Here is a 115,343-nt window from a genome sequence, read left to right on the forward strand (position 1 = left end):
TCGTCGGCAGGGTCAGATGTGTCTAAGGGAAAGGTCCTTTTGGGATTGTATTCACTATTGCTGGGGCTGCTGCGCAGCCCTTTCGCGACACAAGGCCGCTCCTACAGACAACCGCGTTGCCCCTGTAGGAGCGGCCTTGTGTCGCGAAAGGGGCGCAAAGCGCCCCCAGCAACTTCAAGCTAGATGGCAATCTTCCAGAGCCGTGATTCGTCAAACAGGTCAAACGCCTCGTGCGCCAAATCCAGCGGCGGCACCACCAGTTCGGCGCCGCTGCCAGGCAAGCGCGGCACCGCACCGAGCAACCGCTGGGTGTACTCATGCGTCGGCCGCTCGAACAACTGCTCCACCGGCGCCTGCTCCACCACCTGGCCATGGCGCATCACCAGCACATCGTCACTGACATGGCGAATCACCCCCAGGTCATGGGAAATGAACAAGTAGGCCAGGCCCAACTCCTCCTGCAGGTCAGCCAGCAGGTCGAGCACCTGCGCCTGCACCGACACATCCAGCGCCGACACCGGTTCATCGCAGATGATCAGCTTCGGCTCGCTGGCAATCGCCCGGGCGATCGCCACCCGCTGGCGCTGCCCGCCGGAAAGCTGCAACGGCCGGCGCTGGCCCAGCTCGGCCGGCAGGCGCACCTGGCCGAGCAGCACGGCAATGCGCGCAGGCCTTGCCGCCGCCTCGATGCCGGCCACCTGCAAAGCGTCGTCGAGGATCTGCGCCACGCTCCAGCGCGGGTCGAACGAGCCCAGCGGGTCCTGGTAGATCACGCTGATCTCGCGGCGCAGCGGCCTGCGCGCGGCCTCGCTGACGACGTTGGCCGGGCGGTTCCAGGGTTGGCCGCGGTACAGCACTTCGCCCTGGTCGGGCTGCAGCAGGCCCAGGGCGATGCGCGCCACGGTGGTCTTGCCCGAGCCAGACTCGCCGACGATGCCCAGGGTGCGCCCGGCACGCAGGGTGAAGTCGACGCCCTGCACCACCTGGCGCAACAGCCCGTCCGGGCCGAGGTAGCGCTTGCCCAGGCCACGGCCTTCGAGCAGCACGTCGCTCTTGAACGCTGGCCTCGGCTCACGCCTTGCCCCCGCACGTTCCGGCGACAGCCGGCTGCCACGCGGGTGCTCGGCCGGCACCGCCGCCAGCAGCGCCTGGGTGTAGGGGTGGCGGGGCTGGCGCAGCACCTGCTGCATCGGCCCCTGCTCCACCACTTCGCCATGGCGCAGCACCACCACCTCGTCGGCCAGCTGCGCGACCACCGCCAGGTCATGGCTGATGATCAGCAACGAGGCGCCACGGGCCTTGATCTGCTGGAACACTTCGAGGATCTGCGCCTGCACCGTGGCATCCAGCGCCGTGGTGGGTTCATCGGCGATCACCAGCGCAGGGTCCAGCGCCAGGGCACTGGCAATCAACGCCCGCTGCCGCAGGCCACCGGACAGTTGCCCCGGGCGCTGGCGCGCACGCAGCTCGACATCCGGCACGCCGACCCGCGCCAGCAATTCGTGCACCCGCGCAGCGCGGGTATGGCGGTCGCCATATCGATGGGCCTGCAGCACTTCGAGAATTTCCTTGCCCACCGGCCGCAGCGGGTCCAGCGACACCAGCGCATCCTGCAGCACGAAGCCGATGTCCTTGCCGCGTACCGCACGCCATTGGCGTTCGCTCAGGCCAAGCAGGTCGTGGCCGTCGAAGCAGAGCCTGCGTGCACTGACCTGCGCCCGCGCACCGGCCAGGCCGACCAGGCTGCGGGCGCTGACGCTCTTGCCAGAACCCGACTCGCCAACCAATGCCACGCAGCGCCCCGGTGCCAGCACCAAGGACAAGTCACGCACCACGCTGCGGCCCTCGAAGGCCACGTTCAGCCCCTCGACGATCAAGGTCTTGTCACTCATGGCAGGCGGCCCTCCAGGCGGTGTTGGATGTAGCGGCCAGCCACGGTGGTGGCCAGGGTGGTGAGGACGATGAACAGGCCGGGGAAGAAGGTCAGCCACCAGGCATTGGCGATGAAGTCGCGGCCCATCGACAGCATGGTCCCCCACTCCGGCGCCGGCGGCCGCGCGCCAAGGCCCAGGAAGCTCAGCGCCGAGGCCCAGACGATGGCCTGGCCCACGCCCATGGTCAGCGTCACCAGCAGCGGCCGCATGGCGTTGGGCAGCAGCTGGCGCAGGACGATGCGCGAGGTTGGGTGGCCCAGCGCCCGCGCCGCTTCGATGTAGCCGGCGTTGCGCACCGCCAGCACCTGGCCACGCACCATGCGCGCATACCCCGGCGCACCGCCCAGCCCGGTGGCGACGATCAGCGGGCCGACGCCGCTGCCGAACACCGCCACGAACAACAGCGCCAGCACCAGGCTGGGGAAGGCGAACAGCACTTCCAGCAACCAGCCCACGGCGCGGTCCAGGCGGGCGCCGCCCAGGCCGCCGAGCAGCCCGAGGGTGATGGCGATGGCCATGGAAATGGCGGTGGCCGCCACGCCGATCAGCAGGCTTTGCCGGGCGCCATGGATGATCCGCGCAAAGATGTCGCGGCCCGATTGGTCGGTGCCCAGCCAATGCGCCCAGCTTGGCGGCTGGAAGGCTTCGCGCGGGACGATGGCCAGCGGGTCGATGGCGGTGAACAGCCCCGGCGCCAGCGCCGCCAGCAGCAGCGCGAAGAGGAACAGGATGGCCAGGCTGGCGCTCAACGACGGCAGCTTCAGGTGCCGTTGCCGGCGTTGCGGCGCCAACGCGCGTTCAAGGATCAGGTCAGTCATGCGGCGGCCTCCTGTTGCCGAGGGTCGATCCACTGGTACAGCAGGTCGACCAGAATGTTCGCCAGCACGTAGCCGGCGGCGACCACCAGGCTGATGCCGATCACCAGCGGCAGGTCCTGGGCTTGCACCGCCTGGTACAGCTGCCGGCCCACGCCCTTGCGCGAGAAGATCACCTCGCACACCACCGCGCCGCTGATCAGCGCGCCGATCGCCCAGCCGGAAAGCGACACGCCGGGCAGCAAGGCATGGCGCAGGGCATGGCGAAAGCGCACGGCCAGGTCGCTCAGGCCACGGGTGCGGGCGGTGAGCACGAAGGGTTGCTCCAGGGTCAGTTCCAGCGATTCGCGGGTGACCTGGGCGATGAACCCGGCCAGCGGAATCGCCAGCGAAAAGGCTGGCAACACCAGGCTGGCGAAGCTGTCGCTGCCCGCCGGCGGGAACCAGCGCAGGCCGAAGGCGAACACCACCAGCAGCACCACGCCGAGCCAGAAATGCGGCAAGGCCGCGCTGAGGGTTTCGGCCAGCGACGCCAGGCCACCGACCCACTTGCCGCGCCCGGCGGTGACCACGGTCAGCAGCAGCACCAGCAACCAGGCCAGCACCAGCGCCGCGATTGTCAGCTGCAGGGTTGCCCCACCCTGCTCGGCGAGCACGCGGGTGACAGGCAAGTGCTGCGAGTAGGACACGCCGAGGTCGCCCTGCAACAGGCGCCAGAGATAGAGCAGGTATTGCACGGCCAGTGGCTTGTCCAGGCCGTATTCCTGGCGTGCGGCCTCGATCGCCTCGGGCGTGGGGTTGCCGCTGGGGCCGCCGAGAATCGCCAGCACCGGGTCGCCCGGCATCAGGCGCAGGGCGAAGAAGGTCAGGGTCGCCACCGCCCACAGCACGAGCACACCACCGCCCAGGCGGATGGCAGCACGCCGGCCCAGGGCAGCCAGGCGTTCGCGCCGTGGGTCGGTGACTGCAAGTGTCGTCGTACTCATTTGTTCACCCATGCGTCATAGAGGTAGGTCACCGCCAGCGAAGGCTCCAGGCGCACGCCGTGGGCGGTCTTGTAGATGCCCAGGCGCGTGCTTTGCGGGTAGGTGGTGAGTTGCAGGTACTGCGCGGCGGCCTGTTGCTGGGCCTGCAAGTAGCGCTGGCGGCGCAGGTCCGGGTCCTGGGTGGCCAGGGCGCTGTCGAGCAGCGCATCGAACGCGGGGTCGGCGTAGCCGGAGGAATTCTGGTGATAGCCGCCGACCCCGGCCGGCTGCACGAAGGCGCTGGTGAAGATGATGCGCAGCACGTCGGGGGTGTTGGTGTTCCAGTAGCCGATGCGGATGTCGTAGTCCCAGGCGGCCTGGCGTGCGGTGACCTGGGCATCGCTCATCTGGTCGAGCACCAGTTCCAGGCCGGCCTGGCGCGTGGTGGCCTGCACCTGCTCCCAGAGGGTCAGCTCCGACGGCGCGGTGCGCGCGCCGATCAGCACCACGGCGCGCAGGCGCTGGCCATTTTTGCTTCGATAACCTTGGCTGTCGCGCCCGGTCCAGCCGGCGTCGTCGAGCAGCTTGGCGGCGCGGGCCGGGTCGTAGTCCTGGCTGTGCTCGAAGCCGCCGCTGTAGAACGGCGTGGCCACGCTGAGCGGCCCGCCGGCGCGGGGGAACTCGCCGAAGTACACGCTCTTGAGCGCGCCCTCGACGTCGGCGCTGCGCACGAAGGCCTCGCGTACGCGGATATCGTCGAACGGCGCGCGGCGCAGGTTGAAGGTGCCGTTGGTGGGGTTGCCCGGGCGCTGGGCGATGATCAGGTCGACATCCGGGTTGCGCCGCGCCGCCTCGTGCGACTCGGGCGGCAGCGTCTCGATCACGTCCACCTCTCCCGCCTGCAGCGAGGCGAAGCGCACCGACGGCTCCTGAATGAACTTCCAGACGATGCGCTCCAGGTAAGCCGGGCCTTGGTGCTGCGCAGTCGGCGGCGCCCAGTTGTAGTCCGGGTTGCGCACCAGCTCCACCTGGTTCTGCCGGTCCCAGCGCAGCACCTTGAACGGCCCGCTGCCCACCGGGCTTTCACAGTTCTCGTCGCGGCTGCGGGTGAGCGCGGTGGGCGACTGGATGCCGAGAAAACCCTGGGCCAGCACTTCGAGGAAGGCGGCGTAAGGCGTGGCCAGGGTGACCCGGGCGGTGTAGTTGTCCAGCACCTCGGTGCCGCGGTATTGGCGGATGTAGCCACCGGCGGTGCTGGACTGGGTCTTGGGGTTGGCCATGTGGTCGAGGTTGGCCTTCACCGCCTCGGCGTTGAACGGCGTGCCATCGGTGAAGTGCACGTCGCGGCGCAGGTGGAAGGTGTAGTGCAGGCCATCGGGCGAGACCTCCCAGCTTGTCGCCAGCCACGGGCCGATCTGGCCGTGGCTGTCCATCGACACCAGCGAGTCGAGGTATTGCTGGGCGACGAACACCTGAGGCATGTCGCCGGCCACGTGCGGGTCCAGGCAGGTGGGCTCGCGGTCGGTGGCGTAGACCAGCGTGCCGCCGCTGATGGGTTGGGTGCTTTGCGCGGTGTGTTGCTCGGGTTTTTCGCAGCCGAGCAAGGCCAGTGCGGTGCAGAGCGGGATCAGGGGGAGAATGGGTTTGTTCAAGGGCGCTCCTGCGGGGACTGGGCTTTGCAAGGCCTGTTGCAGGAGTTGTGCCGGGTTCAATGGCTTGATTTTGTTGGGGTTTGGCGGGTGAGTGGTGCTGGTGCCAGGGCAAAGTGTGTGGTGGGTGTTGGTGGGGCGACACCGAGCGGTTGAGCAAGGAGGTGCAGGCCGAGCGATTTGTGGCGCCCATGAGACCGAGCGCCGCCCGCGCGGCGCATCGCGGATAAATCCGCTCCCACATTTGTTGCAACGTGCCACGGTCTGTCAGGCCACGGTTGTCCGCCTTTGGCGCCCGCCGAAAAATTCAGGCGAGCCCAGCGCCCCCAAAAAAATCGCGTCATATTCACAAGGCTGGCAACCATGGCCTATCAGGCATAGGCACGTTGCAACAAATGTAGGAGCGGATTTATCCGCGATGCGCCGCGCGGGCGGCGCTCGGTCTTATGTCCGCTGTAACTCTCCCGACGAACACTTCTGGCGACAACACCTAATCAAGACAGCCCCTCAGTGCATCATGCCCAGCTCGGCATCATCCATCAGTGCCTTGGCCATGGCGCTCAGGTAGTGCGCGGCCCAGATCATCATGGGTTTCTCGTCCATCAGGCCGATGATGGTCAGCTCCCGTACATAGCCCATCAATTCCGAGGCCTGTTCGCGGGCATTCTGGCAAGGGATGCCGGGCTCGATGCGGAACAGGGGGTGGGTCTGGTGTTCGCCTTGGCAGAAGGTGGTTTTGCCGACGGTGAAATGGGTGTCGCGTGTGGTCATTGGTTATCTCCCTGAAATTTTTGCTGGCTGTGCTGGCCTCTTCGCGGGGCAAGCCCGCTCCCACAGGTATTGCTCAGGCCCGAGTTCATGTGGGAGCGGGCTTGCCCCGCGAATAGGCCAGCACAGCCAACACATCACTGATGGCCTAGTGCGAAGTCCTGGGCTCAGCCGGCATCTGCACCTGAATCAACATGGACTCCAGCATCACCCGCAACGCCTCTACTTCATGCATCGACGCCATCATCAGAATCGACGCGGGCGATTTGGGCTGTAGCAGAAGGGCCTGATGCATCACGGTCTGCGCGCACAGGGCGTAGTCCGTGGCCTGGATGAGGATGTCTTCGAGGGATTGGTTGAGTGGGGGATCGGGGACGATTTTCAACATAAGTAGTATCCGTTTTTGGGGCGACCACCCTCTGCTGTCAAACAGAAAGGTGGCAGCTGTGCATAGGTTGACAGACCGGCGGATACCAGAACCGGCGCACGCAAGCGTGCCCCATGCACAGCCGCCATAACGGCACAACCATGCAAAGTATCTCGTTACGGCCTGTCAAAGCCGTGTCGTCGATATGCAACGACAGGCCGAGACTAGAGAGCTGCCCAAGCGACCGCAACGAGAAAAAGGCGGTAGGAGTATCTTTGGGAAATGTCCTACAGGAAAGAGGTTAAAACTGATTTTCTTGGGTGTTCGACGGGAGATGGTTTTCGCCTGTGAGATCGAGCGCCGCGCGGGCGGCGCTCGATCTCATAGGCGCAAAAACCCTTAAGGCAAACACTTCAAAACCCTTAAGGCAAGCCCTTCAAAACCCTCACGCCACCTCCCCCTGCCGGCTCCACAACCGATGGTAATACCCCCGCCGCGCCAGCAACTGCGCATGGCTGCCATCCTCCACCACCCGCCCATCATCGAACACCACGATCCGATCCAGGTGCGCCACGGTCGACAACCGATGCGCCACCACGATCACCGTCTTGTCCTCCATGATCTCGTCCAGCTTGTCCTGGATGTACCGCTCGGTAATCGAATCCAGGCTCGAAGTGGCTTCGTCCATCACCAGGATCGGCGCGTTCTTCAGCAGCACCCGGGCAATGGCGATGCGCTGGCGTTGGCCACCGGACAACTTCACCCCGCGCTCCCCCACCAACGAATCGAAACCCAGCTCCATGGACTCGATGAAGTCCCGCGCCCCGGCCCGGTCGATGGCCGCCTGCACGGCCTCATCGCCGGCATCCAGGCGCCCGTAATGGATGTTTTCGCGGATGCTGCGATGAAACAGCCCCGGCTCCTGCGGGATCAGCCCCACCTGCTCGTGCAGCGAGTGCTGGGTCACCGTGCGCACGTCCTGGCCATCGATCAGCACTTGCCCGCCGTTCACGTCATACAGCCGCAACAGCAACCCCAGCAGCGTCGACTTGCCCGAGCCGGAAGCGCCCACCAGGCCAACGCGCTGGCCTGCCGGGATATGCAGGTTCAGGCCCTGAAAGATTGGCCGCCCCGGGTGATAGCCAAAGGTCACATCGGCAAAGCGCACCTCGCCCCGCTCCACCTTGAGCGGCTGCGCCTGGCTGGCATCGCGCACCTCATGCGGGCGCACCAGCGTGCGCACGCCGTTGGCGATGTTGCCCATGGCTTCGAAGAACTCCAGCAGGCGCCGTGACAGGCCGGCCACGTCGGTGATGATCATCAGCGACAGGCTGGTGGCGGTGACGAAGGTGGCGATGTCGATGCTGCCGCGCTGCCACAGCCACAGCGCCAGCAGCAGGATGCCGAGCTTGAGCAGCACACCGCAGGCGTTCTGCAGCCAGCGGATCTTTTCCATGTAGCCCAGCGAGCGGTCGGCGGCGGCCACCTCGCGGTCGAGAAAGCGCCCCAGGTAACTGTGCTCGTAGGGGTGGCGGGCGAACAGGCGGATGTTGGTGAGGTTGGTCACTGCGTCCACCACCTTGCCGGTGCTCACGCTGCGCGCGGCGGCGAAATCGCGGGCCAGGGGGTGGCTGCGGCGGGCGAGGAACCAGCACAGGGTCAGAAAGCCCAGCGCCCACAGGCCCATGAACGCGGCCAGCCAGGCGTTGGCGGTGGCCAGCAGGACCACCGCCAGGGCCAGGGTGGCCAGCAGCGGGATCAGGTCGAAGATGAGGATGGCCAGGGTCTGGGTGGTGCCCAGCGCCACTTCGCTGATGCGGTGCGCCAGGGCGCCGGCGAATTCGCTGGTGATGTAGCGGTGCGAATGGCGTTGCAGGTAGGCGAACAGCGCCTGGGTCACGGCGCGCCGCTGGCGCGGCACGGTATGGATGTGCAGGCCGCTGGCCAGGCGCATGCTGAGCATTTCCACGGCCAGCAGTGCAGCAAAACCAGCCAGGGGCCAGGCCAGGGCATCGACCGCGCGCGCGGCGTCCAGGCCCTGGCTGACCAGGCGGGTGAGCTGGCCCAGTTGCCAGGGCACCAGCACGGCGCAGAGCACCGAAAGGGTCTGCAAGGCGAGCATGCCGCCGTAGGCCAGCGGGTGGCGCAGGATGAAGGCGCGGACGAAGGCCATGGGGGTGTCGGGCAGGTGGCGGATGTCCCAGCCATCGGGGAGGCGGTGGGTGGATGTCACGGTGGTTTCCTCAGAGTTCAGGTGCTGCCACTGGCCCTATCGCCGGCAAGCCGGCTCCCACAGGGGCCCCACAATTTCTAGCGTTGTGGGGTACCTGTGGGAGCCGGCTTGCCGGCGATAGGGCCGGTGGCTTCAAACAGCAATCCGGCTGACCCAGCGCGGCTGCGCCGCTGGCAAACTGGGCACGGCATCGAGCAGTGCGCGGGTATAGGCATGGCGCGGCTGGCGCATCACTTGCTCTACGCTGCCCTGCTCCACTACCCTGCCCCCCTGCATCACCAGCACCTGGTCGCTCACCTGCTCCACCACGCCCAAATCGTGGGAGATGAAAATGCACGCCAGGTTGAGTTCGGCCTTGAGCTCGGCCAGCAGCGCCAGAATCCGCGCCTGCACCGACACATCCAGCGCCGACACCGGCTCGTCCAGCACCAGCACCCGCGGCTTCATCGCCAGCGCCCGGGCAATCGCAATGCGCTGGCGCTGGCCCCCGGAGAGCTCCAGCGGGCGCCGGTCGAGCACGTTGCCGGGCAGCTGCACCCGCTCCAGCAACGCCGCCGCCTCGGTACGCCGCAACCCTCGCGGCACGCCGGCCTGGGCCAGTGCCTCGGACAGCACCCGCAATACCGTGTAGCGCGGGTCGAACGAGGCCAGCGGGTCCTGGAACACCACCTGGATGCGCTGGCGTACCTGGCGCTGCTGCTCGGCGGTGAGTGCCAGCCAGTCTTCACCGGCAAAGTGCACGGTGCCTTGCTCCGGGCGATCCAGGCCGAGCAGGATGCGCCCCAAGGTGCTCTTGCCGGAGCCGGACTCGCCGACCACTCCCAGCGTCTGCCCCGCCCGCAGCTGCAGGGAAACGTCCCTGAGCACCGGGCGCGGCTGACCGTCCGGGCCGATGAAGGCCTTGCCCAGGCCCCGGGCCTCGAGCAGCACCGGTTGTTGGTTCACGGCTTGCTCCAGCAACGCCAGCGTCGGCACCAGCGGCCGCTGGAAATGCACCGCCCGCGCAGCACGCAACAGGCGCTGGGTGTAGGGGTCTTGCGGGTCTTGCAGGATCTGCTCGGCGCTGCCCTGCTCCACCACCTGGCCATGGCGCATCACCGCCACCTGGTCGGCCAGGCGCGCGACCACCGCCAGGTCGTGGCTGACCATCAGCAGGCTATTGTCATGCGCCCGCAGTTGCGCCAGCAGGTCGAGGATCTGTGCCTGCACCGTGGCATCCAGCGCGGTGGTCGGTTCATCGGCGATCAGCAGGCGCGGCTGGCAGGCGATGGCCGAGGCGATCAGGGCGCGCTGGCGCAGGCCACCGGAAAGCTGCCAGGGGTATTGCCGGGCGCGCACCTCGGGCTCGGGCACGCCGACCTGGCGCAGCAGCTCCAGCACGCGCAGGCGGCGCTGTTCGTTGCTCAAGCGGGTGTGCTGAAACAGCGGCTCTTCGATTTCGGCGCCGACCCGGCGCAACGGGTCGAGCGAGCCCAGCGCGTCCTGCATGACGAAGCCGACCCGCCCGCCGCGCAGGCGCTGCCAGGTGGCCTGGTCGACGCCGAGCAGGTCCTGCCCGGCGAACGCCAGGCGCTGCGCCTGCACCTGTGCGCCGGCGCCGGTCAGGCCGACCAGGGTGCGGGCGGTGACGCTCTTGCCCGAGCCGGACTCGCCCACCAGCGCCAGGCACTGCCCAGCCTGCAACTGCAGGCTCACGCCGTGCACCACCGGCACGCCGTTGAAGCTCACCCGCAGGTCGCGGATATCCACCAGCGGTGGCTGAATCTCGAAAATGCTCATGGTTGCCTGCCCTCGCTGCGGCGTAGCCAGTCACGCCCGATGGCGGTGATGGCGATGACGGTGATGGTGATTGCCAGCGCCGGCCAGGCCATCAGCCAGGGGGCGTTGGCCATGAAGTTGCGGGCCACGGCCATCATCGCGCCCCACTCCGGCGCCGGTGGCGGCGCGCCAAAGCCCAGGAAGCTCAGCGCGGCAGCGGCGGTGATGGCGCCGCCCAGGCCGATGCAAGCCAGGATCAGCACCGGTTGCACGGCGTTGGGCAAGACATGCTCGAACACCACCGCCAGCGGCCGGCGGCCCAGGGTCAGCGCCGCCTCGACGAAGCCTGCGTGGCGGATGGTCAGGGTTTGCGCGCGCACCAGGCGGGCGTAGCGCGGCACCGAGGCGATGCCCACGGCGAGGATCAGGTTGCTGGTGCCCTGGCCGAACAGGGTGATGATCACCAGCGCCAGGAGCAGGTCGGGGAACGCCAGCAGCACATCGACGGCGCGCATCAGCAGGTTGTCCAGCCAGGCCGGGGCCAGGCCCGACAGCACGCCGAGCAGCGTGCCCAGGCCGAGGCCGAGCAGGGTCGCGGCCAGGCCGATCAGCAGGGATGGGCGGGCGCCGTGGACCAGCCGGGTGAGTACGTCGCGGCCGTTTTCGTCGGTGCCCAGCCAGTGGGTGGTGTTGGGTGGGAGGTAGGCCAGGCGGGCGTCGGCGGCCAGGGGGTCGGCTGGGGATAGCCAGCCGGGTGCGGCGACGGCCAGCAGCAGCAAGGCGAGCGTGGCCCAGGCAAGGTAAAGCCCGGGGCGGGACAGCCAGCGGGGGCGCGTGGACAAGACCAGAGGTGATGGGGCGATGGCGTTCATGACTGTCCTTCTGATGCAGCGCTATCTGTGGGAGCCGGCTTGCCGGCGATGGGGGCACTGCGGTGCATGGCACCGGCTGCGCCGGTGATCGCCGGCAAGCCGGCTCCCACAAAAGAGAAAAGCATTCGGCTACGGTGCCGGGTTGGGGATGCGCCGGTGCACGGCCTGGATCTGGGCCAGCACTTCTTCGCTCAACTGCGCATCCAGCGCCCCGAGGTTTTCCTGCAACTGCAGCAAGCTGGTCTGCCCGGTGATCGCGCTGGCCACGAACGGCTGGCGGATGACGAAGGCCAGCGCCAATTGCGCCGGGGTCAGGCCGTGTTCGCGGGCGATTTGCACATAGCTGGCGATGGCGCTGTTGGCCTCCTCGCTGCCATAGCGGTTGAAGGTGCGGTACACCGACGACAGCCGCGAACCCTCGGGCCGGGCGCCATTGAGGTACTTGCCGGTCAGCGCGCCGAAGGCCAGCGGCGAATAGGCCAGCAGGCTCACGCCTTCGCGATGGCTGAACTCCGACAGGCCGGTTTCGTACAGGCGGTTGAGCAGGCTGTAGGGGTTCTGGATGCTGGCGATGCGCGCCAGGCCCTGTTCTTCGCTGTGGCGCAGGAACTGCGCCACGCCCCACGGGGTTTCGTTGGACACGCCGATATGGCGCACCTTGCCGGCCTTCACCTGGTCGTCGAGCACGGCCAGGGTTTCTTCGATGGCTGTGGTTTGCGGGTGGTCGTCGGCGTAGGGGTATTCGCGGATGCCGAAGAAGTTGCTGGTGCGGTCGGGCCAGTGCAGCTGGTAGAGGTCCAGGTAGTCGGTGTTCAACCGGCGCAGGCTGCCTTCCAGGGCGGCGACGATATTCTTGCGGTCGTGGTGCGACAGGCCATCGCGGATGTGCGCCTGGGCGCCGGGCTCGCGGGAGGGGCCGGCGATCTTGCTGGCGAGGATGTACTTGTCACGGTTGCCGCGGGCTTTGATCCAGTTGCCGATGTAGCGCTCGGTGGTGGTCCAGGTGTCGGCGTGGGTGGGGGTGGGGTACATCTCGGCGGTGTCGATGAAGTTGATGCCGGCGGCGAGGGCGGCGTCCAGTTGCTGGTGGGCGTCCTGTTCGCTGTTCTGGTGGCCCCAGGTCATGGTGCCGAGGCTGAGCAGGCTGACTTGGAGGTGGGTGTGGCCTAGTGGGCGGTAGCGCATGGGTGGGTCCTTGGGTTGGGATTGGGATCTTGGGGCTGCTTTGCAGCCCTTTCGCGACACAAGGCCGCTCCTACAGAACACCGCGATCCTCTGTAGGAGCGGCCTTGTGTCGCGAAAGGGGCGCGCAGCGCCCCCATCAAACAGCCGACACAATCTCGCGCCGAGCCTCGGAAAACTGGTTCACCGCCTTAGGCAACCCCAAATGCTCACGCAAGGTCGTGCCGCTGTACTCGGTCCGGAACAACCCACGCTTCTGCAGCAACGGCACCACCTCCTCAACAAACACCCGCGCCCCCGACGGGAACATGTCGGGCATGATGTTGAAGCCATCCCCTGCCCCCGCCAGGAACCACTCGGCCAAGGTGTCGGCGACCTGCTCAGGCGTGCCCACCGCCAACCGATGCCCCACCAGAATCCGCCGCGACAGCTGGCGAATGGTCAGGTTCTCGCTGCGCGCCAGGTTCAGCTGCGCCTCCAGAAAGCCATGCGAGCCGCGCTCGAAGTCCGCCACCGCGCCAATCCGTTCCCACGGCAGCGGCGCGTCCGGGTCCAGCTCGCGCGCGTCGATGCCAATGCGCCCGGCCACCTGCTGCAACAGGCCATGCTCGCCATGCCAGGCATTGAGCTCGTCGAAGCGGGCATGGGCCTCGGCCTCGGTGCTGGCGATCACCGTCGACAGCCCCGGCATGATCTTCAGGTGCTCGGGGTTGCGCCCCCAGGCCTTGGCCCGGGCCTTCATCTCGCGGTAGAAGGCCTGGCCGTCGGCCAGGGTGGTCTGGGTGGTGAAGATCGCATCGGCATAGCGCGAGCCCAGCGCCTTGCCGCCTTCGGAGGAGCCGGCCTGCACCAGCACCGGCCGGCCTTGCGGCGAGCGCGGCAGGTTGAGCGGGCCGCGCACCTGAAAATGCTGGCCCTTGAAATCCAGGGTGTGGACCTTGCGCGGGTCGGCGAAGCGCCCGCCTGCGCGGTCGCCGATGATCGCGTCGTCCTCCCAGCTGTCCCACAGCTTCAAGGTCACGTCGACGAACTCCTCGGCGCGCCCGTAGCGGTCGACGTGCAGCGGTGCGCCGGTCAGGCCGAAGTTCTGCGCGGCGGCGTCACCGGCGTTGGTCACCACGTTCCACGCGGCGCGGCCGCCGCTGATGTGGTCCAGCGAGGCGATGCGCCGGGCCAGGTTGAACGGCTCGTTGTAGGTGCTGGAGCAGGTGGCGATCACGCCGATGCGCTCGGTGGCCGCGGCCACGGCGGTCAGCAGCACGGTCGGCTCCAGGCGCCCGCCCGGTTGGCTGGACACGTCGGGCGGCAGTGCCGGGCCGTCGGCCAGGAAGATCGCGTCCAGGCAGCCGCGCTCGGAGAGCTTGGCGATGTCGCGGTAGTAGTTGACGTCGATGTAGGCATCGATCGCCGCCTCGCCCTGGCGCCAGGCGCCTGAGTGCGAGCCGAAACCGAGGATGTTCATGCCCAGGCTCATCTGTTTGCTGCTCATCGTGGTTCTCCTGTTCACACCGCGCTGGCTTCGTCGCCGCTGCCCTGCCCTGCGCTGGCGGCGGCGTGCCGGGCACGCCAGGCCTGGGCCGGGCTGATGCCGTTGAGGTAGTAGTTGCCCAGCGCCTGTTCGCGCTGGATCGCCGGGTTGTGCGAGGCCAGGGTGCGTGCGTTGCGCCAGTGGCGGTCGAAACTGCGGGCGCGGCTGGTGGCCGAGGCGCCGCCCACTTCGAAGAGCAAGGTGCTGGCCTCCAGCACCTGCGCCAGGACGACCTGCTGGGCCTGGAAGGTGTGGATTTCGGCATCGGTGTACAGCTGCTCGGGCACCTCGCCAGCCTGGCCGGCTTCATCCACCGCCTGCAGGCTCTGGCCGACGGCGCTGACCTGGGCCTCGGCGGCAAACGCCAGGCTGGCCAGGCGGCCGACCACGGCTTGCACCAGCGGGTCTGCGCCCGGCTGCGACTGGCCGGGCACACCGAAGGTGCGGGTACGGCCCTGGACGAAGGCCACGGCGTCGGCCAGCACGGCGCGGGCGATGCCGGCCAGGGTGGCCAGGTGCACCGCCTGGTAGAAGGCGGTGAGGTACGACTCGGCGCGCAGCTCGCCCTTGGCGAAGCGGCGCAGCAGGTGCTCGGGCTGCACGCTGACCTGGGCGAAGCGGGTGGTGCCGCTGCCGGTCAGGCGCTGGCCGAAGCCGTCCCAGTCGTCGACCCGCTCCACGCCCGGGGCGCGGGTGGGCACCGCGAGGCTGACGAAATCGTCGCCATGGTTGGCCACCGCCGCCACCCAGTCGGCGTACAGGGTGCCGGTGCAGTAGTACTTCTCGCCGTCGAGCCGGTAGCCCTCGTCGCTGTCGCTCAGTTGCACGGTGTTGCCGGTGCTGTCGGTACGCTCGGCCATGGCCGCGCCCCACAGCTCGCCGGCCACCACGCGGGCGAACCAGTAGTCCTGGGAGGCAGCGTCATGGGACGACAGGCGCCCTTCGACGAAACCGAAGTGGGCGCGGAAGATCTGCGGCAGGTTGGAGTCGGCCTGGCCCAGGCGCACCAGTTGGCGCAGCAGTTGCGGCAAGGTCGCGCCGAGGCCGCCGTGGCTGCGCGGCACGCGGAGGGCGCCAAGGCCCGCTTCGCGCAGCCAGGCCACAGGCTCCTGGGCCAGGGTGCGCTGCTGCTCGCGGGCCACCGCGCCTTCGGCGATGCGCGCATAAATGGGCGCAAAGCGCGCATCCAGTTCGGCGTCGGTAATCGGGGTTTGACTCATGGCGGTTCCTTTCTCGTGAATTCAGGGGCGCGTGGTGCGCGGGTCGATGGCTTGGGTCGCCAGGTCCACCAGCAGGTTGACCAGCACGTAGAGGGCGGCGGCCAGCAGGGTCACGCCCAGCACCAGCGGCACGTCCTTGTTGGCGGTGGCGTCGAGCATCAGCCGGCCGATGCCCTGGCGGCCGAACAGCAGCTCCAGCACCACCGCGCCACCAAGCAGGCTGGCGAAGACGAAGCCGGCCAGGGTCACCAGCGGCACCAGGGCGTGGCGCAGGGCATGGCGCAGGCGCACGGCGGTGTCGGACAGGCCGCGGGCGCGGGCCTGGGTGATGAAGGGTTGTTCCAGCACCTGCTCCAGCGACTGGCGCAGCACCTGGGCCAGCACTGCGGCAATCGGCAGCGCCAGGGCCAGGCTCGGCAGCACCAGCGAGCGCCAGCCACGCGAGCCGGAGGGCGGCAGCAGGTGGAAATAGAAGGCGAACACCAGCAGCAGCAAGGTGCCGATGACGAAGTTGGGCGCCGACGACAGCACCAGCTCCACCCCCGATACCAGCGCGCGCAAACGCCGCCCGCGGTTGGCGGTGAGCAGCGCCGACAGCAGCGCGATCAGCACCGCCAGCAAGGCCGCGCTGCTGGCCAGGGCCAGGGTGGCGCCGAGCTGCTCGGCAATCGCCTGGCCGACCGGGATGCGCAGGCGGTACGACTCGCCCAGGTCGGCACTGGCCAGGCGCGCCAGGTAGTGGCCGTACTGCTGCCACAGCGGCAGGTCGAGGCCATATTCGGCGCGCACCTGGGCGAGCATTTCCGGGGTCGGCATGGCGTCCGGGCCGCCGAGGATCGCCAGGGCGGTGTCGCCGCCGCTGTACTGCACGCCGAGGAAGGTCAGGCTGGCCGCCGCCCACAGCACGATCAGGCCGTCACGCAGGCGGCGCAGCAAGGTTGCCAGCAGTTTCATGGGTGCTCCTTTTGCTGTGCTCGAGAGCCCAGCCAAACGCTGGTGAACAGCGGAACGTTGTGCGAGCCGTCGAACAGCACGCCGCCGACTGCCTTGCGGTAGGCCAGCAGCATCTGGCTCTCCACCGAGGGCACGGCCGGCACGGTTTCGCCCAGGCGTTGCTGGGCCTGGCGGTACAGCGCACGGCGCTGCGCCGGGTCGGTGCTGCGGCGGGCGTCGCCGAGCAGTTGGTCGAGGGCGGCATCACGGAAATGCCCGACGTTCTGCCCGAGCATCCGCGCGCTGGGGATCGATTGGCTGTGGTAGAGGATGTACAGGCCGTCGGCGGTGTTGGTGTGCCAGTAGCCGCCGCCGATGGCGTCGAACTCGCCGGCATAGCGCAGGGTCATGACCTTGGTGACCGGCAGCAGCTCGATGCGCAGATCGAAGCCGACCTTGCGCAGGTCGGCTTGGGCGGCGACCGAGACGTTGGCCGGGAACGCGGGGTTGTCGTAGGTCAGCAAGGTGGCGCCCAGGCGTTGGCCTGCGCGGGTGCGAAAGCCCTGGCTGTCGCGGCCGGTCCAGCCGGCGGCGTCGAGCAGGCGGCCGGCTTCGGCCGGGTCGAAGGCCAGGGCATCGCGGGCCACCGGGTCGTAGCCTGGGGTGTTGACGGCAAGGAAGTCGCCCTTGGCCAGGTATTCGCCAAAGCCTGAAATCCACGCCAGGCCGTTGCGGTCGATGGCCTTGGCCACCGCCTGGCGCACCCGCACATCGTCGAACGGTGCGCGCTCGACATTGAAGGTGATGCTGCGCGCCGGGTTGCCCTTGCGGATGCGGTTGCGCAGGGTCAATGCCGGGTTGGCGCGGATCGCCGCGGCGTTCTGCGCCGGGGCGTCCAGGGCCATGTCGCTGTCGGCGGCTTCCAGCGAGGTGTAGCGGATCATCGCCTCGGGCACGTAGCTCAGCTCGATGCCGTCCAGGTAGGCCTCGCCAGTGTGGCCGATGGCGGGCGGCGCCCAGTGGTAACCGGGGCGGCGGGCGAAGCTGGCGCTCTGGTCGCGCACCCAGCCGGTGAGCACGAAGGGGCCGGTGCCGATGGGCTGGCTGGCGATGCTCTTGGGCGCGTCGAGTATCTGCCGGGGCGAGATCATGCCCAGCCAGGCTTGCGACAGCACATCGAGAAACGGCGCGTAGGGGGTGCGCAGGGTCGCTTCGAAGGTGTACTCGTCGACCACCCTGCCCTGCAGGTACGGGGCGATGTAGGCCGCGGCCAGGGGCGACTTGGTCTTCGGGTCGCGCATGTGCTCCAGGTTGACCCGCACCGCTTCGGCATTGAAGCGCTCGCCGTCGCTGAAGGTGACGTCGTCGCGCAGGTGGAAGGTGTAGGTCAGGCCATCGGCGCTGATGGTCCAGCTTTTTGCCAGCCACGGCGTGAGGGTGCCGTCCTCGGCCTGGTACACCAGGCAGTCGAAGAGGATGCGCCCCAGCCACTGCATGTTGCCGTTGGACTGGGCGTGGATGTCGAAGGTACCGGCGTCGCTGGCGGCCGAAACGCGCAAGGTGCCGCCGCGCTCGCCGACGCGCTGCTCGACGAAGTCGCTGGCGGGGTAGCGCATGATGCCGTTCACTTCGCTGACCGCTTCGCCCTTGAGGGTGTTGGCCGTTTCGGGCGGTGTGGCGGGCGAGCAGGCGGCCATCAATAATGCGCTGGCCAGCCACCATGGCTGAATAAAGTGGTTCATCGAATGCCGCGACTCCCTTCCTATATAAGGCCAATTGCCTTAGATGCCGAAAGGGGTATTGCAGTTGTCGTGCCAGCTTGTTGGCCGCGTATTTACGGCGCCCACTTGGCCGTGCTCGCCTTGCAAATGAACAAACTGCTCAACCGCTGTTGCATTACCAACAGGTGGGAGCTGGCTTGCCCCGCGAAGCAGGCATCGCGGCGCTTGGCACCGGCTTTTGCCGGTGTTCGCGGGGCAAGCCCGCTGCCACAGAGAGAATGGGTATTTATATATAACCGGCACTGTTCGACTTACAACAGCGGCACAACAAAAGTTGTTATTCCATTCAACATGAAATTTGCAACTTTGGTTCAAGCCCACAACTTCCGGCCTTTTGCCACCTGGCACAGAAACTGCTCTTACCGTTTTCGACAGGCCTGACTATGCCCATAGAACGCCGAGGTACCTACGATGACTTTCAAGGAATACAACGATGCGTGCGATCCATCCCCACCCACTGCGCCTGGCCATCCGCCAGGCCGCCCTGGCCACCGCCGCCACGGCCCTGCTGGCCCCCTTTGCGGGAGCGGCTGAGCAGACCCTTGGCACGGTGACCGTGCAAGGCGCCAAGCAAAGCGAAGTGCAACAGGCCGCCAGCGCCCTGGCCGAAGTGCCCGGCGGCACCAGCGTGGTCGACAGCGAAGAGGTCGCCAAGGGCCGCACCGCCACCCTGCAGGACACCCTCGCCTACCAGCCCGGGGTGTTCGTGCAGTCCACCGGCGGCAACGACGCGGCAAAAATCTCCATCCGCGGCTCCGGCGCCAACACCTCTCCCGGCTACTTTCGCGAAGGCATCAAGTTCCTCTTCGACGGCCTGCCGCTGACCGGCCCAGGCGGCACCCCCTACGAATTCCTTAACGCCAGCGGCGTCAACTACACCGAGATCCTGCGCGGCGCCAACGCCTTCCAGTACGGCGCGCTGACCCTCGGCGGCGCGGTCAACTTCGTCAACCACAGCGGCTACAGCGCCCCCGGCCTGCGTGTGCGCGCCGAGGCCGGCAGCTACCACTACCAGAAGCAGAGCATCAGCTACGGCGGCGTCGAAGGCGACCTGGACTACTACCTGCAGGCCGACAACTACCGCAACGAGGGCTACCGCGACTACAGCCTGTCGAAGAGCTCCGGCATCGTCGCCAACGCCGGCTACCGCTTCAGCCCGAAACTGGAAACCCGCCTGCTGCTGCGCTACCGCGACGAAACCCACAACGACCCCAGCGCCACCACCCTGGACAACGCCCTGCACCACCCACGCCGCGCCAGCGCCACCGCAGAAAGCAGCGGCGCCGGTGCGCGCCGCCCCGGCAGCATCTGGCTGGGCAGCAAGACCACCTACACCTTCGACGACGACGCGCGCCTGACCTTCGGCCTGTCGTACCACGACTACCGCCACACCAACAGCCCGCGCAGCCCCAGCAACCCCAGCTACTGGGACTGGCACGACCTGGGCCTCTTGCTGGGCTATGACCGGGTGGACTACCTGTTCGGCCATGAGAGCCGCAGCAACATCGCCTTCACCTCCACCCAGCACCTGCGCGGCGGCGTGAACTCGGCCAACGACGACAAGGTGTCGCTGAAAAAGGTCAACTACAAGGACTCGTTCGACCGGGTGATCGCCCTGGGCAACGACCTCAACCTGGTCGACAACCTGTGGCTCACCAGCGGCGTGTCGTTCGTCAACGTGCGGCGCAAGGTCAACATCGACTATGCGGTGAACCCCAACACCACCAACTTCGGGCAGCACGAGGACTACGACAACTGGAGCGTCGCCCCGCGCATCGGCCTGCGCTACGAGTTCAGCCCGAACCTGCAGGTGTTCACCAACTTCAGCCGCAGCATCGACCCACCGGCCTCGTGGGAGTATTCCGGCTCCGGCCCGACGCTGCCGTACATTCGCCCGCTGGTGGAGCAGAAGGCCAACACCTTCGAGGTCGGCATCAAGGGCTCCCACGGCATCTTCGACGGCAGCCTGGCACTGTACCGCTCCTGGATCCACGACGAGCTGCTGAACGTGCAGATCATCCCGGCCACCGCCAACGCGGCGGCGGTCACCGGCGCATTCAACGCCTCGCCGACGATCCACCAGGGCGTCGAGGCGGGCCTCAATACCCGCCTGTGGGAAAGCCCCCAGGGCGACCTGGTGCGCTGGCGCCAGTCGTACACCTACAACGATTTCTACTACCGGCATGACGACACCTTCGGCGACAACCAGCTGCCGGGCGTGCCCAAGCACATCTACCAGGGCGAGCTGCAGTACCAGGACCACAGCGGCTGGTACACCGGGGTGAACGTGCAGTCGGCCTCGCGCACGGCGGTGGACTATGCCAACACCTTGTATGCGCCGTCGTACACCATCTGGGGGGCGAACCTGGGGTACGAGGCGCCGAAGGGCAACTGGAAGGTCTCGCTGGACCTGAAGAACCTGGCCAACAAGGCCTACGTGACGGCGGTGACGCCGGTGTACAACGCGCGGGGGCTGGACACCGCGTCGTTCTGGCCGGGGGATGGCATCGGGGCGTATGTGGGGGTTGAGGTCAGGTACTGATCTGCTCTGACTTCACTGGCCTCATCGCCGGCAAGCCGGCTCCCACAGGTACTGCGCAGCCCTCAGGATGGGCGCCAGACCTGTGGGAGCCGGCTTGCCGGCGATAGGGCCATGCACATCAAGCCGCCCGCGGCATCAGCTCATAGGGCGACTTCCACCCCGGCACCTGCTGGATGCGCTTCTTCCACGCTTCGATGTGGCTGAACGCGGCCAGGTCCATGCCGGTGTCCTCCGGCATGAACACATACCCCGCCAACGACAGGTCGGCGATGGTCAGGCGCCCGCCGACCATGAACGGCGTCTTCGCCAGGTGCGCGTCGACGATCTTGTACGCCGCCGTGGCCCGATCGCGCAGAAAGCGCGTGACGTCGGTTTCACCGGTTTTCTTCAGGCAGAACAAGAACCGCAGCATCGCGTAGTAGCCGGTGAACTTGTGGTTGTCGAACAGCATCCAGCGCCAGATCTCGCGCTTTTCCGCATCGTCTCGCGGGCCGAACTGGCCGGTGCGTTCGGCCAGGTATTCGAGGATCAGCGCTGACTGGGTCAAGGTTTGCCCAGCATGTTCCAGCACCGGCACCTCGCCTTGCTCGTTGACCTCGTCGCGCCAGCCCTGGCCACGGGTCTGGCCGTTGAAGAAGTCGACGAACAGCGGCTGCCAGTCTTGCCCCGTGAGTTCGAGCATGAGGGCGGCCTTGTAGGCGTTGCCGGATTCGGCGAAGCAATGCAGCGTGTAGTCGGGCATGGCGGTCCCTCACTTCCCTGGGATGATGGTGGGCTAGCGAGCAGATCACGCGCTGCCAGGCTCGGTCAATGCCTCTATGATTAGTGGACTAATCCCATAGCCAAAGCCAGGAAGGCCCATGCCCTACCCCACACTGCCCCGCACCCTGTCCACCGCGCGCACCCGCCTGGTACGCCCCGACCCGGCGCTGGCCGAGCAGGTGCTGCACGCCCTGCTCGACAGCTACAGCCTGCACCAGCCCTTTTTGGCCTGGGCCAAGCCGGACTGGACGCTGGACGAGGTGCGCGAAAGCCTGCAGGCCAGCGCCCGCGAGTTCCTCGACCCGGCGGCAGAAAAGCGCTTTTTCGTGCTGCAGGCGGGCGGCGACGCCGTGCTGGGCTGCATCGGCCTGCGCCCCGGCAATGGCGAATACGAGGTGGGTTACTGGGCGAGCCAGGCCAGCACTGGCCAGGGCCTGATGCGTGAAGCGCTGGTCAGCTTGCTGGATGCGATCGACACGCCGGTGTGGCTGACCACCGACATCGACAACCAGGCCAGCCAGCGCCTGGCGCTGCGTTCAGGTTTCAAGGCCGCCGGCAGCCAGCTCGGTGAACTCGACCCGAGCACCCCGCGCCCGCTGTTTCGCCGCCCGCCGAAACTGGCGCCGGGTCATTGAGCCTTATTTGCGCCGCTGCATCCACGCCGCGCCCAGGCCGCTCAAGCAGATGATGGCGATGCCCAGCAGGCTGGCGCTGTCGGGCACCTGGTTGTAGATCAGCAGGCCCAGCAGCCCGGCGAAGACGATCTGGCAGTAGCTGAACGGCGCCAGCAGCGCCGGTGCGGCATGGCGGAAAGCTTGGGTCAGCAGCAGGTGCGCGCTCATGCCGAAGCCGCCCAGGGCCAGCATCAGCAGGGCATGGTCCCAGCGCGGCATTTCCCAGAAGAACGGCACCAGCGCACTCATCGCCAGGGTGTTGCACAGGCCTGCGTAGAAGTTGCTGGTGGTCGGGCTGTCATGGGCGGCCAGGATGCGCGTGAGCAGCTGGTAGAAGCAAAAGCCCAGCGCCGAGCCGAACGGGTAGAGAATCGCCGGGGTGAACATCGCCCCGCCCGGGTGCACGACCACCAGCACGCCGATGAACCCCAGCACCACCGCCAGCCATTGCGCCACCGACACCCGCTCCTTGAGCAGCGGCGCCGACAGCGCGGTGACCAGCACCGGGGCCAGGAAGTTGACCGCGGTGGCCTCGGCCAGCGGCAGGTACTGAATGCCGGTGGTGAACAACAGGCTGGTGCTGAGCAGGCTCAGCGCGCGCAAGGTCTGCAGCAGCGGGCGGCGGGTGCGCAGCACGTTGAGGCCGGCCTTGGGCAGGAAGATTGCGGCCATCAGCAAGGTGTGCACCAGGTAGCGCGCCCACACCACCATGATGATCGGGTACAGCGCACCGAGAAACTTGGACAAGGCGTCGTGGCTGGCGAACAGCAACGTCGCCACCACCACCAGGGCGATGCCGCGCAGGGGCTGGTTGACGCCGGACAACGGGGTGCTGGAACTCATGGCGATCTCGACGGCGGCGCGGCCTGCGGCTGCGCCAGGGTGAAGGCAAGTGCGACAGCAGCGATTCTAGAAGACCGACGGCCGCTTGCCCACGTGCAATCAAGGCCACAGGTGCAGGCTTGGGCGCTTTGCGTTCGCTGATCGACCACTTTGTCCGGGGGCCGCCCATGCCCCGGGGCGCGCCCGTCAGCCGGCGACCAGCACCTGCTTCAAGCGCTCGCTGGCCGGCGCCGGCCGCCCGTACAGGTAGCCCTGAAAATGCGAGCAACCCTCGGCCGCCAGGCGCTGCATCTGCTCTTCGGACTCCACCCCTTCGGCGGTGGTCTTGATCATCAGGCTGTTGGACAGCTCAGTGATGGCGCGGATGATCGACATCGCCTCGCGGCTGTCGCACATGTCGTGCACGAACGACTTGTCGATCTTGATCCGGTCGAAGGGGAACGAGCGCAGGTAGCCCAGCGACGAATAGCCGGTGCCGAAATCGTCCAGCGAGATCGACACGCCCAGGTCTTTCAGGGCGCGCAGGGTGCGCACGTTCTCTTCGCTGTTGCCCAGCAGCACCGATTCGGTGATCTCAAGCTCCAGGCGCTGCGCCGGCAGGCCCGAGTCGGCCAGGGCCAGGGCCACGGTGTGCACCAGGTTGGCGTTCTTGAACTGCACCGGCGAGAGGTTGACCGACACGGTCTGCTCGCTGTCCCAGCTGGCCGCTTCCTGGCACGCCAGGTTCAGGGCGCGGTCGCCAAGCTCGTGGATCAGCCCGGTTTCCTCGGCGATGGGGATGAAGTCCATGGGCATGACCATGCCACGGGTCGGGTGCTCCCAGCGCAGCAGCGCCTCGTAGCCGGTCACGCTGCTGGTCAGCTGGTCCACCACCGGCTGGTAGTGCATGTGCAACTGGCCCAGGTGCAGCGCCGTGCGCAGGTCGGTTTCCACCAGGCGGCGCTGGCGCGCGGCGACGTCCAGCTCGACGTGGAAGCACTCGTAGCGGTTGCGGCCATTGCGCTTGGCTTCGTACAGGGCCATGTCGGCGTAGCCCAGCAGTTGCTCGGCTTGCTCGTTGTCGTCGGGGGCCAGGGCGATGCCGATGCTCACGCCCACCGAGAACTGGTGGCCCTCGATCTGGAATGGCGGGCTGATGGCATCGATCAGGCGCTGGGCGGTGATGCAGGCGGCGTCGCGGCCGTCCAGGCCGGCCAGGACCACGGCGAACTCGTCGCCGCCCAGGCGCGCCAGGGTGTCGTGCTCGCGCAGCTCGCGGCGCAGGCGCTTGCCCAGGGCGCGCAGCAGCTTGTCGCCGAAGGCGTGGCCGAGGGAGTCGTTGATGTTCTTGAAGTTGTCCAGGTCCAGGCACAGCGCGGCGGTCAGCTTGTCATGCTCGTGGCCGCGGATAAGCGCCTGCTTGAGGCGCTCGTTGAACAGCGTGCGGTTGGGCAGGCCGGTGAGCGCGTCGTGGTGCGCCATGTGGTGGATCTGCGCGTGGGCGGCCAGTTCTTCGGTGGCGTCTTCGGCCACGAACAGCACGTAGTCGGCCTGGCCTTCGCGGTTCTGGCTGAGCAGCGCGCGGCTGCGCAAGGTGCGCGGGCCGCGCAGGGTATCGACCCGGGTTTCGGCGGCAAAGCCCTTGGCGCTGCGGGCGCCACGGCTGAGCTGCTGCTCCAGGTAGTCGGCGGCGGCCGGCGCCATGCACTCGCCCGGCAGCTGCCCGATCATGCTGCCGTGCCCGCCGAACAGCCGCTCGGCCTGCTGGTTGGCCAAGAGGATGCGCTGGCTCTGCAGGTCCTGGACGATGACGCTGGCGGGGATGTTGGCGATCACCGAGTCGAGGAACTGCGACAGCTGGGTCATCTCCTGGCTGTACTGCTCGGCCAGCTCCTTGGCCTGCAGCAGCTCCAGCTCCTGCTGGCGGCGCTCGGAGATGTCGCGGGTGACCTTGGCGAAGCCGACCAGCTGGCCGGCATCATCGCGCACCGCATCGATCACCACATGGGCGTGAAAAGCCGTGCCGTCCTTGCGCAGGCGCGCGCCGACTTCCTCGAAGCGCCCGGTGCGCCGTGCCTGTTCCAGGTTCTGCTCGGGCAGGCCGGCGGCGCGCTCGGCTTCGCTGTAGAACAGCGAGTAGTGCTGGCCGACGATTTCCTCGGCGAGGTAGCCCTTGGCCCGTTGGGCGCCGGGGTTCCAGTTGGCGACAATACCGTCGGGGGTGAGCAGGTAGATGGCGTAGTCCACCACGCTCTGGATCAACAGCCGGTACATGATGTCGGGGCTTGCGACTAGCGACATGAAATTTACCTGAACCTGCGACGTGCACGAAAAGGAACCCCGGCGCAGAGCGGCCGGGTGATGGAAAGAGGTGCTGGCATTATGCCGCTTGAGTGGATTTTGTGAAGTGGGTCACAGAATTTTGCAGGTGGCGTACAGGACTTAGTGGCGGGCAGATGTGATGCGGTAGGTGAGCAAGGCCGGCTCATCGCCCAGCATCAGCTGCTGCACCGGGCGTGGCAGGTCGGCCACCACCGCCTTGCAGAAGGCTACGCCAGCCAGGTCGTGGGCGTAGCAGCGCAGCAGCCAGTCACCGGGGTTGCCGAGAAACTGTTGCGCCACGGCAAGGCCGATGCCCTGGCGGCGGTAGCGCTTGAGGATGAACAGGTCGGCCAGTTCAAGGGCGTCGATGCCCGGCAATTCGCTGCGCTCGACCAGCACGAAGCCTGCGATGAAGCCGTCCACCAGCACCAGGGTGGCGCTCCAGCCGGGGGACTGCCAGTAGCGTTGCAGGTGGTCTTCGTGGATGTAGTAGCGCCCGTCGACCTCGACGTCTTCCTGCTCCCAATCGGAGGATTCGTAGGCGTAGAACTGGTAGAGGTTGCGGATCAGGTGAGCCTGATCGGCGGTGGTGGGCAGCAGTTCGATGGGCGGCATGGGAGGTGGCTCTAAATAGCGTAATTCTAGAAGATTTGCGGGTGAATGTAGCGGCCCTATCGCCGGCAAGCCGGCTCCCACAGGATGGATTGCACGGATTCTGGAGGGGTGCTGTGCCTGTGGGAAAGGCCTTGTAGGAAACTTCGCCATTAGCAGGCAAACGCCCAACATCACGTATGTAGGCGGCTGGCGTGGGAGCCGGTAGATTGCAGGTTCCGGCACGGAGGCCAGCCATTTGCACGCATCAAGGAGATGCCCATGACCAAGCACCATTTCCAGCTCGCCTACACCATCAAGCCGCGCAGCGATGACGATGAAAGCGCAGCGGCGCAAGCCCGCCTGCACCTACGTGACATCGGCTGGGACACCCTGCCACAGATCGAAACCACCCTGCTCGGCGAGGTGCACCTGTACCACAGCACCACGCACGATCGCATCAATGAAGCCGAGCGGCAGATCCGCGAGCGCATCCACGAACAGCTCAAAGAGCTGAAGGTGCTGACCCGCGTGAAGTTCTACGCCAGCCTGATGGTCGATGGCCTGGGGCCTGCGATCCGCTTCAGCATCCTCGCCTGAGGCCAGCCGGCGGCATCAGGCGCAGCCCGCGCCTGATGCTCGGCGGGTTCATTTCTCCTGCAGCACCGCCCTGCCCTTCACCGCCCGCGGGCCGCGCCAGGCCCAGAACAGCAACCCCGGGAACGGTGCATAGACGACGAAGACGACCCACAGCATCTTGCGCTCGGCGCGCCGGTCGCTGCCGATGATGTGCCAGATGGCGAAGATCTCCAGCATGATGATCAGGGCTGCGATGATGATCCAGATCGTTCCGATTTCCATGAGCACTCTCCCGTTGGCATGTAAGGGGTTTGGTTGCGGGGAGCGGTGAGGGTTCAGTTGGATTTGCTTGCCTCAATACGACCTGCAATACGCCACCACCACCCCGGCGATTGTCTTTCCCCCAGCCAGCCCCCACACTCACCCGGCCAGCCAGGAAGCGGAGTCCCGAGTGCCCAGCCCACGCCAGTTCAGCAAAAAGACCAGCACCAGCAACATGCTGCGGCTCAAGTCCGCCAGCGCCAGCCCACAGGCGCCCTACCGGGTCGATTTCGTGCTGCTGGAACACTTCTCCATGGCCAGCTTCACCGTGGCCATGGACGTGCTGGTCACCGCCAACCTGCTGCGCGCCGACAGCTTCAGCTTCACCCCGCTGTCGCTGGATGGCGACCGGGTGTTGAGCGACCTGGGCCTGGAGCTGGTGGCCAGCGAACTGGCGGCCGAGCCGCCCAGGGAGCTCGACCTGCTGATCATCTGCGGCGGCCTGCGCACCGCGCTCAAGTACCCGGAACTGGACCGCCTGCTGGATGACTGCGCAGGCCTGGGCATGGCCCTGGGCGGGTTGTGGAATGGCGCCTGGTTCCTCGGTCGCGCCGGGGTGCTCGACGACTATGGCTGCAGCATTCACCCCGAGCAGCGCGCCAGCCTCTCCGAGCGCAGCCCGCAAACCCGCATCACCCCGGCCAGCTTCACCCTCGACCGCGACCGCCTGACCGCCGCCAGCCCCAATGGCGCCATGGAAATGATGCTCGGCCTGGTGCGCCGGCTGTATGGCGACGGCCTGGCCGAAGGCGTCGAGGAAATCCTGTCGTTCTCCGGCGCGCGCTATCGCCAGGTCGGCCCGGGGGCGAAGAAGTCCATGAGCCTGCATTTGCGCACCATCGTCGAGCTGATGGAAAACAACCTCGAGGAAACCCTCAGCCTCGATCAGCTCGCCGCCTACAGCGGCCGCTCGCGGCGCCAGATCGACCGCCTGTTCCAGGCCCAGCTCGGCACCTCGCCGCGGCGCTACTACATGGAACTGCGCATCACCAAGAGCCGCCGCCTGCTGCAGTACTCCGACCTGTCGGTGATGGAAGTGGCGGTGGCCTGCGGCTTCGTCTCGGTATCGCACTTCAGCAAGTGCTACGCGGCCTACTTCGGCTACCCGCCGTCGCGCGAGCAACGGCTGGGCGAGTGAGCGCGGCTCAGGCGCGCAGGTAGCGCATCACCACGTCGCAGATCATCGCCTTGTGGCGCTGCTTGATCTGCTCGTCGGACAGGTCGATGTCGAAGATATGGCCGAAGGTGTGGCGGTTGGACACCCGGTAAAAGCAGAACGAGCTCATCAGCATGTGCAGGTCGATGACCTCGATGCCCGCGCGAAACACCCCGTCGGCCACGCCGCGTTGAAGGGTCTTGTCCAGGGCCTGCAGCACCAGGCTGCTCATCTCGCGGATCACCGGCGACTTCTTCACGTACTCGCCGTAGTGGATGTTCTCGGTGCAGACCATGCGCACGAAGTCGACGTTGTGGTCGTGGTGGTCGAAGGTGAATTCGGTCAGGCGCTGGATCGCCTGCTCGGCCGGCAGCGACTCCAGGTCCAGGCTGTGCTCGGTCTGGCGGATGTCGCCGTAGAGCTTGACCAGGCACTCGACGTACAACTGCTCCTTGCTGCCGAAGTAGTAGTAGATCATGCGCTTGGAGGTGGCCGTGCGCTCGGCGATGGCGTCCACCCGCGCGCCGGCCAGGCCTTGCTGGACGAACTCGTTGATGGCGGCCTGGAGGATGTCCTCGCGGGTTTTCTCGGGGTTGTTCTTGCGCGCCTTGCGCACCCCTTCGACTTCAGGCTGGCCGAGGCTGACTACGGGATTGCTCATACCGACTCACGGGCTGTTTATTGGAATAGCCGGGGATTATCCGTGAGCGCGGCGGTGCAGGGAAGCTCGCTGTTGGTCGAGTGGCCGGCAAGCCTTCGCCCGCAGAGGGCTGCATGCAGCACGCTATGGTTGCTAGTACATAGCGCTAGCCGGGATGATGCGGCGAAAACCTAACCCACAAGTCAAGAAATAAGGACGATTCCATGAAAGCCAGCGCACGTAACGTATTCAAGGGCCAGGTCAGCCAGGTTCAGGATGGTGCCGTAAATGCCGAAGTCGTGTTGACCCTGCCAGGCGGTGAGCAGCTGGTTGCCGTGGTCACGATGGAAAGTGTGCGTAACCTGGGGATTGCCGTTGGCAAGGAAGCAGTGGCGCTGATCAAGGCGCCTTGGGTGATGCTGATGACCGAATCCAGCGACATCCGCCTGTCTGCCCGCAACTGCCTGGCCGGCAAGGTGCTGAGCGTCTCCGATGGCGCGGTGAATGCCGAGGTGGTGGTGGAGCTGGCGGGCGGCAGCAAGGTGTATGCGATCGTCACCCGCGAGGCGGTGGCCGAGCTTGGCCTGGCGCAGGGCGTCAGCGCCACTGCGGTGATCAAGGCGTCGCACATCATCCTCGGCGTGCCTGCCTGACCCCTGCCGTGGCGTCGCCTTGCCGACGCCACGGCTGCCAAGCCGGTTACAACACCGGCTTGCGCAGCGCCCCACTCCTGCGTTTGGCCATCGCCGCCAGGCGCACCGCCACGTTCGCCGCGCCGTACCCTGCATAGCCGCCCTTGCGCTGGATGATCTCGAAGAAAAAGCGCTCCTCGAACGGCTCGGTGTACACGTGGAACAGCTCGCCGCCTTGTGCATCGCGGTCATACAGCACGTTGTAGTAGGCCAGCTCGCTGAGGAACTCGTCGTCGAAATCGAAGCGCGCGGCCAGGTCGTCGTAGTAGTTCAGCGGAATCTCCAGCAACGGCACCCCCGCCTCTTTGGCCCGCGCCACCTCGCGGAAGATATCGGCGCAATCGAAGGCAATGTGGTGCACGCCCGAGCCGCGATAGCTCGACAGCGCGTGGGCGATGGCGGTGTTGCGGTTTTCCGAGATGTTCAGCGGCAGGCGCAGGCTGCCGCACGGGCTGCGCAGGGCGCGGCTTTTCACCAGGCCGTAGGGGTCGGGCAGCACCACCTCGTCATCGGCGGCGAAGTCGAACAGGCTCTTGTAGAACAGCACCCAGCTGTCCAGCGACTCGGCAGGCAGCGCCAACGCCATGTGGTCGATGCGCTGCAGGCCGCCGCTGGCCGTGGCGGCCGGGTCCAGGCGGAAGTCGGTGTCGTACAGCGACGGGCCTTGTGCGCCCTGCTCCACCAGGTAGATCAGGCTGCCATCGGGGGCGCGCACGGCGGGCACTTCGCATTCGTTGGGGCCGACCAGGCCGCGGAACGGCTGGCCGCGAAAATCGGTGGCGCGCTGCAGCGCGGCCTGTTCGTCCTTGACCCGCAAGGCGGTAGCGCACAGCGACGGGCCATGGGCCTCGAAGAAGTTGTGGCCGAAGGAGTACGGCTCGGCGTTGAGCACGATGTTGATGTCGTTCTGGCGCAGCAGGCGCACAGCCTTGCTGCGGTGCTTGCCGGCCTCGGCAAAGCCCAGGCGCTTGAGCCAGCTGCCCAGGCGCGCCCCGACGGCCTCGTCGACGGCAAATTCGAGAAACTCCACGCCGTCGTAGGCACTCGCAGCCGGCGGGGTGAACAGCACGCCCGGCTCGATGGCGTGGCCTTGTTGCTGCAGGCGCAGGCGGGTCTGTTCTTCGAGGTACAGCAGTGAGCGCAGGCCGTCGGCGGCGTTCTGCCGTGGCGGCGCCGCGCGGAAACCGTCGTTGAAGATCTCCAGCGACAGCGGGCCGCGATAGCCGCTGGCGAGGATCGGCGCGAGGAAGCCTGCCAGGTCCATTTCGCCCTGCCCCGGGAAGCAGCGGAAATGGCGGCTCCACTCCAGCACGTCCATGTTCAAAAGCGGCGCATCGGCCATTTGCACGAAGAAGATCTTGTCGCCCGGGATCTCGCCGATCGCGGCCGGGTCGCCCTTGAGCGAAAGGGTATGGAAACTGTCGAGGATCACCCCCAGGGCCGCGTGGTCGGCCTGACGCACCAGGTTCCACACCTGCTGGTAGGTGTTCACGTGGCGCCCCCAGGCCAGGGCTTCGTAGCCGATGCGCAAGCCGCGCCGGCCGGCATGCTCGGCCAACAGGCGCAGGTCGTCCACCAGCAGTTGCTCCTCGCCCAGCGCGTCGGCCTGCACGTTGCTGCACACCAGCACCAGGTCCGTGCCCAGCTCCTGCATCAGGTCGAACTTGCGCTCGGCGCGGTCGAGGTTTTTCTGCAGGCGGTCGCGGCGGCAGCCTTCGAAATCACGAAACGGCTGGAACAAGGTGATGGCGATGCCCAGGTCGGCGCACCGCTGGCGCACTTCGCGCGGGCTGCCGGCGTAGTACAGCAGGTCGTTCTCGAAGATCTCGACGCCGTCGAAACCGGCGGCGGCGATGGCTTCGAGCTTTTCCGGCAGGGTGCCGCTCAAGGACACGGTGGCTATCGAACGCTGCATGGGGGAGTTCCTTGTTATTGGGAGGGCGACACGCCAGACCCTCGAAACGGCACTGGCTGGATCGATTATTGGCGGGTAGAGTCGGCCCTTCAATCACTTTGTACGGAACAGTTAGTTTTGCGTTCGATTATCGCCCAAAACCCGTTTTGGCGAATTGCTTCACCCCTTGCCCTCAGCAACCATTGACCCAGCGCGCTCAACCCATACTCCCGAAATAACCCCACGCTCGCCGTGCGGGAACCAACAAGAACAACGGAGAAACGCATGGCCCACTCAAGCTCCCAAGCGAAGAAAGCCACTGCCAGTGGCTGGATAGGCTCGGCCCTGGAGTACTACGACTTCTTCATCTATGCCCAGGCTGCGGCGCTGATTTTCCCGCAGATCTTCTTCCCCAACAGCGACCCGAAAATGGCCATCATCGCCTCGCTGGCGACCTACGGCGTCGGCTACCTGGCGCGCCCGATCGGTGCCTGCGTGCTCGGCCACTGGGGTGATACCCGCGGGCGCAAGAACGTGCTGCTGCTGTGCATGTTCCTGATGGGCCTGTCGACCATGGCCGTGGGCCTTCTGCCCACCTACCACGACATCGGCATCCTCGCCCCGGCCTTGCTGGTGGTGCTGCGCCTGGTCCAGGGCTTTGCCGTGGCCGGCGAGATCTCCGGGGCCAGCTCGATGATCATGGAGCACGCCCCGTTCGGTCGGCGCGGCTACTACGCAAGCTTCACCCTGCAGGGCGTGCAGGCAGGCCAGGTGCTGGCGGCTGCGGTGTTCCTGCCGCTGGCCTATTTCATGCCCAGCGAAGCGTTCAATGACTGGGGCTGGCGGATTCCGTTCCTGATGAGCGCCGTGGTGCTGATCGCAGGTTTCATCATCCGCAAGGAGGTTCATGAAACCCCGGCGTTCGTGAAGGAAGAGAAGCAGGACAAGGTGGCCAAGTCGCCGATCAGCGAGGCCTTCCGGCACAGCTGGAAGCACATGGTGCTGGTGATGTTCATGGCCCTGATGAACGTGATCCCGGTGGTGGCCACCATCTTTGGCGCAGCCTATGCGGTGCAGCCGGCCTACGGCATCGGTTTCGACAAGAGTGTGTACCTGTGGATCCCGGTGGTAGGCAATATCGTCGCGGTGCTGGTGATTCCGTTCGTGGGCAACCTGTCCGACAAGATCGGCCGGCGCCCGACCATGATTGCCGGCTGCCTGGGTTCGGGCCTGCTGGCGTTCGTCTACCTGTACGCGATCAGCATCCACAACGTGCCGCTGGCCTTTGCCGCCTCCATCGTCATGTGGGGGATGGTCTACCAGGGGTACAACGCGGTGTTCCCAAGCTTCTACCCGGAGCTGTTCCATACCCGCTACCGGGTTTCGGCCATGGCCATTGCGCAGAACATCGGCACCATGCTCACGGCGATGCTGCCGGCGCTGTTCGCACTGGTGGCGCCGCCGGGGTCGCAGAACATTCCGCTGGTGGTGGGTGGCTTGGCGTTCCTGGTGACTTGCCTGTGTGCGTTGGCGGCCTACATTGCGCCGGAGACGCATCGGTTGGCGATGGAGGATTTGGGCAATCCGCAGGCAAGGCCGATGGAGAAGGACGCTTTTGAGGCTGGGCGCAAGGGGAGTTTTCAGCCGGTGGCCAACTTGTAGGGCGTATGGGGCCGCTTTGCGGCCCTTTCGCGACACAAGGCCGCTCCTACAAAGCAGCGCGGTCCCCTGTAGGAGCGGCCTTGTGTCGCGAAAGGGCTGCAAGGCAGCCCCAACAATCTCAGCCCTCAACCACCCTCTGCAACCGCGCCCACAGCTGCTGCACATGCTCGCGCTCGGTCGGCAGCGCGCCCACCGACACCCGCACCATCCACCGCCCATTCAAGGTCGCCGGGGTCACGTAAGCCTCGCCCGAGGCATTGAGCCGCTCGGCCCAGGCCTTGGTGTGCGCATCCAGCGCCTCGCCTTCCAGCCCCGCAGGCCGATGCTGGATGCACAGCGTCTGCAACTGCACCGGCGCCAGCAACGCCCACTCCCCTGCCGCCTGCACCTGCTCGGCCAGCCAGCGGGCATTGTCCAGGTCACGCCGCAGGCGCTGCTGCAGCGCCTCCACGCCTTCGCTGCGCAACATGAACCACAGCTTCAGCGCACGGAACCGGCGCCCCAGCGGGATGCCCCAATCGCGCAGGTTCTTCACCTCGCCATCGACGGCCGACTGCAAGTAGCTGGGGTTGGTGCTCATCACCCGGATCAGGTGCTGCGGGTCACGCACGTAGTAGATCGAGCAGTCGAACGCCACGCCCAGCCATTTGTGCGCGTTGACCACCACCGAGTCGGCCAGCTCGATGCCATCCCACATCCAGCGGCACTCCGGCAGGATCATCGCCGAGCCGGCCATGGCCGAGTCGACGTGCATCCACAGGCCCTTGGCCTGGGCGATTTCACCGATGGCGCGCAGCGGGTCCAGCGCGGTGGTGGTGGTGGTGCCGGTGGTGGCGACCACGGCACAGGGCTGGTTGCCGGCGGCCAGGTCCTGCTCGATGGCCGCCTGCAGCGCATCGGGGCGCATGGCGAACTGCTCGTCGGTGGCGATCAGGCGGATGTTGGCGCGGCCGAACCCGGCCAGCAGCGCGGCCTTGTCCACCGAGCTGTGGGCATGGGCGCTGACGTACACGATCAGCGGCTTGGCTTCGGCCTGCAGGCCGCCACGCACCAGGGCGTAGTCGGTGGCGCGTTCGCGGGCGCAGATCAGCGCCACCAGGGTGCTGGTCGAGGCGGTGTCCTGGATCACCCCGCTCCACTGGGCCGACAGGCCGAGCAGCTGGCGCAGCCAGTCGAGGGTGGTTTCCTCCAGCTCGCTCAGGGCCGGGCTCGATTGCCACGACAGGCCGAGCACGCCCAGGCCGGTGCTGAGGAAGTCGCCCAGCACCGACGACAGCGTGCCGTTGGAGGGGAAGTAGCCGTAGAAGTCCGGGTGCTGCCAGTGCGACAGGCCAGGCATGAGCAGCTGGTTGACGTCGTCGAGGATCGCCTCGAACGGCTCGCCCTGCTGCGGCGCGGCGGCCGGCAAGGCGGCCTTGAGGTAGCCGGGCTCGACCTGGGCCATCACCGGGCGCTCGGCGACGGTTTGGCGGTAGTCGGCGATCAGGTCGATCAGTTGGTGGCCGTACTGGCGAAATTGTTCGGGGGTCACGGGGGGGCTCCTGGTGGCTTTCCAGTGCCTGTTCTGGCCTCATCGCCGGCAAGCCGGCTCCCACATGCGGTCCTTGTGGGAGCCGGCTTGCCGGCGATGAGGCCAGAACAGGCAACACAATGCCCCCAGTCTAGGCACTTGCTCGCAGCCGAATAACCCCGCTTGGCGCATACCTGCTATGGCAAACCCGCATGCCCACCCTGCACCCCGAACTGCGACTGGCGCCACAGCTCGAACACCCGGTTGCGCAACCAGCGGTGCTCGGCCGACGCCTGCAGGCGTTGGTGCCACACCACCCAGTAGCGCTGGGTATGCGCGACGAAGCCGAGCGGCCGCCAGGCCAGGTCATGCAGGCGGCACAACTGGCGGGCGATGTGCTCGGGCACGGTGGCCAGCGCCTGGCTGTTGCCGATGACCTGCACGGTGGCCGAGAAGAACGGCACCTCCAGGCTCACCCGCCGCTGCAGGCCCTGGGCGCGCAGGTGGCGGTCGATGAAGCTGTCCTTGTCGCCACCACCGGAGATGCGCACGTGCTTGTACGCCAGGTAGTCGTCCTGGCTCAGCACCTCGTTGGCCGTCAGCGGGTGATCGCGGCGCATCAGGCACACCGCGCGGTCTTCGCCCAGCAGGCGGCCGTGCAGGTTGGGCGGGGATTCGTCGAACAGCGTGGTGGCCAGGTCGATCTCGCCGCTGGCAAGCATGGCGTACTGGCCGGCCTGCCAGCTGCGGTAGTCGATGGACACGCCCGGGGCTTCCTGCTCCAGCGCGGCCACCAGCAGCGGCAGCATGTGCTCGGCCACATAGTCGGAGGCGGCCAGGCAGAAGCGGCGTTCGCAGCGGGCCGGGTCGAACGCGGCGGGTTGGCGCAGGGCCTGGAGTTCTTCGAGCACCTGGCGCAGGGGTTCGACCAGGGCTTCGGCGTATTCGCTGAGCACGTAGCCGCGGCCTTGGCGCACCAGCAGCGGGTCGTCGAAGGCTTCGCGCAGGTGGGCCAGCTGGCGGCTCAGGGCCGATTGGCTGACGTCCAGGCGGACAGCGGCGTGGCTGAGGTTCTTGAGCTGCAGGAGGCAGTCGAGGGTGCGCAGGTGGGCGAGGCTGAGGGAGGCGAAGGTGGGGTTCATGCAGGCTCCCTTTGTGCATTCATAGGCCCCATCGCCGGCAAGCCGGCTCCCACAGAGAAAAGCTGTGGGAGCCGGCTTGCCGGCGATCGGGCCGCATGGCGGCCCGGCTTTTAGTCGGTCAGGCCGACATAGACGTTCTGCACGTCATCGTTCTCGTCGATCGCCTCGAGGAACGCTTCAACCTCGGCCAATTGCTCGGCATCCAGGCTGGCCGCGCTCACCGGTTCTTTCGGGATGTAGCCGATCTTCGCCGACACCACGGTGAAACCCTGCTCCGGCAGGGCTTTCTGCACGGCATCAAGATCGGTGGTGTCGGTGATGAACAGGGTCGAGCCCTCTTCCTCACCCGGTTCGAAGTCCTGCGCACCCGCTTCGATGGCAGCCATCTCCGGGTCGGCGCCGTCGTTCGGGGTGGCCTCGATCAGGCCGACATGCTTGAAGTTCCAGGCCACCGAACCGCTGGCGCCCAGCTGGCCCTTGCGGAACAGCACGCGGATCTGCGCCACGGTGCGGTTGACGTTGTCGGTCAGGCACTCGACGATCAGCGGCACCTGGTGCGGGGCGAAACCTTCGTAGCTCACCGCCTGGTACTGCACGGCATCGCCGTCCAGGCCGGCACCCTTGCGGATCGCCCGGTCCAGGGTCTCGCGGGTCATCGAAGCCTTCTTGGCCTGAACGATGGCCAGGCGCAGGCGCGGGTTCATGTCGGGATCGGCGCCGGACCTGGCAGCGATCTGGATTTCCTTGGCCAGCTTGCCCATGATCTTGCCCTTGGCATTGGCAGCTGTTTCTCTATGCTTGGCTTTCCACTGTGCGCCCATGTCGACTCTCTTTGTTTCAACGGCCGGTTCAGGAAGCGACCGGCCAAAAAGTGGGTGCAGTTTATACGCCCTCGCGCAGCGGATCGACAAGTAATCTCACGCTTTGTCGGCCAGCCCGGCCGCTAGGTACGCAGCGGCTTGACCGCCATGCTGGTGTTGGGCGCAACGTCCTGGGCCTGGGCGTTGCTGGCCGGGCGGCTGTTCCAGTGGGGCAGCAGCACCAGGGCGGAGAACAGCGCGCAGCCGGCGAACACGATGAACACCGTGACGCTGTCGAAGTAGCCTGGCAGCAAGCCACCGAGCACCGCCCCCACCGAGCCGCAGCCGTTGACGAAACCGGCCGCCGTGGCACCGGCCTTGGCGGTGCCGAAGTCGATCGCCGCCGCGCCGCTGATCATCGAATCCGGCCCGTACAGGGTCAGCCCCATGACGAACAGCAGGCTCACCACCAGGGCGATGCTGCCGCTGTGCATGGCGCCCATGAACGCCGCCAGGGTCACGGTCAGCAGCACCAGGCTGATCACGCAGGCCGGCATGCGCCGGGCGCCGAACAGCTTGTCCGAGGCCAGGCCAATGATGATCGGGCCCAGCAGCCCGGCCAGTTCGAAGGCGGTGGGGATGATCGCCGCGCCAACCTTGCCCACCGAGGGCATCTGCTCGAAGACGATCACCGGGCCCCACAGCAGGATCGCGTAGCGCGCAGGCTTGAGCAGGAAGTACGCAAGGCCCAGGGTCATCACCGTGCGGTTGCGCAGGATCTCGCGCAACGGCGCCCACACGCTGCACAGGTTGCCGGCCGGCGCCATGCTCTGCGGCTCGGGCTCCACCGCCGGCAAGCCGACATCCTCGGGCTTGTTGCGCTGCAGGAAGAAGAACAGCACGGCCACCGCCGCCACCACCGCGGCACTGGAGAAGAACGCCGCGTGCCAGGTGCCGACCAGGGTATAGGCCCACCAGCCGGCGAACGGCGAGGCGACCAGGCCGCCGAAGGCGTAGCACGAACTCCACAGGCCCAATACCCGGCCGCGCTGGGAGGCCGGGAAGAAGCTGCCGATGTTCTTGCACAGGCCGGCCCAGCCGGTCGATTGCGCCAGGCCCTGGATCAGCATGCAGGTGGCGAAGATCGGGAAGGTCGCATAGCTGCCCATCACCACCGCTGCCGCCGCCGAGATCAGCAGCCCGCCCAGCACCACCACGCGCGGGCCGAAGCGGTCGGCGAGCATGCCCCAGGTGAACTGGCCCACGGCGTAGGCGGCCAGGTAGATGCCGTCGAGGTTGGCCATGGCGGCCTTGTCGAGCATGAAGGTGGGGTCTTCGCCGATGCCGAGCTTGGCGACCGAGAAGGCCTTGCGGGTGAAATAGAAGGCGGCGTAGGCCAGCCAGGTGATGGCGAAAATCTGGATGCGCCAGCGCTTCAACGCGGCTAGGGATTGATTCATGGTGAGTCTGACCTCTTGCTCAAGTGTGCCGGCAGAATGTGAAGAAATGCCTGTCTTGTTGTTGTGTTGCGCACTGCATGACGGGGCTCGTCATTGGTCAGGTGGCGCAGGTGTGTGCGCCAGGGCCCAGGGACCGCTTTTGGCGGTGGCGGCGGGCTGAAATCTATGGAAACAGTTGCTGACTGATAACAAAAATCGATTTATCGTATTTCACACATAAGGTCAGCTTGTTACTGGAGATGTCATGTCCGTGTCCCACGCTCAACTCAAGGCGTTTCACGCCGTGGCCGTGCACGGCAGCTTCACCCGGGCTGCAGAAAAACTGTTCCTGACCCAGCCAGCGGTGTCCGACCAGGTGCGCAAGCTGGAAGAGCGCTTCGGTGTTTTGCTGTTTCACCGCAACAAGCGTTCGGTGCAGCTGACCGACCTGGGCGAGCGCCTGCTGGGCATCAGCAAGCGCCTGTTCGCCTGCGAGGCCGAGGCCCATGACCTGCTGCAGGACTCCCGTGCCCTGCACACCGGCAGCCTGGTGCTGGCGGTAGATGCGCCGGTGCACGTGCTGCCGCAGATCGCGCGCTTCTGCCAGCGCTACCCGGGCATCCAGGTCAAGGTGGAAACGGGCAACACCGACGAATCGCTGGCCCGGCTGTTCAGCTACCAGGCCGACCTGGCCCTGCTGGGGCGCGATGTCGATGACGAGCGGCTGTTCTGCGTGCCCTTGCGCCGCGACCCGATGGTGGCGTTCGTTTCGCACAGCCACCCGTGGGCCAGCCGTGGCTCGATCAACCTGGCAGATTTGGACGACACGCCGCTGGTGCTGCGCGAGCCGGGCTCGGTGACGCGCCAGACGCTCGAGGAAGAGATGCAGCGCGCCGGCTTGCGGATCCGCCCGGCGATCCAGGTCGAAGGCCGGGAGGCGGCGCGCGAGGCGGTGGTGGTGGGGATTGGCGTGGGGGTGGTGTCGGCAGCGGAGTTCGGCGCCGATGCGCGTGTATGTGCGCTGCCGATCGTCGATTGCCAACGCCACCTGACCGAGACCCTGGTGTGCCTGAGCGAACAGCGCACGCGGCGGGTGGTGGCGACCTTCCTGCAGATGGTGCAGGAAGGGTTGTGAGGGGTTAGCGACCATGCCCTTTCGCCTAGCCGCCGACACCCTGCTGGTGCTGCACCTGGCCTTCATCCTGCTGGTGCTGTTCGGCGGCCTGCTGGTGCTCAGGTGGCGCCCTGCCCTGCTCCTGCACCTGCCCGCGCTGGCCTGGGGCCTGGCGGTCGAGGGGCTGCACCTGGAGTGCCCGCTGACCGACTGGGAAAACCGCATGCGCCTGGCTGCCGGCGATGCCGGCTACCCCGGGGGCTTCGTCGAGCACTACATCTGGCCGCTGATCTACCCCGCCGGGCTGACGCCGCAGCTGCAGTGGCTGCTGGGCGTCATCGTGCTGCTGGTCAACCTCGCCATCTACGGCTACGTGATCCGGCGCTGGCGGCGCCGTTAGCGGGTAGCGATCACGAACAACCGCGGGAACGGCAGCAGCACCTTGCCATCGGTGGCCAGCGTGTAGTCGCGCTGCATCGCCTGCAGGTACATCTGCAGGAAGTCCGCCTGTTCGTCTTCGTCCAGCTTGGCCAGGTAAGGCCGCAGCGCCGAGCCCTTGAACCACTCCACCACCGCCTCGGCGCCGCCTGGCAATGGGTGGTGATAGGTGGTGCGCCACACATCCACGCGGCTGCACAGCGGGCTGAGCAGGTCGTAGTAGAACGCCGCGTTGTGCCGCGGCGGCAGGCTGAAGCCGGCGAACTTCTCGGCCCAGCGCCCGCGCCCGGCGATCTCGCGCAGCTGCCGGTGCGCCGGCTCGTCGAGGTTGTCCGGGGTCTGCACCGCCAGGCTGCCGCCTTCGCTCAGCTGGCGCACCAGGTGCGGGTACAGCGCGCCGTGGTCGGGCACCCACTGCAGCGAGGCGTTGGCCAGGATCAGGTCCTGCGGCTCGGGGGCGCTCCACTGGCTGATGTCGGCGATCTCGCAGCGCACCCGCGGGATGTGCAGGCGCTTGCGCTCGCGGGCCTTGTCGATCATGTCCTTGTCGCTGTCCAGCGCGGTCACCTGGGCATCCGGGCAGCGTTGCAGCAGCACTTCGGTGGAGTTGCCCGGGCCGCAGCCCAGGTCGGTGGCATGGCGCACCGGGCGCGGCGGCACGGCGGCGAGCAGGTCGCGCACGGCGCGGGTGCGTTCGTCTTCGAACAGGGAATACTGGGTGGCGGACCAGGCCATGTGCAGCTCCTTTTGGCGGGCAGTGTGCTCAGCATAAGCCATCTGTCGGCCTTGAGGGCCCTATCGCCGGCAAGCCGGCTCCCACAGGTACCCCACAACACTCAAATCCTGTGGGGTACTTGTGGGAGCCGGCTTGCCGGCGATAGGGCCGGAACTGCCAGTCTATGCTGTGGGTCAGTCCCATTATGCGCATGCCCATGAAAACCTTCCTGGCCCTCGCCATCCTGGCCCTGATCGCCGCCGCCGCCCTGCTCGGTTCACCCTGGATGAACCAGCGCTTTCACATGCCCGACGAACAACCCCAGGCCCAACAACGCGAAACGGCCGGGTCCACGAGGGAGCCGGCCGTTTCGAACCACCACTAGCGCTTAGTGCTGCTTGGCGCTGCGGATCTGGTGCACCACACCCATGGCCACCACAATGGCCGCGGCGATGCCGGTGGAGATCACCAGGATCTGGTAGTCAGGCATGAAGGCCATGGTCACCAGGGCGGCGACGATGAAGCCGATCACCAGGTAGGTCAGCCATGGGAACAACCACATCTTCAGGCGCACTTCCTTGCCTTCGGCGATCAGCTTGCGGCGCATGCGCAGCTGCGAGAAGGCGATCACCAGGTACACCAGCAGGGCGATCATGCCGGTGGTGTTCATCAGGGTTTCCAGCACGTCTTTCGGGCGCAGGGTCTCGCTGAAGTTGATCAGCGCACAGACCACGGCCACGGCGCACGAACCGATGATGGCGAACACCGGTACGCCGGTGCCGGCGCGGGTGATCTTGAAGAACGACGGCGCGTCGCCACGCTGGGCCAGGGAGAACAGCATGCGCGAGGCGGTGTAGTGGCCCGAGATCAGGCAGCTGCTCACCGAGGTCAGCACCACGAAGTTCATCAGCAGCTCGGCGTAAGGCACGCCCAGCAACTCCAGGGTACGGCGGTAGGCGCCATAGCCGGAGACGCCCAGTTGCGGGTCGTTCCACGGCACCAGGCAGACGATCAGGAAGATCGAGCCGACGTAGAACAGGCACACACGCCATACCACCGAGTTGGTGGCCTTGACGATCTGGGTGGCCGGGTCCTTGGCTTCGGAGGCGGCGATGGTGACGATTTCGGCACCGAGGAAGGCGAACATCACCCCAAGTAGCGCACCGATCACCGTGCTGATGCCATTGGGCATGAAGCCTTCGGAGGTCAGGTGGCTGATGCCACGCACTTCACCGAACTGCCAGACGTTGGTGACCGCGGCGGTACACACGATCAGGAAGCAGACGATCGCGATCACCTTGATCAGCGCGAACCAGAATTCGAACTCACCGTAGTGCTTGACGTTGAAGAAGTTGACGGTGATCAGCAACAGGGTCGTGGCCAGCACGAACACGTTGACGCTCACATCGGGGAAGAAACCGTGCAGGATCTTGCCCGCCACATAAGCTTCCCAGGCCATCAGGATGACCCAGTACCACCAGTACAGCCAGCCGATGGTGAAACCGGCCCAACGGCCGATCGCGCGGTCGGCGTAGGTGGAGAACGAGCCGGTGTCAGGCGAGGACGTCGCCATTTCACCGAGCATGCGCATGATCAATACCACCAGGATGCCGCCCGCCAGGTAGGCCAGGACAGCAGCCGGGCCGGCGCTGTGGATCACGCTGCCGGAACCGACGAACAAGGCGCCGCCGATAACCCCGGCGATCGACATCATCGTCAGGTGGCGCGACTTGAGCGAGGCACTGAGTTTGCTCTCGTGCCCGCTTTTCGCGGTGGTGGTTGTGGATGTTGCGTCCATCAGTTGTGTACCCCGTGCTTCTTTTTATCCAAGGAAAACTGCAAGACCGCGATGGTCATCGGCCTCACGTACATCAGTGCTAATGCGGGCAGGAGGTGTGTGGCAACACACGCAGGCCATCCATGGCGGCCTGCTGACGCGCCCCAGGGTTTGCCCCTCGGGCGAACTGAACATGCTTTATGTGGCGATATCTGACACCTAATGTAAAAATGTATGACACATAGAGCCATGCACAGTGGCAGGAAAGTCGCACTGCACTGTACAGGCCGCCAATGCAATACACCCTGTAGGCGCTTGGCGTTACGCACCCTTCAAGGCCCCCGGAATGCTTGAATTACACCCAGACTCCTCGACCCCGCTGGTCAATCAGATCATCGATGGGCTGCGCGAGCTGATCGACAACCAGACCCTCAAGCCAGGCGCCAAGGTGCCGTCTATTCGGGCCTTCGCCGCCACGTACTCGGTGAGCACCTTCACCGTGGTCGAGGCCTACGACCGCCTGGTGGCCCAGGGCCTGCTGGTGAGCAGGGGCAATGCCGGGTTCTTCGTCAACCGCGCGGCGGCCGAGCTGCTGGACAACCACAACAGCGAAGCCGACACCACTCGACCATTGTTCAACTCCGAGTGGTACCTGCAGCAGATCTTCGAAACCCGCCAGCTGCCGTACAAGCCGGGCTGCGGCTGGCTGCCTAACGACTGGATGTACGAAGACGGCCTGCGCCGCGGCCTGCGCCAAGTGGCCGGCAGCCCGCTGGAGCTGTCCGGCTACGGCGACCCGATGGGCCTGCCGGAGCTGCGCGCGCTGACTGCGCAGAACTTGCAGCAAGAGTTGTCGATCGTCGCCAATCCTGCGCAGTTGATGCTCACCCACGGCGCCAGCCAGGCGCTGGACCTGGCCGTGCGCACCCTGGTGCGCCCCGGTGACGTGGTGCTGGTGGACGACCCGGGCTACCCCAACCTGATGAGCGTGCTGCGCACCCAGGGTGCCACCCTGGTCGGCGTGCCGCGCACCCCCAACGGCTACGACCTCAACCACCTCGAGCAGTTGCTGGCGCACCACCGCCCGACCGCGTTCTTCACCCAGCCGCACCTGCACAGCCCGACCTGTTCGCGCACCCCGCTGCCGCAGTTGCACCGGCTGCTGCAACTGGCCAGCCAGCATGGCTTTCGCCTGGTGGAGAACAACCTGTACGCCGACATGATCGCCGAGCCACAGCCGTGCCTGGCCAGCCTGGACCACCTGCAGCAGGTGGTGTACGTGGGCAGCTATTCGAAGAGCATCTCGCCCAACGTGCGGGTCGGTTACCTGCTGGCCAACCCGGAGCTTGCGCAGAAGCTGCTGCACATGAAGATGCGCTCGGGCCTGACCACCTCGCAGGTGATGGAGCGCGTGGTGTACGCGGCGATCATCGACGGCCGCTGGCGCAAGCACCTCAAGCGCCTGCGCCAGCGCCTGGCCGAGGCGCACCAGGACGTGGGCCGGCACCTGCACCGGCTGGGCTTCGAGCTGTTCACCGAGTCGGACGAGGGGATGTACATCTGGACCCGGCACCCGGCGATTCCGGACAGTGCGGCGCTGCTGGATGATGCACTGGAGAAAGGCATCATGCTCGGGCCTGGGCAGTTGTTCATGGTCGATGCCGAACCGACCGGGTGGATGCGCTTCAATGTGGCGTTCAGTACGGACCCGGCGATGTGGGAATTGTTGGAGAAGGTGCTGGTGAAGCATGTGCGCCGGGGGGGGATCTAGGCGCTTGTCGCGGGATTTTGGGTGTTTGTGAGATCGAGCGCCGCCCGCGCGGCGCATCGCGGATAAATCCGCTCCTACATTTGTTGCAACGTGCCTATGTCTGATAGGCCATGGTTGCCAGCCTGGGTGGCACGACGCGATTTCTCGACGGGCGCAAAAAGCGGACAACCATGGCCTGACAGACCGTGGCACGTTGCAACAAATGTAGGAGCGGATTTATCCGCGATGCGCCGCGCGGGCGGCGCGCGATCTATTGGGCGGTGAAAATGCTGTGGCGAGCCCCTGACCTACCGCCAATCCCCCTTCTGCGCAAAAAACGCCTGCGCATTGGCCTCCAGGCTCTCCAGGTGATAACCCCCCTCCTGCACGATCACGCACGGCATGCGCAACGCCCGAATCCGTTCACCCAATAGCGCGAACCCTTCGGTCGTCACCGCCACCTTGCTCTGCGGGTCCAGCTCGTAGATATCGAACCCCAGCGACAGCACCAGCACCTCGGCCCCAAAGTCCTTCACCGCATCCAGGGCAATCTCCAGCTGCCCCATGAAATCCGCCTCACTGGCGCCATGGGCCATCGGCAGGTTGAGGTTGTACCCCTCCCCCGCGCCACTGCCGCGCTCGTCCTCGAACCCCGCCACGCCTGGATAGAAGTTGGTCGGATCACCATGGGTCGACACATACAGCACATCATTGCGTTCGTAGAAGATCTCCTGGATCCCCTGCCCATGGTGCATGTCGGTATCGAGTATCGCCACGCGGCTGTAGCGGCTGCGCAAGGCTTGGGCGGCGACCGCGGCATTGTTCACATAGCAGAACCCCCCAGCCGCATCGAACCGTGCATGGTGCCCCGGTGGCCGGCACAGCGCGTAAGCGGCCGGCTCGCCATCGAGGATGGCCTTGGCCGCGGCCACCGCGCTCTGCGCCGACCAGTAGGCCGAACGCCAGGTGTGCTCGCCCACCGGGCAGCTGCCGTCGGCCAGGTAGCGCCCGGCCTGGGCAAGGATGCCGCGCAGGGCATTGGGCTCGCGCACGAAGATGTTCGACATCACCTCATCGCCCCAGTCCTCGGGCACTTCCTTCCAGCGTGCATGGGCCTCTTCGAGGAAGGCCAGGTACGCCTGGCCATGCACGGCCTTGAGCGGGCCAAGCCCGGCATCGTCGGGCTGGCGGATGTCGAAGCCCAGGCCCTTGGCCGCCTGCAGCAGGCGCTGGGCGCGCTCGGGGACTTCCTGCGGGGTGCGCATGGCGCCGCGCGAGTAGTAGCTGCGCGGATGGTGCAGCAGTTGTTCGGGGTGGAAGTAGCAACGCATCAGGCTTCTCCTTGTTCGACACGGCCGGCGCGGGCCAGCACGGCGTTGAGCAGTACGTCGACACCCTGGCGGGCATCCTCGGGCAGCACGTCTTCGGCCTCGTTGTGGCTCAGGCCGCCGACGCAGGGGATGAACACCATCGCCGTCGGGCAGTAGCGCGCCAGCAGGATGGCATCGTGGCCGGCGCCGCTGACGATGGCCTGCTGGGCATAGCCAAGGCCGTCCACCGCCTGCTGCACGGCGGCCACGCAGTCGGCATCGAAGGGCGTCGCCGGGCTGACCCAGTGGCGCTCGATGCGCACCTTGAGGCCGCGCTGGGCGGCGATGGCCTGCAACTGCTGGCCCAGGTCGCGTTCCATGGCCTCGATGGCCTCGTCACGGTGGTGGCGCAAATCGACGGTGAAGCGCAGCGCACCCGGGATGGTGTTGCGCGAGGACTTGGCAATCGACAGCTCGCCCACGGTGGTCAGGCCCTGCGGGGCGAAATCGGCGGCCAGCTGCTCGACGGCCTGGATCATCCGCGCGGCGCCATACAGGGCGTCCTTGCGCAGCGGCATCGGCGTGGTGCCGGCATGCGCGGCCATGCCTTCGACGGTGACGTCCAGCCAGCGGATGGCCTGGCCGCCGCTGACCACGCCAATGGCCTTGGCGTTGTCCTCGAGAATTGGGCCTTGCTCGATATGCGCCTCGAAGTAGGCATCGACCTTGCCGCCCAGCGGGCGCTGGCCGGCGTACCCGGTGCGCTGCAGTTCAGCGGCCACGCTGATGCCGTCGGCATCGCGGATGGCCAGGGCCTGCTCCAGGGCCAGGGTGCCGGTGAACACCGCCGAGCCGAACATGGCCGGGGTGAAACGGGCGCCCTCCTCGTTGGTCCACACGGCGATTTCCAGCGGCTTGCGGGTCTGGATGCCCAGGTCGTTCAGGCGCCGTACCACCTCCAGCCCACCCAGCACGCCGTAGACGCCATCGAAACGGCCGCCTTCGGGCTGGGTGTCGAGGTGGCTGCCGATCATCACCGGGGCGGCATCCGGGTCGCTGCCGGGGCGGCGGGCGAACAGGTTGCCGATGGCGTCCACCGACAGGCTCAGCCCGGCCTCGCGGCACCAGTGGCTGAACAGCTCGCGGCCGGCCTTGTCCTCGTCGCTCAGGGCCAGGCGGCAGCTGCCGCCGCGGGCGGTGGCGCCGACTTCGGCCATGGCCATCAGGCTCGCCCACAGGCGCTCGCCATTGCTTTTCAACATAGGGGTACTCCTAACTAAAACGAATGATTCAGGCCAGTTCCAGTTGCTGGCTGCGGGCGTACTGGCGCGACAGGGCCAGCACGCAGGCCAGGGAAACGCTGGCGATCAGGGTGTAGAACACGGCCATCGGCCACCACTGCCCGGTGAAGGTGTGGGCCAGCCAGGTGCCGATCAGTGGGGTCAGGCCGCCGGCGATGGCGCCGCACACCTGGTAGGCCATGGAAATGGCGGTGTAGCGCACGCGGGTTTCGAACATGCCGCTGACGTAGCCGGCGATCACCGCGTAGAACGAGGCCATGCAGGCGGCGGCCAGGGCGATGCCGAGCACGATCAACGGCCCTTGGCCGGAGCTGACCAGCACGAACATCGGGTACGGCGAGGCCATGGCCAGCAGCGCGACCAGGGCCAGAAAGCGTGTGGCGCCGAGTTTTTCCGACAGCCAGGCGGCCAGCGGCTGCACGCAGAACTGGATGATCGCGACGAAGAACAGGCACTCGAGAATCAGCGAGCGTTCAAGGTGCAGCTGCTGGGTGGTGTAGCTGATCATGAAGGTGTTGGTGAAATAGACCCCGGCAATGCCCAGGGTATTGGCGCCGATGCACAGCAGCAGCGGGCGCCAGGCGGTGCGCAGCACTTCCAGCACCGGTGCCTGCTCCTTGCGCAGGGCCTTTTGCGCCTGCTCGCGGCTGGCCAGGAATTCGGGCGATTCGTTGACCCCCAGGCGAATCGCCAGGCCCACCAGCAACAGCAGCGCGCTGGCCAGGAACGGCACGCGCCAGCCCCAGCTCATCAGCTGATCCTCCGGCAGGCGGGTGACGGCGCCAAAGGCCAGCAGCGACAGGATCAGCCCCGCCGGGCTGCCCAGCTGGGCGAACGAGGCAAAGAAGTTGCGCCGGCCCTTGGGCGCATGCTCCCCGGCCATCAGCACCGCCCCGCCCCACTCACCGCCCACGGCGATACCCTGGACCACGCGCAGGATGATCAGCAGCACCGGTGCTGCGGTGCCGATCTGCGCGTAGGTCGGCAGCAGGCCGATGCACACGGTGACGATGCCCATCATCAGCAAGGTGATGACCAGCGACTTCTTGCGCCCGATGCGGTCGCCCACATGGCCGAACACGATGCCGCCCAGTGGCCGGGCGAAAAAGCCCACGGCAAAGGTGCCGAAGGCGGCCATGGTGCTGAACAGGCTGTTGTCGGAGGGGAAGAACAAGGCGCCGAACACCAGGGCGGCGGCGGTGGCATAGATGTAGAAGTCGTACCACTCGATCATGGTACCGATGAACGCGGCGGCAGCGGCGCGGCGCGGCTGGGGCGAAGCGGTTGGCTTCATGGGGGGCTCCTTTGCTTGTTTTTCTGGCAGGAGTTGGAAGGGTCACGGTGGCGCTCTGGCGGCGCGCTGACTGCGATTTATCGGCCTGGGGCTATGATTAGTCAATTTTCTATTTATTATTCGAACTATTAACCACGCTTATCATCGAGCCCCCCCTATGTCTGACCGCCTGCTCAACGACCGCCTCGACTGGAACCTGCTGCGCACCTTCCGCGTGATCGGCCAGGAGCTGTCGATCAGCCGCGCCGCCGCGCGCCTGCACCTGACCCAGCCGGCCGTGAGCCAGGCCCTCAAGCGCCTGGAAGACCAGCTGGGGCGCCAGCTGATTGCCCGCCGCGGGCCACGCTTCGTGCTCACCGACATGGGCGAGCAGCTGTTCCAGCTGGCTGGCGAGGTGTACGGGCAGATGTCGCAGATCGGCGGCCTGTTGGAGCAACCGGCCGATGAGCTGGTGGGCAAGGTGCGGTTGCTGATGATCAGCCGCATCGTCAGCGAGCGTTTCGACGATTTTCTCGCCGATTTCCACCGTTTGCACCCACGGGTGGACCTGGAAATCGACGTGATGCGCAGCTCCGACATCGTCGCCGCATTGCAGGAAAAGACCGCCACCGCAGGCCTGAGCCTCAACCGCCGGCCACAACCGCGGCTGGAGCAGCGGCTGTTCCTGCGCCAGCGCTACGCCTTCTTCTGCGGCAAGCACCATGCCCTGTTCGGCCAGGCCGAAGGCGACCTGCAGCGGGAGAACTTCGTCAGTTTCACCAGCGACCAGATCGGCGGCATGCTCTCGCCGCTGACCATCTTCCGCGACCAGCAGGGCTTCTCCGGGCGCATCGTGGCCTCTTCGCCAAGCCTTGAGGAAGTGCGCCGGCTGGTGATCGCAGGCTTCGGCATCGGCTGCCTGCCGGAGCACGTGGTGGCGCCGGACGTGGCTGCGGGGCTGCTGTGGAAGCTGGCGCCGCAAGAGGGGATCGCCGATGTGGACATCCACCTGCTGTGGAACCGGGAGCAGCGTTTGAGCCGCGCCGAAGAGGTGTTCATCGAGGCGTTGCAAGCCAGCCTGGACTGACAGGTGGGCCGGGCTGGAACTTGGATCCGATCCTGTGAACGGGTATGCTACGCACAATAGCTATATGCCATCACTGCGGGCGCACCTTGCGCCCGGCGCTCAAGGACGAGACCCGTGCCCAGCCACCCTACCCGCCATACCATCGCCCGCCAGTGGCAGCTGCTCAAGTTGCTGCCCGACCGCCACCCCGGCATGAGTGCCCTGCAGTTGCAGGCCGCCCTGGCCAAGGCCGGGCACAAGACCAGCAAGCGCACGGTGGAACGCGACCTCAATGAGCTGGCCACGCTGTTTCCGGTGCACTGCAACAGCAAGGGCATGCCTTATGGCTGGTACTGGCAACCGGGGTTGAGCCTGGAGGAAGTGCAACAGCTGCAACCCGACCAGCTTTCGCCCACCGCGCAGATCGAACTGCGCGCCTGGGTGGACGACGGCCTTGCCCGGCGCCTGGAAGACCAGCCGCTGTCCGAAGACATGCAGCTGGCACCACAGCGCACCGGCGGCGCCAGGCTGGCGGCCACGGTCGACGACAGCCGTGCGCTGATGGGTTGGCTGCTGTCCCAGGCAGGTTCGATTCGTGTGCAGGCACCGGAAGATCTGCGCACCGCCATGGTCGCGCAACTGCGCGAAAGCCTGGCGCTGCACGACAGCGCTCACTGACGCCCCTCAGGGCTCACTCAGGAAGGCAAGCCTGGCACCCGCCGCCGCACCAGGCAGGCCCCGAGCCCGAGCACGCCCAGCACCAGCACGCCCAGCAGCATCACCAGTTCGCTGCTGTAGCGCGCCACCAGCGCCGGGAAGCCGGCGAACTCGCGGTACACCTGCACATCCGCCGCGCCGTCGGCGTGGCTGATGCTGATGCCGCCCTGGCGGATCTGCGCATAGTCGGCATCGAAATAGACCCACACCTTGTACACCCCACCTGCTTCGATGCTGGCGATCTGGACCTGAGGCGTCGAGGTTTCGTAGAGGGTGTCGTTGCCTGCCGCATCGCGTACCTGTACCAGGCCCTTGGCCGGCAGGCGGATCTTGACCTCGCGCACCACGGTGTCGCCGCTGTTGTGCAGGTCGATCAGCAGGCCCGTGCGGTGGTCCACCAGGCCCGCTTCGAACGGCTTGGCAAACAACTGCGCGTAAGGCGCCTGGGCCAGTTCCACCAGGCGGTCGACCTGGTCCGGGTTCAACGCGCCTTCGGCGATGCGGCCGATGCGCGGCTGCAACTGTTCGTACTTGAGCTGCTCGTTGGCGCGGCTGATGCGCTCGCTGAACTGGCTCGGGTAGGTGAGGTAGGCGTAGGTCAGGGATGCATCCAGCCGCGCGTTGTTCTTGAACAGTACGTAGAACAGCAGCATGGCGATCAGGACCAGCAGCGTGGCCGCGAGGGGTTTCCTGGTGATGTCCCAACTCAACGGTGCGATTCCTTCTGTAGCGGTAAGTGCGAAACGGGCCAAAGGGTGCCAAGTTCGGCGCCCCCAGGCAAGTTCAAGCGGCCAGCAACTGGGGCAACGAGGCCATCAGCATGGCCACCCCGGACAGGGTCAGCAAACCCAGCACCACGCGGCGGAACGCTTGCTCGCTGATACCCAGGTACACCCGCGTGCCGAACAGCGCCGGCAAGGCCATGGCCAGCAGCACCACGCCGAACGAGGGCAGCATGTCGCGGGTGACCACGCCGGTGCCCAGGTAGGTGAGCATGGTTACCGCCAGCATCGACAGGTTGAAGTTCTGGATGACCGCGCGCTGGGTATCACGCTCGAAGCCGCGCAAGGTACACCACAGTGTAGGCACTGTGCCGGTAAAGCCGCCGATGCCGCCCAGCGCCCCGCCGAGCATGCCCACGGCGCCGTCGGCCAGGCGGTTGCCCGGCAGCCTGGGCAGGCGCGGCGCCAACAGCATCAACGGGCACCACAGCACCAGCAGCGTGCCGAACACGGCCTTGAACCAGAGCATGTTGAGGTACGGCAGCACCCACACCCCCAGCGGGATGCCGGCCAGGCCGCCGAGCACGAAGGGCCACAACAGCGGCCAGCTGAAGCCGCGGCGCACGCTGAACACGGCGATCAGCTGGCCGGCGAGGCTGCCGAACACGGTCAGCGAGGCCGCCAGGCGCGGCTCCAGGCCCCAGGCCCAGAACGACATGGCGACCATGCCGAAGGCGAAGCCGGAAAGGCCCTGGACGAAACCGGCAACGATGGCGCCGAGGGCGATGAGGTAGAGCGAGTCCATAGGGGCTTGGCAGTTTGGCTTGAGTCGGTGCCATACGATGCCAGAGCTGGCGGCGGATGTCTGCGCCTGGGCAAACACCGCTGACATTGTGGGAGCCGGCTTGCCGGCGATCACCGGCGCAGCCGGTGCCCTGCACCGCGGTGTCTGCATCGCCGGCAAGCCGGCTCCCACAAAGCGTGGTGAACGCTTCAGGCGAAGCGTTCGATCTGCGCCGGGGTGCGCCGCATCAGCACCTTGCCGTGGCGCACCGACACCCGTGCATGCCCCTGGCTGCGGACCATCTCGTAGTCATCGGCTGCCGACAGCAACAAAAGGTTCGCCGGGCGCCCCACTTCGATGCCATAGCGCTCACCCAGGTTGAGGGTGCGGGCGCTGTTGTCGGTGATCAGGTCCAGGCAGCGCTGCAAGTCCTCGTAGCCGAGCATGTGGCAGATGTGCAGGCCGGCCTCGAGGATGCGCAGGATGTTGCCGTTGCCCAGCGGGTACCACGGGTCGACAATCGAATCCTGGCCAAAGCAGACGTTCATCCCGGCCCGGTCGATTTCCGCCACGCGGGTCAGGCCGCGGCGTTTCGGGTAGGTGTCGAAGCGCCCCTGCAGGTGGATGCTTTCGGTCGGGCACGAGACGAAGTTGATGCCCGACATCTTCAGCAAGCGGAACAGCTTGGAGCAGTAGGCATTGTCATACGAGCCCATGGCCGTGGTGTGGCTCGCCGTCACCCGCGCGCCCATGCCACGCACCCTCGCCTCTTCGGCCAGCACTTCGAGAAAACGCGACTGCGGGTCGTCGGTCTCGTCGCAATGCACATCCACCAGGCAACCGGTGCGCTCGGCCAGTTCCATCAGGAACTTCACCGACGACACGCCCTGGTCGCGGGTGTTTTCAAAGTGCGGGATGCCGCCCACCACATCGGCGCCCATGGCCACCGCCTCGGTCATCAGCGCCCGGCCGTTGGCATACGACTCGATGCCCTCCTGGGGGAAGGCGACGATCTGCAGGTCGACCAGCGCGCGCACTTCCTCGCGCACCTCGACCATGGCCTTGAGCGCGGTGAGCTTGGGGTCGGTGACGTCGACGTGGGTGCGCACATGCTGGATACCGTGGTCCACCAGCATGCCGATGGTCTTCTTGGCGCGGGTCTTGATGTCGTCGTGGGTAGTGATCGCCTTGCGCTCGGCCCAGCGCTCGATGCCTTCGAACAGGGTGCCGCTCATGTTCCAGTTCGGCTCGCCTGCGGTGAGGGTCGCGTCCAGGTGGATGTGCGGCTCGACGAAGGGCGCCACCACCAGGTTCTGCTGGGCGTCCAGGTCGTCGCCGGCGGCAGCGACTACCTCGGCCTGGGGCACGATGGCGGCGATGCGCTCGCCCTGCAGTTCGATGCGGAACAAGCCGGCCTTGCCGCGCAGGCGTGCGTTGATGATGTTCATGGAGTTACTCCTTGCCTTGGGCTTCGGTCATGCGCCATATCAGCATAGCGACCGCAGCATTCATGCGAAAAAGCGGGTCGTCCAGGGACTGCCCGCTCAGTTGTTCGATGCGTTGCATCCGTTGGTTGATGGTGTTGCGGTGCACACCCAGGCGCTGCCCGGCCTTGAGGCCGTTGCCGTTTTCCATGAGCAGGGCATCGAGGGTGTGCAACAAGGTATTGGGCTGCTTGCGCCCGGGGCTGCGCAGCGGGCCGAGGGTCTGGCTGACGAAGTCGTCGAGCAGCGAACGGTCGACCACCCCTTGCAGCAAGCGCAGCACGCCCAGCTCGCTGAAGTCGCAAAGGCCGCTGGCCGGGCGCAGGTTCTGCGCCACCTCCAGCGCCTGGCGCGCTTCGTTCAGGGCCTGGCGGTAGCGGGCACAGTCCTCGGCGGGGCTGGAAAGGCCCATGAACAGGCTCATCTCGCCCGCCAGCTCGGCCAGTTGCCGGTGCAGGCCAGCCAGGGCTGCGCGCAGGTCGGGCGCGTCGGGCAACAGCAGCACGAACAAGTCCCCGGCCAATTGCGCCGTGACCGCTTCGGGCCGGCTGCGGCACCAGGCTTCCAGCACGTCTTCCAGTGCCTGCCGGGTGCCTTGCCACAGGCGCTCGCCCTGGGCCAGGCCGTGCCGTTCGAACAGCCCGTCGACCGCCGACAGGCGCAGCGCCACCAGCCGGCGCGGGCCGTCCAGCGCCAGTTGCAGGTGCGCCGCACGCTGGCGGGCGATGGCCAGGCTGGGGTAATCGCCGGTCAGCAACTGGCCGAGGATGTCGTTGCGCGAACGCCGCTCCTGGGTCATCTGGACCAGCGCGGTACCGATCAGGTGGGTGACCACCACCATCTTCAGCGCATAGGGCTGCTCGATCAGCGGCAGGCCCAGCTGCTCGGCGCGGGCGATGACCGCAGGCGGTATGCGCTGGATGAACGAGCCACCGGTGAGGATCACCATGCCGGCGATGCCCACCGCCTCGCCATCCTCCACCAGGCTCAGCAGGTTGCCCTCGCCACGCGGGTGGTTGATGCCGGTGACGAACACCAGCTCGCCGCCCATCACCCATTCGGCGATGCCTTCGTTCTCCGCCACGTAGGGCCAGCGCACGCGCCGCTGCAGGTGGCGGGCGCCGGCGCGCACGCGCATGTCTTGCAGGCCCGGCAGGCACAGCAGTTGTTCAAGTGCCAGGCTCACTGCTCGGCCTCGGCCTGGCCCAGAACCTGGCGCCGGCCACGCAGCTCGAGCAGCAGGATGTAGCACAGCGCCGAGGCGCTGATGCCCACCAGCGGCGCGACCCACGGCGAGGCGTAGGCCAGCACCGCGCCGACGGCATAGGCGAACAGCCCGGCAACGTTGTAGCGCGGCAGGCTGACCGAGGCCAGCGCCGGGTACTTGCCACGGTGGCGGTACCAGAAGTCGGCCATGATCACCCCACCCACCGGCGGGATGATCGAGCCCAGCAGCACCAGGAACGGGATCAGCATTTCGTACATGCCACCGATCGCCAGCAGGATGCCGACACCCGCGGCCGCCAGGGTCATGCTGCGCCGGCGTTCGCTGCGCAGCAGGTGGCAGGCCGCCGCCGAGACGTTGTAGATGGTCGGCCCCTGGATGGTCCACAGGTTCAGGCAGAGCATCACCACCGCCGCGAACGACAGGCCCTGAAGCATCATCACCTCGACGATGTCGGCCTGCTGGTAGACCATCGCGCACCAGGCCCCCGCCACCACCATCAGGCCGTTGCCGAGCAGGAACGCGACGATGCTGGCGGTGACTGCCACCCGCCCGCTGCGCGACAGGCGCGTCCAGTTGGTGGCCTGGGTGGCGCCGCTGGCGAAGGTGCCGAAGACCATGGTCACTGCGGCCGAGAAGGTCAGGGTTTCATGCGGCACCAGCGCGGCGAGCTGCTGCAGGCCGCCGACATCACGGGTGGCGATCACCATGGAGATCACCAGCAGCGCGAACATCAGCGGCACCGACACCCGCGACAGCAGGTCCAGGCCCTTGAAGCCGACGATGGCGGTAATGCTGAAGCCCAGCCCGAACAGCACCATCAGCGGCACCGTGAAGCCAGGCGCCAGCCCCAGCAGCTTGACCAGCACGATGGCCACCGTGGCGGTGCCCCAGGCGTACCAGCCAAGTTCGGCGAAACCGAGCAGAAAGTCCGAAAGCCGGCTGCCCGCCTCACCGAAGCAGAAGCGGCCCATGAGCACGGTATTGAGCCCGCTGCGCGAGGCGATGAACGCCAGCGCTGCGGCATACAGCGCCAACAGGCTGTTGCCGATGACGGCGACCCAGAGCATGTCGACGAAGCCGAAGGCCATGCCCAGCTTGCCGCCGGCGAACATGGTGCCGGTGAAGAAGGTGAAGCTGAACAGCACCATGGCGATCGGCAACAGGCCCTTGCGCGCATGCTGGGGCGCTTCGCACAGGGGGAATTCGGAGGGTGAGCTCATGGTCGGGGTGCTCCGGGTAGTAGGTGCAGCGGCAAGAGCAATATGCGGGCCGCTTTTGCAGGGGCTGGAAAAGCCGAAAAAAGCAGGCGCGAGGCATAGGAAAACCGGTGCAACATGCACAGTAAAGCGCCGATCGGGCGCGATCGATGTGTGCTGCGTGACTTATTTGGAGGCAAATATGCACCAATTCGGCACAGCCCTGGGTAGTTTTCACCCAGCCCCTTGACCCAGATCATGGCCTGTCGGACGATCGGCGCTTCCCCGAGCAAGGACCACGGCATGTTACGGATACTGGGCAGAGCGTCTTCCATCAACGTGCGCAAGGTCCTCTGGGCCTGCGTCGAATTCGATATCCCGTTCCAGCGCGAAGACTGGGGCACGGGCTTCAAGCCCACCAGCAGCGCGGAATTTATCGCCCTCAACCCCAACGCCATGGTGCCGGTGATCCAGGATGGCGACTTCACTCTTTGGGAGTCCAACAGCATCATCCGCTACCTCGCCAACCGCTATGGCGATGCCGCCTGCTACCCCACCGAGGCAATCGCCCGGGCCCGCGTGGACCAGTGGATCGACTGGCAGGCCTCGGACCTGAACCGCGCCTGGAGCTATGCCTTCCAGTCGCTGGTACGCCACTCCCCGGCGCACCAGGACCCGCAGGCGCTGGCCGAGGGCTGCGCGCAGTGGGCGCACAACATGCAGATCCTCGAGCGCCAGCTCGCCGCCACCGGTGCCTACGTGGCAGGTGAGCACTTCACCCTGGCCGACATCCCCATCGGGCTGTCGGTGAACCGCTGGTTCGAGACGCCCTTCGAGCACCCGCCGCTGCCAGCGGTGAGCGCGTACTTCGAGCGCCTCACCGCACGCCGCGGCTTCGTCGCCCACGGCCGCAACGGCACGCCTTGAATCGCCCGCACGGTGCCCGGCGCAATTGCCCGGGCGCCCCGCTATAATCGCCGCTCTGAAACACCCGCCCAAGGCCCACCTCCATGCCCCGCTTGCCGAAGTTGCTGTTGCCCCTGCTGTTCGCTGCCGCGCTCTGCGCCTGCGACCAGAAGCCCACCCGTGAAGCACAGATCCTGGCCAACCTGCCCTTGCAGGAAGCCTACGAGCACAACATCGAGCGCATGGCCGCGCTGCTGCAGCGCACCCACCCGCAGCTCGACGAGCAGGCCATCGGCGCGGTGCTGCGCAAGCACCTCACGGTCGAGGACCAGCGCCAGGACCTGTTCAAGCTCTACAGCGAGCAGAACTTCAGCGACGCCGAATTCGCCAGCATCGTCGCCGCCACCCGCGACCCGGCCAAGGCCCGGGCCATGGAAGACACCGAAGCGGGCAAGCAACTGAGCGCCAAGCTCACCCGGCTGATGCGCGAGACCGCGCGCGATCCGAAGGTGCAGGCGCTGGCCGAGCAGCGCATGCAGCAGGTGGAGGACGAATTGGCCGAGCAGGAAGAAAAAGCTCTACTACGCTAGTTGTAACAAGTGTTGTCATAAAACTGTCGTCTTTCGGTCATAGGATTGACCCCAACCTGACATTTCCCCCTTCATGGATGAGCGTCTCATGCGTCGTGTGGTTTTCAATCAGAAAGGTGGCGTGGGCAAATCGAGCATTGCCTGCAACCTGGCCGCAGCCAGCGCCGCCGAGGGCTATCGCACACTGCTGGTCGACCTCGACCCGCAGGCCAACGCCACCTACTACCTCACCGGGCTGACCGACGACGCCATCCCCGCCGGCATCGCCGACTTCTTCCGCCAGACCCTCTCGCCCACGCTCGCCGCCGGCAAGAAGCACCGCGTGGCGGTCACCCAGACGCGCTACCCCAACCTGCACCTGGTCACCGCCAGCCCCGACCTCAGCGACCTGCAGAGCAAGCTGGAGAGCAAGTTCAAGATCAACAAGCTGCGCAAGCTGCTGGTGGAGCTGGGCGAAGACTACGAACGCATCTACATCGACACCCCGCCTGCACTGAACTTCTACACTTTCAGCGCCCTGGTGGCGGCCGAGCGCCTGCTGATTCCATTCGACTGCGACAGCTTCTCGCGCCAGGCGCTGTACAGCGTCATGGCCGAAGTCGAGGAACTGCGCCAGGACCACAACCCGGCGCTGCAGGTCGAAGGCGTGGTGGTCAACCAGTTCGCCGGGCGCACGGCGTTGCACCAGACCCTGGTCGATCATCTGCGCAGCGAAGGCCTGCCGGTGTTGCCGGTGTACCTGAGCAGCTCGATCAAGATGCGTGAATCGCACCAGGTCTCGGTGCCGCTGGTGCACCTGGCGCCGCGGCACAGGCTGGCGCAGGAGTTCGTCGAGCTGCTCGATGCCCTGGAGCGGGCCGCCTAGCTGCGACAACCTGCCGCGCCCAAGGGCTACCCGACCGTTCGTCCGGGTGGTAGATTCGCCGCCATGAAAACCACCCGGCAGACCCGCACGCTGACCGCCTGGACGCTCTATGCCAGCGTCCTGTTCAGCCTATTGCTGTGCGGCCTGCACCATGGCCAGATGGGCGGCCTGCGCCTGGCCGGCCTGGAAGGCGGGTTCTGCTCGATCAACAGCGAGCACGGCGTGGCCATCGACCTCGATGGCGCCGGCGGCGACCAGCACATGGCCCAGCTCGACTGCCCGGTGTGTTCCTCGTTCGGCATGGCCGTGCCGCTGAGCAGCGCCGGCTGGTCGTTCGCCCCGGCCCACAGCGCCGCCAGCTCGCCGATCGTGGTGCGCAGCTGGGCGCAGCCGCCGCCACGCTACCAACGCCCTGCCCTCAACCCCCGCGCCTCCCCCGCCGTCTTCCCCGCTGCAGCCTTGCATTTCGCCTGACCACTGATAAGCCGGGCGCGCCTGCGCGCGTGCGTGGTCAGCCATGACCCTTGCGTGGAAGACATAAAAACATGTTTCGCAATACCTCCCTGGTGCTCCTCATGGGCACCTGCACCTTTGCCTGGGCGGACGATGCCGCCGTTGAACTGAGCGCCACCACCATCGACGGCGAGCGCGAAGCGCCCTCCGGCGTGCAGCTGGATGAACCCATCCGCACCGGCTCCCGGTTGGGCCTGACCGCCCGCGAAACGCCCGCCTCGGTGAGCGTGTCGGACCGGCGCGTGATCGAAGAGCGCGGCGCCAAGGACAGCCAGGACGTGATCAACGCCATGACCGGCGTCAACGCCTCGGCCAACCCAGGCTACGGCGGCTTCGTCAGCTACCGCGGCTTCACCCAGAACCAGGTCACCCAGCTCTACAACGGCATCAACCTGGGCTACAGCAGCGCCACGCGGCCGGTGGATGCCTGGGTGCTGGACCGCGTCGAACTGCTCGGCGGGCCGTCGTCGTTCCTGCATGGCGCAGGCTCGGTCGGCGGCTCGATCAACTACATCACCAAGCTCGCCAGCCGCGACCAGCAGATCATCGACGGGCGAGTGCGCTATGGCAGCTTCGACGATTCGGAAGTGGCCTTCGGCATCAACCAGGCCCTGGCCAGCAACCCCGCCGACGCCCGCCACTTCATGCGCCTGGACTACAGCCATGGCAGCGGCAACGGCTACATCGACCGCAACGAGCGGCAAACCGACAGCCTGGCGTTTTCGCTGCTCAGTGACCTCACCCCCAACCTCACCCACACCCTGGCGCTGGAGTACCAGGAAGACCGCGAGGACAGCCCGTACTGGGGCTCGCCGATCCTGCCCGGGCGCAGCACCATGAAGATCGACAACAGCCGCCGCTTCGAAAACTACAACGTCGCGGACGGCCGTTACGAGCAACGGGTGCGCTGGCTGCGCTCGATCCTCGACTACCAGCTCAGCGACAGCACCAGCGTGCAGAACACGCTGTACCACTACAACGCCCAGCGCGACTACCGCAACCTGGAGCGCTACAGCTACACCCCGAACGGCGATGTGCAGCGCGCCAGCCCCTACCTGCAACGCCACGACCAGAACGTGCTGGGCGACCGCATCGAACTGCGCCATGACAACCACCTGTTCGGCCTGGCCAGCCAGTGGTCGCTGGGCCTGGACTATTCGCGCATGCGCCAGACCCTGTACCCGACCTCGGGCAGCTACACCGACGTGGTCGACCCCGAGCACTTCGACCCGGGCAGCTTCGACGACATCCCCGGGGTCAATGCCGGCCTGACCAAGCAGCGCCGCCACGAGCTGACCAACCGCGCCGTGTTCGCCGAAAACCGCCTGCAACTGACCGAGCGCCTGGCCCTGCTGACCGCCCTGCGCTACGACTACCTGGACATGCAGGTGACCAACTACGGCGCCGTCACCCCCACCTCGCCGGCCTACTTCGAGCGGCGCTGGGAGCCGCTGTCCGGGCGCATCGGCCTGACCTACGCGCTCACCCCGTCGGCCAGCGTCTATGCCCAGTACAGCACCGCCGCCGACCTGCCGGCCGGCTCGCTCGCTGCAGCCACCTATTCCAATGTCGGCCTGTACGACCTGTCCAAGGGCGAGCAGTGGGAAGTGGGCAGCAAGTTCGATTTCCTCGACGGGCGCGGCGCGGCGACGGTGGCGCTGTACCAGATCGTGCGCAAGGACTTTGCCGTGCGCGATTCGGTCGACCCCAACCTCACGGTCCAGGCCGGCCAGCAGACCTCCCGCGGCATCGAGCTGGCCGGGCGCCTGCAGGTGACGGCCAAGCTGCTGGCCGAGGCCAACTATGCGTATGTGGACGCCAAGTACGACACCTTCAACGAGGCCGTCAACGGCGTGTCGGTGTCGCGCGAGGGCAACAACCCGGTCAACGTGCCAGCCAACGTCGCCAACCTGTGGCTGACCTACAGCTTCAACCCCGCCTGGTCGGTGGGCATGGATGGGCGCTACGTCGGTTCGGTGTATGCCGACAACGCCAATACCCTCAAGGCCCCGGCCTATACCCTGTTCGGCGCCTTCGCCCGCTACCGGCTGGACGAGCACACCACGCTCACCGGGCGGGTGCGCAACCTGACCGACGAGGTGTATGCCAAGCAGGCCTACGGGCAGCAGTACTACATGGGCGCACCGAGGACCTTCGAGGTGGCGCTGGACATGCGTTTCTGACGCGTAGATGAACACCGGCCTCGCCGCCCGCCCGGCAGCGAGGCCGGCCTGCTCGGTTTCAGCGCTGGGCGGCCACCAGCAACATCATCGGCCGCTCGCGCTCCTCGGCCAGTGATGGCATCGCGGCCACCTGCTCGGCGCTGGGCGCGAATTCCTCGACCCGGTTTATCCGCAACCCGGCGTCGATCAGCGTATTGAGGGTGCTGGCCAGGGTGCGGTGGTACTTCAGCACGCCCTTGGCAAACCAATCGGTGCGCCGTTCGCCCTCGTTCGCGTAGCCATTGACCGGCCAGGTCGGGCGGCCGTCCGCGTCCTTGAACCACTGCGGGTGGGCGGCGGCCATGTAGATCGGGTGCTCGACGGTGAACACCAGGTGCCCGCCCGGGGCCAGGGCCTGGGCGAGGGTGCGCACCAGGCGGGCGAAGTCCTGGACGTAGTGGAAGGTCAGTGCGCTGTAGGCCAGGTCGAAGGCGGCTGGCGGCAGCTGCAGTTGGTCGAGGTCGGCGCTGCGGTATTCGATGGCTGGGTCATGGGTGTCGCGGCGGGCGCGCTCGAGCATTTTCTGCGACAGGTCCAGGCCCAGCACCGAGGCGGCGCCTTGTTCGCGCATCCAGCGCGAGGCCCAGCCGAAACCGCAGCCAAGGTCGACCACGCGCTTGCCGCGAAGGCTGGGCAGCATGGCGCGAATCGCCGGCCATTCCGGCGCGCCGTCCAGGCCCAGCTGCTGGCGCGGCAGCTGGCTGTAGCCGGCGAAGAAGTCGGGGTTGTCGTAGATGTTCTGGGCCATGGTCGGCTCCTCGTTGTAACTGCAGCCACAGACTCTAGCGCATGGGTTGGCGCCTGCGCAGGCCCTATCGCCGGCAAGCCGGCTCCCACAGGGACATCATAGTTTTCAAGGCCTGTGCTGTGCCTGTGGGAGCCGGCTTGCCGGCGATAGGGCCAGCCCGGCCAGAACAGATATCCCGATGTCGCCCATGAAGAAGCACCACCCCGCACACCCCGGTCTACTGCCGGTACAACATCGATGACGCGGCCTCGACCGCCTCACGTTCCTTCAGGCTGCCTATGGAACCGGAGCACCTGCACATGTGCGCATCTCATGAGGTATCCCCCGCCACCCTTCGCCGGGTCATCGCCGCCTCGGCCATCGGCAATTTCGTCGAATGGTTCGACTTCGCGGTCTACGGCTTTCTCGCCACCCTGATCGCCAGCCAGTTCTTCGCCAGCGGCGATGCCAGCGTGGCGTTGCTCAAGACCTTTGCCGTGTTCGCCGTGGCCTTCGCCTTGCGGCCACTGGGCGGCATCGTCTTCGGTGCCCTGGGCGACCGGCTGGGGCGCAAGCGCATCCTGTCGCTGACCATCCTGCTGATGGCCGGCTCCACCACCCTGATCGGCCTACTGCCGACCTACGCCAGCATCGGCCTCGCCGCGCCGGCGCTGCTGACCCTGGCGCGCTGCCTGCAGGGCTTTTCCGCCGGCGGCGAGTACGCCGGGGCCTGCGCGTACCTGATGGAGCACGCACCGCGCAACCGACGGGCGTTCTATGGCAGTTTCGTGCCGGTGTCGACCTTTTCCGCATTCGCCTGCGCGGCGGTGATCGCCTATGGCCTGGAAGCCAGCCTGTCGGCCGAAGCGATGAGCAGCTGGGGCTGGCGCGTGCCGTTTCTGGTGGCCGCGCCACTGGGGCTGGTGGGGTTGTACCTGCGCTGGCGCATGGAAGAAACCCCGGCCTTCCGCCAGGCGCTGGCCGAGGGCAAGGCCCATGAACACTCGCCGCTCAAGGAAACCTTGCGCAGCCATGGCCGGGCCATTCGCAACCTGGGGGCGTTCATTTCGCTGACCGCGCTGTCGTTCTACATGTTCACCACCTACTTCGCCACTTACCTGCAACTGGTCGGCAACCTCACCCGCGCCCAGTCGCTGCTGGTAACCACGGTGGCGTTGCTGTTCGCGGCGGCAGGCTGCCCGCTGGCCGGGGCGTTCTCGGACCGCGTGGGGCGGCGCAAGACCATCGGCTTCACCTGCCTGTGGGTGATGCTGTGCGTGTTTCCGGCGTACTGGCTGGCCAGTTCCGGGTCGATGTCGGGGGCGCTGCTGGGGGTGATTCTGCTGGCGGTGGGGGCGCTGTGCAGTGGCGTGGTCACGGCGGCGCTGCTGTCGGAGAGTTTCCCGACCCGTACCCGCTATACCGCCTCGGCGATCACCTACAACGTGGCTTACACCTTGTTTGGCGGCACCGCGCCGCTGGTGGCGACCTGGCTGATCGGGCAGACCGGCAGCAGCCTGGCGCCGGCGTTCTACCTGGTGGTGATTGCCTTGGTGGCGCTGGTGGGGGGGTTGGCGTTGCCGGAGACTTCGCGGATCTCGCTGCATGATGAGCCGGGGGTTGAGGGGCAGCGGCTAAGTGTTCGTAGCGCGGGGTGAAAGTGGGGCTGCTTTGCAGCCCAATCGCCGGCAAGCCGGCTCCCAGAGGGAAGGTGGTGTGCTCAGGCCCTGGTGGGAGCCGGCTTGCCGGCGATTGGGCCGCGCAGCGGCCCCCAGCCTCACTCCTCCTCGCGCCTGTACGCCCACTGGTACAACGCCGGCAACACCAGCAAGGTCAGCGCCGTCGACGACAGGATCCCGCCAATCACCACGGTCGCCAACGGCCGCTGCACCTCGGCCCCGGTCCCGGTCGCCAGGGCCATCGGAATGAACCCAAGCGAGGCCACCAACGCCGTCATCAGCACCGGCCGCAAGCGCGTCAGCGCCCCTTCCTCGACCGCCACCCGCAGGCTGCGGCCTTCCTCGCGCAGGCTGCGAATGAAGGCGATCATCACCAGGCCATTGAGCACCGCCACCCCGGACAAGGCGATGAAGCCGACCCCCGCGGAAATCGACAGCGGGATATCACGCAGCCACAGCGCCAGCACCCCGCCGGTCAAGGCGAAGGGAATGCCGGTGAACACCAAAAGGCCATCCTTGAGGTTGTTGAACATCATCAGCAGCAAGGCCATGACCAGCAGCAACGCCACCGGCACCACCACCTGCAGGCGCTCGGCCGCCGACTGCAGCTGCTCGAACTGGCCACCCCAGCGGGTCCAGTAGCCAGGCGGGATCGCCACCTGCTCGCGCAGGGTCTGCTCGGCCTGCTCGACGAACGAGCCCAGGTCACGCCCACGCACGTTGGCACTGACCACCACCACCCGCTTGCCATCCTCGCGGCTGACCTGGTTGGGCCCCAGTTGCAGGTTCAAGCTGGCCACCTGCGACAGCGGGATGAAACCGATCTGCCCGGCCGATGCGCTCGCCGGCACGGGAATCAGCAGGCTGGACAAGCCCTCGACATCGGTGCGCAGGGCTTCGGGCAGGCGCACCACCATGTCGAAGCGGCGGTCGCCCTGGTACAGCGTGCCGGCCGTGCGGCCACCCACGGCAATGGCGATGGCGTCCTGCACGTCGCCCACGTTCAGGCCGTAGCGGGCGGCCTTGTCGCGGTCGATGTCGATGGTCAGCACCGGCAGGCCGGTGGTCTGCTCGACCTTCACCTCCGAGGCGCCCGGCACTTGCTGCAGGCTGCCGGCAATTTCAGCGGCGGTGCGGTTGAGCACGTCCATGTCGTCGCCGAACAGCTTTACCGCCACGTCGCTGCGCACCCCGGAAATCAGCTCGTTGAAGCGCAGCTGGATCGGTTGCGACAATTCGTGGTTGCTACCCGGCACGCTGGCGGCGGCGCGCTGCACTTCGCCAATCAGCGCGTCGCGCGATTTGCCTGGGTCTGGCCACTGCTCCTGGGGCCGCAGCATCACATAGGCGTCGGAAATGTTCGGCGGCATCGGGTCGGAGGCGATTTCCGCCGTGCCGGTGCGGGCGAACACCCGCTGCACTTCCGGCACCTGGCTGATGATCGCCTGCTCCAGGCGCTGCTGCATGTCCACCGACTGCGACAGGCTGGTGCCCGGCACCCGCAGCGCCTGCAGGGCAAAGTCGCCCTCGCTGAGGCTGGGGATGAACTCGCTGCCCATGCGGCTGGCCATCACCCCAGACAACAGCACCAGCGCAGCCGCCCCAGCGAAGGCCAGCTTGCGCCGCCCCAGCACCCAGGCCAGCACCGGTGCATAACGCTGGCGCGCGGTGCGCATCACCACGCCTTCCTCTTCCTTGACCTTGCCGGTGACGAACAGCGCGATGGCGGCCGGCACGAAGGTCACCGAGAGGATCATGGCGCCGAGCAAGGCCAGCACCACGGTGAAGGCCATGGGGTGGAACATCTTGCCCTCGACCCCGGTCAGGGCAAAGATCGGCAGGTACACCACCATGATGATCAGCTGGCCGTAGATCAGCGGCCGGCGCGCCTCGCGGGCGGCGGCGAACACCTCGTGGAAGCGCTCGCTGCGCGTCAGCATGCGGCCATGGCGCTGCTGGGCATGGGCCAGGCGGCGGATGGCGTTCTCGACGATCACCACCGCGCCGTCGACGATGATGCCGAAGTCCAGGGCGCCGAGGCTCATCAGGTTAGCGCTGACCTTGTTGCTGAACATGCCGGTGAAGGTGAACAGCATCGACAGCGGAATGACCATCGCGGTAATCAGCGCCGCACGGATATTGCCCAGGAACAGGAACAGCACGGCGATCACCAGGATCGCGCCCTCGACCAGGTTCTTCTTCACCGTGGCGATGGCTTTTTCGACCAGGTGCGTGCGGTCGTACACGGTCACCGCCACCACCCCTTTGGGCAGGTTGCGGTTGATGTCCTCAAGCTTGGCCGCCACGGCCTGGGATACCGTGCGGCTGTTCTCGCCGATCAGCATGAACACCGTGCCCAGCACCACCTCGCGGCCATTTTCGGTGGCGGCGCCGGAGCGCAGCTCCTGGCCCAGGCCGACCTCGGCGACATGGCTGACGCGAATGGGCGTGCCATCGGCGGTGGAGATGACGATGTTGGCGATGTCCTCGGGCGTGGCCACCTGCCCCGGCGCGCGAATCAGCAACTGCTCGCCGTTGCGCTCGATGTAGCCGGCGCCGACGTTGGCGTTGTTGCGCTCCAGGGCACCGATCAGGTCGTTGAGGGTGAGCTTGTAGGCCGCCAGGCGCTTGGGCTCCGGCGCAATCAGGTACTGCTTGGCGTGGCCGCCGATGCTGTTGACCTCGGCCACCCCGGGCACGTTGCGCAACTGCGGCTTGATGATCCAGTCCTGGATCTCGCGCAGGTCGGTGGGGGTGTACGGCGTGCCGTCGTCCTTGAGCGCGCCCTCCTCGGCCTCCACCGTCCACAGGAAGATTTCACCCAGCCCGGTGGAGATCGGCCCCATGCCCGCCTCGATGCCTTCGGGCAACTGCTCGCGGGCGACCTGCAGGCGCTCGTTGACCAGTTGCCGGGCGAAGAACAGGTCGGTGCCGTCGGCGAAGATCACCGTTACCTGGGACAAACCGGAGCGCGACAGCGAACGGGTCTGCTTGAGCCCCGGCAGGCCGGCCATGGCGGTTTCGATGGCGTAGGTGATGCGCTGCTCGGTTTCCAGCGGCGAGTAGCCCGGCGCTGCAGTGTTGATCTGCACCTGCACGTTGGTGATATCGGGCACCGCGTCGATGGGCAGCTTCTGGTAGCTGTGGATGCCCACGGCGGCCATCAGCAGCACGGCGAGCATCACCACCAGGCGCTGCTCGATGGCGAATTGGATCAGGCGTTCGAACATGCAAGCGTCCCCGCGATCAATGGCTGTGCTCGGCGGAGCCTTTGCCAAGCTCCGATTTGAGGACGAAGCTGCCAGCGGCAGCCACCTGGGTGCCGGCGCTCAGGCCTGCGGTGATTTCCACCTGGCCCGCATCGCGCCGGCCGGTCTGCACCGGCAGTGCCTCGAAGCCCTCTTCGGTGCGGGCGAACACCACGGTCTGCTCTTCCCAGTTCTGCAGCGCGCTTTGCGGCACCACCACGGCGGCCTCGACCCGCTCGGTGCTGACCGCGATGGTCACGAACAATCCGGGGCGCCAGGCGCCGTCCGGGTTGGCCAAGGTGGCGCGGGCGGTAGCGGCGCGGTTCTGCTCGCCGAGCAGGCTGCCGACGTAGTTGATCTGGCCCTCGACCTGGGCGCCCAGGTCCGGCGCACTGACGCTGACGCTGCGCCCGGTGGTGACCTTGGCCAGGTCGCGCGGGGCGACGGCGAAGGTGGCCCAGACCCGGCTCAAGTCAGACAGGGTGAACGCGTTGCTGGTCTCATCGACCACCTCGCCCACGGTCAGGTGCTTTTCCACCACCACCGCATCGAACGGCGCGCGCAATTCGTAACGGTTGCCGGCACCGGCCGGGCCCACGGCGGCGACTTTCTGCCGGGCGTTGGCCATGGCGATCTCGGCCTCCTGCAGGGCCTGGCGGGCTTGCAGGTAGTCCTGTTCGGCACTGATGCGCTCCTGCCACAGCTGCTGCTCGCGCTGGAACGTCAGGCGCGCCAGCTCCAGGCGGCGCTGGGCCGCCAGCAGCTCGCTGCGCAGGTCGGAAATCTGCTGGCTGGCGATCACCGCCAACACCTGGCCGCGCTTGACCGCCTGGCCCAGGTTGGCCTGCACCGCCTCCACCACCCCGGGCACCCGTGGCACCACGTGGGCGGTGTGGTCTTCGTCGAAACGGATCTCGCCGGGGAAACTGATGGCACTGCTCATCGGCGCCGGGGCGGCGGCCACCAGCTGGATGCCGGCCGCCTCGATCTGCGCGGCGGACAGGTGCACCTTGCCCTCCTCGTCCTCGTGCGCCTCGGCGCTGGCCTGGCCATGCCCATGGCCGTCTTCGGCGTGCTCATCGTGCTTGGCCTGGCCCAGGTTGCCGGTCCAGGCCAGGCCGCCGAAGCCGAGCACGGCAACGGCAGCCGCCAGGAGGGCGAGCTTGCGGGGGTTATTCATGGTTGCTCCTGCTGATCGTTGGAGTGCTCAAGCTGGCGACATCGCCATAGATGCGCTCGACCTGCGCCCGGGCATCGGTGGCCGCGGCCAGCGCGTCCAGGTACAGGGCGCGTGCATCGATCAGCGTGCGCTGGGCATCGAGCACGTCGAGGAAGGCGAACTTGCCCATTTCGAAACCGCGGGTGGCGGTGTCCACCGCCTGCTGCGCCGACGGCAGGATGGTGCGGTCGTAGGCCTCTACGTCCTGCAGCGCCGTGCGCCACTGGCTGACGGCGCTGCGGGTTTCACTGCGCAGGCGCAGCTCCACCGCATTGCGCAGGTCGCGCGCCTGGTCGGCGCGGCGCGCGGCGGCCAGCACGTTGCCCTGGTTGCGGTCGAACAGCGGCAGGGGCATGGACAAGCCGACCACGTTGACCCGCTCGCGGTCTTCGCGGCTGTACTGGCTGCCCAGGCTGACGGTCAGGTTGGGGATGCGCTGGGCCTTTTCCGAGCCGAGCGAGGCGTCGCCACGTTCGATCTGGGCGGCCGCCAGGCGCCATTCGGCGGTCTGCTCGAGGTGTGCGAGCAAGGCTTCGGCGCTGGGGGCGGTGCCGGGCGACAGCTCGGCGGCCTGCACGTGCCCGAAGCTGGCCTGGGGGCTGCCGGTCAACCGCGCCAGGGCCTGGAAGGCCACCGTGCGCTGGCTTTCGGCACGGCGCAGCTCGGCGTGCGCCTGGGCCAGCTGCACCTGGGCTCGGGTGGCCTCCACGGGCGAGGCCTGGCCGGCGCTCACGCGCCCCTGGGCGACCTTCAGGCCACGCTCGGTCAGGGCCTGGGACTGTTGCGCCAGGTCCACGGCGGTTTGTGCGCGCAGGGCGGCGTGGAAGGCCTGGACCACATCGGCGCGCAAGCCATTGCGCTGGCGTTGCAGGTCGAGCTCGGCGATGGCCTGGCCGCTGCTGGCCACGGCAATGCGCGCGCCACGTTTGCCTCCGAGCTCCAGCGCCTGGCTGAGGGTGACCGTGGTGGTGCTGGTGTCGCGGCGGGTGTCCTCGACCTCCCAGGACAGCTCCGGGTTGGGGACCAGCCCGGCCTGGCGCCGTTCGCCCTCGGCGATGCCGCGCTCGCGGCCGGCGGCGGCCAGCTCGGGGTTGTTGGCGAACGCGGCGGCGAGCGCGTCGGGCAGGCTCAAGCCCTGCCCGGCCTGGGCGCTGGCGGTGGCCGCGAGCAACAGGCAGAGCACGGCGATCTTGCGGGGGATGGGCACGTCAGGAGTCCTCGTCGGCAAGCGGTGCCGGGGACTGTAGGGAGGCGTGGTTATCGGGGCGGTGGCGGGGAAATTACAATTTTGTCATCCGCCAGGGCGGCGGGCCGATAATCGCCCACTTCCCCTTTGGCCTCAATTGACGAAACTAACCGGGTGGTACAAAGATAGGTGCATCCAAAAACAACAAAGCGATGTGCGCCATGAAGCCCCTCATTCTTGTGCTAAACGGCCCCAACCTGAACCTCTTGGGCAGCCGCGAACCGACCCAGTACGGCCATGAAACCCTCGCCGACCTTGCCCAGGGCTGCGCCGACACGGCCCAGGCGCAGGGCCTGCAGATCGAGTTTCGCCAGACCAACCACGAAGGCGAGCTGATCGACTGGATCCACGCCGCGCGCGGGCGCTGCGCCGGCATCCTGATCAACCCCGGCGCCTGGACCCACACCTCGGTGGCCATCCGCGATGCGCTGGTGGCCTGTGAACTGCCGGTCATCGAAGTGCACCTGTCCAACGTGCACAAGCGCGAACCCTTCCGCCACCTGTCGTTCGTCTCGTCGATCGCCGTGGGTGTGATCTGCGGCCTCGGCAGCCAGGGCTACCGCATGGCCCTGAGCCACTTCGCCGAGCTGCTGGGCGAGCGTGCCGCATGAGCCAGCCCGCCATCCTTGCCGGGCTGATCGGCCGCGGCATCCAGTTGTCGCGCACCCCTGCCCTGCATGAGCACGAGGGCGATGCCCAGGCCCTGCGCTACCTGTACCGGCTGATCGATGCCGACCAGCTGCAGCTCGACGACAGTGCCCTGGCGCAGCTGCTCGACGCCGCGCAGCGCACCGGCTTCACCGGGCTGAACATTACCTACCCGTTCAAGCAGGCGATCGTGCCGCTGCTCGATGAGCTGTCGGACGAAGCGCGCGGGATCGGCGCGGTGAATACCGTGGTGCTCAAGGATGGCAAGCGCGTCGGCCACAACACCGATTGCCTGGGCTTTGCCGAAGGCCTGCGCCGCGGCCTGCCGGATGCGCCGCGCCGCCAGGTGGTGCAGCTGGGCGCGGGCGGAGCGGGTTCGGCGGTGGCCCATGCGCTGCTTGGCGAAGGGGTCGAGCGGCTGCTGCTGTTCGAGGTGGACACAGCGCGGGCGCAGGCGCTGGTGGACAACCTCAACCAGCGCTTCGGCGTGGGCCGGGCGGTGCTGGGCAGCGACCTGGAGGCAGAGCTGGCGGTGGCGGATGGGCTGGTGAACACCACCCCGGTGGGCATGGCCAAGGTGCCAGGTACGCCGCTGCCGGTCGAGTGGCTGCATGAGCGGCTGTGGGTGGCGGAGATCATCTACTTCCCGCTGCAGACCGAATTGCTGCGGGCGGCGCGGGCGTTGGGGTGCCGGACCCTGGATGGCAGCCATATGGCGGTGTTCCAGGCGGTGAAGGCGTTCGAGCTGTTCAGTGGGCAGCAGGCGGATGCGCGGCGGATGCAGGCGCATTTTGCCAGTTTCACTTGAATATGCAGCGGGCCGATCGCCGGCAAGCCGGCTCCCACAGGTACTCCACAATATTCAGGCTTGTGGGGTACCTGTGGGAGCCGGCTTGCCGGCGATAGGGCCAGTACAGGCAATCATCCCTTCTCATCCAGCAAAGCCTGAATCACCTTCTCCTGCCCGCCATAATCCCCTTCACCAAAGTGCACATGCCGCACCTGCCCCTGGCGATCGACAAAATAATGCGCCGGCCAGAACTGGTTACCCCAGGCATTCCACACCTGATAGTCGTTGTCCACCGCCACCGGGTAGCCGATGCCCAGGCTTGCCACCTTGCGCTTGAGCTGCCCGACATCGTGCTCGTAGTCGTACTCCGGGGTGTGCACGCCCACCACCACCAGCCCCTGGTCGCCGTAGCGCCGGGCCCAGTCGTTCACATGCGGCAGGCTGCGCTGGCAGTTGATGCAGTCCCAGGTCCAGAAATCCACCAGCACCACCTTGCCCTTGAGCGCGGGGGCGTCCAGCGGGGGCGAGTTCAGCCACTGGCTGGCGCCGGCCAGCGACGGCATGGGGCCGTAGTCGTCGCGGGCCAGCAACTGGCCGGCCAGGCCAAGGCCCACCAGCGCCAGGGCCACGCCGCCGGCCTTCAACAGCCGCCGATCAATTGTCATGGCAACCGGCCGTGGCGTAGCTGCGGTACTCCAGGCTTTCGTGCTGGCCTTTGGAATCGAGGTAGTTCATGCGCGTGTTGACCGGGCCGCAGGCGTTGCTCTGATCGTCCTTGACCGACAGCACTTTCTTGATATCCAGGTGCTCACCGTAGTGGTACTGCATGGCGCCGTCCGTGTTCATCGGCTGGCTGGCGGCCTGGGCGCCAAGGGCGGCGAAGGCGAGCACGGCAAACAGGCTGGCACCGGCAAAGGTTTTCACGTTCATGGCATTTCTCCTGGGCATCTTCTTCGGGTGGGGGATGTCGTTCCCCGTCGAGAGTCATTTCACCGCTGCCAGGTATCGCCCATGTGTCGTGGATGCCGGCCTAGTGCTTCCTGCTGTATCTCTACCAAGGCCAGATACACTGCAATACAAACCCCGGCAGGCAAGCGTGAACACGCTCGGTACACTGCGCCCCATTGCCCTTGCACAGGACCCTTGCGATGGAACATGTCGATCACATCCTGATCGTCGACGACGACCGCGAAATCCGCGAACTGGTCGGCAACTACCTGAAGAAGAACGGCCTGCGCACCAGCATCGTCGCCGATGGCCGGCAGATGCGCGCGTTCCTCGAGGCCAACAGCGTCGACCTGGTGGTGCTCGACATCATGATGCCCGGCGACGACGGCCTGCTGCTGTGCCGCGAGCTGCGTGCCGGCAAGCACCGCAACACGCCGGTGCTGATGCTGACTGCGCGCAACGACGAGACCGACCGCATCATCGGCCTGGAAATGGGCGCCGACGACTACCTGACCAAACCCTTCTCCGCCCGCGAGCTGCTGGCGCGCATCAACGCCGTGCTGCGCCGCACGCGCATGCTGCCGCCCAACCTGACCATCAGCGAAAGCAGCCGCCTCTTGGCCTTCGGCCAATGGCGCCTGGACACCACCGCCCGCCACCTGCTCGACAGCGAAGGGACCCTGGTGGCCCTGAGCGGCGCCGAGTACCGCCTGCTACGGGTGTTTCTCGACCACCCGCAGCGGGTGCTCAGCCGCGAGCAACTGCTGAACCTGACCCAGGGCCGCGAGGCGGACATCTTCGACCGCTCCATCGACCTGTTGGTCAGCCGCCTGCGCCAGCGCCTGGGCGACGACGCCCGCGAACCGAGCTGCATCAAGACCGTGCGCAGCGAAGGCTACGTGTTCTCGCTGGCGGTGCAGTTGCTCGAGTCGCCGTCATGAAATGGCCCCGCACCCTGGCCTCGCGCCTGGCGCTGATCTTCATCACCGGGCTGGTGCTGGCCTATGGGCTGTCGTTCAGCCTGCAGGCCTACGAGCGCTACATCAGCAGCCAGTCGATGATGCTCAGCCACCTGGAGCAGGATGTGACCACCTCGCTGGCCATCTTCGAACGCCTGCCCGCCGCCGAACGCCCCGCCTGGCTGTCGCGCCTGGAGCGCCACAGCTACCGCTACCGCCTGGACGGCGGCCTGCCAGGCCAGCCGATGCCGAGCAGCGACCCGCCGGAGGCGGCAGAATCGATCGCCAAGGCCCTGGGCGGCCAGTATGCCCTGACGTTCCAGGACATCCCGGGCCCCGCCGCGCATTTCCAGGTGCACCTGCGCCTTCACGATGGCGCGCCGCTGACCATCGATGTAACGCCAACGCCGGTGCCGGTGGCGCGCTGGCTGCCGCTGGTGCTGCTGATCCAGCTGGCCGTGCTGCTGTTCTGCACCTGGCTGGCGGTGCGCCTGGCCACCGGCCCGCTGACCCGCCTGGTGCAGGCGCTGGACACCCTCGACCCGGACAAGCCCAGCGCCCGCCTGGATGAAAGCGGCCCGCGCGAGGTGAAATATGCTGCGGTTGCCTTCAATGCCCTGCAGGCGCGCATCGCCGCCTACCTCAAGGAGCGCATGCAGCTGCTGGCCGCCATTTCCCACGACCTGCAAACCCCGATCACCCGCATGAAGCTGCGCGTCGAGGTGATGGATGAAGGGGTCGAGAAAGAAAAGCTGTGGCATGACCTGGATGCCATGGAGCACCTGGTGCGCGAGGGCGTGGCCTACGCCCGCAGCATGGACATCAACACCGAACCTGCCTGCCGCATCAACCTCGACGCCTTCCTCGACAGCCTGGTGTTCGACTACCAGGACAGCGGCGCCCAGGTCGAGCGCCATGGCAGCACCGGCAGCCTGCTGGAAACCCGCCCGCACGCCCTGCGCCGGGTGTTGGTCAACCTGGTGGACAATGCCTTGAAGTTCGCCGGCAAGGCGCAACTGGAAGTGAGCCGTGAACACGGCTGCACGGTGATCCGGGTGCTCGACGACGGCCCGGGGATACCCGGCGACGAGCTCGATGAAGTGCTCAAGCCCTTCTACCGCGTGGAAAGCTCACGCAACCGCAGCACCGGGGGCACCGGGCTGGGGTTGGCGATTGCGCAGCAGCTCACCCAGGCCATGGGTGGCCGCCTGACCTTGAGCAATCGCCCGCATGGCGGGCTGTGTGCACAGGTCGAGCTGGCGGCGCGTTAGGGGGGTCAATCGTCCAGCGGCTTGGGGGGCGCCGCGGGTTTGGCAGGTTTGGCAGGCTTGCCGGGCTTGCTCTCCTTGGGCGCCGGCTCGCTGCTGGCGGCCACCGGTTCCGGGGCGGCCATCGCCTTCTCGGTCGCCGGCAACTCATCGACCGCCTTGAAGATCACCTGCGGGTCGATCTTCTCGCCGGTGTCGTCATCCTTGAGCATGTGCCGCTCGCCGTCCTTGCCCACCAGAATCACCTTGGTGCCCTTGCTGGCACCGAGTTTCAGCTCGCGGATCAGGGCCATGGTGGTCTGCTGTTCGAGGTTCTTGTCCTCGCGCTTGCCCATCATGTTGGCCACGCTGTACATCACCAGCCCGCGCTCCTTGAAGGCCGCCTGGGTGGCCGGGTCCTTGAGGGCTTCGTTCAGGCCGCGCAGGGTGGGGTCGGCGCTGCTGGGGGCGATGACCACCAGCGGCCTGGCCTTGCCCAGCTCCTTGGCCAGTGGTGCATCACTGTCGGCGGCGTACAAGGGGCCAGCGACGACAAGCATGGTGGCGAGGGTCAGTGACCGGACGAGCATGCGTATCTCCTTATTCTCTCGATAAACCAAAGACTACAGATCATGGAGAAAGATCCGACGCAGGAGCCTAAACCAGTTGCCTGGGGCGTGCGCGGCACAAAAGTAACTTCCGATTACCATGAACGGGCGGTGACATCTCCGGAAACATCACAGCCCTGTTAGAGCATAGTTCAAAGCCGCCAGAGGTCAGCCATCGCTCAACGTCACGGTGCGCACCCGGCCCAGGGCCTCACGGGTCAGCTGCAGCATCACCTGGTGTTCGCGTTGCTGGTTGCGGATGTGCAACTGGGCAATTTCAGGCTCCCGATTGCCCAGTTCCATCAGCCGCTCCAGCTCGTCATGGAACACCTGCGGCACCTTCAGGCGCGAGGCGAAATGGGCGCTCAGGTAATCCTTCCAGAACGGCTGGCGCGCCAGAAACTGCGCCAGGCTTTCGCTGGACTGCGCCGCGACCACCGCACGCTCGGCGCGGCGCACGTCACGCACGCCAAGCGCAGGGATGCCGGCGTAGAGCATGTCATCCTGGCGGATCGGCAGGTCGAGCCGCGCCCGCAAGGCGATGCGATAGGCCAGCGCAAACTCGATCGACTCACTGCTCGCCCCCGCCCTCAGCGCATGCTCGGCCGCCACCTGGTCGAGCACATGCATACGCCACAAGCGCCCACCCAGGCGCAGCAGCGCGCGTTCCGGCTGCTGCGACAGCTCGCCATGGCGTGCCCGCCAAACCTGCACGCGCACTTCAAGGTCGGTGAAGCGAACGGTGGCGTTGTCCTGGCAATCGGTGACTGCCGCGTGCTGCAACAGCTCGCGCTTGAGCGCATCGTCCGCGAGCATGGCCTCGAACATGTCGAGCAGGCGGGCGGCGAAGTGCCTGGCCAGCGGGTAGGACTTGAAATTGCCCGACGATGTGAGCGCCGCCAGGGTGGTGAAAAAGTCCGCCGCGCCCTGCTCGCCTTCCAGTTGCGTCCACAGCGCCGCCAGGGTGTCGCGCTTGCCGTCCGGCGCGACATCCAGCCAGCGCAGGCGATACGGTACGCGGCTTTCTTCCAGCCAGTGCCAGGTGGTCAGTGTGTCCGGGGCGGCGGCGAACAGATTGCCCCCCAGGCTCACCCGCCCGACGCGCCACAGCAGCGAGTCATGAAAGCGCTCGGGCAGCTCGTCCAGGTAGTTGTCGCTCAGGTCGAGGGTGAGCAGCTCGGCGCTGTCCATTACCCCATAAGGAAAGCGTTCGAGCCTGGCCCCTTGCAGGTACAGGGCATTGAGCCTGGGCATGCCGTAGATCGAGAAGGCTCTGCCCAGTGGGTTGGCAGACAGGTTGAGATAGACCAGCGAGCTGCAGCCGGCCAGCACCAGGGCTTGCCCTTCGTCGAGGACGATCTGGTTATCGGAAAGGTCGAGCACCTCCAGTTGCTGGGCCAGCGCTTGGCTCAAAGGCAGGCGCCGCAGCCGGCAATGGGTGATTTCCAGGTTGCGCAGGTTGGGGAAGGCACGCAGGAAGTCATCCGGGAGCGTTTCCAGGCGCATGGCCCGCAGCGCGATGATCGAGACATGCGGGAAGCTGACCGATTCGGGCAGGCTGGGCAGATGCTGGATGCGCCCACCCACATGGCTGAGGATGCACGGCAAGGGCTCCCCCGCATCGCCGCCCGCATCCGGCAACAGCCAGCGCCAGCAGTCGAGCAGTTCCTTGCGCAGTTGGCGGCGGGCCAGCAGCTCGAACGAGGGGAAGGCATTGCGCACCCATTGGTTCAACTGATTGCGCAACTCGCTGTACTGCTGCTCCAGGGCCTCCAGGCGCGCCGGTGCATCGGCTCGCTCCAGCCAGCGGCCCAACTGCTCGTCGCTGAACGCCGGGTAGAGGTCGCGCAGCCGGGCCTGCAGCGCCCTTGGCGCACGCCCGCGCAGGGCGGCCCAGAAGCGCCCGCCGCTCAGCGGGTAGCCGACCCTGCCATCGTCGAAGCGCTGGGGCGCGAGGAACGAGCGGTTGGGGCGATTCAGGCCCAGCCAGCCCTCGACGCTGTCGCGCATGCCGGTGGCCTGCGCCCACAGGTGCGCCCGCAGGGCCTCGGCAAACGGCTCGCCCAGGCCGGTGCGCGCACGCTGCTCGGGGGTGTAGGCCTGGGCCAGCACGCCGAACAGGTCCCCCGCTTCGCCAACGCCGCGAAGGCTGAACACGCCGTGCCGATGGATGAGGTCGAATACCCCGCCGCCGCCCTCGGTGGCCAGCAACGGCTGGCCGGCATCGGCACCGAACAGCCGCCAGCCCGGCCCGCTGGCGGCGCCAGGCAAGCGGGCGAGCAGGTGCAGCACCACCCGCGCCAGGTCGAGGTTCTGCGGCGTATCGAACGCTAGCGCCTCGTACACCCGCGCCAGGCGGATGCCCATGACCTGGGCCCTGGCCGCCTGGGCCATGAGCAGCGGCACCTGCCGGGTCTTGAGCAAGGCTTCACGCTCGTCTTCGCTGGCCGCGCGCAGCACTTGGTCGGCGGCCAGTTGGTGCAGGCTGGCGAAGTCCCGGCGCAACAGGCGGCTCGCCTCGCTGCCCGGAATCTGCTCGTCATAGCGTTGCTGCAGCAGCATGCGCCGCTGCGCCCAGACCACCTCGGCAAGCGCTTGGTCGTCTTCCCCGGCCGCGCCGCCCAGGGCTCGGGCTTGTGCCAGGAGTGCCGTGTCGGCAACAGCCTGGCCGGTGCGCAATTGCTCGCCCAGGGTGTGGATGCGGCTGGCCAGCAACACGCGGCTGACGGTGTCGGCAACGCCCGCTTCGGCGGGCCGGCCGTATACGTGCCACGCCCGCAAGTGATCGGCCTGCAGGCCATGGATGGCCATGACCTGATCGATCTGCGCGTCATCCAGGTCGCTGTAGGGCCTGCCCAGGCGGCGGAACATCGTGTGCAGGTCGTCCCACTGCGCGGGCTGCTCGTGCCATAGCCGCCACGCCCCTGCGCCGTTGTCGCGCAGCTGCGGCGCGTGCCCGCGGTAGGTGTCCAGTTGCCAGGGCTGGTCGTCGCCAGCCTGGCGAACCCGGTACCAGTCACCTTGCATCTGCACCCAGCACTGCTCGCCCTGCCGGCAGATGCCCTGCTCGTCCCACGTTGCGTCGGCGGCTGGGCCTTCGCTGCGGTAGGGCTGCAGGTCACCGTTCCAGAGCTTCTCGCTGCCGTCCTCCAGCTGCGCCGTGACCAGGTTGTCCACCGGGCTCCAGGCGCGCCGAGCCACGGTCACGGTGCCTGCGGTCGCGCCGATCAAGGCCAGGCTTTTGCCGACCGCAAGCAAGTGCTCCAGCGCTGCATCGCGGGCGTCGTCATGCCAGTCGGCAATCGCCTGGTAGGTTTCTTCCAGCAGCTCATAGGCCATCACCGCCGCCAGCACGGCGCCCACCGCAGGCACGTACAAGCCTGCGATGCCAAGCACGGTCCAGCCCTCGGCCTGCAGGCGCTTGTCGTGCTGCGCCTGGGCCTGGCGGTCCAGCTGCGCCACGGGCGGGGCGATCATCGCGCAGTCGTCCTTGATCTGTGCGACCCAGGCGTCGGCCAGGTGCTCGAACAGCGGCAGCGGGTAGAGGGTGGTGCGTTCATCGAGGTCGCGGGTGGCCCAGTCGGTGACGTCATCGAGCCGCCCGCTGATCGCCGAAAACACCTGCTGGGCGTCACGCCTGTGCACGAAGCGGCTGAAGAAACGCCGGTAGTGCGGGTCGCGCAGGCGCATGCCGAGCACGCGGCGCACGTAGCTGTCCAGGTCATCGCGCGCACTCCAGGGGCCTTGCGGGTCGCCCGGGACATACACCAGCACGCGCTTGATGCCGTTGTAGAGCACGCCGGTGTCGATCGCTTGCAGCACCACGATGCGCTGCAACGGGCAGCCGAACAGCTGCAGTTGCCGCGCCTGCACCGGGTCGCCTTCAAGCCAGCCCGGCCGGCCGTCGCGGCACAGGCCTGCCACCAGGTGCAGCTCGGCCTCGCTCAGCACCCCTTCGGCCTTGGCCTGCACGGCGTCGGCCAGCATGCTGTAGCGCTGCAACGCAACCAGCGCCGCCTTGACGCTCGGCGCAAGCAAGGTGGCGTCCAGGTGCTGCTGATAGCGTTGCCCCAGGTCCAGCTCGCGGCACAGGCTGGCGAAGGCCCGAGCAGTGAGGCTTTGCTGGCCGCCCTGGGTGTCGAGCACGGCGTTCTGCCGGGGTTGCTCGGTGCATTCGTCTTCGCTGAAGTTGTAGAGCGCGGCTTCCAGCAAGGGCTGCTCGTAGGTGTCGCTGTCCTGCACCGGCAAACGCCCTGCCAGGTAGCTGACGCTGTTGGAAGTGAAGGTATACCAGCGGCGAAACTGCAAGGCTTCGACCCGGTAGCTACCCAGGCGGTCGAGCGCCTGCTGCAACAAGGGCCTGCAGAAATCGTCGAGGTGGCGCACCTGTGCAAAGCCTGCCGCCAGCGTTTCACGGCAGGCCAGGAGGTGGCGCAAGGCATCGGCCAGCAGCATGTGTTCGGCCTCGTCGAGCTGGGCCATCCAGCTCGGCAGGCGCTTGGCGATCAACTGGTCCTGATAGGTTTGCGCGACGGCGAGGGTATCGGTGTCTTGCATGGCTAGCTCCTGTGTGCGGGTCGGCACGAGGCTAGGCAATGCAAGGCAACGCCAGAGGCTAGCTATCTAGCCCCCGCTCAGAACAGCAGCAGCTGGCGGTCGGTAAGGCGGCTGAAGTCATCGTTGACGAAGGGCAAAATCGCATCGGCCACCGGCTGCAACTGGCGGCTCAGGTAGTGCTGGTAGTCGATCTGCGCCTGCAGGTTCTCCAGCGGCTGCGGGCCGGCCGTGGTCATCAGGTAGCTGATCCAGCCGCCGCGCTGGTACTGCAGCGGGCGGCCCAGGCGCTGGTTGTAGTCATCGGCCAGGCGCGCGGCGCGCACGTGCGGCGGGACATTGCGCTGGTAGTCGGCCAGTGGCCGGCGCAGGCGCTTGCGGTACACCAGCAGCTCGAGTTGCTCGCCGGCCAGGGTGCGGCGCACGAACTCACGCAGGTAATCGCGGTAGGGCTCGCCACGGAACACCCGGCCATACAGCTCCTGCTGGAACTGGCGGGCCAGCGGCGACCAGTCGGTGCGCACCGATTCCAGGCCCTTGTAGACCATCTCCTGGCTGCCATCGGCCCGTTGCACCAGGCCGGCGTAGCGTTTCTTGCTGCCCTCTTCGGTGCCGCGGATGGTCGGCATCAGAAAGCGCCGGTAATGCACTTCGTACTGCAACTCCAGCGCGCTTTCCAGGCCCATGCTGTCGTGCAGGTGCTGGCGCCACCACTGGTTGACCTCAGCCACCAGCGCGCGGCCGATGCGTGCGGCGGCCTCCTCGTCATGGGCGCCCTTGAGCCAGACGAAGGTGGAGTCGGTATCGCCGTAGATCACATCGAAGCCGCGCGCTTCGATCAGCGCCCGGGTCTGGCGCATGATCTGGTGCCCGCGCAGGGTGATCGACGACGCCAGGCGCGGGTCGAAGAAGCGGCAGCCACTGGAACCGAGCACGCCGTAGAAGGCGTTCATGATGATTTTCAGCGCCTGCGACAAGGCCGCGTTGCCATCACGCTTGGCCGCCTCGCGGCCCTGCCACACGCGCTCGACGATGGCCGGCAGGCAATGCTGGGTGCGCGAGAAGCGCCCGCCCCTGAAGCCTTCGACCGAGTGTTCGTCATCCGGCTCGCGCAGGCCTTCGACCAGGCCCACCGGGTCGATCAGGAAGGTGCGGATGATCGATGGGTACAGGCTCTTGTAGTCCAGCACCAGCACCGAGTCGTACAAGCCGGGGCGCGAGTCCATGACGAAACCGCCGGGGCTGGCTTCGTCGGGGCGGCTGCCCAGGTTGGGGGCGACGAACCCCATGCGGTGCATGTGCGGGATGTACAGGTGGCAGAACGCTGCCACCGAACCGCCACTGCGGTCCACGGCCAGGCCGGTGACGGCGGCGCGTTCGAGCAGAAATTCCAGCAGCCGGGTGTGGGCGAAGATGCGTGTGACCAGTTCGCAGTCCTTGAGGTTGTAGCGTGCCAGGGCGGGCTTGTCCTCGGCGAACATGCGGTTGATCTCGTCCATGCGCTGGTAGGGCGTGTCGATGGCCTTGCCTTCGCCGAGCAGGGTCTGGGCGACGCTTTCGAGGCTGAACGAGGGGAAGCTCCAGGTGGCCGAGCGCAGCGCTTCGATGCCGTCGATCAGCAAGCGCCCGGGCGCATCGGCGAACACATGGCCGCCGTTGGCGTGGGTGCGCAGGGTCATGGGCTCGCCGCCGCGGCCCAGGGCCAGGGGCACCTGCAGTTGCCGGGCGTGTTCGTGGAGCAGGCGCAGGTCGAACTGCACGAGGTTCCAGCCGATGATCGCGTCGGGGTCGTGCTGGGCGAGCCATTGGTTGAGGCAGGTCAGAAGGGCTGCGCGGTCGGCGCAGTAGTGCAGGTCGAAGTCGAGGCTGTCGACGGCGCCGTTGGCCGGGCCGAGCATGTACACCTGGCGTTGGCCGCAGCCTTCCAGGGCGATGCTGTAGAGCTCGCCGCGTTCGCTGGTTTCGATGTCCAGCGACACCAGGCGCAGCGGTGGCCGGTAGTGGCTGGCGGGTTTGAGCTGGGCATCGCAGAGCACGCCGTGGGCGTCGGGTTTGCCGGTGAACTGCACGGCGGCGGTGATGAAACGCTCCATGAGGTAGCGTTCGGGGGGGCGGATGTCGGCTTCGAAGACGTCGATGCCGGCGTTGCGCAGGCGTTGTTCGAGTTGCATGAGCTGGCGGTGCTGGCGGGTGTAGAGGCCGAGCATGGGGCGCTGGTCGAAGTCGCGCAGGCGCAGGGGTTTGAGCTGGCTGCCGGGTTCCTTGGCAAGCAGCAGGCGGGCGTGCTCGGCCTGGGCCTGGGGCAGGAAGGCGACGGACTCCTGGGGGGCCAGGCGCACGCGTTGCGGGCCTTGGTCGGTGGCCAGCCAGAACTCCACGCAGGTGCCTTCGGGCGTGTCGTGCCAGTGGCGGGTCAGGACGAAGCCCTGCTGCAATTCCACAGTTACCTCAAGTCATCATTTCGCAATTGAACAGATTCTACCGCCCATTTGCCGGGGGGGGCGCGCATGTCCGGGCTTGTCGTGGGATTTTTGGTGTTTGTGAGATCGAGCGCCGCCCGCGCGGCGCATCGCGGATGAATCCGCTCCTACATTTGTTGCAACGTGCCATGGCCTGTCAGGCCATGGTTGTCCGCTTTTGGCGCCCGTCGAGAAATCGCGTCGTGCCACCAAGGCTGACAACCATGGCCTATCAGGCATAGGTACGTTGCAACAAATGTAGGAGCGGATTCATCCGCGATGCGCCGCGCGGGCGGCGCTCGATCTCATGGACACTGAAAATTCTATGGCGAACCAACCCGCATCGAAACCCAACAAAAATCCGTTATCCTCAGCACTCCCGCGCCCGGACCCGAACATGGAACTGCACATTCGCCTAGAAGGCCGCAAAGGCCTGGCCGACCAGCTCTACCAGCAGCTGCGCGCCGGCATCGACAGTGGCCACCTGGCCGCCGGCACCCAGCTGCCGCCTACCCGCCTGCTGGCCGAGCAACTGGGCGTGTCCCGCAAGACCGTCGCCGAAGCCTATTCCCGCCTCACCTACGACAACCTCCTCAGCGGCGTGGTCGGCCGCGGCACCTTCATCGCCCCGCGCCAACCCGTGCGCGCCAGCGACACCCAGGCCATCCCCCTCGCCGCCGCCGCGACCCTGGCCCGCTGGCAACAACGCGCCACCGTCCTCGCCAAGCGCAACCAGCAAGCCCCCTCGCGCTACGACTTCATCGGCGGCGCCTCGATCAAGTCGCAGTTCCCCTTCGATCAGTGGCGCAGCTGCCTGAACTACGCCCTGCGCCGCAGCCAACGCCACCCCGAACGCCAGTTCACCGCCCAAGGCCTGCCCGAGCTGCGCGAAGCCATCGCCCACCACGTCGCCTATACCCGCGGCGTGCATTGCAGCGCCGCCGACGTGCTGGTGTGCAACGGCGCCCAGCAGGCCCTGGACCTCATTGCCCGGGTGCTGATCGAACCCGGCTGCCAGGTCGCCATGGAAGACCCCGGCTACCCGCCAGCCCGCCAGCTGTTCCTCGCGCTGGGGGCAAAGCTGCAATCGGTGCCGGTCGATGACCAGGGCCTGTGCGTGGAGCAGATCGCCGACGGCACGCAGCTGATCTACGTGACCCCCTCGCACCAGTTCCCGCTCGGCATGCCAATGCCCATGGAACGCCGCCAGGCCCTGCTGGCCCGGGCCGCCGAGCTGGGGGCGCTGATCATCGAAGACGACTACGACTGCGAGTTCCGCTACCAGGGCCCGGCGGCAGATGCCCTGCAGCGCCTCGACCGCCAGGGGCTGGTGGCCTACGTCGGGACCTTCTCGAAAACCCTGCTGGCCGAGCTGCGCCTGGGCTACGCCGTGCTGCCGCCGCAAGTGCTCGAAGCGGCCTGCGTGGCCAAGCACCTGAGCGACTGGCACAGCCCGACGCTACTGCAATGGGCACTGGCGCGCTTTATCGGCGAAGGCCACCTGAACAAGCACATCCGCCGCTGCCACGACATCTACAGCGCCCGCCGCGAGCGCATCCTCAGCCGCCTGGACGGTGACCTGGCGCCCTGGTTCAAGGCGATACCGGCCAGTGCCGGGTTTCACCTCAGCGCCCTGGCGCAGCCTGGCGTGGATGTCGAGTTGCTGGCCAACCTTGCACGCAAGGTGGAAGTCGGCCTCTACTCGCTGGCGCCGTTCTTCGACCAGGCGCCCGTGCGCCCAGGCTTGCTGCTGGGCTTTGGCGCCATCGAACTGCTGGACATCGACCCGGCGCTGGACCGGGTCCGCGATACCCTGCAGCGCCTCAGTTGACCGCAGCCGCCTGGCTACCCTGCCCTGGCCGGGCGATGGCGGCGGCATAGCCGCGCGGGGCGAAGCAGGCGGTGACCAGCAGCATGGCCAGCACCGTCACGGTCAACAGCGTCCAGGAGGCCTGGAAGTCGCCGCTCACATCGCGCAACCAACCGGTGATGTACGGCACGGTACCGGTGATGATGAAGCCCACGCCCTGCACGAACGCCGCAAGGCTACCCGCCTCCGCCGGCATCTTCAGGTGCTCCAGGGTCAAGGTCAGGCTCAGGCTGAAACACGCGCCCAGGCCGAAGCCGATCATCGCCACCCACACGCCCATGGCCCAGGTCGGCGCCAGCAGCAAACCCAGGAAGCCCAGCAATTGGATCGACAGCGCCAGCCACAAACCCGGACGACGGTCGGCGAAACCGCGTAGCAGCAACGGCAGGCCCAGCGCACCGGTCACCTGGAAAATGGTCATCAGGCCAACCAGGTCACCCCCGCCCTGGGCAGTGCCGCCGTGCTCCAGGTGGTAGGCCGGCAGCCAGGCGACCATGCTGGTATAGCCACCGTTGATCAGGCCGAAATACACCGCCAGCAGCCACGCCCGGCGCGTGCCGAACCAATGCCCACCACCAGCGCCGGCGAGCTTGGGCGCAACGTGGGGTGGGCGCAGCACGGCCCAGGCCAGTATCGCCAGAAGCGCCGGCACCGCCCACAGGCCAAGCCCTGCCTGCCAGTGCCCGAAGTGCCCGCTGATATGCGGCCCCAGCACCGCGGCCAGGCCGCCGCCACTCATCAGCGCCGCCGAATACAGGCCCATGGCCGCCGCCAGGCGGCTGGGGAACCAGCGGTTGACCAGGCCCGGCATCATGCCCTGCACCACCGCTACCCCCAGCCCCGCCAGCACCGCGCTGGCCAGCAGCGCCCAAGCGCTGTCCAGTTGCAGGCGCCACAGGCAGGCCAGGGCGATGGCGGCAAGGCCACCGAGCATGCCGCCGTGTTCGCTGATCCAGCGCCGCAGCCAAGGCTGCAGCAGCGGCACCAGGCCCATGCACAGCACCGGCAGCGCAGTCAGCAACGCGGCTTGCTGGTAGCCCAGGCCGGTACTGGCGCGCATCGGTTCGAGCAACGGGCCGATGCTGGTCAGGATCGGCCGCAGGTTCAGCGCCAGCAGCAGCACCAGCAGCAGGTTCAGTGCCCCCCTCATTGCGCGTTCACCTGCTGGCACGGCAGGCGGTGCCTATAGCGTCGTTTGCACATCGATCGGTTCTCCTCAAGCAAGACCCGCGCATTATCCTGCCTGCCCGGTCAAGGCTGAAATGAAGAGATTGGATGCCTGTCAGTGGCCACCTTAATAGCCGCGATTGGCCTCCTGGCAAAGGCAGCGATTGGCTATCGGGGCAGCGCCCGGGCGGCGTTAAGGTAGCGCCATAGCCACCCCGAACCCCTTGGAGAACACCATGCACAATCGTATCGAATGGGCCAAGCACGCCCCTGAAGCCTACAAAGCCATGGTTGGCCTGGAGCAAGCCCTGGCCAAGAGCGGCCTGGAAAACTCGCTGCTCGAACTGGTGCGCCTGCGCGCTTCGCAGATCAACGGCTGCGCCTACTGCGTGAACATGCACGCCACTGACGCACGCAAGGCCGGCGAGACCGAAGCGCGCCTGCAGACCCTGAGCGTGTGGCAGGAAACCAACTACTTCACCCCCCGCGAGCGCGCCGCGCTGGCCTGGGTCGAATGCCTCACCCGCCTGCCCGAGCGCGGTGCGCCGCAGCCGGAGTACGAGGCGCTGCAAGCGCATTTCGAACCGACCGAGGTGGTCAACCTGACCTTGGCGATTGCCACCATCAATGCCTGGAACCGCTTCGGTGTGGGCTTTGCGATGGTGCCGGCCTGACAGACTGCAGCGGCCCTATCGCCGGCACAGCCCACGCACTACCGAGCCGTCAACCTGGCCCGATAACTCCCCGGGCTCTGCCCCGTCCACTTCTTGAACGCCCGGTGAAACGCGCTGGGCTCCTGAAAGCCGGTCTGCTCGGCAATCTCGGCAATGCTCAACAGCCCCTCGCGCAAGCGCTCGAAGGCCATGGCCCGGCGCACTTCGTCCTTGATCTGCTGATACGAACGCCCTTCGCGCTCCAGCTGCCGGCGAAAGGTGCTGGGGCTGATGCCCTGCTGCTTGGCCAAGGCCTCCAGCGTCGGCCATTGGCCATAACGCCGGGTACGCAAGTGCCGGTACACCTCGGCAACCAAGCCATTCTGGTTACGAAAGCGGATCACCAAACCCTGCGGCGCACTGCGCAGGAAGCTCTTGAGCCCCGCCAGGTCCTGCACCACCGGCAGGCGCAGGTAGGCGCTGTCGAACTCCACCTCGGTACGCCCGCTACCCAGGCGCAAATCCGGCCCCCACAGCAGCAGGTCGTCGTCCTGGGCCGGGCGCGCCACCGCAAGCTCGGTGCGGTCGATGGCGATGCGCCGCCCGGCCAGCCAGCACAGCAGCCCCATCATCAATACCAGGTAGGTTTCCTCGGCGTACACGCGGGTCAACGGGTCGGCGATCTGCGATTGCACGCTGATCACCGCACGCCCGCCGCGCACCGTCAGGCTGCCGCGCAGGTCACGCAGGAACAGGCCGAAATTGCCCATGCACTGGCGCAGGGCCTTTTCCAGGTTCGGCTCCTGGATCAGCCCGCGGCAGATCAGGGCAAAGCTGCCCAGGGGCATGCCATGGCTGTCGAGGTGGAAGAACTCATCCTGCAACTGCTCGATCAGCGCCAGCCACAACTGGGCGAACGCCTTGGCCGGCACGCGGGCCTGGGGCTGCTCGAGCAGGCTTGGCGCAATGCCCACCGCGTGCAGGTGGGCATCGCGCGCCTCGGGCTGCTCGCGCAAGCCGTGCAGCATGGCATTCATGAAGTACACGGCGACCGTATCGCTATCGCGCATGGGCGGATTCGCTGTCTATGCTGAGTGGCAAAAAGTGCCAGGTTGACTGAACAGAATCGGCATAGGCTGCAACAACGCCATTGCCTAGACTCGGACCCCATCCGGGACCGCCGGCCATTCTCGCAGAGCACGGCCCGCTCCCGCCATCGTTAAGCTAACGGAGCCTCTATGAGCAGCCCAGAAATCTACGTCGTCAGTGCCGTGCGTTCCGCCATCGGTGGTTTTGGTGGTTCGCTCAAGGACCTGCCGCTGGCAGACCTCGCCACCACCATCACCCGCGCTGCCATCGAGCGTTCGGGCGTGGCCGCCGAGCAGATCGGCCACATGGTCATGGGCACCGTGATCCCGACCGAACCGCGCGATGCCTACCTGTCGCGGGTGGCCGCAATGAACGCCGGCATCCCCAAGGAAACCCCGGCCTTCAACGTCAACCGCCTGTGCGGCTCGGGCCTGCAGGCCATCGTCTCGGCCACCCAGTGCCTGCTGCTCGGTGATGCCGAGGTGGCCGTGGCCGCCGGTGCCGAGTCCATGAGCCGTGGCCCGTACCTGCTGCCGCAGGCGCGCTGGGGTGCGCGCATGGGCGACCTGCAAGGCATCGACTACACCGTCGGCGTGCTGCAGGACCCCTTCGAACACTTCCACATGGGCATCACCGCCGAAAACGTCGCCGCCAAGCACGGCATCACCCGCGAAATGCAGGATGAGCTGGCCCTGACCAGCCAGCGCCGCGCCGCCCGCGCCATCGCCGAAGGCCGTTTCGACAGCCAGATCGTGCCGGTGGAGCTGAAAACCCGCAAAGGCACCGTGCAGTTCGCCGTGGACGAGCACGTGCGGGGCGACGTGACTGCCGAGCAACTGGCCGGCATGAAGACCGTGTTCAAGAAGGACGGCACCGTGACCGCCGGCAACGCCAGCGGCATCAACGATGGCGCCGCCGGCCTGGTGCTGGCCAGCGGTGACGCCGTGCGCCGCCTGGGCCTCAAGCCGCTGGCGCGCCTGGTGGGCTATGCCCACGCTGGCGTCGAGCCCGAGCTGATGGGCCTGGGCCCGATCCCGGCCACGCGCAAGGTGCTGGAAAAAGCCGGCCTGAGCATCAGCGACCTGGACGTGATCGAGTCCAACGAAGCCTTCGCCGCCCAGGCCTGCGCCGTGGCCCGCGCGCTGGACTTCGACCCGCAGAAGGTCAACCCGAACGGTTCGGGCATCTCCCTCGGCCACCCGGTGGGCGCCACCGGCGCGATCATCGCCACCAAGGCCATCCATGAGCTGCAGCGCATCCAGGGCCGCTACGCGCTGGCGACCATGTGCATCGGCGGCGGTCAGGGTATCGCCGTGCTGTTCGAACGCGTTTGAGGGCATTGAAGCATGAGCATTGAACAGATCGCCGTGATCGGCGCCGGCACCATGGGCAACGGCATTGCCCAGGTGTGCGCGGTGGCAGGCTACCAGGTGCTGCTGGTGGACGTTTCCGACGCTGCGCTGGAGCGCGGCGTGGCCACCTTGAGCAAGAACCTCGAACGCCAGGTCAACAAGGGCACCCTCGACGCCGAGCGCGCCGAGGCGGCCAAGGCGCGCATCCGCACCAGCACCGACTATGCCCAGCTGGGCACGGCGCAGCTGGTGATCGAGGCGGCCACCGAGAACCTGCAGCTCAAGCAGCGCATCCTCCAGCAGGTGGCCGCCCATGTGGCCGCCGACTGCCTGATCGCCACCAACACCTCGTCGCTGTCGGTCACCCAGCTGGCCGCCTGCATCGAGCACCCCGAGCGCTTCATCGGCGTGCACTTCTTCAACCCGGTGCCGATGATGGCGCTGGTGGAGATCATCCGCGGCCTGCAGACCAGCGACAGCACCTACGCGCAAGCGCTGGTGGTGACCGAGAAGCTGGGCAAGACGCCGATCACCGCCGGCAACCGCCCAGGCTTCGTGGTCAACCGCATCCTGGTGCCGATGATCAACGAAGCGATCTTCGTGCGCCAGGAAGGCCTGGCCAGCGCCGAGGACATCGACACCGGCATGCGCCTGGGCTGCAACCAGCCGATCGGCCCGCTGGCCCTGGCCGACCTGATTGGCCTGGACACCTTGCTGGCGATCATGGAGGCCTTCCACGAGGGCTTTGCCGACAGCAAGTACCGCCCTGCCCCGCTGCTCAAGGAAATGGTCGCGGCCGGCTGGCTGGGGCGCAAGACCGGCCGCGGCTTCTACAGCTACTGAGGAGCGAGCCCCATGGCCCCGGTCACTGCCGCAATGCGCTGCACCAGCTTTGAAGAGCGACGAGACCGGGCCCTGGCGCTGTTCGCCGAGAAGGGCTTCGGCCAGGTGAGCATGCGCGAGCTGGCGGCGCATGTGGGGTTGACCCCCGGTTCGCTGTATCACCATTTCCCCAGCAAGCAGGACCTGCTGTTCGACTTGATCGAGGAGCTGTACGAAGAGCTGCAGGCGACCCTGGAGCAAGGCCGCCGGGCCATGGCCCGGGGGGGCTCGGCGCTTTCCTGCCTGATTGCGGCGCACTGGCAGCTGCATGCCGAACGGCCCTTGCAGTTTCGCCTGGCCGAGCGCGATTTCTGTTGCTTGAGCGAGGCGCAGCAAGAATGCCTGGCGGCGTTGCGCAAGCGCTATGAGGCGGGGTTGCTACGCTTGATCGCACCTGCGGCGAAAATGCCCGGGGAAGGCTTGGCGGCGACCGCGCAGGTGGTGGCGACCTTGCTCAACCAGCTGCCGGGGATGCTCAAGGCATTACCCGAAGCGCAAGGGTTGGGGTTGATGGAGAGTCTGCTGGTCGGCGGCATCGAGCGCACGCTGGGCTAGCGGGCAAAGCACCGGCGCATCACCCTGGATGCGCCGGTGCTTGCTGACCTGCTGGAGCGCTTACGGCACTCAGAATCGCCTCAAGGGTTGTGGCTTCAAGGCGTCTCGCTCCCGTTGGCTGACGTACTGCTTGGGGTTGGCCGCAAAAATACTGTTGTCTTCCTTGAGCTGCGCAGCGACGTGACGCAGCTTGCCGTCAAAGGTGACTTCATAAATCGGCCGACCTACCTGGCGGTCGGTTTTACCCTGGATGCCCACGACCGTTCCGCTGACCACGGCCGACATCACCAAATCAAGGATCTTTTTGTCGGTATCGATGCCCACCTGTTTGAAGTCGGCACGGTGCTCCTCGGTTATATGCTTGAAGCCCTCCTTGCTGACACCTTTCTCCACGAACACCACTTCTGTTTTCCTGGTGTTTTCGATTGGCCGTTGCCCAATGGCTAGAATGCTCTCCCCCTTGGTTCGGCTGGCAGTGGGCAGGCGTGGCTGCAGCCTGTCATAGATTTCTCTGTTGTGCGTGCGCGTGCCAAATATCCCCACGGGCGCAGCTGGCGCCTCTCTTGTTTGCAGTTTCTTTTTTTCCCTTTCAGCAGCCGCAGCAGCTGCCAAAGTATCGGCCTCCTTCTTAGCCTTCGCTTTTTCTTTTTTATCCTTTCTGCGCTTCGCGAGCTTGAGCCGGTGCTGTTCAGCAAGATCGTTGCTATGCACCTGAGCCCCGGCTCCGGGAGGAGACGGTTCTGCATCGGCAGCCGGGCCGGCGCTGGTGCCCGGATCGCTGGGGCTCGATGACGGAGAAGGTGAAGGGGGCGCACTCGCTACACTTTCACTCTCGCTCTCGCTCTGGGCCGCTGCCGCCGCGCCGCCAAAGCCGAACAGGTTGGCCACGCTCCTGAGCATCAAACCCTGCTCGTCGACCCTCGTCACCGGGTTGTTGCCCACCATCGCGAACAGGTTCAGGCCATCCACCGCCCCGGCCGGATCCGCGCTCAACCAGCGCCCCAGCCAAGGCTGGTAATAACGATACCCGTAGTAGTAGAGCCCGGTGGCATCCTGCTCCTTGCCCGAATAGCGCACGAACTTGTAGCGCCCCTGCACCTCGCTGGCCGCCGCCCATACCGCCGTGCCGCCGTAGGGGTAATACGCCTCCTGGGTGATCACCGCGCCGCTGCCATCGACCTCCAGGCAACCACTGCCCAGCTGGTCGGTGTAGCTGTAGCGCAACTGGGCGTTGGCAAGTTCGGGCGGTTTGCCGGCTGCCCAGTGCAGCGCCCGCACCTGGGCATGCCCTTCACCGCCAAAGTCGAGCACTTGCAACGCTTGGGTCAGCCTGTCGCCTTGCAAGGTACTGCGCAGCTCCAAACCAGGCAGGTACTGCACCCGCTGCGTGCGCTGGCCGGCCGCTGTCTTGCGGGTGCTGACCTTGAGCACGCGCTGGTTGCCCATGTCGTAGCGGTAGCTCTCGCAATCGTCCGCCTCTTCCTCACGGCTTACCGGGGTTACCGCGTGCAGCTCGCCACGGGGTGTCCAGGCCAGTTGCTGGCCTGGCATCAAGGTCTTCTGCTCGCCACTGGCATTGAACAACGCCTCGACGTCAGAGGCGGGACGCATGAGCGAGCTGTGTACGGCCCGGTTGCTGCGGTCGCTGACGGTAAGTTCGGTGGTGTAGTTGTGGTTGCTGGCGGGTGAGCTGTGGCGCATGCGCGTCAGGTTGCCGGCGCGATCATAGGTATAAGCACGGCTGTAACGGGTGTAGGTGACATGATCCAGCGTGGCCAGGGCAGGCAGCTTGAGCCCTTGCTGGCCGGCGTTGGCCATCTCGCGGCCACTGGCGCCGACCAGTTGATACAGGCTGTCGTAGGCATAGCTGCTGTGTGCTTCGACTCGCTGGTTGCGCCAGTAGCGAACGGGCTCGGCCGCGTCGCGCACACTCAGCACATTGCCGACCGGGTCATAGGCATAGCGCAAGTCCTGCAGCACCTTGGCGCCGCGTGCATGCCCCGCCGGGCGCTGCGTGCGCACCGCCGCCAGGCGATGGGTGCGAGGCTCGTACTGGTAGTGGGTCACCAGGCCGTTGCCGTGGCTTTCCTGCAGTTTCTGCCCAGCCGCCGAATAGCGCAGGGCCTCGATGATGACCTGCTCGCGCCCACCAGCGAGGGTCAACCAGCTGCGTTGCAGCAGGCCAGCCACGTCGTAGGCGTGGCGGCGCAGGTGCCCGGCGGCGTCGCGCTGGGTCAGCAAGGCGCCGGTCGCATCCACCCAGCTTGTGGTGCTGCAGGCCTCGCTTTGCAGCTGCAGCTGGGCCTCCCAGTGTGCCGGTTGTTCGCCGCCCCAATCGGGGCTCGCTTGCGGGTCTTGCGCTGCCGCCAGCAGGCGCTGCGTGGTGGCGATCGGCTCGCCGGTCAAGCTGTAGCCGTGCGTGCTCAGCAAGCCTGCGGTGTCGTAGTGCAGGCAAGGCTGGCCCGCCAGGTTGTAGGCTTTTTGCGCCTCGCCGTTGGCCCCATAGGTCAGGCGCTCGAGCCGACAGGCCGCAAGGCCATTGACCTGCTCGCTGATGCCCAGCAGGCGCCCGGGCAGGTCGGCGCTTTCGTAGTGCCAGGTACGGGTGACCGCCTCGCTGCGGTCGTGCCGGCCCTCCTCGTCCAGGGCGATGCGGACCACCGCCAGCAACGGTCGGCCGGCCGCGTCGTCGAGGTTGATCGACACGCCCGCGTCGGCACTCTGGGTGCACAGCGGGCGGCCGGCAAGGTCGGTCAGCCAGGTGAAGTTGACCCGCCCGGCGGCATGCAGGCGCGGATCGCTGCTATGGCGCATGAAGCCCCTGGCGTCATGCTGCTGGCGGGTGATGCGCGCCTCGGTCAGGGCAAGGCTGTCGGGGTGACGGTGGTAATCGATGGTCCGGGCCACCAGGCCGCGGTTGTCCAGCACCGCCACGCTGGGTGTGTTGCGATGTAACGCATTATCGGTAGGAGCAGGCATCAGTCGCCTCCTGTTCTTGAATCTGCAGGTGAAGTGGGCCGCAGGGCGTGCGCGAAATCGCGCACGCCGACGAGGTCGCAGTCAGGCCGTGTCGTTCTCGTCTTCGGCGACCGTGAACCAGGGGTAGTAATGGCTACGCCGCTGCCAGCCGGCCGCCGTGAGCACCCGCTGCACACGCCCCAGGGCGTCGTACAGGTGGGTATCGACGTAGAGCCCTTCGCGGGCGCTGTCATCCTTCACGTGGCGCCAGTCATCGAGGTAGTACGGCAACCAGGTCCGCACCGGCTGGCCTTTGTTGTCGTATTCGCACTTGCCACTGACCGCCCAGCGCCGTGGCGTGGTGCGGACCCGCGCGGCGCCGCTGGCATCGCGTTCGAGGCCGCCGGCCGGGTTGCGCACCAGCGCATCGCCCGGCGCACTCAGCAGCGAGGTCTGCAGCAGGCGCCCTGCGCCGTCGCTGTGGGTCACGCTCAGGCGCAGCTGCTGCTCGGGGTCGCCTTCGTAGCGGTCGGTCTGCAGGGTGATGACATGCGGCGGCTCGCGCTCATCGCTGAGGTCCATGGCGGGCAGCTGGCCGGCCTTGAGCAGCCGGCGCAGCGCCAGTTCGCCCATTCGGCCTGGCAACCTGTGCCCCTGTGCGTCTCGTGCGTGCGGCATCCAGCTGTCGGCGACCACGCGATGCGCCCAGGCGACCGGGACCTCACCGCGCTTGAGGGCGAGGATGGCGTCTACCGTGTCGGGCAGGGTGAATGACCGGCCGCTGCGATAGCCGGTCGGCAGGCCATGCTCGGTGCCCTGGAAGCGGCTCTGGGTCACCCGCCCCAAGGCATCCAAGCTGACCTGGTGGAGGTTGTCGTTGGCATCGGTCAAGGCCACCGGGGTGAGGAAGCGCCAGTCATGTTGCACGTGGGTTGCCAGCCCGGCGGCATCCACCAGCTTGCGCACCTGCAGCGCGTGCGGGCTCCAGTGGATGCGCAGCTCGCCTGCCTGTTCATGGGCACGCAGCGCGGCCAGGCGATGGAAGTGTTGCGCATCCAGGTAGCGGGCCAGGTCGTGCCGGCTGGCCTGCACGCGCTTGCCATCTTCGGCCAAGGCGACTAGGTGATAACCGCCCTGGGCATGCCACAGGGCCACTTCCTGCGCCGACAAGCTGGCCTGGAGCGTCTCCAGGGTCGCCTGTTCGAGCACGGCGACTTCGCGGTAGGCCACCAGGGCCTGGCGGTTCGGCAGCGGGGTCGGCTGCCCCTGGGCATCGCACCACTGCTGGCGCTGATACCCCGTCAAGGTGGCATCGGCCAGGCGTTCCAGCGGGCTGCCTGGGGCCAGCAGGTGCTCCACGCACAGCCCATCCTCTGCCGCTGCCAGGGCGGGCAGCGCCAGCACATCGCTGCGCGACGCTTGCAGCAGCCCGCAGCGGTGCGTGTGGCCGTCTTCCAGGTGTTGAACGCGATTGCGCCACAGCTCAAGCCACAAGGTGTTTTGCTGCGGATCGCGGGCATCGGCCTCCAAGCCCTCAGGCAGGCTGGCGGGATAAGGCGACGGGGTGACAGCGGCGCGCCGTGGGTAATGCACGTGGGCGTGCTCAATGACATGGCCGTGGCTGTCCTGCTGCAGCACCAGGGTCTGGGTGATGCGCGGGTCCGCGGCGATGCGTTCGGTGGTGAATACCAGCGCCTCCACCGCCGTGACCAAAGCGGCAGGCCTGTCGGGGTCGGCCGTTTCGTAGGCCCGCACCTGCCAGCGCTGGCGCTCGATGCAGTAGGGCACATCGGCCCGTTCACTGGCGTCCAGGCCGTAGGTTTCACTGCGCACCTGGGCGCCGCGCAAGGCGCGAAGCAACCAACGACGGGCGGCGCCCTGGGGTTCAAAGGCAACCTCGCGGTCGCCCTCAAGGCGCGTGAAGCGCGTGCCCCGCAAGGCAAAGGCCAGCTCTGCGCTGCCCTGCCCGGCAAAACCCTGCAGCGCGATGCTGTCTGGCGCCTCTACCCCGCTGAGGCACCAGTGGCGCACCTGCGCAGGTGGCGAGCGCTCGGCAGCCGTGCCCTGGGCATCGCTGAGGGTGTCGGTTTGCACCCACTGCATGAAGCCGCGAAATTCACGCTCGACGGGGTCCCACACGGCGCAGCGATAGTCCATGCCACTGGCCGTGCGCAGGCCGCTGATGTCATCCACAGTGGTGACCTGCGACACCGTGTGCACCGGGAATGGCAAGCGGCTGACCGCCTTGCGGCCCTGGCGCTGCAGCTCAAGCTTTTCGTCCAGCCAGCACTGCGCGGAGCTTCGGTAATCGAACAACGTGCGGCTGCCGGTGTTGCTGCACACCTCGGCGAGCAACCAGGGGCGTCGGTCATTGAAACGCAGCACCCAGCTGCGCGGCGTAACGTGCGGCACGCTGAGCACCAGCTCGGCAGTGCCCTGGCCGCGCAGATCGACCGCCTGCAGCTTGCAGGTCGAATCCAGCACGACGCCTTCGGGCGCCGCGATGGGCTCGGCTTCGACGAAGCGGTTGCCGTTGTGGCTGACGAATACGCGGATGCGATCAGGCTCTGCATACAGCAGGTCGGTGGTGCCGCTGCCGTCGGTATCTGCGAGCAACACGCGGGCGGCGTTGAAGTGTTCGATGGCGAAGCCGGGCATGTGCACCGGGCCTGCAAAGCGGCCATGGCCCAGCATCGGCCAATAGGTGACGCCATCGCCTGTGACTTCGACCCACTGCTGCAGGCCGCTGCCCGCGAGGTCGGCGAAGGCCACCAGGCGATGTTCGCCCCCGGCCAGGGGCAGTGAGGGGCCGGGGTGGATGTGCTGCGCCGGTTGCCAGCCGCTGCCGCGTACCCGGGGCGACAGGCGCACGCTGCGCGGGCCGATCATCACCAGGTCCTGCAGCCCGTCGCCGCTGAGGTCAGCCAGCTGCACCATGCCATGGGCCAGCTCGCTGGGGATTGCATCGGCCGCGATGAAATCGCGCCACTGCCCATCCGGCGCCAGGGTGAAGCTGCCGCGCAGCCCCGGCACGTTGACCAGCCATTGCGGCTGGCCGTCGCCGTCGAGGTCGGCCAGCAGGCCCGTGCCCTGGGGTGGCGCGCCCGGCAATGCCTGCGCCAGCCCCCAGCTCACGCCGTCGCTGCCGGCAGCGCTGTCGCGCTGCGGCGCCCGATACAGCCAGGCGCCTGCGTCCTGGTACAGCAAGCCGGGCAAGCCCTCGCCATGCAAGTCCGCCAACTGCCAATGCGGCGCACAGAAGCCTTCGAGCGCGGGCAGTGCGTCCCAGCCTGGCTGCGCGCGCCCAGGGCGGCTGTGCTCGAACTCCACCGGTGGCAACCACTGCGCGGTGCCATCCGCTTCATAGGCAACCTGCTGCGCTGCCACCAGCAGCGAGGCGATACCCGAGGTGTCGTACTCAAGGTGCAAGCGCGAAACCAGCTCGGGCCGTGGGTCCTGCTGGCCTGCCATCAGGCCAGTGCGGTGCCAGAGCAGCACCTCGTGACAGAGGCGCCTTACCCGCTTGTCGAAACCCCAGCGCCAGTTTGAAAAGCAATCCTGGCGCAGCGCCCAGGGCGCTTGTGGGGCAAACGCGGGCGGGGTGTGCAGGCCCACGCCCCGCTCGCCGTAGTCCAGCTGCATCAGGGTCAGGAAATCGTCTTCGCGAAAGGCCTGCTCGGGGATGAGCAATGCCTGGCGCGCCGTGGCATTCATGGCGTGCACGGCAACCAGGTAGGTGTTGGCCACCTGCGGATGCATGACGCATTCATGCTCATCGCAACCGGCCTGGTCTTCGCTGCGGTAGCGGTAGACCACATGTTCCCCGCTGGCACTGACCGTTTCCTCGGCAAACCAGCACGCTACCTGCGCTGGCGCATCGGGTTTGGCCACCCGCGCCGAGGGCGACCAGCCAAACAGGGTGATGCTGCCATCGGCATGGTAGTGCAGCCAGAAGCCCGGCGAACCAGGGCTGGCCTGCGCACGCCAGTGCTCCAGGCGCTGGTCGCGGCCGCCGCTGCGCGGTACCCAGGCCGTGACGGTGTGCGCAGCAGGCACATCGGAAAACGGCAAGGTGGCGACTTGGCGGGCAGCGCCCTTGTCGAGCAGGATTTCCTCGCCGTCCGGCCCTTGCCAGCGATCACTGTCGGCGTAACGGGGGATACCCAGGCGCTCGATGCGGCAGATGCTGGGCGGCGAGCAGTGCCAACCGGCACCGAACGCGCCGTTGCCCGCTGTGGAACGGTAGGCCAGGCTCAACTGCGGCGTCAGCTCGCGCCCGGCCGGCAGCGGCAAGGGCAGCGACCAGCCGGCGGCGCCATCGGCGCTGCCGGCAGACAGCATGCCGCCGCCTGCCGAAACGGTACCTCCGCCCTTGGGCAGCGCGGGTGGGCTGAACACAGGTTGGCCACTGGCACCCGCTGGGGTGACAGACATATCGATCATGGTGGTGCTCCTCGATGCCCCTGGCGCCATGGCGTCAGGGGCAGGCAATAGGGGCGAAGGCACCGCAGTGCCTTCGCAAGGGCCGTCAGCGCACGGTGAATTGCACGTGCAGGATGATGTCGCTCAGCCGCTCCAGCAGCGCCCGTTGCTCACCCTTGGCCTGGGCGAAGTTCAACGTCAGCGTGGTCTGGTCGGCAGGGTCATCGGCCTTGGCAATGTGCAGCCCTTCGAACGGCAGCAACTGCGCGCCCTGGCGCATGAACGGGTAACCGTTGAGCTGGCTGAACTGGCCGGTGTCCTGCACCGCATGCGAGATGCTGCACTGCTCGCAGCCGACGGGCAGGCCTTGGGCGTTGGTCAGCAACCGCGCATGCACATCCTGGTAAGGCCCAAGCAGTGCCGGCAGCGATACCGCGATGCTGCGTATGCGCCGCGCCGCAGCGGTTTCGAAGCCTGCAGCCAGGTTCAAGGCCTTGAGGTCGAACTGGATCGACAGCACCTCGCCCGCCGCCAGCGCCAGGCTGCCGGCCTCGGCCTGCACGCTGTGGCCGGCAACGATCGCCTTGACCGCAGCGCCCAGGCCGACAGCTTCAGTCCCCACCTTGAGCTTGCCTTCGAAGAGCTTGGCCAGCGACACCGTGCGGGTGACCTCCAGCTCGCGCTTGTGCCACTTGGTCCAGGCCGACTCCATCTGCCCGAGCGCCAGCATCAGCCCTTCGCCACACAGCAGGCCCGCCCAGGCGCTGTTCCAGGTGCCGGTGCGCAGGTAGGTGGCGTTGTCACCTTTTTCCCATTGCAGGGCCTTCTGCGCCATCAGGCAGCGCGACACCGCAAGGTCGTAGTAGGTGTAGAAAATGCTCGCCAGGCGCGCGCGCAGCCAGCTGTACATGGCCTTGCCGGTGAACTTGCCCTGGTACAGGGCCAGCTGGGCCTGGGCATGCGCGGCCTGGGTCTGCAGGTGCGCCACCTGCATCTGCGCGGAGGTTTCGCGCACGGTCAGGGCCTGCAGTTGCGCCTCGACGGTTGCCATCTGCTTTTGCGCCGATTGGTACTGGAACTTCCAGTCGGCACGACGGCGTGCATAGATTTCTTCCTGGGTGATACGGGTTGCGGCGATACCCAGCATTTTGGACTGCGTGGATAAACCGTAGGCCACCGCCTTGAGCGCTTCTTCGGGCTTTTGGCCACCGTTGGCAAGACCAAAGATGTTGGGGAACGCGGCAACGACCGCCGAGCCGGCCATGGCCACGGCTTCCCCCGCCGATGCCACGCCAGAGGCGGTTTGCAGCTTCAGCGCCTGGTTTTCCCGGTCGCTGATATTGCCTTGGTAAAGCCCCAGGTAGTAGTCACGGCTGAGCGTTGCCGCAGCCAGCGAGCTTTCCAGGGTGGCGCGTTCGGCGGCCAATTCCTTTAGCGTCTGCTTGTACAGGCCGACGTTGCTGTCGGCCAACTCCGCCCCCTGGCTGGCCAGCAGGCCAGCCAGGGCCTCGGCATCCTGGTGTTCGAGAATCCCTTGCAGGGTGCTGCCGAACTGCATGAGCTGGGCCGCCATGCTGCGGGCACCTTCGAGCAGGACGCTAAAGCGCAGCGCTGGCACATCATTTACCTGGGGCAGCCCACGCTCGCCACCGGCCTGTGCTGCGATTTCTGCCGCCAGCAGCGCCTTGGGGTCGGCGGGGGTCGCATACAGCGGCAGGTTCAGCGGCTGGCCATCGAGGGTCAGGTTGTGGCGCAGGTTGTACTGGCGGATGCGCAGCCCCTCCCAGTAATCGAGCATCACCCGGTTGACCTCGGGCAGGAACTGGCTGCTAGCGTCGGCGGCTGCGGCCTGGCCGAGCATGGGTTCGACCCAGGTGCTGTTCGGCGGTGTCCAGGGTGCATCACCCAGCAGGCTCAAGGCGCGCTGGTACCAGATGCTGGCTTCGCTGAGGGTGTCGCGCTGCAGTTTGCGGTAGGCGGCGTCGCCGCGGCCGATGCAGATGTCCAGCAAGCGCATGAACACATTGAGCTTGTAGTGCACCGGGTTGTTCTGGGCCACGGCGTCCGGGTCCAGCGGCAGCAGTGGTTCGTCGTTCCAGCTGCTGTTCTCTTCCAGCGGCCGTACCTTCCACATGCGTTGCGCGCTGCCTGCCTGGGTGGAACCTGCCGGGTCGTAGACATGCTTGAGCCACTGCTCGGCCAGATCGAAGCGCTCTTCCTGGAGGAAGCGCTGCATCACCAGCATGGGCGTGTAGTAGAACAACTCCCAGAAATACAGGGCGTTGGCGCCGGTGAAATCCATGCGGTTGCTGGTGTTGTGGCCGAATGCCTGGACGCTGAGCACTGCGTCCTTGGACAGCTTGTTACCCTCGACAGACGGGGCGCGAACATCCGAGTCACGCAGAACCTGCAGCGTCTGGCTGTGGATCACGATGCTCTCGTTTTCTCTGGCCTGGTAATGCTTGGCGCTGTATTGAATCTCCAGGTGATAGGCCTGTTCGGTGCCATACACGCCTGCAGACTCGATCAGTACATCAGCCTGCACCACGGCGTTGTTACGCAGCTCGCCCAACCAGAGCTCGGTGCGCGTGTTCGCTGCCGTGACCAACAAGACCCTGGCCCAACGCGCAGCGCCATGCGCGGCCGCCTTGTGGGGAGGCAGGGTCAGGCGCACCAGCACGCCAAGGTCAGGCTCGGCAATCTGTTGGGTGTCATGGCTGAGGATGGTGTCGATACCGGTGACGGCTCTTACCGTCAGCTCCCGGGCGAACAGGGTGTTGAGCCGGATCATGTACCCTCTGTGCGCGAGGTATTGGGCACCTTGGCCAGTGGTGCCGATGATGGCGGTCTTGAAAACATCGCCATCCTTGTACACCTTGAGGGTGTAGAAGCGGGTGTTGCCGTTGCCGAACTGGAATTGGATTCGGTGCAGCGCTTCACTGCCGCCCTCCCACTCGGCAACGTTGCCGAGCCGGGCCGTCGTATTGAAGGTGACCAGCGCCTGCCCCGTCGCCAGGTCGTAATCGCGCGTGGCGTGTACGGTTCTGTAGCGTCTGTTGTCAACGCTGTAGATTCTGCAGAACACTTGCGCGGCAGGCACCTTGGCCTGGCTGAAGACATACTGCCCGGGGGCGATGGTTTCCTGCCCGAACCCACCTGGGTATGCCAATGCCTGAGTGACGCCGAGCGGCGGGCGATGGACATAGCCGGTAGCACCACGCGTCGAGAAGCGCACCTGCAGGCCCGTCAGCGGATAATTCGCCGTCACTATCCTGTAGCGCCCTATGAACGCGCGGCCAGCAGCAGTCGGCACCTCATGCAACGGATAATCCAGCGCGTTGCTCACACCGTCGCTTATCCCTGCAAGCGCGCTTGCGTCTGCAAACTGCGCCCTCATGCGCTCGCTGCTGATGCACAGGTACCCCCAGTCATGCCCCGCGTCCTTGTGCACCAGGAAGGCACCGTGGCCACTGCGAACCAAGCCCTGCACAGACGCCGTAGCCAGAACCGGGTAGCGCTCGACCAGTGCTGCAACCCACTGGTTGGCAACGGCCGGGCGCGGGACCCGAATCGATAACTGGGTGCGCAAGGACAGGCTGTAGGTGGCGTCATCGACCTCTGAAACCCGGGCATCGTGAAGCTGCGCGGCAAAACTGTTAAAGCCCGCAGGGATTGCCGAACCGCTAGCCACCGGCATGCGCAGTTCGGCCTGAGGAACCCCCAGGCCGTCGAAGACTGCACAGGTGCCAGTTTCCCCAGCCGTGTCCAACCAGTGCTGAACCCGCCCAAGGAAGGGGGCGATCGCAAGCGCATTGCCGCTGAAATCCTCAAGGATATGCAGGCCAGCAATGGCAGTGCCCTGGACACGGTCATAGATACCCATCAACAGCCCTTCGCGCTCCGGCCAGGCGGACAGAAACAGCGAGAGGCGTTCCAGGCGCGCTGGCTCGTTAGCGTCGACGCTGAGCGGGTAGTCGATGGGCGCACTCCACTTGCCGTCGTAACGCAACCAGGCAAGCTTGAACGACCAGCGCCATTCACGTACCGCCGGCTGCCCGTTGTTGCTGCGGGTGATGACCTGCTCCTGGCGCTCGACCCAGCCCAGGTGCAGCCTGCCCTTGAACACCACGGGCCTTATCAGCCGCCCCTGCACCTGCGGCGCCAGTTCGATCTTGCTCCAGGCACTCCAGGCATTGGCCGGGAATACGCCTTGTGCACCACGCTTGGCTTCGTTCACCGTGCGCCACCAGTAATGGCGAGGCTCACCACGGCTACGCCCGACGAACCAGCACTTGCCTCGATCGGCCTCGCGGCTGTCGTGATAGGCACTGATGGTCTCGAGGTTGGCCACTTCCTCGAACGCGCTGAGGTAGCCGTGGAAGGCGTCGCCCACCGTGTCGTCGTTGATCTGCGCCTGGCCCAGGGCCTGCAGCATGTCGTCCATTGCCTGGGTCTGCCCCAGGCGCAGTGTCGGGTCGATGTAGTTTTCCGGGTAGTACATCAGCATCTGCCCTGCCGCCCAGGTGGCGTAGGTGGCGTTCCAGCGCGTCCAGTCGAGGAAGAACTGGCGGCTCAGCACGGCCTGGCGCACAGCTTGTGGGTCTTCAGGCGTGGACAGGGTGCGATGGATGAACTGCTGCAGGGCCGCCAGGGCTTCGGCGATACGGCTGCTGATCACCTGCTCGGTGTTCAGTACATCCAGTAACAGGTGCTGGTTGAGCCCTTGCACGGTGAAGTTCTCCCGCGCCGTGAGCACGCCCGTCAGCGCCAGGCTGAACGGCCGCTCGGTGGCGGCATGCGCCACTTTTGCCTGCGTCGGGGTCAGGCTTGCCTGCAAAGCATCCGCCGCTGGCTGCCATTTGCCCCAGTCGTCATCCAGGGCCAGCAGCGCTGACAGGGTTGCCGGCATCACACCATAGGCTTGGGCCAACGATGCCCACTGCAGCAGCACTTCGATCTCTTGCCAGCTGCATACGCGATCCTCCGCTCGCAGGTCCTCCTTGTCATGTGCCGCCTTGGCTGCTTGTTGCAGTGCTTGCAAGGGAACACCCGCTGCCATCGCAAGCTGACTCAATGCAACGCCCCGGTCCATTTCTCCCAGCAGGGCACCGCCAGCACCCGCTGGGTCAGCAAGCCGGGTCAGCCACACACTGAAGTTGCCGAGCGAGACGATGGTCTGCACGTCCCTGCGCAAAACAACGCCGGCACTGTCCGCCGCCCTGGCCGACAGCAGCGCCGGCTTTTCCACCAACAGGCGCAGCACATCACCCTTCACCTCGCAGGCGTGCACAATCAGCGCCATTTGCGCGAGGCCGAAGGCGAAGTCGACCAGGTTACGTGCAGGGCTCGCCGACGCAGCGGTCTCTCGCAGGCTTTTACATGCCTGCTGCAAGCTCAGCTCGCCAGGCTTTACCAGGTTTGCCCACATCAACAGGGCCTTGGCGAGTGCATCACTGCTCAAGTTGAACGTCGACATGAGCCGTGGCGAGAGCACGTCGATCAGGCCTTCGACGGTCGGATCACTGGGTAGCTGCGCGGCGTCCAGGGTGCCCTTGAGGTCATTCAACAGATTGACGATTTCAGTACTGACCGGGATCGTATCGACGGCGCGGGTCATCAGGTGCAGGTCCTGAACCGTCCAGCCACGTTCCCTCATCCAGTCGCAGGTGCTATTCAACTCCTGTAACAGCCGTTGCCAGCCATCGCTGTTCAGCGCTTGCATCGGCTCGCGGACACCGCGCATCTGCAACAGCTGGCGCAGCTCGCCAGGGGCAAGGCCATGATGCCGCGCCCACAGACTCAGCGCATAAATGCCAGACAACTGGGACAGGTCCAGTTTCACGCTGATATTGCTCAGTGCGCCACCGTTCATGAGCCGGCCCAGTTCGTACAGCCCCTCATCATCTACCTGGCATGCGCGCTTGAGTGTCGCCTTGATATCGGCATGGTCGCTGGCTTGGCTTGGATGCAGGGAAAGTAGCGTCGTGGAGGTGCTGAAACCACCCTCGACCAACGGCGGATCATTGAACAGGCGGTCGAACTGGCTTTTCTCGCCATTGCCCGCCGCCTCGGAGATCAGCCCCCGGGCCATCAGCAATGCTTGCTGGTGGTCGATGCCATAACGTGCAACCAGTTGGCCGGTGCGGTAGATGACGGCCAGCGTTTGGTCGGTGATCTCTGTCGGGTCGACGCTCTGCAGGATGTCTTGCAATTGGGCCATGGATAGACCCGTGGCTTTGTACAGGCGAACGAGCTTGTTCAGCGCCAGTACATGGGCCGCTGCCGACAGGCGCTGATAGCTGGCATTGAACGGATGGGAATGGCCACCGCCGCCGCCCGCCGACGACTTGACCCACTGTGTGCGGAGCGTGAAAGCGGCGGGGACATCCTTCCATTCGAAACGTTGGCGATATTCAGTATTGGGTAATAATTCGGTGACCCCGAAGTCTGCCGCCCTCATGTTCAGGGAAAACGCCTCGCTGATGTCGAAGCGAACAACACGGCTAACTTTCAGATTGAACGCCAGTTGCCAAGAGCCATTACCCAGCGGGAAGAGACGGACATAATTCAAGAATGAAGAAGGGCCACTCAGGGTCAGTTTCACGACTTCGTTTTCGACCCGGGTGGTCAGGCTGTTTCCTTCGTACTGCCCGTTATCCAACGCGCCCATGAACCCTTGCAACTGCGCATCCGACAAGCCAAACCAACTGCGTAGCCTTGCCGGTTGCAACATCGACTCCGGCGTCACCCCCGGAAAGTACTGGGTAAATTTTTCATCGGCGTTGCTCGCGTCGATCACATCGGTCAGCAAGTTGCGCAATGCCGGTGGGATGTCATGACGAAGGCAGGCCAGCGCGGTATCGTCCAGGTGCTTGGCAAACTGCGGCGCCGCGTGCAGGCGCGCAAAATCCTCATCGCGCAGGGCCAATACCTGACGCAGCCGATTGTGTTGAAGATGATACGGCGTGCCACTGGTGCCAACGTCGCTTGCCAGCGCCTGCAGCAGCTGCTCGTCGCTCGACTCCGGGCTGCCCGGTACGGCAAGCGCGCGGCGCGCACGGCTGAGCAGAATTTCGTTGGACAGGCTCAGGGCAGAGAGGGGGGTGTCCAGGTTTTCTTGCCCCAGCAGCAGCTGCTTGAGGTCGGGGCGGCGTTGGTCGATATGCCAGGGGTTCTGTTCTGGGTACAGCATCCTGGCCTGTCGATACAGCGTTGTCAGGTAGGCAGCCGGGGAGAACATCGAACCGACGTCCCCGGGGCTGCAATACTGCCTGGCGCGATCTTGCCGCCAAACTTCATCGGCCGGAGCCTGCAGCGCACGCGTGCTGAGGGCCCCCGTGGCGGCAGCGGCTTCGGGCAAGGCCTCGATGGGCGGCTCATCGACGTCTTGCATGGCACTGGGTAGCAGTGGCGAGGCACCGATGATGGCGTTTTTCTTTTCAATCAGTGCAAGGTCGCAGGCCCCGCGTATTTCATTGTGCAACGCGGTAAGGTCAGTGGTGTGCGCCTCGTCACCCAATTGTTCACGTAGCTCTTCGAGCGAATATTCCCCCAGGCAGGCCAGCGAAGCGCAGTTGCCGTTATCGATCAGGGATTGAAGCTGTTCGGAATAATGTCTAGCCATGGCGATACCCTATGAAAAGAGGAACTCGACACTGAGTTCGTTATTTCATCAAAGGAGCGCCAATGAAGTTGACGCCCGTACTTCGATCGAAGCGAAAGTACGTGAGGGCGTCAGCTGAAACGACTAGTACATCTGCCAGGCGGGAACTATAACCCCTGGAAACCACCTGTAAGTTTTATGCAACTTTCCAGTCAGTATTTTCTATATACGGTCAGTACCTGTGACAGCCGCCTTGCCGGCGACAGGGCCGGCAAGTTCAGCGCAACAGCGTTTGAATCTGCTGGTGCAAGGTATCCAGGTCGAACGGTTTGGCCAGGATCGGCGCCTTGCGCGCGATCGGGCTGCCGGATTCGAGGATTTCCGCCGGGTACCCGCTGATGAAGATCACCTTCAAGTCCGGGCGCAACTTCACCGCAGGCTCGGCGATCTCCACCCCGGAAATGCCACCCGGCAGGCGGAAATCGGTGACCATCAGGTCCAGGTGCGGCTTGCTCGCCAGGATCGCGAACGCCTGTTCGCCGTCTTCGGCCACCAGCACGTGGTAACCCTCGCCGGCCAGGTAGTCGCGCAGGATCATGCGGATCGCAGGTTCATCCTCGACCACCAGTACCACATCTTGTGCATCTTCACTCATGACTACAACGCCTTGAAATTCATACAGTTGGCCATCTGACCCCAGGCTTACGCAGAGGTTGCCCGCGCCTGGTCGTTTTGTGCAGCCGGTGCCGCCAGCGGCAGGAGCAGGCTGAACGTCGCGCCCTTGCCCTCCTCGCTTTCCACCAGAATGCGCCCGCCATGGGCCTGGACGATCTGCTCCGAGATGTACAGCCCCAGGCCCAGGCCACAGCTGGCCTGATGCGCGGCAACCCGCTCGAATTGCTGGAAGATCCGCTGCTGGTTAGCGGCACTGATGCCGATGCCCTGGTCCTGCACCTGCACCCAGGCCATGCCCTCGCGGGCAAACACCCGCACCTGCACCGGGCGCCGTTCGCCATAGCGCAATGCATTGGACAACAGGTTGGCCAGCACTTGTTCAATCCGAAACTCGTCCCACTCGCCTTGCAGCGCCTCGCAGCTCTGCAACTCGATGAAGGTTTCCAGCGCCGTGGCCTGGGCGGTGAAATTCTCCACCAGGCCACGGGCCAGCTGGCCCAGGTCGAACAGCTTGGGCCGCAGCGACAGTTTGCCAGTGCGGATGCGCGACACATCGAGCATGTCTTCGATCAGCCGGATCAGGCTGTTGATCTGCCGCTCGTCGCGCTCGACCATGGCCTGCAGCTTGTCGGCGCCGAAAGCGTCGAGGTTGCCGCGGGCCAGGTGCATCTTGCGCAGCTGGGTTTCCAGGATCAGGCCGTTGAGCGGCGTGCGCACCTCGTGGGAGACGATCGACATGAAGTCGTCGCGCATGCGCACCGCCCGCTCCAGCTCGCCCTGGGCCACCTGCAGCTGGGCCAGCAACTGCGCCTGCTGCTCGCGGCTGTGCTCCAGGGCCTGCAACTGGCGGTCGAGGACCTTGCGCTGGCGGTACAGGTCGACGAACACCGACACCTTGCTTTTCACCGCCATGGTCTCGAGCGGCTTGTGCAGAAAGTCCACCGCGCCGCTTTCGTAGCCCTTGAAGGCATAGTTCATCTCGCGGCCGGCAGCGGTGACGAAGACGATCGGGATATTGCGGGTCTTTTCCGTGCCGCGCATCAGCTCGGCCAGCTCGAAACCGTTCATGCCCGGCATCTGCACATCGAGGATGGCCAGGGCGAACTCGTGCTCGAGCAACAGCGACAGCGCAGCTTCCGCCGACTGCGCCTGATGCACCTCGCGGCCTTCACCCTGGATCAGGGCATCGAGGGCCAGCAGGTTTTCCGGCAGGTCGTCGACGATCAGCAGTTTGGCAGTGATGGGGCTTAGCATGCGCTGGATTCCAGGTTTGCGAGCAACTGCTCGATGCCGCTCAGAGAAAGTATATGGTCGGGCTGGTGCAGGGCCAGTGCGGCCTCGGGCATCAACGCCACCTGTGCGTCGCGAGGGTCCTGGACCACGGTCCGGCCGCCGCTGTTCTTGATGTAGGCAAGGCCCGCGGCGCCGTCCTCGTTGGCCCCGGTGAGGAGGATGCCAAGCAGGCCCTCGCCATACGCATCGGCCGCCGACACGAACAGGAAGTCGATCGCCGGGCGGGAGAAATGCACCGGGTCTTCCTGGCTCAGCGACAGGCTGAAGTCGCGCTCCACCGACAGGTGGTAACCAGGCGTGGCCACGTAGACTCGCCCGGGGGCGATGGCCTGCTTGTCATGCGCCTCGCTCACCGGCCGCTGCACCCGCCGCTGCAGCACTTCGGCCAGCTGGCTGTGGCGATCGTCGGGCAGGTGCAGCACGCACAACACCGGCGTGGCAAAGCCAGGCGGCAAGCCGCCAAGCACCTGCAACAGGGCCGCGACACCGCCCGCCGAGGCGCCGATCACTACTGCGCGTATGCCGTTCATGTCTTGCGGTAGATCCGTTCAGGCTTGACCAGCGGCTCGAAGTGCTCGCCGTAAGCGGAGAAATCCACCGACTCCTTGCTGCCCAGCACCAGGAAGCCGCGGTGGCACAGCGACTCGTGGAACAGCCCCAGCGCCCGGTCCTGCAACGCCTTGTTGAAATAGATCAGCACATTGCGGCACGACACCAGCTGGGTTTCGGAAAACACGCTGTCGGTGGCCAGGCTGTGGTCGGCGAAGGTCACGTTGTCGCGCAGGCTGCTGTCCATGATGGCGTTGCCGTAAGCGGCCGTGTAGTACTCGGAGAAGTCGCGGCGGCCACCGGCCCTGCGGTAGTTCTCCTCGTACTCGCGCATGCTCTGCATCGAATAGATGCCCTGCTTGGCCTTTTCCAGCGAGCGCGGGTTGATGTCGGTGGCATAGAGGATGGTGCGCTCCAGCAGGCCCTCTTCGCGCAGCAGGATGGCCATCGAGTACACCTCCTCGCCAGTGCTGCAGCCGGCGATCCAGATCTTGATCGACGGCCAGGTACGCAGCAGTGGCACCACCTCGTTGCGCAGCGCCAGGAAGTGACTGGGGTCGCGAAACATCTCGCTGACCGGGATGGTCAGGAACTGCAGCAGCTGCATGAACATCCCCGGGTCGTGCAGCACCCGCTCCTGCAGGCCCGACACGGTGAGGCAGTCGAACTGGCGCAAGGCATGCAGGATCCGGCGTTTGATCGAAGCGCCGGAGTAATCGCGGAAATCGTAGCTGTACTTGAGGTAGATCGCCTCGATCAGCAAGCGGATCTCGATGTCGGTGTTGCGTTCGCTAGTCAAATTCGCTCCAGTTGCGGCAGCCAGACGCGGATCAACGAGAACAAGCGGTCCAGGTCGATCGGTTTGGCCAGGTAATCATTGGCGCCAGCCTGCAGGCAACGCTGCTGGTCGTCCTTCATCGCCTTGGCGGTCACGGCAATGATCGGCAGCTTGCGCCAGCGCGGCTGCTGGCGGATCAGCCGGGTGGCCTCGAAGCCGTCCATCTCCGGCATCATCACGTCCATCAACACCAGGTCGATGTCGTCATGCTGCTCCAGGCGCTCGATGGCCTCGCGCCCGTTGCGGCCGATCTCGACGATCGCCCCCTTGTGCTCCAGGGCACTGGTGAGGGCGAAGATGTTGCGCACATCGTCATCCACCAGCAGCACCTTGCGGCCCTCGAACACCTTGTCGCGGCTGCGCGCGGTCTTGAGCATGCGTTGGCGTTCATGGGACAACTGCGATTCGACTTTGTGCAGGAACAACGTCACTTCGTCGAGCAGGCGTTCAGGCGAGCGCGCACCTTTGATGATGATCGAGCGCGAATACTTGAGCAGCTCGGTTTCTTCTTCGCGGGTCAGGTTGCGGCCGGTGTAGACGATCACCGGCGGGAAGGCGCGGATGTCTTCGGCGGTCATGCGCTTGAGCAGCTCGTTGCCGAGCATGTCCGGCAGCTTGAGGTCGATGATCATGCAGTCGTAGACGTTCTCGCGCAACAGCGCCAGGGCGTCCTGGGCCATGGCCACGGCAGTGATCTCGACATCGTCATCGCCGATCAGGCGGGCGATGCTCTCGCGCTGCAGGTCGTCGTCTTCGACCAGAAGGATGTGCTTGAGCTTCTGGGTCAGCTTGGCTTCCAGGCGGGCGAACACCTCCTTGAGCTGCTCGCGGCTGGTCGGCTTGACCGCGTAGCCCACCGCGCCCATGTGCATGGCCGCCTCGACGCGGTCTTCCACGGAAATGATGTGCACCGGGATGTGCCGGGTGCCGGCCAGCTCCTTCAGGCGCTGCAGCACGGTGAGGCCGGAATGGTCGGGCAGGCGCATGTCGAGCAGGATCGCATCGGGGATGTACTGGGCCGCCAGGGCGAAGCCTTCGTCGGCGCCCTGGGCCACCAGGCAGCTGTAACCCAGCTCGTGGGCCAGGTCGAAGAGGATGCGGGCGAAGTTCGGCTCGTCCTCGATCACCAGGATGCAGCGGTTGCTGAACGGCGCGCGCTCACGGTCGTCGGCAAAGGCCAGCGGCGACAGCTTGGGCGCCGACGGCACTGCCACCTTGGGTGCCGGTGGCAGGGTATCGACCGCCGGGCGCAGGCTCAGCGCCTCGAACTCCTCGGCCTCGGCCTCGTAGCGCTCGGGCAGGATCAGGCTGAACACGCTGCCCTGGCCGGGGCTGCTGTCAACGGTGATCTGCCCGCCCAGAAGGTGCGCCAGGTCGCGGGAAATCGACAGGCCAAGGCCGGTGCCGCCGTAGCGGCGGTTGCTGCTGCCATCGACCTGGTGGAAGGCGCCGAAGATCGCCTGCTGCTGGTCGGCGGCGATGCCGATGCCGGAATCGCGCACGGCAAAGACGATGCCGGTGCCGGCCTGGTAGCTGATGGCCAGGCTGACCTGGCCGTGGTCGGTGAACTTGATGGCGTTGGACAGCAGGTTCTTGAGGATCTGCTCCAGGCGCTGGCGGTCGGTGAACAGCGTGGCCGGCACCTGCCCTTCGCTCTTGACCTCGAAACGCAGGCCCTTGTGCTCGGCCAGCGGCACGAACATGCCGCGCAGGCCCTCGACCAGGCGCTCCAGCTGGGTGGTCTCGGGGCGCACTTCGAGCTTGCCGGCCTCGACCTTGGCGATGTCGAGGATGTCGTTGATCAGGTTCAGCAGGTCGTTGCCGGCCGAATAGATCGATTCGGCGAACTTGACCTGCTCGCCGCTGAGGTTGCCCTCGCCGTTCTCGGCCAGCAGCTTGGCCAGGATCAGCGAGCTGTTGAGCGGCGTGCGCAGCTCGTGGGACATGTTGGCGAGGAACTCGGACTTGTACTTGCTCGAGCGCTGCAGGTCGTCGGCGCGGGCCTGCAGCTCTTGCTGGGCCTGGCTCAGTTCGTCGTTCTTGCGGTCCAGCGCATCGGTGCGCTCGGACAACTGCTCGTTGGTCTGCTCGAGCTCGGCCTGCTGGGTTTCCAGGTGCGCCTGGGACTCCTTGAGCACCCGCGACTGCTCTTCGAGCTCTTCGTTGGCGGTCTTGAGCTCTTCCTGCTGCACCTGCAGCTCTTCGTTCAGTTGCTGGGTTTCGGCCAGCACTTCCTGCAGGCGCTGGCGGTAGCGGGCGCTTTCGATGGACATGCCGAGGTTGCCGCCAACCCGCTCCATCAGCTCGTCATCGCGCTCCTGCAAGGGGCGCAGGAAGCCCAGCTCGATCACCCCGTTGATCTGGCCATCGTCGCTGGCCGGCATCAGCAGCGCGCTGCGCGGCAGGCCGCTGCCCAGCCCGGAGCTGAAGTGGTAGTAGTCTTCGGGCAGGTCATCCAGGCGCAGCAGGCGCCCTTCGCGCACGGCCTGGGCCAGCAGGCCGTCGTGGCTGGCCAGCACCTGCTCGCGGGCTTGCTGCTCGGCATCCAGGCCATAGCTGGCCACGCGCACCAGGCGGCCATGGCCGTCGCGCACGTACAGCGCGCCGACCACGCTGCCCAGGTAGCTGGCGAAGAAACGCAGGATGTTGTCGCCGAGCATGGGCAGGGTCAGTTGCCCCAGCACCTGCTCGGCCAGCTGGGTCTGGCCGTTGCGCAGCCAGGCCTGGTGTTCCAGGCGCTCGGCCGAGCGTTGCTGGGCCTTGAGGTTGTCATCGTAGCTGCTGGACAAGGCCATCAGGTCGCGCCGGCCGAGGTAGGCGAGCAAGCCGCTGAGGCCGACGATGAACAGCACGAAGGCGGTGATGGCGGTTACCGTGACGCTGCTGACCTTTTCATTGCGGGCCATGCGCAGTTGCTGTTCGGTGCCGACCAGGTCGTCGAATTCCTTGCGGATTTCGTCGGTGATGCGCTTGCCGCGGCCATTGCCGACGGCCTCGCGGTAATCGCCGCCCTTGCGACGCTGGGCGATCATCTCGCCGCCAAAGTCGTTCCAGGCTTGCTGCAAGGCGATCAGGCGATCGATGCGGTCGACCTGCTGCGCATTGTCTTCGACCATGCCGCGCAAGCTCTGCAGGCTGCCGAGGATTTTCGGCTTGGCTACCTCGTAGGGGTCGAGGAAGCGCTCGTCGCCGGTGATCAGGAAGCCGCGCATGCCGGTTTCCATGTCGATAGAAAGCTTGACCGTTTCATTGGCATTGCCGATGACCCGGTCGGTGTGCTCGACCCATTGCATGGCCGACAGCAAGTAGTTGATCACCGCGACGAAGGCTACGGCTCCGAGCAGGCCCAACCCTAGCGGCAGGCCTATGTTGCGGCTCAACAGCTTGCGAAAGCTGCGTTGGTCCATCGAGGCTGCTTGAATCATCTGAAAACGCCCGAGCGAAAAAGTCCATGGATCAGTGTGGCGGCCGAAGCCTGGTTTGTCTGCCGCTGCGCTCACCGGTTAACCCGCGAGTCTAACCAGCTTTGCCGGCTTCGGCAGGGCATTTAGCCAGTATTTGAAGGTTGCTTGCACGAATCGTTCCCTTCAATTGTGATGGTCGGTATCCTCGGGAACTTCTGTCACCGCATTGCGAACAGAATAGAGACATGCCTTTTTCTACAGGATACAAACCATGCACCTTCTGGTAGTCGAAGACGACGACATCGTTCGCATGCTGATGGTCGAAGTGCTCGACGAATTGGGCTACAAGGCCATCGAAGCGGAAAACGCCACGAGTGCCCTGCGCATTCTCGAAGACCCCAACCAGCCCCTGGCCCTGCTGATGACCGACGTGGGCCTGCCGGACATGCGCGGCGAAGAGCTGGCGGCCAAGGCCCGGGCGCTGCGCCCGGTGCTGCCGGTGCTGTTCGCCAGCGGCTATGCCGAGAGCTTGAACGTGCCCGAAGGGATGCACATGATCGGCAAGCCGTTCAGCATCGAGCAGTTGCGTGAAAAAGTGGTGGGGATTCTCGGTACGCCCTGAATTCGCCTGTGGCCCTATCGCCGGCAAGCCGGCTCCCACAAAGGCTGTGGGAGCCGGCTTGCCGGCGATAGGGCCAGTACATTCCCTACAGCTCCCGGCGCAACAGGTAGGTATCCATGATCCACCCCTTGCGCGCCCTCAGCGCTTCGCGCACCTGCACAATCTGCGCTTTCACCGCCTGCAGCGGCCCGGCAATCAGCACTTCGTCCGCCGTGCCCAGGTAAGCCCCCCAGTAAATCACCAAACCCGGGTCGTCGAGCTCGGCGAATGCCCCCTGCCCATCGAGCATCACCACCACATTGTCGATCACCCCCTGCTCGCCCAGGCGCCGCCCAGGCAGCACGGTCAGCGGCTCGCCGATGCGGTTGAGGGGGACCTGGTGCCGCGCCGCCAGCGCCTGCACGCTGCTGATACCCGGTATCACCTGCAGACGCAGGGCAACACCGCGCTCGCGGACCAGGTCGAGAATGCGCAAGGTGCTGTCATACAGGCCCGGTTCGCCCCACAGCAAAAAGGCGCCGATGTCCTCGGCGCCCAGTTCTTCATCGATCAGCTGGGCGTACAGGGCGGCGCGCTGGCGATGCCAGTCCTGCACGGCCTGCAGGTAATCCGCCGCCTCGGCATCGCGCTGCGGGTCGGCCACCTGCACCAGGCGATAGCCGCCCTCGGCGCAGTAGCGCTCGAGGATGGCCTTGCGCAGGCGTACCAGCTCGTCCTTGGCATTGCCCTTGTCGAGCACGAAGAACACCGTGGCGCGGCGCAGCGCGTCCACGGCCTCGAACGTCACCTGGCGCGGGTCACCCGGCCCGATGCCGATCAGCAGCAGCTGTTTCATTGCCTTACCCTGCAAGGGAACCAGCGGCCATTGTCGGCCGCCCGCCCGGGTTTGGCAAAACGCGCTTAGAAGATCGAGAAGTTGTAGCTGACGATGACCCGCGTTTCGTCCATGTCCCGCGCCCACTTCTCGTAGTTGCTGCGGTAGGTGGAGTTACGCAGGCGCACGCTGACATCCTTGAAGGTGCCGCTCTGTACCTGATACTTGAACTCGGTGTCGCGTTCCCATTCCTTGCCTTCGTCGTTGCTGCCCGGGACCTTGATATGGTCGCCGTTGATGTAGCGGGTGAAGAAGGTCAGGCCAGGCACGCCGAGGGCCTTGAAGTCGTAGTCGTAGCGCAGCTGCCAGGAGCGTTCCTGGGCGGCGGCGAAGTCGTTGACCTGGGCGTAGTTGACCAGGTACGGGTTGGTGCCATCCAGATACGGCATGGCGCTTTCGCCGTACATGCGCTGCCAGCCGGCGCTGATCTTGTGGCCGCCCAGGCTGTAGCCGAGCATGCCGCTGAAGGCGCGGTGGTCGATCTCGCCGGCACGGGCGTTGCCGATGTCGTCGCTCTTGATCAGGCGCAGGTCGGCCGACAGGCTGCCCACCGCAAGCGGCTGGCTGGCGACGAAGCCGAGGAAGTGCTGGCGGTAGATGTTCTCGAGCTTGGACACCTGGTACTGGGCACTGAAGCGGTCATTGAAGCGGTAGTCCAGGCCGGCCAGGTCGAAGTGGTCCGCTTCGATGTCGCAGGCATAGCGCTTGTTCTTGCAGTGCACGCGAATGTCCTGGCGGTCGGTGGAGTCACGCGCCGTGTACTGGTTCAGCCGGGCCAGGGTGAACTTGAGGTCCTTGACTTCTTCGGAGGTGAGCATGGCGCCATGGAACATGGTCGGCAGCAGGCGGCCATCGTTGTATTTCAACAGTGGAACATCCGGCATCATCGAGCCGTACTTGAACACGGTATTGGAAACCTTGGCCTTGGCCGCCAGGCCCATCTTCGCGTACTGGTCTTCGGAGTGCCGCGGGTCATGCCCGGAAGACGGCAACAAGCCGCTGTTACTGTCGGCGGGGCTGGAGTCGAGTTTGAAACCCAACATGCCCAGTGCATCGATACCAAAACCGACCGGGCCTTGGGTATAACCCGACTGGACATTCAGAATGAAACCTTGCGCCGCTTCTTCGCGCTTGGACGCGCCTTGGCTGGAACTGCTGTGGCCGTCACGAAAATCCCGGTTGAAATAGACCGTGCGCGCTTCGACCTTGGCAGTACTGTCTTCAAGGAAACCGGCGGCCTGGGCCTGGGCACCGGCACACAACAGCAACAGGCCGGCAACACGGCGCCCGGGGGCGAGAGGAAAAGGGGCAAACATGCGAGGGAACATCCAGAACAAAAGGCAGAAAAACAAATCCGATGCACACTCAAGGGGCACGGATGCGAGATGGCCGAACAGTCGCCGGCCATCATCTGAAATGATCGCGCAGATGCTCTACTGCGGGCCATTGGACCATGGTCTAGTGCCCCGCCCGCAGGGCCGCAAAAAACCGCGAATTTACCGCTCGAAAAACTAGCAAAGTTCCCAAGTTACTTGAAAAAGTTTGCGGTTTACCGGCCTGCCACAAGTGTCTACACTCGATACCAGCGAACAGTATGACCCACCCGCGTGGCCGGCGTTATTTGTCTTCAATGTTCGTCACGCCCTGCCACGGTAGACGTACAGGAGTGATTACAGTGTCCAGACTTGCAGAGTTTCGTGCTGCCGAAAAAGCGCTCCAGGAACAAATGGCGCAACTGGAGGCGCTGAAAAAGGATGCCGGCCTCAAACGCGAAATCGAATTCGAGCAGAAACTAGTCGGCCTGATGAAAAGCTATGACAAAAGTCTGCGCGATATCATCGCCATCCTGGATCCGAAAGCCGCGACCCGCAGCACGGCCAGTGCGCCAAAACAGACACGCAGGCCCCGCGTGGTGAAAGTGTACGAAAACCCCCATACGGGCGAACTGATCGAGACCAAAGGCGGCAACCACCGCGGCCTGAAGGCCTGGAAGGAACAGTACGGTGCGGCGAAGGTGGAAAGCTGGGTACGCTGATGAAACGTCAACACCTGCTTCACACTTTTTTCACAAGCACTGCAGCAGTATCGAAACAGCTAAAGGACTAGCGACCCCATCACGCGCCCGCACATGCGGGCCTCTAATTCCAGCGCCCTGCTCTCGTGCAGGGCGCTTTCATTTGCGCAATCGCTTCACTGCCGTATCATGGCCCACCTGTCTGTTCCGCTGGCCGCGCGGCCAGCCCCGTCTCTGGAGTACCCATGAGCCTGCACGATCTGCACACCCTGCCGGGCGTTACCGCCCAACCTGACGCCGCCACCGCCCAGTTCGTCTTCAACCACACCATGCTGCGGGTCAAGGACATCGAGAAATCGCTGGACTTCTACACCCGCGTGCTGGGTTTCCGCCTGGTCGACAAGCGCGACTTCCCGGAAGCGGCCTTCAGCCTGTACTTCCTGGCCCTGGTCGACCCGGCGCAGATCCCTGCCGACGACGCCGCCCGCCACCAGTGGATGAAATCCATCCCCGGCGTACTGGAGCTGACCCACAACCACGGCACCGAAAACGACGCCGAGTTCGCCTACCACAACGGCAACACCGACCCGCGCGGTTTCGGCCACATCTGCATCTCGGTGCCGGACGTGCGTGAAGCCTGCGCCCGCTTCGAGGCGCTCAACGTGCCGTTCCAGAAGCGCCTGGCCGATGGCCGCATGAACCACCTGGCCTTCGTCAAAGACCCCGACGGCTACTGGGTCGAAGTGATCCAGCCAACCGAGCTCAAGGGCTGACGCCTACCCGCTCGCGCTCGTCGGGCCGGGAACTTGCGGCCCTTCGCTGTGGTATATGAAGGTAAGCGCTTCATAGCCACAGCGAGGTAAGGACGATGCAATCCCTGCACTGTGAATACCGCGACCACACCATCACCGCCGCCGTGATGCCCCACCCCGATTCTCCCCTGCCCTATGCCGCCGGCTGCCTGATCACCGACCCTGAAGGGCACACCAGCAGGCGCATTTCGATACCGATGAAGTTCTTCTCCGACCTCGAGAATGCCCAGCATGTGTCGCTGGCCCACGGCCGAGCGTTGGTGGATGAGCAGTTGGACAAGGGGCACAAAGCCTTCTGATCCGCTTTGAGGGCCCCATCGCCGGCAAGCCGGCTCCCACAGGTATTGTGGGAGCCGGTTTGCCGGCGATGGGGCCCTCAAAAGCAACCTACCCCGCCCGCGCGAACGCCACCGCTGCCTCGACCTGCTGCGCCGTCGGCCGCACACCGGTGTACAGCACGAACTGCTCCAGCGCCTGCAAGGCAATCACCTCAAGCCCGGTGATCACCGGCTTGCCCAACGCCTGTGCACGCCGAATCAGCGGCGTCTGCGCCGGCATCGCCACCACATCGAACACGCGCTCGGCAGCGGCAATGGCCTGCTCGCTGAATGCCAGGTGTTCAGCTTCCTGGCCACCCGCCATGCCAATCGGCGTCACGTTCACCAGCATCGGCGGGCACAGGTCACCCAGCTCGGCCACCCAGCGATAGCCGCAGACATCGGCCAACTGCCGCCCAGCCTGCTCGTTGCGCGCCACGATCACACCTTCCTCGAACCCCGCATCGCGCAAGGCACTGGCCACCGCCTTGGCCATCCCGCCACTGCCACGCAGGGCAAACGCGGTGGCCGGGTCGACCTGGTGCTGCTCGAGCAAGTGCCGCACCGCCAGGTAGTCGGTGTTGTAGGCCTTGAGATGGCCATCGGTGTTGACCAGCGTGTTGACCGACTCGATCGCCGCCGCAGAGGGGTCGATTTCATCGACCAATGCCATGCAGGCCTCCTTGTACGGCATCGACACCCCGCAGCCCCGGATGCCCAGCGCACGGATGCCGGCCACGGCAGCCGGGAGGTCGTCGGTGGTCATGGCCTTGTAGTAATAGTCCAGGCCCAGCTGCTCATAGAGGTGGTTATGAAAGCGCACGCCAAAGGTGCCGGGCCGGCCGGCCAGGGAGATGCACAGCACCGTGTCTCTGCTGGGAGTTGTGGCCATAACCTGCTCCTTTCTCATGACTGAAACGTTTGTTCAGCGTAACAGAGGCAACCGCTGGTCGCCCCTTACACAACCTTTACCGTTCCCCTGTGCTCAGCTGACAGAGCCCAGAGTCATAGTAATAGGGCCCCAAGCGTGGGGTTTCTTGCGAGGACGTCTCATGAACCGCCTTATCCCCGGAATCGCCCTGCTGGTCGGTGCCCTGGCCATCAGCGGGCAAGCCAACGCCCACGGTGGCGGTGGTGGCTGGTATGGCCCGGGCCCGCTGCTCGGCGCCGCGGTGGTCGGGGCCGTGGTCGGGGCGACGGTCAGCGCCGGCCACGACCGCACCGTGTATGTGCAGCAGCAACCGGCCTACTACGGGCCGCCCCCGGTGTACGTGCAGGCGCCACCGCCGCCGCCGGTGTACTACCAGCCCTACTACGTGCCGGCGCCGCCGCCCCCGGTCTACCGCGCCTACTACCCGCCGCGGGTGTATTACGGCCCGCCGCGCTGGTGACCGTAGAAAATACTGATGAGCACTATTGAACAAGTTGATTTCAAACCGGTAAGGCTGCTGCGTAAGGTAGGGCCATGTTTCACAGGAGGTCCCCCATGGCCACTATTCAGATCATGTCCGTCATCGGCAGTGCCGTCCCCACCACAC

General features: G+C 66.3%; 90 protein-coding genes (1 of these 90 running past the window's edge). 33 read left to right on the top strand and 57 right to left on the bottom strand.

What is annotated here, in order from left to right:
* Nucleotides 1-179: 179 nt before the first annotated feature.
* The 14 genes from L6D75_RS19445 to L6D75_RS19510 form a co-directional block, all read right to left on the bottom strand.
* The gene (locus tag L6D75_RS19445) at nucleotides 180-1,892 is read right to left on the bottom strand and encodes a dipeptide ABC transporter ATP-binding protein (RefSeq protein WP_176517889.1); all 1,713 of its coding nucleotides are present in this window, start codon (nucleotides 1,890-1,892) and stop codon (nucleotides 180-182) included.
* On the bottom strand, nucleotides 1,889-2,752 hold the full coding sequence (locus L6D75_RS19450; protein ID WP_176517888.1) for an ABC transporter permease: 864 nt from the start codon (nucleotides 2,750-2,752) through the stop codon (nucleotides 1,889-1,891). Before L6D75_RS19450 ends, L6D75_RS19445 begins: the two co-directional genes overlap by 4 nt.
* Nucleotides 2,749-3,735: an ABC transporter permease gene (locus tag L6D75_RS19455; protein WP_176517887.1), complete on the bottom strand. Its 987-nt coding sequence runs from the start codon at nucleotides 3,733-3,735 to the stop codon at nucleotides 2,749-2,751. Before L6D75_RS19455 ends, L6D75_RS19450 begins: the two co-directional genes overlap by 4 nt.
* Nucleotides 3,732-5,366 carry an ABC transporter substrate-binding protein gene (locus L6D75_RS19460; RefSeq protein ID WP_176517886.1) on the bottom strand — a complete coding sequence of 545 codons (1,635 nt, stop codon included), beginning with the start codon at nucleotides 5,364-5,366 and terminating at the stop codon, nucleotides 3,732-3,734. Before L6D75_RS19460 ends, L6D75_RS19455 begins: the two co-directional genes overlap by 4 nt.
* A gap of 504 nt (nucleotides 5,367-5,870) precedes the next feature.
* Nucleotides 5,871-6,134, bottom strand: a complete 264-nt coding sequence (locus L6D75_RS19465; protein WP_176517848.1) for a DUF3077 domain-containing protein — start codon at nucleotides 6,132-6,134, stop codon at nucleotides 5,871-5,873.
* A gap of 145 nt (nucleotides 6,135-6,279) precedes the next feature.
* Nucleotides 6,280-6,519 carry a hypothetical protein gene (locus L6D75_RS19470; protein ID WP_176517849.1) on the bottom strand — a complete coding sequence of 80 codons (240 nt, stop codon included), beginning with the start codon at nucleotides 6,517-6,519 and terminating at the stop codon, nucleotides 6,280-6,282.
* Between the two features lie 424 nt (nucleotides 6,520-6,943).
* Nucleotides 6,944-8,731, bottom strand: coding sequence for an ABC transporter ATP-binding protein (locus L6D75_RS19475; protein WP_176517850.1), 1,788 nt, complete (start codon nucleotides 8,729-8,731; stop codon nucleotides 6,944-6,946).
* 132 nt (nucleotides 8,732-8,863) lie between these two features.
* The gene (locus L6D75_RS19480) at nucleotides 8,864-10,510 is read right to left on the bottom strand and encodes a dipeptide ABC transporter ATP-binding protein (RefSeq protein ID WP_176517851.1); all 1,647 of its coding nucleotides are present in this window, start codon (nucleotides 10,508-10,510) and stop codon (nucleotides 8,864-8,866) included.
* Nucleotides 10,507-11,361: an ABC transporter permease gene (locus L6D75_RS19485; protein WP_176517852.1), complete on the bottom strand. Its 855-nt coding sequence runs from the start codon at nucleotides 11,359-11,361 to the stop codon at nucleotides 10,507-10,509. The genes L6D75_RS19480 and L6D75_RS19485 overlap by 4 nt, the downstream gene beginning before the upstream one ends.
* A 129-nt stretch (nucleotides 11,362-11,490) precedes the next feature.
* Nucleotides 11,491-12,546 carry an NADP(H)-dependent aldo-keto reductase gene (locus tag L6D75_RS19490; RefSeq protein WP_176517853.1) on the bottom strand — a complete coding sequence of 352 codons (1,056 nt, stop codon included), beginning with the start codon at nucleotides 12,544-12,546 and terminating at the stop codon, nucleotides 11,491-11,493.
* Between the two features lie 136 nt (nucleotides 12,547-12,682).
* On the bottom strand, nucleotides 12,683-14,032 hold the full coding sequence (locus L6D75_RS19495) for an LLM class flavin-dependent oxidoreductase (RefSeq protein ID WP_176517854.1): 1,350 nt from the start codon (nucleotides 14,030-14,032) through the stop codon (nucleotides 12,683-12,685).
* A gap of 14 nt (nucleotides 14,033-14,046) precedes the next feature.
* Nucleotides 14,047-15,291, bottom strand: a complete 1,245-nt coding sequence (locus L6D75_RS19500; protein ID WP_176517855.1) for an acyl-CoA dehydrogenase family protein — start codon at nucleotides 15,289-15,291, stop codon at nucleotides 14,047-14,049.
* A 21-nt stretch (nucleotides 15,292-15,312) separates the two neighbouring features.
* Nucleotides 15,313-16,245 (bottom strand): ABC transporter permease, encoded by a 933-nt coding sequence (locus L6D75_RS19505; RefSeq protein ID WP_176517856.1) that lies wholly within the window; start codon nucleotides 16,243-16,245, stop codon nucleotides 15,313-15,315.
* Complete coding sequence (locus L6D75_RS19510) at nucleotides 16,242-17,966, bottom strand: ABC transporter substrate-binding protein (RefSeq protein ID WP_176517857.1); 1,725 nt, start codon at nucleotides 17,964-17,966, stop codon at nucleotides 16,242-16,244. Before L6D75_RS19510 ends, L6D75_RS19505 begins: the two co-directional genes overlap by 4 nt.
* 472 nt (nucleotides 17,967-18,438) lie before the next feature.
* Between L6D75_RS19510 and L6D75_RS19515 the strand changes: the two genes are divergently transcribed.
* Nucleotides 18,439-20,547 carry a TonB-dependent receptor family protein gene (locus L6D75_RS19515; RefSeq protein ID WP_176517858.1) on the top strand — a complete coding sequence of 703 codons (2,109 nt, stop codon included), beginning with the start codon at nucleotides 18,439-18,441 and terminating at the stop codon, nucleotides 20,545-20,547.
* Nucleotides 20,548-20,665: 118 nt separating this feature from the next.
* Here L6D75_RS19515 and L6D75_RS19520 read toward each other — a convergent pair whose 3' ends face one another.
* Nucleotides 20,666-21,289 carry a glutathione S-transferase family protein gene (locus tag L6D75_RS19520; protein ID WP_176516671.1) on the bottom strand — a complete coding sequence of 208 codons (624 nt, stop codon included), beginning with the start codon at nucleotides 21,287-21,289 and terminating at the stop codon, nucleotides 20,666-20,668.
* A 118-nt stretch (nucleotides 21,290-21,407) separates the two neighbouring features.
* On the opposite strand from L6D75_RS19520, the gene L6D75_RS19525 reads away from it, so the two are divergent.
* Nucleotides 21,408-21,944 carry a GNAT family N-acetyltransferase gene (locus L6D75_RS19525; RefSeq protein WP_176516673.1) on the top strand — a complete coding sequence of 179 codons (537 nt, stop codon included), beginning with the start codon at nucleotides 21,408-21,410 and terminating at the stop codon, nucleotides 21,942-21,944.
* 3 nt (nucleotides 21,945-21,947) lie between these two features.
* On the opposite strand, the gene L6D75_RS19530 is transcribed toward L6D75_RS19525, so the two are convergent.
* The 3 genes from L6D75_RS19530 to L6D75_RS19540 all read right to left on the bottom strand — a co-directional run bounded on the left by L6D75_RS19530 (nucleotide 21,948) and on the right by L6D75_RS19540 (nucleotide 25,742).
* Nucleotides 21,948-22,826 carry a DMT family transporter gene (locus tag L6D75_RS19530; RefSeq protein WP_176516675.1) on the bottom strand — a complete coding sequence of 293 codons (879 nt, stop codon included), beginning with the start codon at nucleotides 22,824-22,826 and terminating at the stop codon, nucleotides 21,948-21,950.
* Nucleotides 22,827-23,012: 186 nt separating this feature from the next.
* Nucleotides 23,013-25,106 (bottom strand): putative bifunctional diguanylate cyclase/phosphodiesterase, encoded by a 2,094-nt coding sequence (locus L6D75_RS19535; protein ID WP_176516677.1) that lies wholly within the window; start codon nucleotides 25,104-25,106, stop codon nucleotides 23,013-23,015.
* Between the two features lie 141 nt (nucleotides 25,107-25,247).
* Nucleotides 25,248-25,742, bottom strand: a complete 495-nt coding sequence (locus L6D75_RS19540) for a GNAT family N-acetyltransferase (RefSeq protein ID WP_176516678.1) — start codon at nucleotides 25,740-25,742, stop codon at nucleotides 25,248-25,250.
* A gap of 258 nt (nucleotides 25,743-26,000) precedes the next feature.
* On the opposite strand from L6D75_RS19540, the gene L6D75_RS19545 reads away from it, so the two are divergent.
* Nucleotides 26,001-26,318, top strand: a complete 318-nt coding sequence (locus L6D75_RS19545) for a hypothetical protein (RefSeq protein ID WP_176516681.1) — start codon at nucleotides 26,001-26,003, stop codon at nucleotides 26,316-26,318.
* A 48-nt stretch (nucleotides 26,319-26,366) separates the two neighbouring features.
* On the opposite strand, the gene L6D75_RS19550 is transcribed toward L6D75_RS19545, so the two are convergent.
* The gene (locus L6D75_RS19550; RefSeq protein WP_176516683.1) at nucleotides 26,367-26,579 is read right to left on the bottom strand and encodes a PLD nuclease N-terminal domain-containing protein; all 213 of its coding nucleotides are present in this window, start codon (nucleotides 26,577-26,579) and stop codon (nucleotides 26,367-26,369) included.
* 169 nt (nucleotides 26,580-26,748) lie between these two features.
* On the opposite strand from L6D75_RS19550, the gene L6D75_RS19555 reads away from it, so the two are divergent.
* A complete protein-coding gene (locus tag L6D75_RS19555; RefSeq protein ID WP_176516685.1) occupies nucleotides 26,749-27,756 on the top strand; it encodes a GlxA family transcriptional regulator in 1,008 nt (335 codons plus the stop codon).
* Between the two features lie 7 nt (nucleotides 27,757-27,763).
* Here the strand turns inward: L6D75_RS19555 and L6D75_RS19560 are convergent, their stop codons facing one another.
* Nucleotides 27,764-28,435, bottom strand: coding sequence for a TetR/AcrR family transcriptional regulator (locus L6D75_RS19560; protein ID WP_176516687.1), 672 nt, complete (start codon nucleotides 28,433-28,435; stop codon nucleotides 27,764-27,766).
* 203 nt (nucleotides 28,436-28,638) lie between these two features.
* Between L6D75_RS19560 and L6D75_RS19565 the strand changes: the two genes are divergently transcribed.
* A complete protein-coding gene (locus L6D75_RS19565) occupies nucleotides 28,639-29,067 on the top strand; it encodes a TOBE domain-containing protein (RefSeq protein WP_176516689.1) in 429 nt (142 codons plus the stop codon).
* A 46-nt stretch (nucleotides 29,068-29,113) separates the two neighbouring features.
* Here the strand turns inward: L6D75_RS19565 and quiC are convergent, their stop codons facing one another.
* Nucleotides 29,114-31,021, bottom strand: a complete 1,908-nt coding sequence (quiC, locus tag L6D75_RS19570; RefSeq protein WP_176516690.1) for a 3-dehydroshikimate dehydratase QuiC — start codon at nucleotides 31,019-31,021, stop codon at nucleotides 29,114-29,116.
* Between the two features lie 264 nt (nucleotides 31,022-31,285).
* Here quiC and L6D75_RS19575 point away from each other — a divergent pair, with 264 nt between their 5' ends.
* Nucleotides 31,286-32,662, top strand: coding sequence for an MFS transporter (locus L6D75_RS19575; protein WP_176516692.1), 1,377 nt, complete (start codon nucleotides 31,286-31,288; stop codon nucleotides 32,660-32,662).
* 118 nt (nucleotides 32,663-32,780) lie between these two features.
* On the opposite strand, the gene L6D75_RS19580 is transcribed toward L6D75_RS19575, so the two are convergent.
* The 4 genes from L6D75_RS19580 to L6D75_RS19595 all read right to left on the bottom strand — a co-directional run bounded on the left by L6D75_RS19580 (nucleotide 32,781) and on the right by L6D75_RS19595 (nucleotide 37,574).
* Entirely contained in the window at nucleotides 32,781-34,193 is a 1,413-nt protein-coding gene (locus tag L6D75_RS19580) for a DOPA decarboxylase (protein ID WP_176516694.1), read from the bottom strand.
* A 176-nt stretch (nucleotides 34,194-34,369) separates the two neighbouring features.
* A complete protein-coding gene (locus tag L6D75_RS19585) occupies nucleotides 34,370-35,314 on the bottom strand; it encodes a LysR family transcriptional regulator (RefSeq protein ID WP_176516696.1) in 945 nt (314 codons plus the stop codon).
* A 110-nt stretch (nucleotides 35,315-35,424) separates the two neighbouring features.
* Nucleotides 35,425-36,135 (bottom strand): YebC/PmpR family DNA-binding transcriptional regulator, encoded by a 711-nt coding sequence (locus L6D75_RS19590; RefSeq protein ID WP_176516697.1) that lies wholly within the window; start codon nucleotides 36,133-36,135, stop codon nucleotides 35,425-35,427.
* Nucleotides 36,136-36,257: 122 nt separating this feature from the next.
* Nucleotides 36,258-37,574 carry an MFS transporter gene (locus L6D75_RS19595; protein ID WP_176516698.1) on the bottom strand — a complete coding sequence of 439 codons (1,317 nt, stop codon included), beginning with the start codon at nucleotides 37,572-37,574 and terminating at the stop codon, nucleotides 36,258-36,260.
* 244 nt (nucleotides 37,575-37,818) lie between these two features.
* Between L6D75_RS19595 and L6D75_RS19600 the strand changes: the two genes are divergently transcribed.
* Together L6D75_RS19600 and L6D75_RS19605 are read left to right on the top strand one after the other, a co-directional pair.
* Nucleotides 37,819-38,688: a LysR family transcriptional regulator gene (locus tag L6D75_RS19600; RefSeq protein WP_176516699.1), complete on the top strand. Its 870-nt coding sequence runs from the start codon at nucleotides 37,819-37,821 to the stop codon at nucleotides 38,686-38,688.
* 13 nt (nucleotides 38,689-38,701) lie between these two features.
* On the top strand, nucleotides 38,702-39,067 hold the full coding sequence (locus tag L6D75_RS19605) for a DUF2784 domain-containing protein (RefSeq protein WP_176516700.1): 366 nt from the start codon (nucleotides 38,702-38,704) through the stop codon (nucleotides 39,065-39,067).
* Here L6D75_RS19605 and tam read toward each other — a convergent pair.
* Nucleotides 39,064-39,840 (bottom strand): trans-aconitate 2-methyltransferase, encoded by a 777-nt coding sequence (gene tam / locus L6D75_RS19610; RefSeq protein ID WP_176516701.1) that lies wholly within the window; start codon nucleotides 39,838-39,840, stop codon nucleotides 39,064-39,066. The genes L6D75_RS19605 and tam overlap by 4 nt on opposite strands.
* Before the next feature lie 185 nt (nucleotides 39,841-40,025).
* On the opposite strand from tam, the gene L6D75_RS19615 reads away from it, so the two are divergent.
* A complete protein-coding gene (locus L6D75_RS19615) occupies nucleotides 40,026-40,205 on the top strand; it encodes a hypothetical protein (protein ID WP_236193772.1) in 180 nt (59 codons plus the stop codon).
* A 3-nt stretch (nucleotides 40,206-40,208) separates the two neighbouring features.
* Here L6D75_RS19615 and L6D75_RS19620 read toward each other — a convergent pair whose 3' ends face one another.
* Nucleotides 40,209-41,618 (bottom strand): amino acid permease, encoded by a 1,410-nt coding sequence (locus L6D75_RS19620; protein WP_176518274.1) that lies wholly within the window; start codon nucleotides 41,616-41,618, stop codon nucleotides 40,209-40,211.
* A gap of 325 nt (nucleotides 41,619-41,943) precedes the next feature.
* On the opposite strand from L6D75_RS19620, the gene L6D75_RS19625 reads away from it, so the two are divergent.
* Nucleotides 41,944-43,368: an aminotransferase-like domain-containing protein gene (locus L6D75_RS19625; protein WP_176518275.1), complete on the top strand. Its 1,425-nt coding sequence runs from the start codon at nucleotides 41,944-41,946 to the stop codon at nucleotides 43,366-43,368.
* Nucleotides 43,369-43,655: 287 nt separating this feature from the next.
* On the opposite strand, the gene L6D75_RS19630 is transcribed toward L6D75_RS19625, so the two are convergent.
* From L6D75_RS19630 to L6D75_RS19640, 3 genes are read right to left on the bottom strand one after another with little or no spacing between them, the layout of a single operon-like run.
* Entirely contained in the window at nucleotides 43,656-44,678 is a 1,023-nt protein-coding gene (locus tag L6D75_RS19630) for a histone deacetylase family protein (protein WP_176511306.1), read from the bottom strand.
* Complete coding sequence (locus tag L6D75_RS19635) at nucleotides 44,678-45,919, bottom strand: Zn-dependent hydrolase (RefSeq protein ID WP_176511305.1); 1,242 nt, start codon at nucleotides 45,917-45,919, stop codon at nucleotides 44,678-44,680. The genes L6D75_RS19630 and L6D75_RS19635 overlap by 1 nt, the downstream gene beginning before the upstream one ends.
* A 28-nt stretch (nucleotides 45,920-45,947) precedes the next feature.
* Entirely contained in the window at nucleotides 45,948-47,252 is a 1,305-nt protein-coding gene (locus L6D75_RS19640) for an MFS transporter (RefSeq protein ID WP_176511304.1), read from the bottom strand.
* Nucleotides 47,253-47,409: 157 nt separating this feature from the next.
* On the opposite strand from L6D75_RS19640, the gene L6D75_RS19645 reads away from it, so the two are divergent.
* Nucleotides 47,410-48,318, top strand: coding sequence for a LysR family transcriptional regulator (locus L6D75_RS19645; protein WP_176511303.1), 909 nt, complete (start codon nucleotides 47,410-47,412; stop codon nucleotides 48,316-48,318).
* Nucleotides 48,319-48,432: 114 nt separating this feature from the next.
* The gene (locus tag L6D75_RS19650; protein WP_176511302.1) at nucleotides 48,433-48,975 is read left to right on the top strand and encodes a WYL domain-containing transcriptional regulator; all 543 of its coding nucleotides are present in this window, start codon (nucleotides 48,433-48,435) and stop codon (nucleotides 48,973-48,975) included.
* Between the two features lie 17 nt (nucleotides 48,976-48,992).
* On the opposite strand, the gene L6D75_RS19655 is transcribed toward L6D75_RS19650, so the two are convergent.
* The 5 genes from L6D75_RS19655 to codB form a co-directional block, all read right to left on the bottom strand.
* On the bottom strand, nucleotides 48,993-49,724 hold the full coding sequence (locus L6D75_RS19655; RefSeq protein WP_176511301.1) for a hypothetical protein: 732 nt from the start codon (nucleotides 49,722-49,724) through the stop codon (nucleotides 48,993-48,995).
* A 73-nt stretch (nucleotides 49,725-49,797) separates the two neighbouring features.
* Nucleotides 49,798-50,541, bottom strand: a complete 744-nt coding sequence (locus L6D75_RS19660) for a sulfite exporter TauE/SafE family protein (protein ID WP_176511300.1) — start codon at nucleotides 50,539-50,541, stop codon at nucleotides 49,798-49,800.
* A 188-nt stretch (nucleotides 50,542-50,729) separates the two neighbouring features.
* Entirely contained in the window at nucleotides 50,730-51,968 is a 1,239-nt protein-coding gene (gene codA / locus L6D75_RS19665) for a cytosine deaminase (RefSeq protein ID WP_176511299.1), read from the bottom strand.
* Nucleotides 51,969-51,972: 4 nt separating this feature from the next.
* Nucleotides 51,973-53,190, bottom strand: coding sequence for a PucR family transcriptional regulator (locus L6D75_RS19670; protein ID WP_176511298.1), 1,218 nt, complete (start codon nucleotides 53,188-53,190; stop codon nucleotides 51,973-51,975).
* Nucleotides 53,187-54,452 carry a cytosine permease gene (gene codB, locus L6D75_RS19675; protein ID WP_176511297.1) on the bottom strand — a complete coding sequence of 422 codons (1,266 nt, stop codon included), beginning with the start codon at nucleotides 54,450-54,452 and terminating at the stop codon, nucleotides 53,187-53,189. The genes L6D75_RS19670 and codB overlap by 4 nt, the downstream gene beginning before the upstream one ends.
* A 279-nt stretch (nucleotides 54,453-54,731) precedes the next feature.
* Here codB and L6D75_RS19680 point away from each other — a divergent pair, with 279 nt between their 5' ends.
* From L6D75_RS19680 to L6D75_RS19700, 5 genes are all read left to right on the top strand, one after another.
* Entirely contained in the window at nucleotides 54,732-55,355 is a 624-nt protein-coding gene (locus L6D75_RS19680; RefSeq protein ID WP_176511296.1) for a glutathione S-transferase family protein, read from the top strand.
* A gap of 83 nt (nucleotides 55,356-55,438) precedes the next feature.
* The gene (locus L6D75_RS19685) at nucleotides 55,439-55,924 is read left to right on the top strand and encodes a hypothetical protein (protein ID WP_176511295.1); all 486 of its coding nucleotides are present in this window, start codon (nucleotides 55,439-55,441) and stop codon (nucleotides 55,922-55,924) included.
* Between the two features lie 88 nt (nucleotides 55,925-56,012).
* On the top strand, nucleotides 56,013-56,789 hold the full coding sequence (locus tag L6D75_RS19690) for a ParA family protein (protein ID WP_236193767.1): 777 nt from the start codon (nucleotides 56,013-56,015) through the stop codon (nucleotides 56,787-56,789).
* A gap of 63 nt (nucleotides 56,790-56,852) precedes the next feature.
* Nucleotides 56,853-57,263 (top strand): DUF2946 family protein, encoded by a 411-nt coding sequence (locus L6D75_RS19695; protein WP_236193768.1) that lies wholly within the window; start codon nucleotides 56,853-56,855, stop codon nucleotides 57,261-57,263.
* 71 nt (nucleotides 57,264-57,334) lie between these two features.
* Nucleotides 57,335-59,485, top strand: coding sequence for a TonB-dependent receptor (locus L6D75_RS19700; protein WP_176518152.1), 2,151 nt, complete (start codon nucleotides 57,335-57,337; stop codon nucleotides 59,483-59,485).
* A 58-nt stretch (nucleotides 59,486-59,543) separates the two neighbouring features.
* Here L6D75_RS19700 and L6D75_RS19705 read toward each other — a convergent pair whose 3' ends face one another.
* Nucleotides 59,544-60,272 carry a class I SAM-dependent methyltransferase gene (locus tag L6D75_RS19705; protein ID WP_236193769.1) on the bottom strand — a complete coding sequence of 243 codons (729 nt, stop codon included), beginning with the start codon at nucleotides 60,270-60,272 and terminating at the stop codon, nucleotides 59,544-59,546.
* Between the two features lie 299 nt (nucleotides 60,273-60,571).
* Between L6D75_RS19705 and L6D75_RS19710 the strand changes: the two genes are divergently transcribed.
* Entirely contained in the window at nucleotides 60,572-61,909 is a 1,338-nt protein-coding gene (locus tag L6D75_RS19710; RefSeq protein WP_176518389.1) for an MFS transporter, read from the top strand.
* A 119-nt stretch (nucleotides 61,910-62,028) separates the two neighbouring features.
* Here L6D75_RS19710 and L6D75_RS19715 read toward each other — a convergent pair whose 3' ends face one another.
* Genes L6D75_RS19715 through L6D75_RS19725 form a run of 3 tightly spaced genes read right to left on the bottom strand, consistent with a single transcriptional unit; the run spans nucleotide 62,029 to nucleotide 67,604 of the window.
* Nucleotides 62,029-65,160, bottom strand: a complete 3,132-nt coding sequence (locus tag L6D75_RS19715; RefSeq protein WP_176514532.1) for a CusA/CzcA family heavy metal efflux RND transporter — start codon at nucleotides 65,158-65,160, stop codon at nucleotides 62,029-62,031.
* A gap of 16 nt (nucleotides 65,161-65,176) precedes the next feature.
* Entirely contained in the window at nucleotides 65,177-66,358 is a 1,182-nt protein-coding gene (locus tag L6D75_RS19720; protein ID WP_176514535.1) for an efflux RND transporter periplasmic adaptor subunit, read from the bottom strand.
* Nucleotides 66,351-67,604 (bottom strand): TolC family protein, encoded by a 1,254-nt coding sequence (locus tag L6D75_RS19725; RefSeq protein WP_176514538.1) that lies wholly within the window; start codon nucleotides 67,602-67,604, stop codon nucleotides 66,351-66,353. The genes L6D75_RS19720 and L6D75_RS19725 overlap by 8 nt, the downstream gene beginning before the upstream one ends.
* 200 nt (nucleotides 67,605-67,804) lie before the next feature.
* On the opposite strand from L6D75_RS19725, the gene aroQ reads away from it, so the two are divergent.
* Complete coding sequence (gene aroQ, locus L6D75_RS19730) at nucleotides 67,805-68,254, top strand: type II 3-dehydroquinate dehydratase (RefSeq protein WP_176514540.1); 450 nt, start codon at nucleotides 67,805-67,807, stop codon at nucleotides 68,252-68,254.
* Nucleotides 68,251-69,099, top strand: a complete 849-nt coding sequence (locus L6D75_RS19735; protein WP_176514542.1) for a shikimate dehydrogenase — start codon at nucleotides 68,251-68,253, stop codon at nucleotides 69,097-69,099. Before aroQ ends, L6D75_RS19735 begins: the two co-directional genes overlap by 4 nt.
* 113 nt (nucleotides 69,100-69,212) lie before the next feature.
* On the opposite strand, the gene L6D75_RS19740 is transcribed toward L6D75_RS19735, so the two are convergent.
* Both L6D75_RS19740 and L6D75_RS19745 read right to left on the bottom strand, forming a co-directional pair.
* Nucleotides 69,213-69,746 carry a thioredoxin family protein gene (locus L6D75_RS19740; RefSeq protein WP_176514544.1) on the bottom strand — a complete coding sequence of 178 codons (534 nt, stop codon included), beginning with the start codon at nucleotides 69,744-69,746 and terminating at the stop codon, nucleotides 69,213-69,215.
* On the bottom strand, nucleotides 69,736-70,011 hold the full coding sequence (locus L6D75_RS19745; RefSeq protein ID WP_176514546.1) for a DUF2790 domain-containing protein: 276 nt from the start codon (nucleotides 70,009-70,011) through the stop codon (nucleotides 69,736-69,738). Before L6D75_RS19745 ends, L6D75_RS19740 begins: the two co-directional genes overlap by 11 nt.
* 218 nt (nucleotides 70,012-70,229) lie before the next feature.
* On the opposite strand from L6D75_RS19745, the gene L6D75_RS19750 reads away from it, so the two are divergent.
* Together L6D75_RS19750 and L6D75_RS19755 are read left to right on the top strand one after the other, a co-directional pair.
* Entirely contained in the window at nucleotides 70,230-70,970 is a 741-nt protein-coding gene (locus L6D75_RS19750; protein ID WP_176514548.1) for a response regulator, read from the top strand.
* The gene (locus L6D75_RS19755; RefSeq protein ID WP_176514550.1) at nucleotides 70,967-72,259 is read left to right on the top strand and encodes a sensor histidine kinase; all 1,293 of its coding nucleotides are present in this window, start codon (nucleotides 70,967-70,969) and stop codon (nucleotides 72,257-72,259) included. Before L6D75_RS19750 ends, L6D75_RS19755 begins: the two co-directional genes overlap by 4 nt.
* Nucleotides 72,260-72,264: 5 nt before the next feature.
* On the opposite strand, the gene L6D75_RS19760 is transcribed toward L6D75_RS19755, so the two are convergent.
* The 3 genes from L6D75_RS19760 to L6D75_RS19770 form a co-directional block, all read right to left on the bottom strand.
* Entirely contained in the window at nucleotides 72,265-72,825 is a 561-nt protein-coding gene (locus L6D75_RS19760; protein WP_176514552.1) for a DUF4174 domain-containing protein, read from the bottom strand.
* 186 nt (nucleotides 72,826-73,011) lie between these two features.
* A complete protein-coding gene (locus L6D75_RS19765; RefSeq protein WP_176514554.1) occupies nucleotides 73,012-77,400 on the bottom strand; it encodes an NEL-type E3 ubiquitin ligase domain-containing protein in 4,389 nt (1,462 codons plus the stop codon).
* 77 nt (nucleotides 77,401-77,477) lie between these two features.
* Nucleotides 77,478-79,838 carry a DNA polymerase II gene (locus tag L6D75_RS19770; protein WP_176514556.1) on the bottom strand — a complete coding sequence of 787 codons (2,361 nt, stop codon included), beginning with the start codon at nucleotides 79,836-79,838 and terminating at the stop codon, nucleotides 77,478-77,480.
* A gap of 415 nt (nucleotides 79,839-80,253) precedes the next feature.
* Here L6D75_RS19770 and pdxR point away from each other — a divergent pair, with 415 nt between their 5' ends.
* The gene (gene pdxR, locus L6D75_RS19775; protein WP_176511947.1) at nucleotides 80,254-81,687 is read left to right on the top strand and encodes a MocR-like pyridoxine biosynthesis transcription factor PdxR; all 1,434 of its coding nucleotides are present in this window, start codon (nucleotides 80,254-80,256) and stop codon (nucleotides 81,685-81,687) included.
* Here pdxR and L6D75_RS19780 read toward each other — a convergent pair.
* Complete coding sequence (locus L6D75_RS19780) at nucleotides 81,680-82,876, bottom strand: CynX/NimT family MFS transporter (RefSeq protein ID WP_176511946.1); 1,197 nt, start codon at nucleotides 82,874-82,876, stop codon at nucleotides 81,680-81,682. The two genes, pdxR and L6D75_RS19780, sit on opposite strands and share 8 nt — an antisense overlap.
* A 253-nt stretch (nucleotides 82,877-83,129) precedes the next feature.
* On the opposite strand from L6D75_RS19780, the gene L6D75_RS19785 reads away from it, so the two are divergent.
* Complete coding sequence (locus tag L6D75_RS19785; RefSeq protein WP_176511945.1) at nucleotides 83,130-83,567, top strand: carboxymuconolactone decarboxylase family protein; 438 nt, start codon at nucleotides 83,130-83,132, stop codon at nucleotides 83,565-83,567.
* A 38-nt stretch (nucleotides 83,568-83,605) separates the two neighbouring features.
* Here the strand turns inward: L6D75_RS19785 and L6D75_RS19790 are convergent, their stop codons facing one another.
* Nucleotides 83,606-84,616: an AraC family transcriptional regulator gene (locus tag L6D75_RS19790; RefSeq protein WP_176511944.1), complete on the bottom strand. Its 1,011-nt coding sequence runs from the start codon at nucleotides 84,614-84,616 to the stop codon at nucleotides 83,606-83,608.
* A gap of 168 nt (nucleotides 84,617-84,784) precedes the next feature.
* On the opposite strand from L6D75_RS19790, the gene L6D75_RS19795 reads away from it, so the two are divergent.
* The 3 genes from L6D75_RS19795 to L6D75_RS19805 are packed head-to-tail and all read left to right on the top strand — an operon-like array spanning nucleotide 84,785 to nucleotide 87,424.
* A complete protein-coding gene (locus L6D75_RS19795) occupies nucleotides 84,785-85,969 on the top strand; it encodes an acetyl-CoA C-acyltransferase family protein (RefSeq protein ID WP_176511943.1) in 1,185 nt (394 codons plus the stop codon).
* Nucleotides 85,970-85,981: 12 nt separating this feature from the next.
* On the top strand, nucleotides 85,982-86,830 hold the full coding sequence (locus L6D75_RS19800; RefSeq protein WP_176511942.1) for a 3-hydroxybutyryl-CoA dehydrogenase: 849 nt from the start codon (nucleotides 85,982-85,984) through the stop codon (nucleotides 86,828-86,830).
* Nucleotides 86,831-86,842: 12 nt separating this feature from the next.
* Nucleotides 86,843-87,424, top strand: a complete 582-nt coding sequence (locus L6D75_RS19805; protein ID WP_176511941.1) for a TetR/AcrR family transcriptional regulator — start codon at nucleotides 86,843-86,845, stop codon at nucleotides 87,422-87,424.
* Between the two features lie 69 nt (nucleotides 87,425-87,493).
* On the opposite strand, the gene L6D75_RS19810 is transcribed toward L6D75_RS19805, so the two are convergent.
* From L6D75_RS19810 to L6D75_RS19845, 8 genes are all read right to left on the bottom strand, one after another.
* The gene (locus L6D75_RS19810; RefSeq protein ID WP_176511940.1) at nucleotides 87,494-90,403 is read right to left on the bottom strand and encodes an RHS repeat domain-containing protein; all 2,910 of its coding nucleotides are present in this window, start codon (nucleotides 90,401-90,403) and stop codon (nucleotides 87,494-87,496) included.
* Between the two features lie 81 nt (nucleotides 90,404-90,484).
* Nucleotides 90,485-94,825 carry a SpvB/TcaC N-terminal domain-containing protein gene (locus L6D75_RS19815; RefSeq protein ID WP_176511939.1) on the bottom strand — a complete coding sequence of 1,447 codons (4,341 nt, stop codon included), beginning with the start codon at nucleotides 94,823-94,825 and terminating at the stop codon, nucleotides 90,485-90,487.
* Nucleotides 94,826-94,910: 85 nt separating this feature from the next.
* Nucleotides 94,911-102,428: a Tc toxin subunit A-related protein gene (locus L6D75_RS19820; RefSeq protein WP_176511938.1), complete on the bottom strand. Its 7,518-nt coding sequence runs from the start codon at nucleotides 102,426-102,428 to the stop codon at nucleotides 94,911-94,913.
* A 256-nt stretch (nucleotides 102,429-102,684) separates the two neighbouring features.
* Nucleotides 102,685-103,062 carry a response regulator gene (locus L6D75_RS19825; RefSeq protein ID WP_176511937.1) on the bottom strand — a complete coding sequence of 126 codons (378 nt, stop codon included), beginning with the start codon at nucleotides 103,060-103,062 and terminating at the stop codon, nucleotides 102,685-102,687.
* 47 nt (nucleotides 103,063-103,109) lie between these two features.
* Complete coding sequence (locus L6D75_RS19830; RefSeq protein WP_176511936.1) at nucleotides 103,110-104,336, bottom strand: hybrid sensor histidine kinase/response regulator; 1,227 nt, start codon at nucleotides 104,334-104,336, stop codon at nucleotides 103,110-103,112.
* Nucleotides 104,330-104,905 (bottom strand): chemotaxis protein CheB, encoded by a 576-nt coding sequence (locus L6D75_RS19835; protein WP_176511935.1) that lies wholly within the window; start codon nucleotides 104,903-104,905, stop codon nucleotides 104,330-104,332. The genes L6D75_RS19830 and L6D75_RS19835 overlap by 7 nt, the downstream gene beginning before the upstream one ends.
* Nucleotides 104,902-105,723 carry a CheR family methyltransferase gene (locus tag L6D75_RS19840; RefSeq protein ID WP_176511934.1) on the bottom strand — a complete coding sequence of 274 codons (822 nt, stop codon included), beginning with the start codon at nucleotides 105,721-105,723 and terminating at the stop codon, nucleotides 104,902-104,904. The genes L6D75_RS19835 and L6D75_RS19840 overlap by 4 nt, the downstream gene beginning before the upstream one ends.
* Nucleotides 105,720-109,187, bottom strand: coding sequence for a response regulator (locus tag L6D75_RS19845; protein WP_176511933.1), 3,468 nt, complete (start codon nucleotides 109,185-109,187; stop codon nucleotides 105,720-105,722). Before L6D75_RS19845 ends, L6D75_RS19840 begins: the two co-directional genes overlap by 4 nt.
* A 250-nt stretch (nucleotides 109,188-109,437) precedes the next feature.
* On the opposite strand from L6D75_RS19845, the gene L6D75_RS19850 reads away from it, so the two are divergent.
* The gene (locus L6D75_RS19850; protein WP_176511932.1) at nucleotides 109,438-109,788 is read left to right on the top strand and encodes a response regulator; all 351 of its coding nucleotides are present in this window, start codon (nucleotides 109,438-109,440) and stop codon (nucleotides 109,786-109,788) included.
* An 85-nt stretch (nucleotides 109,789-109,873) separates the two neighbouring features.
* On the opposite strand, the gene cobF is transcribed toward L6D75_RS19850, so the two are convergent.
* Nucleotides 109,874-110,623 carry a precorrin-6A synthase (deacetylating) gene (gene cobF / locus L6D75_RS19855; RefSeq protein ID WP_176511931.1) on the bottom strand — a complete coding sequence of 250 codons (750 nt, stop codon included), beginning with the start codon at nucleotides 110,621-110,623 and terminating at the stop codon, nucleotides 109,874-109,876.
* A 65-nt stretch (nucleotides 110,624-110,688) separates the two neighbouring features.
* Entirely contained in the window at nucleotides 110,689-111,978 is a 1,290-nt protein-coding gene (locus tag L6D75_RS19860) for an OprD family porin (RefSeq protein ID WP_176511930.1), read from the bottom strand.
* Nucleotides 111,979-112,337: 359 nt separating this feature from the next.
* Between L6D75_RS19860 and L6D75_RS19865 the strand changes: the two genes are divergently transcribed.
* From L6D75_RS19865 to L6D75_RS19875, 3 genes are all read left to right on the top strand, one after another.
* Nucleotides 112,338-112,697: a histone-like nucleoid-structuring protein, MvaT/MvaU family gene (locus L6D75_RS19865; RefSeq protein WP_176511929.1), complete on the top strand. Its 360-nt coding sequence runs from the start codon at nucleotides 112,338-112,340 to the stop codon at nucleotides 112,695-112,697.
* Nucleotides 112,698-112,921: 224 nt separating this feature from the next.
* Nucleotides 112,922-113,449 carry a lactoylglutathione lyase gene (gene gloA / locus L6D75_RS19870; RefSeq protein ID WP_176511928.1) on the top strand — a complete coding sequence of 176 codons (528 nt, stop codon included), beginning with the start codon at nucleotides 112,922-112,924 and terminating at the stop codon, nucleotides 113,447-113,449.
* A 95-nt stretch (nucleotides 113,450-113,544) separates the two neighbouring features.
* Nucleotides 113,545-113,787, top strand: coding sequence for a hypothetical protein (locus L6D75_RS19875; protein WP_176511927.1), 243 nt, complete (start codon nucleotides 113,545-113,547; stop codon nucleotides 113,785-113,787).
* An 88-nt stretch (nucleotides 113,788-113,875) separates the two neighbouring features.
* Here L6D75_RS19875 and L6D75_RS19880 read toward each other — a convergent pair whose 3' ends face one another.
* Nucleotides 113,876-114,697, bottom strand: coding sequence for a shikimate 5-dehydrogenase (locus L6D75_RS19880; RefSeq protein ID WP_176511926.1), 822 nt, complete (start codon nucleotides 114,695-114,697; stop codon nucleotides 113,876-113,878).
* 160 nt (nucleotides 114,698-114,857) lie between these two features.
* On the opposite strand from L6D75_RS19880, the gene L6D75_RS19885 reads away from it, so the two are divergent.
* Nucleotides 114,858-115,196 carry a hypothetical protein gene (locus L6D75_RS19885; RefSeq protein WP_176511925.1) on the top strand — a complete coding sequence of 113 codons (339 nt, stop codon included), beginning with the start codon at nucleotides 114,858-114,860 and terminating at the stop codon, nucleotides 115,194-115,196.
* A 95-nt stretch (nucleotides 115,197-115,291) separates the two neighbouring features.
* A protein-coding gene (locus L6D75_RS19890; RefSeq protein ID WP_176511924.1) for a hypothetical protein crosses the window boundary here: on the top strand, nucleotides 115,292-115,343 show its 5' end (the start). The gene runs 131 nt beyond the window's last position; only the first 52 of its 183 coding nucleotides appear in the window; its start codon is at nucleotides 115,292-115,294; its stop codon lies off the right edge, out of view.

The sequence above is a fragment of the Pseudomonas faucium genome (assembly GCF_021602585.1).
GTDB lineage: Bacteria > Pseudomonadota > Gammaproteobacteria > Pseudomonadales > Pseudomonadaceae > Aquipseudomonas > Aquipseudomonas faucium.

Bases quoted from the DNA above. Each gene is read 5' to 3' on its own strand.
- L6D75_RS19575 (WP_176516692.1), top strand. From the start codon at position 31,286: ATGGCCCACTCAAGCTCCCAAGCGAAGAAAGCCACTGCCAGTGGCTGG.
- L6D75_RS19515 (WP_176517858.1), top strand. From the start codon at position 18,439: ATGCGTGCGATCCATCCCCACCCACTGCGCCTGGCCATCCGCCAGGCC.
- L6D75_RS19535 (WP_176516677.1), bottom strand. From the start codon at position 25,106: ATGTCGCTAGTCGCAAGCCCCGACATCATGTACCGGCTGTTGATCCAG.
- L6D75_RS19695 (WP_236193768.1), top strand. From the start codon at position 56,853: ATGAAAACCACCCGGCAGACCCGCACGCTGACCGCCTGGACGCTCTAT.
- L6D75_RS19615 (WP_236193772.1), top strand. From the start codon at position 40,026: ATGCGCATGCCCATGAAAACCTTCCTGGCCCTCGCCATCCTGGCCCTG.
- pdxR (WP_176511947.1), top strand. From the start codon at position 80,254: ATGGAACTGCACATTCGCCTAGAAGGCCGCAAAGGCCTGGCCGACCAG.
- L6D75_RS19470 (WP_176517849.1), bottom strand. From the start codon at position 6,519: ATGTTGAAAATCGTCCCCGATCCCCCACTCAACCAATCCCTCGAAGAC.
- L6D75_RS19585 (WP_176516696.1), bottom strand. From the start codon at position 35,314: ATGAACCCCACCTTCGCCTCCCTCAGCCTCGCCCACCTGCGCACCCTC.
- L6D75_RS19710 (WP_176518389.1), top strand. From the start codon at position 60,572: ATGTGCGCATCTCATGAGGTATCCCCCGCCACCCTTCGCCGGGTCATC.
- L6D75_RS19825 (WP_176511937.1), bottom strand. From the start codon at position 103,062: ATGAGTGAAGATGCACAAGATGTGGTACTGGTGGTCGAGGATGAACCT.
- L6D75_RS19635 (WP_176511305.1), bottom strand. From the start codon at position 45,919: ATGTTGAAAAGCAATGGCGAGCGCCTGTGGGCGAGCCTGATGGCCATG.
- L6D75_RS19750 (WP_176514548.1), top strand. From the start codon at position 70,230: ATGGAACATGTCGATCACATCCTGATCGTCGACGACGACCGCGAAATC.
- L6D75_RS19735 (WP_176514542.1), top strand. From the start codon at position 68,251: ATGAGCCAGCCCGCCATCCTTGCCGGGCTGATCGGCCGCGGCATCCAG.
- L6D75_RS19785 (WP_176511945.1), top strand. From the start codon at position 83,130: ATGCACAATCGTATCGAATGGGCCAAGCACGCCCCTGAAGCCTACAAA.
- L6D75_RS19790 (WP_176511944.1), bottom strand. From the start codon at position 84,616: ATGCGCGATAGCGATACGGTCGCCGTGTACTTCATGAATGCCATGCTG.
- L6D75_RS19485 (WP_176517852.1), bottom strand. From the start codon at position 11,361: ATGAACGCCATCGCCCCATCACCTCTGGTCTTGTCCACGCGCCCCCGC.
- L6D75_RS19715 (WP_176514532.1), bottom strand. From the start codon at position 65,160: ATGTTCGAACGCCTGATCCAATTCGCCATCGAGCAGCGCCTGGTGGTG.
- aroQ (WP_176514540.1), top strand. From the start codon at position 67,805: ATGAAGCCCCTCATTCTTGTGCTAAACGGCCCCAACCTGAACCTCTTG.
- L6D75_RS19540 (WP_176516678.1), bottom strand. From the start codon at position 25,742: ATGCCGCCCATCGAACTGCTGCCCACCACCGCCGATCAGGCTCACCTG.
- cobF (WP_176511931.1), bottom strand. From the start codon at position 110,623: ATGAAACAGCTGCTGCTGATCGGCATCGGGCCGGGTGACCCGCGCCAG.
- L6D75_RS19625 (WP_176518275.1), top strand. From the start codon at position 41,944: ATGCTTGAATTACACCCAGACTCCTCGACCCCGCTGGTCAATCAGATC.
- L6D75_RS19800 (WP_176511942.1), top strand. From the start codon at position 85,982: ATGAGCATTGAACAGATCGCCGTGATCGGCGCCGGCACCATGGGCAAC.
- L6D75_RS19550 (WP_176516683.1), bottom strand. From the start codon at position 26,579: ATGGAAATCGGAACGATCTGGATCATCATCGCAGCCCTGATCATCATG.
- L6D75_RS19605 (WP_176516700.1), top strand. From the start codon at position 38,702: ATGCCCTTTCGCCTAGCCGCCGACACCCTGCTGGTGCTGCACCTGGCC.
- L6D75_RS19520 (WP_176516671.1), bottom strand. From the start codon at position 21,289: ATGCCCGACTACACGCTGCATTGCTTCGCCGAATCCGGCAACGCCTAC.
- L6D75_RS19835 (WP_176511935.1), bottom strand. From the start codon at position 104,905: ATGAACGGCATACGCGCAGTAGTGATCGGCGCCTCGGCGGGCGGTGTC.
- codA (WP_176511299.1), bottom strand. From the start codon at position 51,968: ATGAACATCATCAACGCACGCCTGCGCGGCAAGGCCGGCTTGTTCCGC.
- L6D75_RS19690 (WP_236193767.1), top strand. From the start codon at position 56,013: ATGCGTCGTGTGGTTTTCAATCAGAAAGGTGGCGTGGGCAAATCGAGC.
- L6D75_RS19765 (WP_176514554.1), bottom strand. From the start codon at position 77,400: ATGCAAGACACCGATACCCTCGCCGTCGCGCAAACCTATCAGGACCAG.
- L6D75_RS19565 (WP_176516689.1), top strand. From the start codon at position 28,639: ATGAAAGCCAGCGCACGTAACGTATTCAAGGGCCAGGTCAGCCAGGTT.
- L6D75_RS19595 (WP_176516698.1), bottom strand. From the start codon at position 37,574: ATGAATCAATCCCTAGCCGCGTTGAAGCGCTGGCGCATCCAGATTTTC.
- L6D75_RS19720 (WP_176514535.1), bottom strand. From the start codon at position 66,358: ATGAATAACCCCCGCAAGCTCGCCCTCCTGGCGGCTGCCGTTGCCGTG.
- L6D75_RS19455 (WP_176517887.1), bottom strand. From the start codon at position 3,735: ATGAGTACGACGACACTTGCAGTCACCGACCCACGGCGCGAACGCCTG.
- L6D75_RS19660 (WP_176511300.1), bottom strand. From the start codon at position 50,541: ATGGACTCGCTCTACCTCATCGCCCTCGGCGCCATCGTTGCCGGTTTC.
- L6D75_RS19795 (WP_176511943.1), top strand. From the start codon at position 84,785: ATGAGCAGCCCAGAAATCTACGTCGTCAGTGCCGTGCGTTCCGCCATC.
- L6D75_RS19885 (WP_176511925.1), top strand. From the start codon at position 114,858: ATGAACCGCCTTATCCCCGGAATCGCCCTGCTGGTCGGTGCCCTGGCC.
- L6D75_RS19860 (WP_176511930.1), bottom strand. From the start codon at position 111,978: ATGTTTGCCCCTTTTCCTCTCGCCCCCGGGCGCCGTGTTGCCGGCCTG.
- L6D75_RS19815 (WP_176511939.1), bottom strand. From the start codon at position 94,825: ATGATCGATATGTCTGTCACCCCAGCGGGTGCCAGTGGCCAACCTGTG.
- L6D75_RS19805 (WP_176511941.1), top strand. From the start codon at position 86,843: ATGGCCCCGGTCACTGCCGCAATGCGCTGCACCAGCTTTGAAGAGCGA.
- L6D75_RS19845 (WP_176511933.1), bottom strand. From the start codon at position 109,187: ATGATTCAAGCAGCCTCGATGGACCAACGCAGCTTTCGCAAGCTGTTG.
- L6D75_RS19545 (WP_176516681.1), top strand. From the start codon at position 26,001: ATGACCAAGCACCATTTCCAGCTCGCCTACACCATCAAGCCGCGCAGC.
- L6D75_RS19495 (WP_176517854.1), bottom strand. From the start codon at position 14,032: ATGAGCAGCAAACAGATGAGCCTGGGCATGAACATCCTCGGTTTCGGC.
- L6D75_RS19745 (WP_176514546.1), bottom strand. From the start codon at position 70,011: ATGAACGTGAAAACCTTTGCCGGTGCCAGCCTGTTTGCCGTGCTCGCC.
- L6D75_RS19680 (WP_176511296.1), top strand. From the start codon at position 54,732: ATGTTACGGATACTGGGCAGAGCGTCTTCCATCAACGTGCGCAAGGTC.
- L6D75_RS19850 (WP_176511932.1), top strand. From the start codon at position 109,438: ATGCACCTTCTGGTAGTCGAAGACGACGACATCGTTCGCATGCTGATG.
- L6D75_RS19645 (WP_176511303.1), top strand. From the start codon at position 47,410: ATGTCTGACCGCCTGCTCAACGACCGCCTCGACTGGAACCTGCTGCGC.
- tam (WP_176516701.1), bottom strand. From the start codon at position 39,840: ATGGCCTGGTCCGCCACCCAGTATTCCCTGTTCGAAGACGAACGCACC.
- codB (WP_176511297.1), bottom strand. From the start codon at position 54,452: ATGAGCTCACCCTCCGAATTCCCCCTGTGCGAAGCGCCCCAGCATGCG.
- L6D75_RS19450 (WP_176517888.1), bottom strand. From the start codon at position 2,752: ATGACTGACCTGATCCTTGAACGCGCGTTGGCGCCGCAACGCCGGCAA.
- L6D75_RS19740 (WP_176514544.1), bottom strand. From the start codon at position 69,746: ATGACAATTGATCGGCGGCTGTTGAAGGCCGGCGGCGTGGCCCTGGCG.
- L6D75_RS19780 (WP_176511946.1), bottom strand. From the start codon at position 82,876: ATGAGGGGGGCACTGAACCTGCTGCTGGTGCTGCTGCTGGCGCTGAAC.
- L6D75_RS19600 (WP_176516699.1), top strand. From the start codon at position 37,819: ATGTCCGTGTCCCACGCTCAACTCAAGGCGTTTCACGCCGTGGCCGTG.
- L6D75_RS19560 (WP_176516687.1), bottom strand. From the start codon at position 28,435: ATGAGCAATCCCGTAGTCAGCCTCGGCCAGCCTGAAGTCGAAGGGGTG.
- L6D75_RS19505 (WP_176517856.1), bottom strand. From the start codon at position 16,245: ATGAAACTGCTGGCAACCTTGCTGCGCCGCCTGCGTGACGGCCTGATC.
- L6D75_RS19640 (WP_176511304.1), bottom strand. From the start codon at position 47,252: ATGAAGCCAACCGCTTCGCCCCAGCCGCGCCGCGCCGCTGCCGCCGCG.
- L6D75_RS19705 (WP_236193769.1), bottom strand. From the start codon at position 60,272: ATGGCCCAGAACATCTACGACAACCCCGACTTCTTCGCCGGCTACAGC.
- L6D75_RS19820 (WP_176511938.1), bottom strand. From the start codon at position 102,428: ATGGCTAGACATTATTCCGAACAGCTTCAATCCCTGATCGATAACGGC.
- L6D75_RS19755 (WP_176514550.1), top strand. From the start codon at position 70,967: ATGAAATGGCCCCGCACCCTGGCCTCGCGCCTGGCGCTGATCTTCATC.
- L6D75_RS19590 (WP_176516697.1), bottom strand. From the start codon at position 36,135: ATGGGCGCACAGTGGAAAGCCAAGCATAGAGAAACAGCTGCCAATGCC.
- gloA (WP_176511928.1), top strand. From the start codon at position 112,922: ATGAGCCTGCACGATCTGCACACCCTGCCGGGCGTTACCGCCCAACCT.
- L6D75_RS19490 (WP_176517853.1), bottom strand. From the start codon at position 12,546: ATGCGCTACCGCCCACTAGGCCACACCCACCTCCAAGTCAGCCTGCTC.
- L6D75_RS19810 (WP_176511940.1), bottom strand. From the start codon at position 90,403: ATGCCTGCTCCTACCGATAATGCGTTACATCGCAACACACCCAGCGTG.
- L6D75_RS19830 (WP_176511936.1), bottom strand. From the start codon at position 104,336: ATGCTAAGCCCCATCACTGCCAAACTGCTGATCGTCGACGACCTGCCG.
- L6D75_RS19530 (WP_176516675.1), bottom strand. From the start codon at position 22,826: ATGAGTTCCAGCACCCCGTTGTCCGGCGTCAACCAGCCCCTGCGCGGC.
- L6D75_RS19500 (WP_176517855.1), bottom strand. From the start codon at position 15,291: ATGAGTCAAACCCCGATTACCGACGCCGAACTGGATGCGCGCTTTGCG.
- L6D75_RS19700 (WP_176518152.1), top strand. From the start codon at position 57,335: ATGTTTCGCAATACCTCCCTGGTGCTCCTCATGGGCACCTGCACCTTT.
- L6D75_RS19465 (WP_176517848.1), bottom strand. From the start codon at position 6,134: ATGACCACACGCGACACCCATTTCACCGTCGGCAAAACCACCTTCTGC.
- L6D75_RS19510 (WP_176517857.1), bottom strand. From the start codon at position 17,966: ATGAACCACTTTATTCAGCCATGGTGGCTGGCCAGCGCATTATTGATG.
- L6D75_RS19880 (WP_176511926.1), bottom strand. From the start codon at position 114,697: ATGGCCACAACTCCCAGCAGAGACACGGTGCTGTGCATCTCCCTGGCC.
- L6D75_RS19630 (WP_176511306.1), bottom strand. From the start codon at position 44,678: ATGCGTTGCTACTTCCACCCCGAACAACTGCTGCACCATCCGCGCAGC.
- L6D75_RS19760 (WP_176514552.1), bottom strand. From the start codon at position 72,825: ATGCTCGTCCGGTCACTGACCCTCGCCACCATGCTTGTCGTCGCTGGC.
- L6D75_RS19875 (WP_176511927.1), top strand. From the start codon at position 113,545: ATGCAATCCCTGCACTGTGAATACCGCGACCACACCATCACCGCCGCC.
- L6D75_RS19445 (WP_176517889.1), bottom strand. From the start codon at position 1,892: ATGAGTGACAAGACCTTGATCGTCGAGGGGCTGAACGTGGCCTTCGAG.
- L6D75_RS19685 (WP_176511295.1), top strand. From the start codon at position 55,439: ATGCCCCGCTTGCCGAAGTTGCTGTTGCCCCTGCTGTTCGCTGCCGCG.
- L6D75_RS19480 (WP_176517851.1), bottom strand. From the start codon at position 10,510: ATGAGCATTTTCGAGATTCAGCCACCGCTGGTGGATATCCGCGACCTG.
- L6D75_RS19525 (WP_176516673.1), top strand. From the start codon at position 21,408: ATGCCCTACCCCACACTGCCCCGCACCCTGTCCACCGCGCGCACCCGC.
- quiC (WP_176516690.1), bottom strand. From the start codon at position 31,021: ATGCAGCGTTCGATAGCCACCGTGTCCTTGAGCGGCACCCTGCCGGAA.
- L6D75_RS19620 (WP_176518274.1), bottom strand. From the start codon at position 41,618: ATGGACGCAACATCCACAACCACCACCGCGAAAAGCGGGCACGAGAGC.